88 protein-coding genes and 2 riboswitches are annotated in these 93,861 nt (G+C 41.8%); of the genes, 60 read left to right on the top strand and 28 right to left on the bottom strand.

The features are described 5' to 3' along the window. Positions 1 to 173: 173 nt before the first annotated feature. Positions 174 to 557, bottom strand: a complete 384-nt coding sequence (gene crcB / locus VXS03_RS16810; protein ID WP_045036888.1) for a fluoride efflux transporter CrcB — start codon at positions 555 to 557, stop codon at positions 174 to 176. 204 nt (positions 558 to 761) lie between these two features. Here crcB and VXS03_RS16805 point away from each other — a divergent pair, with 204 nt between their 5' ends. From VXS03_RS16805 to thiH, 7 genes are all read left to right on the top strand, one after another. Further along, positions 762 to 1,184 (top strand): universal stress protein, encoded by a 423-nt coding sequence (locus VXS03_RS16805; protein ID WP_327765041.1) that lies wholly within the window; start codon positions 762 to 764, stop codon positions 1,182 to 1,184. Between the two features lie 126 nt (positions 1,185 to 1,310). Then, a riboswitch (TPP riboswitch) is annotated at positions 1,311 to 1,408 on the top strand. A 116-nt stretch (positions 1,409 to 1,524) separates the two neighbouring features. Next, positions 1,525 to 3,435, top strand: coding sequence for a phosphomethylpyrimidine synthase ThiC (thiC, locus tag VXS03_RS16800; protein WP_327765040.1), 1,911 nt, complete (start codon positions 1,525 to 1,527; stop codon positions 3,433 to 3,435). 3 nt (positions 3,436 to 3,438) lie between these two features. Next, entirely contained in the window at positions 3,439 to 4,731 is a 1,293-nt protein-coding gene (thiE, locus tag VXS03_RS16795; RefSeq protein WP_327765039.1) for a thiamine phosphate synthase, read from the top strand. Next, positions 4,709 to 5,506: a HesA/MoeB/ThiF family protein gene (locus tag VXS03_RS16790; protein WP_327765038.1), complete on the top strand. Its 798-nt coding sequence runs from the start codon at positions 4,709 to 4,711 to the stop codon at positions 5,504 to 5,506. The genes thiE and VXS03_RS16790 overlap by 23 nt, the downstream gene beginning before the upstream one ends. After that, entirely contained in the window at positions 5,503 to 5,712 is a 210-nt protein-coding gene (thiS, locus tag VXS03_RS16785) for a sulfur carrier protein ThiS (protein ID WP_327765037.1), read from the top strand. Before VXS03_RS16790 ends, thiS begins: the two co-directional genes overlap by 4 nt. Before the next feature lies 1 nt (position 5,713). Further along, on the top strand, positions 5,714 to 6,484 hold the full coding sequence (locus tag VXS03_RS16780; RefSeq protein ID WP_327765036.1) for a thiazole synthase: 771 nt from the start codon (positions 5,714 to 5,716) through the stop codon (positions 6,482 to 6,484). A 9-nt stretch (positions 6,485 to 6,493) separates the two neighbouring features. Further along, positions 6,494 to 7,606, top strand: coding sequence for a 2-iminoacetate synthase ThiH (gene thiH / locus VXS03_RS16775; protein WP_327765035.1), 1,113 nt, complete (start codon positions 6,494 to 6,496; stop codon positions 7,604 to 7,606). A gap of 75 nt (positions 7,607 to 7,681) precedes the next feature. Here the strand turns inward: thiH and VXS03_RS16770 are convergent, their stop codons facing one another. Next, the gene (locus tag VXS03_RS16770) at positions 7,682 to 9,469 is read right to left on the bottom strand and encodes an aminopeptidase P family protein (protein ID WP_327765034.1); all 1,788 of its coding nucleotides are present in this window, start codon (positions 9,467 to 9,469) and stop codon (positions 7,682 to 7,684) included. A gap of 316 nt (positions 9,470 to 9,785) precedes the next feature. Between VXS03_RS16770 and VXS03_RS16765 the strand changes: the two genes are divergently transcribed. The 10 genes from VXS03_RS16765 (at position 9,786) to hemB (ending at position 19,419) form a co-directional block, all read left to right on the top strand. Then, a complete protein-coding gene (locus VXS03_RS16765; protein WP_327765033.1) occupies positions 9,786 to 11,000 on the top strand; it encodes a multidrug effflux MFS transporter in 1,215 nt (404 codons plus the stop codon). A 236-nt stretch (positions 11,001 to 11,236) separates the two neighbouring features. Then, positions 11,237 to 12,769 carry a DNA recombination protein RmuC gene (gene rmuC, locus VXS03_RS16760; protein ID WP_327765032.1) on the top strand — a complete coding sequence of 511 codons (1,533 nt, stop codon included), beginning with the start codon at positions 11,237 to 11,239 and terminating at the stop codon, positions 12,767 to 12,769. A 135-nt stretch (positions 12,770 to 12,904) separates the two neighbouring features. Further along, a complete protein-coding gene (gene ubiE, locus VXS03_RS16755; RefSeq protein ID WP_327765031.1) occupies positions 12,905 to 13,660 on the top strand; it encodes a bifunctional demethylmenaquinone methyltransferase/2-methoxy-6-polyprenyl-1,4-benzoquinol methylase UbiE in 756 nt (251 codons plus the stop codon). A gap of 7 nt (positions 13,661 to 13,667) precedes the next feature. Beyond that, positions 13,668 to 14,270, top strand: coding sequence for a ubiquinone biosynthesis accessory factor UbiJ (locus tag VXS03_RS16750; RefSeq protein ID WP_327765030.1), 603 nt, complete (start codon positions 13,668 to 13,670; stop codon positions 14,268 to 14,270). Positions 14,271 to 14,275: 5 nt separating this feature from the next. Beyond that, positions 14,276 to 15,913 (top strand): ubiquinone biosynthesis regulatory protein kinase UbiB, encoded by a 1,638-nt coding sequence (gene ubiB / locus VXS03_RS16745; RefSeq protein WP_327765029.1) that lies wholly within the window; start codon positions 14,276 to 14,278, stop codon positions 15,911 to 15,913. A gap of 83 nt (positions 15,914 to 15,996) precedes the next feature. Beyond that, entirely contained in the window at positions 15,997 to 16,257 is a 261-nt protein-coding gene (gene tatA, locus VXS03_RS16740) for a Sec-independent protein translocase subunit TatA (RefSeq protein ID WP_080158822.1), read from the top strand. Between the two features lie 3 nt (positions 16,258 to 16,260). Next, the gene (gene tatB / locus VXS03_RS16735; RefSeq protein WP_327765028.1) at positions 16,261 to 16,599 is read left to right on the top strand and encodes a Sec-independent protein translocase protein TatB; all 339 of its coding nucleotides are present in this window, start codon (positions 16,261 to 16,263) and stop codon (positions 16,597 to 16,599) included. Positions 16,600 to 16,610: 11 nt separating this feature from the next. Then, positions 16,611 to 17,396, top strand: a complete 786-nt coding sequence (gene tatC, locus VXS03_RS16730; protein WP_327765027.1) for a twin-arginine translocase subunit TatC — start codon at positions 16,611 to 16,613, stop codon at positions 17,394 to 17,396. A 143-nt stretch (positions 17,397 to 17,539) separates the two neighbouring features. Then, positions 17,540 to 18,319, top strand: a complete 780-nt coding sequence (locus VXS03_RS16725; protein WP_327765026.1) for a TatD family hydrolase — start codon at positions 17,540 to 17,542, stop codon at positions 18,317 to 18,319. A 59-nt stretch (positions 18,320 to 18,378) separates the two neighbouring features. Continuing rightward, entirely contained in the window at positions 18,379 to 19,419 is a 1,041-nt protein-coding gene (gene hemB / locus VXS03_RS16720) for a porphobilinogen synthase (RefSeq protein WP_327765025.1), read from the top strand. A 59-nt stretch (positions 19,420 to 19,478) separates the two neighbouring features. Here the strand turns inward: hemB and asnC are convergent, their stop codons facing one another. Further along, positions 19,479 to 19,940 (bottom strand): transcriptional regulator AsnC, encoded by a 462-nt coding sequence (gene asnC / locus VXS03_RS16715; RefSeq protein ID WP_080158826.1) that lies wholly within the window; start codon positions 19,938 to 19,940, stop codon positions 19,479 to 19,481. 176 nt (positions 19,941 to 20,116) lie between these two features. On the opposite strand from asnC, the gene VXS03_RS16710 reads away from it, so the two are divergent. Together VXS03_RS16710 and VXS03_RS16705 are read left to right on the top strand one after the other, a co-directional pair. Continuing rightward, positions 20,117 to 20,905, top strand: coding sequence for a class I SAM-dependent methyltransferase (locus VXS03_RS16710; RefSeq protein WP_327765024.1), 789 nt, complete (start codon positions 20,117 to 20,119; stop codon positions 20,903 to 20,905). Between the two features lie 100 nt (positions 20,906 to 21,005). Next, positions 21,006 to 21,488: a hypothetical protein gene (locus tag VXS03_RS16705; RefSeq protein ID WP_327765023.1), complete on the top strand. Its 483-nt coding sequence runs from the start codon at positions 21,006 to 21,008 to the stop codon at positions 21,486 to 21,488. 350 nt (positions 21,489 to 21,838) lie between these two features. Here VXS03_RS16705 and VXS03_RS16700 read toward each other — a convergent pair whose 3' ends face one another. The 4 genes from VXS03_RS16700 to hemC are packed head-to-tail and all read right to left on the bottom strand — an operon-like array spanning position 21,839 to position 26,019. Next, positions 21,839 to 23,026: a heme biosynthesis HemY N-terminal domain-containing protein gene (locus VXS03_RS16700; protein ID WP_080158829.1), complete on the bottom strand. Its 1,188-nt coding sequence runs from the start codon at positions 23,024 to 23,026 to the stop codon at positions 21,839 to 21,841. Then, positions 23,026 to 24,324 carry a uroporphyrinogen-III C-methyltransferase gene (gene hemX, locus VXS03_RS16695; protein WP_327765022.1) on the bottom strand — a complete coding sequence of 433 codons (1,299 nt, stop codon included), beginning with the start codon at positions 24,322 to 24,324 and terminating at the stop codon, positions 23,026 to 23,028. The genes VXS03_RS16700 and hemX overlap by 1 nt, the downstream gene beginning before the upstream one ends. Before the next feature lie 13 nt (positions 24,325 to 24,337). After that, positions 24,338 to 25,087 (bottom strand): uroporphyrinogen-III synthase, encoded by a 750-nt coding sequence (locus VXS03_RS16690; RefSeq protein ID WP_327765021.1) that lies wholly within the window; start codon positions 25,085 to 25,087, stop codon positions 24,338 to 24,340. Further along, positions 25,087 to 26,019, bottom strand: a complete 933-nt coding sequence (hemC, locus tag VXS03_RS16685; RefSeq protein WP_327765043.1) for a hydroxymethylbilane synthase — start codon at positions 26,017 to 26,019, stop codon at positions 25,087 to 25,089. The genes VXS03_RS16690 and hemC overlap by 1 nt, the downstream gene beginning before the upstream one ends. A gap of 396 nt (positions 26,020 to 26,415) precedes the next feature. Here hemC and VXS03_RS16680 point away from each other — a divergent pair, with 396 nt between their 5' ends. Beyond that, a complete protein-coding gene (locus tag VXS03_RS16680) occupies positions 26,416 to 28,974 on the top strand; it encodes a class I adenylate cyclase (RefSeq protein ID WP_327765020.1) in 2,559 nt (852 codons plus the stop codon). Positions 28,975 to 29,053: 79 nt separating this feature from the next. On the opposite strand, the gene cyaY is transcribed toward VXS03_RS16680, so the two are convergent. Then, positions 29,054 to 29,365 carry an iron donor protein CyaY gene (cyaY, locus tag VXS03_RS16675; RefSeq protein WP_327765019.1) on the bottom strand — a complete coding sequence of 104 codons (312 nt, stop codon included), beginning with the start codon at positions 29,363 to 29,365 and terminating at the stop codon, positions 29,054 to 29,056. A gap of 78 nt (positions 29,366 to 29,443) precedes the next feature. Between cyaY and lptM the strand changes: the two genes are divergently transcribed. The 5 genes from lptM to yigB all read left to right on the top strand — a co-directional run bounded on the left by lptM (position 29,444) and on the right by yigB (position 33,467). Continuing rightward, positions 29,444 to 29,560 (top strand): LPS translocon maturation chaperone LptM, encoded by a 117-nt coding sequence (gene lptM, locus VXS03_RS16670; protein ID WP_080175487.1) that lies wholly within the window; start codon positions 29,444 to 29,446, stop codon positions 29,558 to 29,560. 63 nt (positions 29,561 to 29,623) lie between these two features. Next, the gene (gene lysA, locus VXS03_RS16665; RefSeq protein WP_327765018.1) at positions 29,624 to 30,874 is read left to right on the top strand and encodes a diaminopimelate decarboxylase; all 1,251 of its coding nucleotides are present in this window, start codon (positions 29,624 to 29,626) and stop codon (positions 30,872 to 30,874) included. Positions 30,875 to 30,912: 38 nt separating this feature from the next. Then, entirely contained in the window at positions 30,913 to 31,743 is an 831-nt protein-coding gene (gene dapF / locus VXS03_RS16660; RefSeq protein ID WP_327765017.1) for a diaminopimelate epimerase, read from the top strand. Positions 31,744 to 31,796: 53 nt separating this feature from the next. After that, positions 31,797 to 32,705 (top strand): tyrosine recombinase XerC, encoded by a 909-nt coding sequence (xerC, locus tag VXS03_RS16655; protein ID WP_327765016.1) that lies wholly within the window; start codon positions 31,797 to 31,799, stop codon positions 32,703 to 32,705. Positions 32,706 to 32,738: 33 nt separating this feature from the next. Beyond that, a complete protein-coding gene (gene yigB, locus VXS03_RS16650) occupies positions 32,739 to 33,467 on the top strand; it encodes a 5-amino-6-(5-phospho-D-ribitylamino)uracil phosphatase YigB (RefSeq protein WP_327765015.1) in 729 nt (242 codons plus the stop codon). 52 nt (positions 33,468 to 33,519) lie between these two features. Here the strand turns inward: yigB and VXS03_RS16645 are convergent, their stop codons facing one another. Genes VXS03_RS16645 through VXS03_RS16630 form a run of 4 tightly spaced genes read right to left on the bottom strand, consistent with a single transcriptional unit; the run spans position 33,520 to position 35,889 of the window. Continuing rightward, positions 33,520 to 33,978 carry a DoxX family protein gene (locus tag VXS03_RS16645; protein WP_327765014.1) on the bottom strand — a complete coding sequence of 153 codons (459 nt, stop codon included), beginning with the start codon at positions 33,976 to 33,978 and terminating at the stop codon, positions 33,520 to 33,522. Next, positions 33,971 to 34,771, bottom strand: a complete 801-nt coding sequence (locus tag VXS03_RS16640; RefSeq protein WP_327765013.1) for an HvfC/BufC N-terminal domain-containing protein — start codon at positions 34,769 to 34,771, stop codon at positions 33,971 to 33,973. Before VXS03_RS16640 ends, VXS03_RS16645 begins: the two co-directional genes overlap by 8 nt. Continuing rightward, positions 34,746 to 35,639, bottom strand: coding sequence for an MNIO family bufferin maturase (gene bufB, locus VXS03_RS16635; protein WP_327765012.1), 894 nt, complete (start codon positions 35,637 to 35,639; stop codon positions 34,746 to 34,748). The genes VXS03_RS16640 and bufB overlap by 26 nt, the downstream gene beginning before the upstream one ends. Further along, the gene (locus VXS03_RS16630; RefSeq protein ID WP_327765011.1) at positions 35,614 to 35,889 is read right to left on the bottom strand and encodes a BufA1 family periplasmic bufferin-type metallophore; all 276 of its coding nucleotides are present in this window, start codon (positions 35,887 to 35,889) and stop codon (positions 35,614 to 35,616) included. Before VXS03_RS16630 ends, bufB begins: the two co-directional genes overlap by 26 nt. Positions 35,890 to 36,134: 245 nt before the next feature. Here VXS03_RS16630 and uvrD point away from each other — a divergent pair, with 245 nt between their 5' ends. Next, positions 36,135 to 38,306, top strand: coding sequence for a DNA helicase II (gene uvrD, locus VXS03_RS16625; protein ID WP_327765010.1), 2,172 nt, complete (start codon positions 36,135 to 36,137; stop codon positions 38,304 to 38,306). Between the two features lie 81 nt (positions 38,307 to 38,387). Here the strand turns inward: uvrD and ggt are convergent, their stop codons facing one another. Next, complete coding sequence (gene ggt / locus VXS03_RS16620; RefSeq protein ID WP_327765009.1) at positions 38,388 to 40,151, bottom strand: gamma-glutamyltransferase; 1,764 nt, start codon at positions 40,149 to 40,151, stop codon at positions 38,388 to 38,390. Positions 40,152 to 40,728: 577 nt separating this feature from the next. Between ggt and recQ the strand changes: the two genes are divergently transcribed. From recQ to VXS03_RS16600, 4 genes are all read left to right on the top strand, one after another. Continuing rightward, complete coding sequence (gene recQ / locus VXS03_RS16615) at positions 40,729 to 42,573, top strand: ATP-dependent DNA helicase RecQ (protein ID WP_327765008.1); 1,845 nt, start codon at positions 40,729 to 40,731, stop codon at positions 42,571 to 42,573. A gap of 12 nt (positions 42,574 to 42,585) precedes the next feature. Then, on the top strand, positions 42,586 to 42,885 hold the full coding sequence (locus VXS03_RS16610) for a DUF3630 family protein (RefSeq protein ID WP_327765007.1): 300 nt from the start codon (positions 42,586 to 42,588) through the stop codon (positions 42,883 to 42,885). Between the two features lie 106 nt (positions 42,886 to 42,991). After that, positions 42,992 to 43,708, top strand: a complete 717-nt coding sequence (locus VXS03_RS16605; RefSeq protein WP_327765006.1) for a 7-cyano-7-deazaguanine/7-aminomethyl-7-deazaguanine transporter — start codon at positions 42,992 to 42,994, stop codon at positions 43,706 to 43,708. A gap of 77 nt (positions 43,709 to 43,785) precedes the next feature. Further along, positions 43,786 to 44,229, top strand: a complete 444-nt coding sequence (locus tag VXS03_RS16600) for a GNAT family N-acetyltransferase (RefSeq protein ID WP_327765005.1) — start codon at positions 43,786 to 43,788, stop codon at positions 44,227 to 44,229. A 262-nt stretch (positions 44,230 to 44,491) separates the two neighbouring features. Here VXS03_RS16600 and elbB read toward each other — a convergent pair whose 3' ends face one another. Beyond that, a complete protein-coding gene (gene elbB / locus VXS03_RS16595) occupies positions 44,492 to 45,142 on the bottom strand; it encodes an isoprenoid biosynthesis glyoxalase ElbB (RefSeq protein ID WP_327765004.1) in 651 nt (216 codons plus the stop codon). Positions 45,143 to 45,518: 376 nt separating this feature from the next. Here elbB and polA point away from each other — a divergent pair, with 376 nt between their 5' ends. Further along, positions 45,519 to 48,290, top strand: coding sequence for a DNA polymerase I (gene polA, locus VXS03_RS16590; RefSeq protein ID WP_327765003.1), 2,772 nt, complete (start codon positions 45,519 to 45,521; stop codon positions 48,288 to 48,290). A 180-nt stretch (positions 48,291 to 48,470) separates the two neighbouring features. After that, complete coding sequence (locus tag VXS03_RS20320) at positions 48,471 to 48,518, top strand: hypothetical protein (RefSeq protein WP_438616993.1); 48 nt, start codon at positions 48,471 to 48,473, stop codon at positions 48,516 to 48,518. Positions 48,519 to 49,135: 617 nt separating this feature from the next. On the opposite strand, the gene yihA is transcribed toward VXS03_RS20320, so the two are convergent. Continuing rightward, complete coding sequence (gene yihA / locus VXS03_RS16585; RefSeq protein WP_327765002.1) at positions 49,136 to 49,804, bottom strand: ribosome biogenesis GTP-binding protein YihA/YsxC; 669 nt, start codon at positions 49,802 to 49,804, stop codon at positions 49,136 to 49,138. A 156-nt stretch (positions 49,805 to 49,960) separates the two neighbouring features. Here yihA and VXS03_RS16580 point away from each other — a divergent pair, with 156 nt between their 5' ends. The 5 genes from VXS03_RS16580 to hemN all read left to right on the top strand — a co-directional run bounded on the left by VXS03_RS16580 (position 49,961) and on the right by hemN (position 54,679). Further along, complete coding sequence (locus VXS03_RS16580; RefSeq protein WP_327765001.1) at positions 49,961 to 50,578, top strand: c-type cytochrome; 618 nt, start codon at positions 49,961 to 49,963, stop codon at positions 50,576 to 50,578. Between the two features lie 901 nt (positions 50,579 to 51,479). Further along, positions 51,480 to 52,121 (top strand): class I SAM-dependent methyltransferase, encoded by a 642-nt coding sequence (locus VXS03_RS16575; protein ID WP_327765000.1) that lies wholly within the window; start codon positions 51,480 to 51,482, stop codon positions 52,119 to 52,121. Beyond that, positions 52,121 to 52,672, top strand: coding sequence for a Der GTPase-activating protein YihI (yihI, locus tag VXS03_RS16570; RefSeq protein ID WP_327764999.1), 552 nt, complete (start codon positions 52,121 to 52,123; stop codon positions 52,670 to 52,672). Before VXS03_RS16575 ends, yihI begins: the two co-directional genes overlap by 1 nt. Before the next feature lie 3 nt (positions 52,673 to 52,675). Then, on the top strand, positions 52,676 to 53,155 hold the full coding sequence (locus VXS03_RS16565) for a DUF2489 domain-containing protein (RefSeq protein ID WP_080158855.1): 480 nt from the start codon (positions 52,676 to 52,678) through the stop codon (positions 53,153 to 53,155). 150 nt (positions 53,156 to 53,305) lie between these two features. Further along, positions 53,306 to 54,679 (top strand): oxygen-independent coproporphyrinogen III oxidase, encoded by a 1,374-nt coding sequence (gene hemN, locus VXS03_RS16560; protein WP_327764998.1) that lies wholly within the window; start codon positions 53,306 to 53,308, stop codon positions 54,677 to 54,679. 103 nt (positions 54,680 to 54,782) lie between these two features. Here the strand turns inward: hemN and add are convergent, their stop codons facing one another. The 5 genes from add to glnA form a co-directional block, all read right to left on the bottom strand. Next, on the bottom strand, positions 54,783 to 55,787 hold the full coding sequence (gene add, locus VXS03_RS16555) for an adenosine deaminase (RefSeq protein ID WP_327764997.1): 1,005 nt from the start codon (positions 55,785 to 55,787) through the stop codon (positions 54,783 to 54,785). Positions 55,788 to 55,919: 132 nt separating this feature from the next. Beyond that, positions 55,920 to 57,332 (bottom strand): nitrogen regulation protein NR(I), encoded by a 1,413-nt coding sequence (glnG, locus tag VXS03_RS16550; protein WP_327764996.1) that lies wholly within the window; start codon positions 57,330 to 57,332, stop codon positions 55,920 to 55,922. A gap of 31 nt (positions 57,333 to 57,363) precedes the next feature. Continuing rightward, entirely contained in the window at positions 57,364 to 58,416 is a 1,053-nt protein-coding gene (gene glnL / locus VXS03_RS16545) for a nitrogen regulation protein NR(II) (protein WP_442957459.1), read from the bottom strand. A gap of 142 nt (positions 58,417 to 58,558) precedes the next feature. Then, positions 58,559 to 59,134: a DUF4124 domain-containing protein gene (locus VXS03_RS16540; protein WP_327764995.1), complete on the bottom strand. Its 576-nt coding sequence runs from the start codon at positions 59,132 to 59,134 to the stop codon at positions 58,559 to 58,561. A gap of 134 nt (positions 59,135 to 59,268) precedes the next feature. Then, positions 59,269 to 60,678 carry a glutamate--ammonia ligase gene (gene glnA, locus VXS03_RS16535; RefSeq protein ID WP_327764994.1) on the bottom strand — a complete coding sequence of 470 codons (1,410 nt, stop codon included), beginning with the start codon at positions 60,676 to 60,678 and terminating at the stop codon, positions 59,269 to 59,271. 601 nt (positions 60,679 to 61,279) lie between these two features. Between glnA and typA the strand changes: the two genes are divergently transcribed. Further along, positions 61,280 to 63,106: a translational GTPase TypA gene (gene typA / locus VXS03_RS16530; protein ID WP_327764993.1), complete on the top strand. Its 1,827-nt coding sequence runs from the start codon at positions 61,280 to 61,282 to the stop codon at positions 63,104 to 63,106. Positions 63,107 to 63,273: 167 nt separating this feature from the next. Here typA and VXS03_RS16525 read toward each other — a convergent pair whose 3' ends face one another. Next, positions 63,274 to 63,912: a DUF2959 domain-containing protein gene (locus VXS03_RS16525; protein ID WP_327764992.1), complete on the bottom strand. Its 639-nt coding sequence runs from the start codon at positions 63,910 to 63,912 to the stop codon at positions 63,274 to 63,276. 146 nt (positions 63,913 to 64,058) lie between these two features. Between VXS03_RS16525 and VXS03_RS16520 the strand changes: the two genes are divergently transcribed. The 3 genes from VXS03_RS16520 to VXS03_RS16510 are packed head-to-tail and all read left to right on the top strand — an operon-like array spanning position 64,059 to position 66,416. Next, a complete protein-coding gene (locus VXS03_RS16520) occupies positions 64,059 to 64,979 on the top strand; it encodes a virulence factor BrkB family protein (RefSeq protein WP_327764991.1) in 921 nt (306 codons plus the stop codon). Positions 64,980 to 64,988: 9 nt separating this feature from the next. Then, the gene (gene dtd, locus VXS03_RS16515) at positions 64,989 to 65,426 is read left to right on the top strand and encodes a D-aminoacyl-tRNA deacylase (protein ID WP_080158864.1); all 438 of its coding nucleotides are present in this window, start codon (positions 64,989 to 64,991) and stop codon (positions 65,424 to 65,426) included. A gap of 60 nt (positions 65,427 to 65,486) precedes the next feature. Further along, positions 65,487 to 66,416: a bifunctional GNAT family N-acetyltransferase/hotdog fold thioesterase gene (locus tag VXS03_RS16510; protein WP_327764990.1), complete on the top strand. Its 930-nt coding sequence runs from the start codon at positions 65,487 to 65,489 to the stop codon at positions 66,414 to 66,416. Here VXS03_RS16510 and VXS03_RS16505 read toward each other — a convergent pair. From VXS03_RS16505 to hslR, 4 genes are all read right to left on the bottom strand, one after another. Beyond that, complete coding sequence (locus VXS03_RS16505; RefSeq protein ID WP_327764989.1) at positions 66,323 to 68,350, bottom strand: AsmA family protein; 2,028 nt, start codon at positions 68,348 to 68,350, stop codon at positions 66,323 to 66,325. The genes VXS03_RS16510 and VXS03_RS16505 overlap by 94 nt on opposite strands. Positions 68,351 to 68,520: 170 nt before the next feature. Further along, positions 68,521 to 70,152, bottom strand: coding sequence for a phosphoenolpyruvate carboxykinase (ATP) (gene pckA, locus VXS03_RS16500; protein ID WP_327764988.1), 1,632 nt, complete (start codon positions 70,150 to 70,152; stop codon positions 68,521 to 68,523). A 329-nt stretch (positions 70,153 to 70,481) separates the two neighbouring features. After that, positions 70,482 to 71,360: an Hsp33 family molecular chaperone HslO gene (gene hslO, locus VXS03_RS16495; protein ID WP_327764987.1), complete on the bottom strand. Its 879-nt coding sequence runs from the start codon at positions 71,358 to 71,360 to the stop codon at positions 70,482 to 70,484. Positions 71,361 to 71,514: 154 nt separating this feature from the next. Then, positions 71,515 to 71,925, bottom strand: coding sequence for a ribosome-associated heat shock protein Hsp15 (hslR, locus tag VXS03_RS16490; protein WP_327764986.1), 411 nt, complete (start codon positions 71,923 to 71,925; stop codon positions 71,515 to 71,517). Between the two features lie 284 nt (positions 71,926 to 72,209). Between hslR and gspC the strand changes: the two genes are divergently transcribed. The 14 genes from gspC to cysQ all read left to right on the top strand — a co-directional run bounded on the left by gspC (position 72,210) and on the right by cysQ (position 85,059). After that, positions 72,210 to 73,085: a type II secretion system protein GspC gene (gspC, locus tag VXS03_RS16485; RefSeq protein WP_327764985.1), complete on the top strand. Its 876-nt coding sequence runs from the start codon at positions 72,210 to 72,212 to the stop codon at positions 73,083 to 73,085. 50 nt (positions 73,086 to 73,135) lie between these two features. Further along, a complete protein-coding gene (gene gspD, locus VXS03_RS16480; RefSeq protein WP_327764984.1) occupies positions 73,136 to 75,154 on the top strand; it encodes a type II secretion system secretin GspD in 2,019 nt (672 codons plus the stop codon). Then, on the top strand, positions 75,154 to 76,656 hold the full coding sequence (gene gspE / locus VXS03_RS16475; protein ID WP_327764983.1) for a type II secretion system ATPase GspE: 1,503 nt from the start codon (positions 75,154 to 75,156) through the stop codon (positions 76,654 to 76,656). The genes gspD and gspE overlap by 1 nt, the downstream gene beginning before the upstream one ends. Next, positions 76,656 to 77,882 carry a type II secretion system inner membrane protein GspF gene (gspF, locus tag VXS03_RS16470; RefSeq protein WP_327764982.1) on the top strand — a complete coding sequence of 409 codons (1,227 nt, stop codon included), beginning with the start codon at positions 76,656 to 76,658 and terminating at the stop codon, positions 77,880 to 77,882. The genes gspE and gspF overlap by 1 nt, the downstream gene beginning before the upstream one ends. 22 nt (positions 77,883 to 77,904) lie before the next feature. After that, entirely contained in the window at positions 77,905 to 78,345 is a 441-nt protein-coding gene (gspG, locus tag VXS03_RS16465; protein WP_080158874.1) for a type II secretion system major pseudopilin GspG, read from the top strand. 11 nt (positions 78,346 to 78,356) lie between these two features. Next, positions 78,357 to 78,965, top strand: a complete 609-nt coding sequence (gene gspH / locus VXS03_RS16460; RefSeq protein ID WP_327764981.1) for a type II secretion system minor pseudopilin GspH — start codon at positions 78,357 to 78,359, stop codon at positions 78,963 to 78,965. After that, complete coding sequence (gene gspI, locus VXS03_RS16455; protein WP_327764980.1) at positions 78,965 to 79,324, top strand: type II secretion system minor pseudopilin GspI; 360 nt, start codon at positions 78,965 to 78,967, stop codon at positions 79,322 to 79,324. The genes gspH and gspI overlap by 1 nt, the downstream gene beginning before the upstream one ends. Further along, complete coding sequence (gene gspJ, locus VXS03_RS16450; protein ID WP_327764979.1) at positions 79,311 to 79,958, top strand: type II secretion system minor pseudopilin GspJ; 648 nt, start codon at positions 79,311 to 79,313, stop codon at positions 79,956 to 79,958. The genes gspI and gspJ overlap by 14 nt, the downstream gene beginning before the upstream one ends. After that, the gene (gene gspK / locus VXS03_RS16445; protein ID WP_327764978.1) at positions 79,955 to 80,989 is read left to right on the top strand and encodes a type II secretion system minor pseudopilin GspK; all 1,035 of its coding nucleotides are present in this window, start codon (positions 79,955 to 79,957) and stop codon (positions 80,987 to 80,989) included. Before gspJ ends, gspK begins: the two co-directional genes overlap by 4 nt. Then, positions 80,958 to 82,277 carry a type II secretion system protein GspL gene (gspL, locus tag VXS03_RS16440; protein WP_327764977.1) on the top strand — a complete coding sequence of 440 codons (1,320 nt, stop codon included), beginning with the start codon at positions 80,958 to 80,960 and terminating at the stop codon, positions 82,275 to 82,277. The genes gspK and gspL overlap by 32 nt, the downstream gene beginning before the upstream one ends. Continuing rightward, positions 82,277 to 82,759 carry a type II secretion system protein M gene (locus VXS03_RS16435; RefSeq protein ID WP_327764976.1) on the top strand — a complete coding sequence of 161 codons (483 nt, stop codon included), beginning with the start codon at positions 82,277 to 82,279 and terminating at the stop codon, positions 82,757 to 82,759. Before gspL ends, VXS03_RS16435 begins: the two co-directional genes overlap by 1 nt. Before the next feature lie 2 nt (positions 82,760 to 82,761). After that, the gene (locus VXS03_RS16430; RefSeq protein ID WP_327764975.1) at positions 82,762 to 83,520 is read left to right on the top strand and encodes a type II secretion system protein N; all 759 of its coding nucleotides are present in this window, start codon (positions 82,762 to 82,764) and stop codon (positions 83,518 to 83,520) included. A 144-nt stretch (positions 83,521 to 83,664) separates the two neighbouring features. Continuing rightward, complete coding sequence (gene nudE, locus VXS03_RS16425) at positions 83,665 to 84,222, top strand: ADP compounds hydrolase NudE (RefSeq protein ID WP_327764974.1); 558 nt, start codon at positions 83,665 to 83,667, stop codon at positions 84,220 to 84,222. Between the two features lie 3 nt (positions 84,223 to 84,225). Beyond that, positions 84,226 to 85,059, top strand: coding sequence for a 3'(2'),5'-bisphosphate nucleotidase CysQ (gene cysQ, locus VXS03_RS16420; RefSeq protein WP_327764973.1), 834 nt, complete (start codon positions 84,226 to 84,228; stop codon positions 85,057 to 85,059). Between the two features lie 106 nt (positions 85,060 to 85,165). Here the strand turns inward: cysQ and sthA are convergent, their stop codons facing one another. Then, positions 85,166 to 86,581, bottom strand: coding sequence for a Si-specific NAD(P)(+) transhydrogenase (sthA, locus tag VXS03_RS16415; RefSeq protein ID WP_327764972.1), 1,416 nt, complete (start codon positions 86,579 to 86,581; stop codon positions 85,166 to 85,168). A gap of 319 nt (positions 86,582 to 86,900) precedes the next feature. On the opposite strand from sthA, the gene fabR reads away from it, so the two are divergent. After that, positions 86,901 to 87,533: an HTH-type transcriptional repressor FabR gene (gene fabR / locus VXS03_RS16410; RefSeq protein WP_036788361.1), complete on the top strand. Its 633-nt coding sequence runs from the start codon at positions 86,901 to 86,903 to the stop codon at positions 87,531 to 87,533. Positions 87,534 to 87,559: 26 nt separating this feature from the next. Continuing rightward, positions 87,560 to 87,931: a YijD family membrane protein gene (locus tag VXS03_RS16405; RefSeq protein WP_327764971.1), complete on the top strand. Its 372-nt coding sequence runs from the start codon at positions 87,560 to 87,562 to the stop codon at positions 87,929 to 87,931. Between the two features lie 77 nt (positions 87,932 to 88,008). Here VXS03_RS16405 and trmA read toward each other — a convergent pair whose 3' ends face one another. Continuing rightward, positions 88,009 to 89,115, bottom strand: a complete 1,107-nt coding sequence (gene trmA, locus VXS03_RS16400; RefSeq protein ID WP_327764970.1) for a tRNA (uridine(54)-C5)-methyltransferase TrmA — start codon at positions 89,113 to 89,115, stop codon at positions 88,009 to 88,011. A gap of 147 nt (positions 89,116 to 89,262) precedes the next feature. After that, a riboswitch (cobalamin riboswitch) is annotated at positions 89,263 to 89,498 on the top strand. 33 nt (positions 89,499 to 89,531) lie between these two features. Here trmA and btuB point away from each other — a divergent pair. The 3 genes from btuB to murI are packed head-to-tail and all read left to right on the top strand — an operon-like array spanning position 89,532 to position 92,933. Next, positions 89,532 to 91,364: a TonB-dependent vitamin B12 receptor gene (btuB, locus tag VXS03_RS16395; RefSeq protein ID WP_327764969.1), complete on the top strand. Its 1,833-nt coding sequence runs from the start codon at positions 89,532 to 89,534 to the stop codon at positions 91,362 to 91,364. A gap of 58 nt (positions 91,365 to 91,422) precedes the next feature. Then, positions 91,423 to 92,121 carry an ATPase gene (locus VXS03_RS16390; RefSeq protein WP_327764968.1) on the top strand — a complete coding sequence of 233 codons (699 nt, stop codon included), beginning with the start codon at positions 91,423 to 91,425 and terminating at the stop codon, positions 92,119 to 92,121. 14 nt (positions 92,122 to 92,135) lie between these two features. Beyond that, positions 92,136 to 92,933, top strand: coding sequence for a glutamate racemase (gene murI / locus VXS03_RS16385; protein WP_327764967.1), 798 nt, complete (start codon positions 92,136 to 92,138; stop codon positions 92,931 to 92,933). On the opposite strand, the gene VXS03_RS16380 is transcribed toward murI, so the two are convergent. Then, positions 92,902 to 93,363, bottom strand: a complete 462-nt coding sequence (locus tag VXS03_RS16380; RefSeq protein WP_327764966.1) for an RNA recognition motif domain-containing protein — start codon at positions 93,361 to 93,363, stop codon at positions 92,902 to 92,904. The two genes, murI and VXS03_RS16380, sit on opposite strands and share 32 nt — an antisense overlap. Between the last annotated feature and the right edge of the window lie 498 nt (positions 93,364 to 93,861).

The following is a 93,861-nucleotide window of genomic DNA, read 5'->3' as shown; positions in this document are numbered from 1 at the left end:
AAAGGCCATCCGCAAGGATGGCCTTTTTTCGTTTATAACGAAAAAAGTAATGACAGATATTCAGTTTGATATATCGTTTCCTGCGTTTCCTACGTTTCCTGCGTTTCCTGCGTTTCCTGCTTTATTTTTATGAAAAAAAACCGCCTTACGGCGGTTATATGTTTGAATGATTATTAGCTTTTCATCATTAGTTGATAGCCAATATAACAAGCAAACAAACTGACTGTTACGTTAAGTACGATGTTTAAGCCAGCCTTAATAAACTCACCTTGCTGCATCATTACAATGTTATCCATTGAAAAGGTTGAGAAGGTCGTTAATGCTCCAAGAAAGCCTAAGCCAATCATTGGGCGCCATGGTGCTGCCTCAATCATTCCTTGATTTAATCCCGACATTAATAGTCCCATAATTAGCGAACCAATAATATTGACGGTTAATGTTCCGTATGGGAAGCCACGGCCAAATAAAATAACGCAAAGCTCCGAAATTAAGTATCGTGAGCAGGCGCCGAATGCACCACCAATTGCGATGAATCCTAGTAATATATATTGGCTCATTGGTATCTCGTTTCAGTTAAAAGTGATAATTAAAAACCGTCATAATAATCGCTTGTTGAGTTAGTTAATACTCTCGATAACTGCAATCATTGATTTAAGCGTAAATTAAAATGTCGGCACATAGTTGGTTGTATAGCTACATTTATAGCATCATAATCATAACTAAGAAATTAACTACTGGGCGTTGGCTCATGGAGATAGGCTATGTCGCTATATCAAACAATATTACTTGCTGTTAATCCTGAAGATAAATTTGCTCATAAATTAATGGTAAAGGCTGGAATTATTGCAGACCAAAATAATGCTGAATTGCATATTGCTTATGTTGAGCCTGGTATTGGTAATGTGAGTTTTATTGATGTTGAGATTGAACTGCAAGAAGAGCACGATGCAATTGCTAAACAGCGGATGTCACAATTATCAGAGTTAGCGGCAGCTTCATCTTACCCTGTTTCGGGATTACATATTGCTAATGGTGATATTACTAAGCATATCGAAGAATTAGCTGAAAAAGTTGAAGCTAAGTTGGTTATTACGGGTTATCACAAATCTACTATTCATCTTTTTGGTGATGTAAGTGAAACATTAGCTCAGCACCTTAAGTGCGATGTACTTATCTCACAATAAACATTGTAGTGATTACCATGAAATTAAAGCCGTGGAAATTGCACGGCTTTTTGCTATCTGTCACTATGTGTTATATTTATTGTTAATAAACTGTTGCGATCACAACCAAAGTACTTATACTAATTCACTTACTTGTCGGAGTGCCATATGGCTGAGACCGCATTGCGGGATCCGTTGAACCTGATCAGGCTAATACCTGCGAAGGGAACAAGAGGTTATCTTTACTACATATCCTTATTGAGGATCACTGTACGTATTTGATGATGCATAATTGTATGCATCGCTCTTGTTTACGCCCATCTGATAAGCACTTTTCCCTATAATATTAAAGGAAATTGCTGTGTCGAATCGCAAGCAAGCGAGATTGGAAGCGAAACAATTTATCGAGTCATTAACGGCTCAACCCTATCCTAATTCACGAAAAGTCTATGTTACTGGTAGTCGTGCTGATATTTCAGTACCGATGCGAGAAATCGCTTTAGCTGATAGCCTTATTAGTGGTCCTAAACAACACCCTATTTTTGAACCGAACCAACCTATTTGTGTTTATGATACTTCTGGATTTTATACCGATCCTGACCATTCCATAGATATTTATCGTGGTTTGCCTCCTGTGCGCCAAGCGTGGATCATTGAGCGTAATGATACTGAATTATTATCTGAATTAAGTTCTGACTACGCTAATGAACGCTTACATGATCAGAGTTTGGATTCATTGCGTTTTAATCAGCGCGCTCCAACTCGACGTGCTAATAACGGTAAGTGTGTAACTCAACTGCATTACGCCCGCCAAGGTATTGTTACGCCTGAAATGGAATATATTGCGATTCGCGAAAATATGGGGCGAGCGCACTATGATGATGAAGCGCTAAATCAACAACACCCCGGCGTTAATTTTGGTGCTAATCTCCCTTTACAAATCACGCCTGAATTTGTGCGTCAAGAGGTTGCGGCTGGGCGTGCGATTATTCCTGCAAATATCAATCACCCAGAAGTTGAACCAATGATTATTGGGCGTAATTTTTTAGTAAAGGTTAATGCCAATATTGGTAATTCAGCCGTGAGCTCATCCATTGAAGAAGAAGTTGAGAAATTAGTATGGTCGACTCGGTGGGGCGGCGATACGGTGATGGATTTATCAACGGGACGTAATATTCATGAAACACGAGAATGGATCATTCGTAATAGTCCGGTACCCATTGGAACCGTGCCGATGTATCAAGCCTTAGAAAAAGTAAAGGGCGTTGCGGAAAATCTAAATTGGAATGTTTTTCGAGATACGTTATTAGAGCAAGCTGAGCAAGGTGTCGATTACTTTACGATTCATGCTGGCGTTTTATTACGGTATGTACCTATGACGGCTAAACGGGTGACAGGGATTGTTTCTCGTGGCGGCTCAATTATGGCCAAGTGGTGTTTGGCGCATCATCAAGAAAGTTTTTTGTATGAAAATTTCCGCAGTATTTGTGATATTTGTGCCCAGTATGATATCTCGCTCTCATTGGGGGACGGTTTACGTCCTGGCTCTATTGCTGATGCCAATGATGAAGCGCAGTTTAGTGAATTACGTACGCTAGGAGAGCTAACAAAAATTGCGTGGGAATATGATGTTCAGGTGATGATTGAAGGGCCCGGTCATGTGCCGATGCATATGATTAAGGCTAATATGGATGAGCAACTTAAACATTGTCATGAAGCGCCATTTTATACACTTGGACCTCTGACAACAGATATTGCGCCGGGTTATGATCATATTACTTCTGGTATTGGAGCGGCCATGATTGGTTGGTATGGCTGTGCAATGCTGTGTTACGTGACACCAAAAGAGCATTTAGGATTACCCAATAAAGATGATGTAAAAGTTGGTTTGATCACGTACAAGCTGTGTGCGCATGCGGCAGACTTAGCCAAAGGCCACCCTGGAGCACAAGTTCGTGATAATGCATTATCAAAAGCACGGTTTGAGTTTCGTTGGGAAGATCAATTTAATCTAGGCCTTGACCCACAAACTGCTCGAGATTATCACGATCAAACCTTACCGCAAGAATCTGGCAAAGTGGCTCACTTTTGTTCAATGTGTGGCCCTAAATTTTGCTCAATGAAAATCTCTCAAGAAGTTCGAGATTACGCAAAAACGCTATCACCTATAGATATTACGTTGAGTAATAACCCTCGTGTAGGTATGGAACAAAAAGCGGCAGAATTTCGAGCTCGTGGCAGTAAGTTGTATCACCCTGCTAAAGAGGATTAACCAATGAACACGTTATCGCTTCCCCCTCATCTAATGCCATTATTAATGCACATCGAACCGCTGTTAGTACCTGCTGAGTTATACCAACTAGGCGATACAGTGACAGTAACTGTGCATAGCAACGAACCATTAATTGGTATCAAAACTATGACTAAGGCATGCTCATTAGCGTTTAATTTTGTTGCTGCAGATGAAGATTGTGCCCCTCCAACGTATCAAATTTGGGATCAGTGGCTCGCCCCTTTTACTGAATTAGCTCAGTTGCAACAAAAAGTCGCTGCAGATCCTAGCTTAGTGGTCTGCGGATTTCCCGTGAATGATGGTTGTATGGATATTTGGCATCATCAAGGGCAGGCTCGAGCAGTATATTGTCGTTATAGTGGTGCCAGTGAGGCACAACGGGCAATGTTATTGGTGGCACTTGCGCTTGATTATCCATTGGAAGATGCAGTGGTATTGGCGCGTGCTTATGCGCGAAGTTATCACGAACACCGTTATGATAATCAGCAAGCTCAAAGCGAACTGGTTTGGCCGACAGATGCCAAAGTATTTCCTCGTGCTTTAACGGTACATCATCCTCAAATAAAACAACTTGGATGGTTAATTGATGGTCAAGAGGTGGCTCCATTTGCGGCTTTAGGGTTGAGTAAGCTTGGATTATATCCTGTGCTAGAGAGTGCTGATTGGGTTGAGCGGGTATTACAGGTCGGTGTGAAAACTACCCAATTACGGATTAAAAACTCCCAAGTATCCGATCTGGAACACCAAATCCAACAAGCCATTGTTGCTGGTGAGTTAGCTCAAGCTCAGGTGTTCATTAATGATTATTGGCTGCTGGCAATTAAGCATCATGCTTATGGTGTTCATCTTGGTCAGGAGGATCTTGATGGCGCTGATTTAGTTGCGATTCAGCAAGCGGGATTGCGACTTGGCATTTCTACCCATGGTTATTATGAAATCTTACGTGCGCTTGAATATCAGCCCAGTTATATCGCTTTGGGGCATATTTTTGCGACATCAACTAAAGATATGCCGTCATTACCTCAAGGTGTGGCTCGATTAGCGCTTTATCAAAAATTGATTGGTGCTCGAGTACCAACCGTCGCGATTGGTGGCATTACCATTGAACGTGTAGCAAAAGTGTGGCGTACCGGGGTTTCTGGCGTGGCTGTTGTGAGTGCGATAACTCAAGCGGCCGATCCTGCACTTGCGATCGCTGAATTGCATAAGATATTGGTGCCCAACGCAGAAGATGTGGCTGTAGGAGGGCGGAATGATAAACACTGCGCTCTCTGACGCTGAATTTATGCGTTATAGTCGCCAGTTGATGGTGGCTGATATTGCCGAATTAGGGCAACAACAACTGAAAAAAGCTCAGGTGTTAATTGTTGGCGGTGGTGGTTTAGGCTCTGCTGTTGGGCTTTATTTAGCAGCGGCTGGTGTGGGTACGATTGTCATTGCTGATGGTGACGTAGTTGACGTGTCAAATTTACAGCGCCAAGTTTTGTATCGTGAAGCAGATGTTGGATGTAATAAAGCGCAGGCTGCCTGTGCTCAAATGCGGGCGTTAAATCCACTTAATCGTTACCGCGCGGTCACAACGAGATTAGCTGGTTTGCAGTTAGCGTTGGAAGTTGATCAAGCGGATATTGTGGTTGATTGCAGTGATAATTTTTCGACTCGCTATGCGATTAATGATGTCTGTTTTACTGCGAGAAAGCGCTTAGTTTCAGGGGCTGCGATAGGCTGGCAAGGACAGTTAATGACGTTTGACTTTAGGGCTGGAATTGGACCTTGTTATCAATGTTTATTGCCTCAAGCTGTACCAAATACGGACAAAGTGCGTAATTGTCGTAGTGGTGGCATTGTGGGGCCTGTAGTCGGAATTATTGGCACCATGCAGGCGCTTGCAGTCATAAAAGCGATTGTTGAGACGGAGACAGTTAATGTAAATCACCTTTCTCAATTTGATGGATTACAAGGTCAGTGGCATCAATTTGGAATCAATATTGATCAACAGTGTCCCGTTTGTGGTGATCACCACCTTGTTAATGGAGATACTGTTTCATGACAATGATAACCGTCTGGTTAAATAATCAAGCTGTGGAATGTCATTCACAACAATGTCTAACCGAGTTAGTTGAGCAATTAATCCTGCCAACGGTGGGCGCTGCAATTGCGATAAATCAAGCCATTATTACGCGTAGTGAATGGTCAACAACAGTGTTGAACCATAACGATCAGATAACGCTCTTTCAAGTTATAGCTGGAGGCTAACATGCTCACTATTGCCGATAAAACATTTGGTTCGCGGTTGTTTACTGGAACTGGAAAATATTCTCATCGTGATGTAATGACCGCATCGTTATTCGCCTCGGAATCACAATTGGTCACTATGGCTCTGAAACGGGTCGATTTAACCCATCAAGCGGATGATATTTTAGCGCCTTTAATGGCTGCTGGAGTCAATCTTTTACCCAATACCTCGGGGGCTAAAAATGCTAAAGAAGCCATATTTGCTGCGCAATTAGCCCGTGAAGCGTTAGGTACTAACTGGCTTAAATTAGAGATACACCCTGATCCCAAATACTTAATGCCCGATCCGATTGAAACCTTGTTAGCTGCAGAAGCGTTGGTGAAACAAGGTTTTGTGGTATTGCCTTATTGTCATGCTGATCCGGTGTTATGTAAGCGCTTAGAAGATGTTGGTTGTGCAGCGGTGATGCCATTAGGGGCACCGATAGGTTCAAATAAAGGCTTAGTATCACGTGATTTTTTGCAAATTATTATCGATCAAGCGCAGGTGCCGGTGATTATAGATGCAGGAATTGGTGCTCCCTCTGATGCTGCGGCGGCAATGGAAATGGGAGCAGATGCTGTCTTAGTTAACACCGCTATTGCGACTGCTGTTGATCCGGTTGCGATAGGGGAAGCATTTAAATGGGCGGTTATTAGTGGTCGTATGGCTTATAAAGCGGGATTAGCCGGTAAAGTGAGCCATGCTGTTGCATCCAGTCCATTAACGGCTTTTCTCGATAGTGAATGCTAAGGAGCGAGAATGAGTTTTGTTGATGTATGGCGGCAATTGGACTGGGATGATATTCGATTATCGATTTATGCTAAAACGGCTGCTGATGTTGAACGTGCACTGGCTAAACCGGAGTGTGATCTTAACGATTTTAAAGCGTTAATCTCACCCGCCGCGGAGCCTTATTTAGAATTAATGGCACAACAAGCAGCGTTATTAACTCGGCAGCGGTTTGGTTATGCGATACATTTTTATGTGCCATTATATCTCTCTAATTTGTGTGCTAATGCGTGTACTTATTGTGGTTTTTCAATGGAAAATAGAATTAAGCGACGCACATTAACTACCGCTGATATTGAGCGAGAATGTAACGCGATCAAAGCACTTCAGTTTGATAGTGTGTTGTTGGTAACCGGTGAGCATCAAACTAAAGTTGGGATGGACTATTTCAGGTATACATTGCCTCAAATTAAATCCCACTTTAATCATATTGCAATGGAAGTTCAGCCGCTTGAACAGCAGCAATATCGAGAGCTAAAAAGTTTAGGTTTAGATGCGGTGATGGTGTATCAAGAAACTTATCATGCTCGAACTTATGCCAAACACCACTTACGCGGAAATAAAACCAACTTTGATTATCGACTTGAAACACCGGATCGATTGGCACAAGCAGGTATTGATAAAATAGGGATTGGAGCGCTATTAGGAATGGACGATTGGCGCACGGACAGTTTTTTTGTTGCGAGCCATTTGGCCTACCTTGAGCGCCAGTATTGGCAAAGTCGTTATTCGATTTCATTTCCACGTTTGCGACCCTGTACTGGCGGTATTGAGCCTAAATCAATAATGACTGATCGCCAGTTAGTGCAATTGATCTGTGCTTATCGGTTATTTAATCATGACGTTGAGTTATCGTTATCCACTCGTGAATCAGCCTATTTTCGCGATAATGTATTACCACTAGGGGTAACTAGCCTATCAGCGGGTTCAAAAACCCAGCCGGGTGGTTATGCTGATGACACGCCAGAGTTAGAGCAATTTGCAATCAGTGATGATCGCAGTGTGGCAGAGGTTGCTATAGCGGTGAAGCGGCGAGGATTTGAGGTGGTGTGGAAAGACTGGGACGCGGTTTACTCGGGGTAACCACATTTGAAGGTCACAATAAGCCAGTGCAAAAGGTGATGCACTGGCTTTTTTATTATTAATGCGACGTTATTATTAGCGTTGTAATGGTGATGTTGCTTGAGTTAACCATGCTAAATCATCGCCGTCTAAGGCTGGACTAATAACCTCAAACACGGTGTGGTGGTAATGGTTAAGCCACGCGAGTTCGATATCTGTTAATAAGCTTAAATCAATTAAACGCTTATCAATCGGGGCGCGAGTTAGCGATTCAAATCCCATTACCGACATATCACCTTGGGTTGCCACTTCTACTACCGCTTCAAGGTTTTCAATACGAATACCAAATGCATCTGCGCGGTAATATCCAGGTTCATTAGACAATACCATACCTGGCAATAATGCCGTTGGATTATAGGCTTTGGCAATCCGTTGAGGCCCTTCATGTACACTTAGAAAGTGGCCGACACCGTGGCCTGTACCGTGATCATAATCAAACCCATACGCCCATAAATGTTGACGAGCTAACGCATCAAGTTGGCTACCTGTGGTGCCTTTTGGAAAGCGCGCTGATGCTAATGCAATATGACCTTTTAAGACTAAAGTAAAGGCTTGCTTCACCTCATCACCCGGCTGACCAATTGCTATAGTACGGGTAATATCGGTAGTACCGTCGGGGTATTGACCGCCTGAATCGACTAAGTACACGGTATCCATTTGTAGTTTACTTGGCTGCGGTTGATTAAGGTGATTGTAGTGGCACATTGCCGCATTGCCTGCTGCGGCTGAAATGGTATCAAAGCTCACATCACTGCAACTTGGATCTAACTGACGGAATTGCCACAGTTGATCTGATAATTGGGCTTCATCAAGTAAATGTCCTGCTGCTACTTGGGCATCAACCCAGGCTAGGAATTTACTGATCGCGACGCCATCACGAATATGACACGCTTTCATGCCCGCCATCTCGGTAGCATTTTTAGTCGATTTTGGCAGTAAGGTTGGGTTTGCTGCTTCAATTAATAGAGCTCCTGCCTCTGTTAATTGTTGCGCTGCCCATGCGTTACTATTTGTTGAATCAAACAGTACTCGTTTACCTGCAAGAGCGGCTAGCCCAGTTGCTAGTTGCTCAGGTTTACAGATGGTCACGCCAGCACCTACATGGGCGGCAAAGCCTTCTGGTAAGCGGTGATGGTCGATATAAAAATCAACTGAAGCATCGCTGTGAATAATTGCAGCTGAAAGTAATACCGGTAGGCAATGGACATCATCACCACGAATATTGAGTAGCCAGGCGATACTATCAAGTTGACTTAAGAAGGCAGCATTAGCTTTTTGTGTTGTTAGTAAAGTCGCAATTTGTTGGCGCTTATCTGTACTTTCTTGGCCAACAAATTCAAGTCCCATTAATTGAGCGTCAGACAATACAGGCGCGGGGCGATCTAACCACAGTTGATCTATGGGGTTTTCATCAACACAGACTAAGGCTAATTCACCATCAATAGTGGTGGTGGCATTTTTAAGCCATGCTGCACTATGAAGGCGAGCATCAATCGCCACTTTACTGCCAGCGGCTAAATTCTCTAATGCCCATTGTACTGGTGGTTGCTCAATAAGATGGCAGTATTGAAATACTTCCGCTGGTACTTGTTTACGTACTTGCACTACATATCGACCATCAACAAAAACAGCAGCATCATCACGAGTAATAATGGCCGCGCCAGCAGAGCCTGTAAATCCGGTTAGCCAGTGTAGACGTTCATTATGATCTGGAATGTATTCGCCAAGAAATTCATCTTCGTGAGGGATTAATAAGGCATCTAACTGATTTTCAGCGAGCCAGTGGCGAATTTGTTCAACACGTTGCGAAATTGCTGCTTGCATGTTTTCGTCCTTTAATTAAAGCATCATCTGGGCGATGACATAAACGGTGCACTTACATAACATCAGCAAATATTGAGCTGAGTGAGTAAGTTAATGTGGTTACGTTAGCGTGTTTGGCGGTTAGCTTCAATTAGCGAATCGGTAATTGATTGGCATTTATTATATTTTCGAAGTGATGGGGTTATTTAGGCGAGTATAGAGTGAATTGCAATCATTGCTGATATTCCCAAAAGGAAAAGTGCGATTGAATATATACCATTTCTATTCATATCTCTAAAGCCGTAAACTTGGCGCGATCATCTTTTAGGAACGTCATATGACTGCGTTAACATCTCCTTCTACAGACACCAAATTAATCACTCTAATGGTGGTTTTGGTGCTATTTAGCCCGTTGGCTATTGATATTTATTTACCTGCTTTCCCCGCTATTGCCGATAGTTTTGGGGTTAATGCTGTGCGTGTACAAGATACCGTGACATGGTTTATGTTCAGTCTTGGTTTGGGGCAATTATTGGCAGGACCATTAGCGGATCGTTTTGGACGTCGCCCGATTGCGTTAGCTGGTATTGTTATTTATGGCTTTAGTGCCTTAATGGCGTATTTAGCCACTAATTTAGACATGCTTTTAACGGCGCGTTTATTACAAGGTTTTGGTGCTTGTGCGACTTCTGTTGCGGCATTCTCTGCCGTGCGTGATAGTTTTGGTGCTGAAAAAAGTGGTCGTATGATCAGTTACTTAAATGGTGCAATCTGTTTTATTCCCGCTTTAGCACCGTTATTAGGAACTTGGTTAACTCATGAGTTTGGTTGGCGTTCAAACTTTAGTTTTATGGCTGGCTTTGCACTCGTTGCTGGGCTGTTTATTATGACGATGTTTAAAGAAACCCGTCCTACAAACACCCATGTGAGTGGTTCAACATTAAGTCTGAGTCGTTATTGGTCGGTATTACGTGAACCTACTTTTTTATACCATGCGAGTCTGTGCATGTTATCAATGGCGGTTATTTTAGCGTATGTGACGTCGGCTCCGGTATGGTTAATGAGTCACCTTGGTGCTGACATGAACCAATTTACGCTGTGGTTTGGCATTAACGCGGCATTAAATATTACAGCATGCATGGTTGCACCTAAATTTATGGATCGTTTTGGTACGCGAGCAACATTGCAAACTGGATTGATTATTTTAGCTGTGGCTGGTGGTCTAATGTTGGCTCTGAGTACAATCAATCAAGCATGGGCATTTATGGTGCCTATTTTTATCTGCTCATTTGGGTTTGCCTTTGTCTTAGGCTCTGCGGCAGGTAAAGCATTAGCGCCTTTTGGTGATCGTGCTGGTACTGCTGCGGCATTGCTAGGCCTATTTCAGATGAGTGGTGCTGGCGTGATGGTAAGTTTGACTCAACGTCTAGATCTAGCTACGCCCATGTTGATGACCCTACAAATGTGGTTATTGATTCCTGGGTTATTAGTGCTGTGGTCAAAATGGGGTAAAAGCTGGCATCAAACGGTACTAACAACCGATAAGGTGTGAGTGATTGCTGCTAAGGGCAGTTGATAGTACGTTGTGATTAAGCCTGTCATTGTGACAGGCTTTATTTTTATGGGGCAAATGATGGTGAAGGGCACGTATGTGATTTGTTTAACGCGTTGAGAGGCAACAACAAACAGTGATAGTGCTATCAATAAAAGTCACTAAACTGGACATTTATCCAGTATCGACTTAGCCTTACAACAGAAATGGATGCGTGTTTTTGTAGAGTATTTGATATGACGGAATGGTTGAATGGTGGCATGATCTCCCTGTTGGCGGCAATTTCTGGCGCGACAGTGGCGAGTGTTATTACCACGCTATGGTTAAAGGGACGTTTTGAGCAAACAATGCAATTACATCAGCAACAAGCAGAGGCTGATAGTCGGTTATTGCAATTACGTGAGCAACAATTACAGCTGCAGTTAAATGAGCGCAATCAAGAACTCGAACAGATGGATGATGAGCGAGATCGCCTAACTCATGAAATTCGCCAACTGCATGGTAATTTATCGGCTGCGGTTGAAAAAATGCGTCATTTCGAAGCGCTTCAAAATGAAAAGCAGTACTTATCAGAGCAATTAGATAACTCGCGAATGATTAACGCAGGTCTTGAAGCTGATTTGCGTGAGCAAGATGCGCGTCATTTTGAAGAACAAAAATCGGCCGAAGAAAAAATTAAGTTACTAGAAAATGCTGAAGAAAGATTGCGAGTACAATTTGAAAGCCTTGCCAATAAATTGTTTGAACATAAAACCCGTAGTGTCGATGAGCAGAATAAAATCAGTCTTCAAAGTTTATTAATGCCGTTGAAAGAGCAATTAGAAGGTTTTAAAAAACAAGTTAACGATAATTTTACTCAAGAATCCCGCGAACGTCATACTCTGGTTCATCAAATCAATCACCTTAAACAACTCAATGAGCAAATGGCGCAGGAAGCGGTTAATCTGACTCAAGCTCTTAAAGGTGATAATAAAGCGCAAGGTAATTGGGGGGAAGTGGTGCTCGCGCGGGTGTTAACCGAATCAGGACTGCGTGAAGGGCATGAATATCAAACTCAAGTCAGCCTTGAAAATGAAGATGGCAAACGTTATCAGCCTGATGTAGTGGTGCATTTACCCCAGCAAAAAGATGTGGTGGTTGATGCTAAAATGTCATTAGTGGCTTATGAACGATTCTTTAATGCTGACACGATAGCTGAGCGGGAACTAGCAATGAGTGAACATATCGCTTCAATGCGAGCACACATGCGAGGCTTAAGTCGTAAAGATTATCATCAGTTGCATGGCGTTCAAAGTTTGGATTATGTGTTGATGTTTATTCCGGTTGAACCTGCTTTTCAAGCCGCGATTGCCGCTGATCCTAAATTGATTCGTGATGCAATGGATCTCAATATCATGTTAGTTAGTCCAACGACTTTGTTAGTGGCACTACGAACCATTAATAATTTATGGCGTAATGAACATCAAAATCAAAACGCCAAAGAAATTGCTGACAGAGCAAGTAAGTTATACGACAAATTACGCTTATTTGTGACAGATATGGAAGGATTAGGCTCATCATTAGATAAAGTCAGCCAAAGTTATCATAGTGCGATGAATAAGTTAGTCAGTGGACGGGGTAATGTTATTCGTCAAGCTGAAAGCTTTAAGTTATTGGGGGTAGAAGTGAAGCGCGATATTAGCCCACAATTAGTTGAAAAATCACAGTCACAACTGCATGATACGAGAAGTTTTTCACATATAACCTCAACAACGGAATCTGATTTGTAATGCTTAAAGAGTAAACCACTTTGAGCAAACGACAACCATCAAGTACACTAAGCCAGTTGAATAAATGAATTTAATCCTCGTCAGCTATTTTATTGTGATAATAGAATGAGCGTGAGGACACATAATGGATTGAGCATGACGGACACCACACAAGACACGACCCACTTTGGCTTTCGTACCGTGGCCAAAGAGGAAAAAGCAACCATGGTTGCTGAAGTATTCCACTCAGTAGCGGCAAAGTACGACATTATGAATGATTTAATGTCGATGGGTATTCATCGCGTTTGGAAGCGTTTCACTATTGACTGCAGTGGTGTTCGCCGTGGTCAACGTGTGCTTGATTTAGGTGGTGGTACCGGTGATTTAACCGCTAAGTTTTCTCGTATTGTGGGTGATAGTGGACAAGTTATTTTAGCCGATATTAATAACTCAATGTTGAAAGTTGGCCGCAGTAAACTACGTGATAGCGGCGTGATTGGTAACGTTGGTTATGTTCAAGCAAATGCCGAAGAACTGCCTTTTCCTGATAATTATTTTGATTGTATTACGATCAGTTTTTGCTTACGTAACGTGACTGATAAAGAACAAGCATTACGTTCGATGTATCGCGTATTAAAACCCGGTGGTCGCTTATTAGTGCTTGAGTTCTCTAAGCCGATTTTAGAGCCTTTATCTAAAATTTATGACGCTTATTCATTTCATTTATTACCTAAAATCGGTGAAATCATCGCTCATGATAGTGAAAGTTATCGCTATTTAGCCGAGTCTATTCGTATGCATCCTGATCAAGAAACATTGAAAGGAATGATGGACGATGCTGGGTTTAATCAGACTACCTATTACAACTTAACTGGCGGTATTGTTGCTTTGCACCGTGGTTATAAGTTCTGAGGCCCCTATGCCAATAGATGCATTTGTTACTGGCGCAGTAGAAACGGCGCTTAATCAGTTAGTAAAAGATGATGCTGATAGTCAGCGTCGTTTGTCACGCTTACGCGGTAAAGTGATCAGCGTGGTTCTGAATGAATTTGGCAAAACGTTATATTTTGTTTTTAGTCAGCAAATTGATGTATTAGCGGCTTATGAGGGTGAGGTCGATTGTCAATTGGCCCTCAATTTAACGGCGCTGCCTGAATTACGCCAGCAAGCCAATCTCACTCAGTTAATTAAAGCTGATAAGTTATCTCTTGATGGTGATTTACAACTCGCCCAGCATTTTTCTAGTTTATTAGGTGGATTAAAGCCTGATATTGAAGAAAAGCTCGCTTATTACAGTGGGGATGTTGTGGCTCATACTGTGGTTAGTGGCATCAAATCAAGTGGGCAGTTTATTCAGCAGCGATTACTAAAACGCCAGCGAAATGTAGCTCAAATACTAACGGAAGAGTGGAAATTATTACCACAACCATTAGAGATCGCTTATTTTGCTGATCAAGTTGATGACTTGAAATCAGATGTTGCCTGTTTTGAGGCCCGATTAAATCAGCTACTTGAGCGATAATAGCCATGATGACTATTCGTGAATTTAAACGTCTTTACCGAATTATTGAAGTGCAATTGCGTTATGGTTTGGATGATTTTATTCCGCAAGACCCACGAACAGTATTGCCAAAAAAATTACGTAAATCGTTATTCTGGATTAAAAATGAATATCCAGATAAACCTTTAGGGGAGCGATTACGGTTAGCACTACAAGAATTAGGTCCGGTGTGGATCAAGTTTGGGCAGATGATGTCGACTCGACGTGATTTGTTCCCTCCCCATATCGCCGATCAGTTAGCGTTATTGCAAGATCAAGTGGCCCCGTTTGATGGTCAATTAGCGAGACGTACGATTGAAGCATCATTAGGTGGCCCGATTGAACAATGGTTTGATGATTTTGATGAGGTCGCGTTAGCTTCAGCTTCGATTGCACAAGTCCATACTGCGACCATGAAAGAAAATGGCCGTGAAATTGTATTTAAAGTCATTCGTCCAGATATTCAGCCTATTATTGAAGCAGATATTAAGCTGATGTACAGGATGGCCGAGATAGTTTCTCGGCTTCAGCCACAAGCACGGCGATTACGTCCAGTTGAAGTGGTAAGGGAATACGAAAAAACCTTACTTGATGAACTGGATTTAATGCGTGAAGCAGCGAATGGCATTCAACTTCGACGTAACTTTGAAGGTGATGACACCCTGTATGTACCAGAGGTCTTTACTGATTACAGCAGTGTAAATTTACTGGTGATGGAGCGAATCTACGGGATTCAGGTTTCTGACCTTGATGCCTTAAAAGCTAACGGTACTGATCTGAAATTATTATCAGAAAATGCGGTAAATATATTTTTTACCCAAGTGTTCCGTGATAGTTTCTTTCATGCCGACATGCACCCAGGGAATATTTTTGTTTCCTATGAGCACCCACATGATCCACAATGGATAGCATTAGATTGTGGTATTGTCGGCACGCTTAATCGTGAAGACAAACGTTATTTAGCTGAAAACTTATTGGCTTTCTTTAATCGAGATTACCGTAAAGTGGCTGAATTACATGTTGATTCAGGTTGGGTGCCCGCAGATACCAATATTGACGCGTTTGAAGTTGCTATTCGTACCGTGTGTGAACCTATATTTGAAAAGCCGTTATGTGAAATATCATTTGGGCATGTATTGTTAAATTTATTTAATACTGCACGTCGATTTAATATGGAAGTGCAGCCGCAATTAGTGTTGTTACAAAAGACATTGCTTTATGTTGAAGGTCTTGGACGCCAGCTGTACCCACAACTCGATTTATGGGCGACAGCAAAACCATTTTTAGAAGATTGGATGTCACGTCAAGTTGGCCCACAAGCCATTATTGATGCAGTAAAGAGTAAAGCGCCATTTTGGGCTGAAAAGTTACCAGAATTACCTGAATTACTTTACGACAGTTTGCGCCAAGGCAAGGTTATGAATCAACGACTCGATACACTCTATGATAATTTCATGGATAGTCGGCGTAACCAAGGTAAGGCAAGATTTTATTTTGGTATTGGTGCCACCATGATGGTGTGTGCTGCCATACTTTTCGGTGATCATGTTACCACCTATCCTGCTATTGCAGCTGGAGCAGGAGCGGTATTTTGGTTGCTGGGATGGCGAGCCTGTCGACAGTAGTCGTTGTAGGTTTCGCCTATACTTATAGTTGCGTGTAACAACGCACTCCGTTATTAACCACATAAAGCTGAGGTAAAATAAGCATGGGTGGTATCAGTATCTGGCAATTATTAATTATTGCACTGATCATTGTTCTGTTGTTCGGAACTAAGAAGTTACGCACATTAGGTGGCGACTTGGGTTCTGCTGTTAAGGGTTTCAAAAAAGCGATTGGTGATGATGATTCAGCACCTGCAGCTAAAAAAGAAACCACTGATGCAGATTTTGAACAAAAGAAAATTACGGATGAACAGCAAGCAGCTGATCAGACAACAACGAGTCAAAAAGACAAAGAGCAGGTTTAAGACGTGTTTGATATCGGGTTCTGGGAGTTAGTGCTGATCTCCGTGGTGGGGTTGGTAGTACTGGGGCCGGAACGTCTACCCGTTGCGATACGCACCGTATCGCAGTGGATAGGTGCAGCCCGTAATATGGCAAACTCAGTCAAAGATGAATTGTCTCAGGAACTGAAAATTCAGGAACTGCAAGCCAATTTAAAAAAAGCTGAGCAAATGGGAATGAAGGACATCGCGCCTGAATTGCAACAATCGGTTGATGAACTTAAAAAAGTCGCTTCTGATGTGCAACGTCCCTATGCTGATAAAAGCGAGCAACCCTCAGCAACGACTTCTAATAAGCAGGAATAAATTACATCACTATGTCGACTGTCGAAGATTCGCAGCCGTTATTCAGCCATTTACTTGAGCTGCGTACACGGATTCTGCGCTCTCTCATCAGCGTGCTGGTGGTTTTTGTCTGTATAGTTTGGTTTTCTAAAGACATTTATGCATTTGTAGCAGCACCTTTGGTTGAACGTATGCCAATCGGTGCCACTATGATTGCAACAGATGTTGCGTCACCGTTCTTTACACCGATAAAACTCACTTTAGTTACCGCTGTGTTTATTGCTGTACCAATGATTTTGTATCAACTGTGGGCGTTTGTGGCTCCTGGTTTATACAAGCATGAACGTAAGCTTATTATGCCACTACTGGTTTCCAGCTCATTGCTGTTTTATGCCGGTGTCGCGTTTGCTTATTTTGTTGTGTTTCCATTGGTGTTTAAGTTCTTTACCAGCGTCGCTCCGCAAGGGGTTGAAGTTGCAACAGATATTTCAAGTTATCTCGATTTTGTATTGTCGCTATTTATGGCGTTCGGTATTGCATTTGAGATCCCTGTAGCGATTATTCTGTTGTGTTGGACCGGTGCTACCGATCCTGAAACGTTACGCAGTAAACGCCCATACATTATTGTGGCAGCGTTTGTGGTCGGTATGTTGTTAACACCGCCTGATATTTTATCTCAGACCTTGTTAGCGGTGCCGATGTGCTTGCTATTTGAAGTCGGCTTATTCTTCTCACGTTTTTACATTCGTAAAGATGATGAAGACGAATATGGCGATGACGATGAGCCGCAAGACATAAAGAGCATCAGCAAAGAATAGGGTTTATCCCCCTGTGATGATGAAAAAAACCGACCTTAGTGTCGGTTTTTTTGTTTCTATGTTGGTGTGATTCTCACATAGTCAGTCAATGCTAGGCTCGATATACTGAGGTAAAGACGAGTTCATCAAAGAATGGAAAAAAAATGATAGATATTGGCATTAATCTAACCAACACCCGCTTTGATAAAGATCGCGCCGATGTTATTACTCGCGCGCAAGCGGTCGGAGTAAAAGGACTGGTTATTACTGGTACCAGCATTGAAGAAAGTATTGCCGCTCAGCAACTGGCTCAACAGTGGCCTGATTATTGTTATAGCACTGCAGGCGTTCACCCTCATGATGCAAAATCGGTAACAGATTTAGCGTTACCTCAAATTCGTGCTTTAGCACAACGATCACAAGTCGTCGCCATTGGTGAGTGTGGGTTAGATTTTAACCGTGATTTTTCACCGCGTCCGCAACAAGAAGCAGTATTTGAAGCTCAACTGGCGTTAGCTGCAGAGCTTAACTTGCCCGTATTTATGCATTGTCGTGATGCTCATGAGCGTTTTTTAGCTATTTTAAAGCCATGGCGAGATAAGTTACCCGCCGCGGTTGTGCACTGCTTTACTGGCTCGCAGCAAGAGTTGAATGATTGTTTGGCGCTTGATTTACATATTGGTATTACTGGTTGGATTTGTGATGAGCGCCGAGGCACTGAGCTGCGCCAAATTGTGAAACATATTCCAAGCCAACGGTTAATGATTGAAACTGATAGTCCTTATTTATTACCACGTGATTATCGTCCTAAGCCTAAATCTAGCCGTAATGAACCGTTGTATTTACCCCATATTGCTGCCGTTATTGGTGAGTGTCGTGGTGAATCTGCCATAGATGTTGTCAATAATTCTTACCAAGTCAGCCAAGCTTTTTTTGCAATTTGATGCCACCTTGGTGGTGTGAGTGATATTATCAATATTCATTAATCTGTAAGGAGTTTACCGTGTCAGTATCCATTCAAGGTGCGTTTCCCGGACGTCGTATGCGTCGAGTTCGTAAGCATGATTTTAGTCGTCGTTTGATGGCGGAAAACCAGTTATCAGTTAATGATCTTATTTACCCAATGTTTGTACTTGAAGGCACTAATCGTCGTGAAAGTGTCGCTTCAATGCCGGGTATTGAGCGTTTATCAATTGATTTATTGTTAGAAGAAGCAGCATATATCGCCAGTCTTGGTGTGCCTGCAATTGCGTTATTTCCAGTGGTATCACAACCGTTTAAATCTGAATTAGCTGAAGAAGCATATAACGTTGATGGTTTAGTGCAAACTGCGGTTCGTGCATTAAAAGCGCATGTACCAGAGCTCGGTGTGATCACCGATGTCGCTTTAGATCCGTTCACGGTTCATGGTCAAGATGGCATCATTGATGATGAAGGTTATGTGCTTAATGACATCACCACTGAGATTTTGATCAAACAAGCGTTATCTCATGCTGAAGCCGGGGCTGATGTTGTTGCGCCTTCCGACATGATGGATGGGCGTATTGGCGCAATCCGTGAAGCATTGGAACAAGCGGGTCATATTAATACGCAAATTATGGCTTACTCAGCTAAATATGCGTCAAATTACTATGGCCCGTTTCGTGATGCAGTAGGATCAAGCAGCAATCTTAAAGGGGGAGATAAAAAAACCTACCAGATGGATCCTGCTAACAGTGATGAAGCGTTGCATGAAGTGGCAATGGATATCAGCGAAGGTGCTGATATGGTGATGGTGAAGCCAGGAATGCCTTATTTAGATGTGGTACGCCGTGTGAAATCAGAGCTACAAGTGCCAACTTATGCTTACCAAGTGTCTGGTGAATATGCGATGCACATGGCTGCCTTCCAAAATGGTTGGCTTAAAGAGCGTGAAACTGTGATGGAATCACTAATGTGCTTTAAACGTGCTGGTGCTGATGGCGTGTTGACCTATTTTGCGAAAACAGTAGCAGAATGGTTGGCGGCAGAAGGCGCTGAGCGTGCTGAACATTTAAAAAAATAATCGATTAGATGTTGGTAAAAAAGCGAGCTTGGGCTCGCTTTTTTTATGGCAAATTTTCGCTATGGCTTTACATTTCGATTGATCGGATTTTGCAGTGAAATTAAGGTTTCTGTTGATTGTACTTCTTCAATGGCTTGCAACTTATTAATCAATACATGCTGCAGTTCTTCAATTGAGTGACACATCAATTTAACAAAAATATTGTAAGCGCCTGTGGTGTAATATGCTTCGACAACTTCATCGAGCTGATTGAGTTTTTCAAGCGCTGAGTGGTAATCACGCGCAGCATAAAGATTGATACCAATAAAGCAGCAAACGTCATAGCCTAATAATTTCGGGTTAACGATCACTTCTGTTCCGGTAATAATGTTGGAGGCTCGCATTTTTTCAACTCGTACATGGACGGTTGCGGGACTAACATTAAAACGTTTCGCCATTTCAGCGTAAGGCACTCGTGCATCTGTCATTAACGCGTTAAGAATGTCGCGATCTAAATCATCGATGCGAACCGCTATATTCATCACAATTCCTTTTCAGCGAGGTAAGTTATTCGCTACTTAAGACCATGGTCTATCTTATCCTTATGTTAGGTTGTGATACCAGAGCCAAGCGTGATTTGTAGTGCTATAATTCGCCGCCTAAAGCTTCTATCTCCAATAATGGGTGAGATAGATATTGTTTGATATCGGAGAATGCAGTGCAACTAGCCTTACTTTGTGAAGTTCCTCAACGTCAGTCTGAATTAGATCAACTCGCCTCCCGCTGGGGATTGACGCATGATGAGCACAGCTGTTTTGCGTTAGTGTTAACCGCTAACCAATTAGAGCTGCGTAAGTTAGATGAACCTAAACTTGGTGCTGTATTTGTCGATTTAGCCAGTGGCGCGGTAGCACACCGTCGTAAATTCGGTGGTGGTCGTGGGCAAGCTATTGCGAAAGCGGTGGGACTAAAAAATGGGTTAACCCCAACGGTATTAGATGCTACTGCCGGTTTAGGACGGGATGCGTTTGTGCTCGCGTCGTTGGGTTGTAAAGTACAATTAGTTGAACGTCATCCGGTAGTCGCAGCTTTACTTGATGACGGCTTAGCACGTGCGAAAGCGGATCCTGAAATTGGCCATTGGGTTAGTGAGCGGATGCAGTTATTGCATGCATCAAGCCAAGATGCATTGTTGCAATTGGCGGCGGATAAAGATTTTGTTGCCCCTGAGGTGATTTATTTAGATCCGATGTACCCGCATAAGAAGAAATCGGCATTAGTGAAAAAAGAAATGCGCGTATTTCAAACCTTGGTGGGGGCAGATTTAGATGCTGATGAGCTATTTGCGCCAGCATATGCGTTAGCCACTAAACGAATTGTAGTTAAGCGTCCTGATTATGCTGAGTTTTTGGCTAATGCGAAGCCATCAATGGCGATCGAAACTAAGAAAAACCGCTTTGATATTTATGTAAAAGCGGGCATGAAGAATAATGACGAGCCAAAATAAAAATTTACAAATTTAATCTTCAAGCGCACACTCAGTACTGGAATTACGAATCATTATCGTTTAATGTCGTAAAACTGGTTATTTGAGTGAGGGTCTGTTGATGGTTAAATCTTTATGTAAGTATCGTCGTGCTGAAATTGCCGATCAATTTGCGACGATCACTAAGATAGTCAGTGAACCAACATTTATGTGCGCAAGCTGCACCCGTGTGGCGAGTGATAAAAACTATTTATGTAAACCGAGCCGTTTAACCAATACGGTATCAGCAACGCCCATGATATTGACACCAACGCCAACTTCACCTCCTGTGATGACGTTGGCGGCCTCTACTGCGCCTATTTCAAATGCGATCAATGTTCATCAATTACCGATGCCAACGGCTGTTGGGCAAAGTCGAATTGAAGTGATAACAGTTATTGAACAAGCTGAGGTGCTTGAAGAGCCTGATCGATTATTAGAACAAACGGAAAAATTGAAAAAATTAGCTAAGAAAAAAAATAAACTCTTAAAAAAAGCGGCTAAAGCGGTGAAGAAGTTTGATAAGCAATTACATAAAACCAAGCAAACGCTTGGGTTAACATGATGATGTAGCGTTCACTGCACAATGATCACCAATAAAAAAGCCTCCCTAAGGAGGCTTTTTTATTGGTATTTGTTTATTAATCAGCGTGTTTAATTAATACAGCCATCATAACGCCAACAATCACAGACACAACAATACCTGAAACAATGATCCAAGGAAGCATATCCATAACAGTTATCCAAATGTTAAATAAAAAGGGTAGAGCGGCTATTGAATCGTGTTTGTTGGTTAGGAGCAATGGGGTAGATATACCTTGTAATGGCTGTTTACATATAGAAACATGTTAATGCTAAAACTGTTATCCAGACGAAAAAAAAGCGCCACTAAGGCGCTTTTTTCAGACTTAAAATTTAAGCTTGATCAGGTTTTGCTAATTGCAGTGCTTGACGAGAAACTTCAGCGGCAGCTTGTTTATCGCCAAGTTGCTCAAGCGTTGCTACCAGATGGGCATAATCGGTGACGTCTGGACGTAACGCGATGGCTTTTTCTAGGTGCTCTTTAGCCGGTTGCCATTGTTGATCAGCCATTAACATCTGCCCTAATGCGCTTTGTAGGGTTGGATTATTACCGTTGTTGGCTAATAAATCTTGTAGACTCACAATGGCTGGGTGACGATCTGGCAGTGTTAATTGTGGCATTAAGCTAATTAGCGCCTGCTCAGGGTTTTTCTTAACAGCATCACGCAAGATAGGGAAGGCATCTGCATCAGCATGGCGAACCATCATCTGTTTAACAAAGCACGCGACTAGCGCTGGATTATGCTTGTCTTTACGGTTGAGGCTGTTCCAGTAACCCATTAAACCATCACTGCCATTTTGTTGGCTAAGATGGTGCATCTGACCACATTGCGCTTGCACGTCGAGTTGAGCAGCTTCTGCGGCAGTGATGACATCTGCTTTAGTCAATTGGGGTAGCAATACTTGCAGTGCTTTCCAATCTTCTAATTGTAAGTAACACTGCTTTAGTAGGCTTAGTATCATTGGATTACGCGGGCTAGTTGGCTGTACATCTTGCAATGTTGCAAGGGCCTGTTCAAATTGTTGTTGACGAATTTGAAGCTTAGCGCGAGTCAGTGCGACAGCAAGGCTTTCAGTGTCTTGTTCTGCTGCGAGTTGTAAGTATTGATCTCGCTGTTGAGTTTTACCCAGTCCTTGTGCAGCTTCTGCAGCAGCTAAGTAGTTTAGAATTGGCGCATCGCTAAATTTTGCTGATTTAGATAGCATTTTTTCAGCGGCTTTCCAATCACCTTCAGCTACTTTCAATAGGCCTTCTGCGGTATTGCGACGTGCATTGCGAACTTGGCGACCGCTGAACCAACCACGGGTTGAGCTACCAAAAGAAAACAAGCGACGTAAAATAAATTCAAGTACAAAGAAGATCGCAACGATAGCAATCGCAACGATAATCAGTGTTGTTAAACTCATTTCAATGGTTTGATTGGCAAACGAGATCAATACATAACCTTGGTGGCCTGCAAGATCAGGGCTGACAATGATACCGGCAATCAGAGCGATGACCAATAACAACAATTTGACCATTATTTAGTCTCCTCTTTAGTGGTATAAGTTACTACCGCTTTGTTATCAGCTACTGTATTTTCAGCGGCGCTTGCTTGTTTGATCTGTTTCTCAACCGCTTTTTTTACCGCAGGTGCTGCATTGTTAGTTGCCGCTGGCGTTGCTTTTACGGCAACAGGCTCGCTAAGGGCGGTCATCTTGTTGCGTAACACTTTATTTACGAGTTGGGTGATCAAAGCTTGTGATTGCAGCTTGGCAGGGTAATCAACCGCAACATTTTGTTGTTCTAGCTGTTGTAGGCCAGCAATGAAACTTTGTGTTTTTGGTGATGACAAGTCGTAGTATTGCTGTGACCACTTGATCGCCGTTGCAATTGAATCACGGTAAACTTGGCCTTGATCGCGATATACTGCAGCGATAGCTGTCTCAAGTTTGTTGGTAATATTTTGTTGAAGATAGAAATCTTGCTGCGGTGATAATAACGGTACAACGCTGCCATCACGCTTGCGGTAAGTAATGAAGTTTTCACCAAAGTTTTTCAGTGACGTCATTAAATTATTTTTCCAATCATTAACCGATTGGCTCACCGTTGGATTTTGCTGTGGTTCTGCTTTAGCTAATACGGCATTAGCTAACGGTAAGCTATCAATGCTATTTTCAAGGCTGTTAAGACGCAATACGATGCCATCACGATCAACTACCGTGATTGATTTTAATGCCGTAATGTCATTACTCATTGCTTGACGAAGATTTTTCAAGCTTGGATCATTGAGCTCTGCAATACGGTGATCCGCCGCTTCAAGTAATAACGTTGCGCTGGTAACGTCATGCTCAAGCCATAGTTTACGGCCTGCCATTTTAACTAAATAATCAGCTTCAGCTAACAGCCAATCATTAGGCTCTTGACCTTTTAAATCAGCAATGGCTGTTTGAATTGAATCAATTGATTTTTGCTGTTGGCTAATACCTTGCTCAACTTTCTGCTGGGCAGTGCTAAGCTCGTTATTGACCATTGAAATAGTTTGCTGTTGATCGGCCTGCATTGCGGCTTTCATGGTCGCAATTTGTTGTTGTAAGGCGGCAACTTGCTGCTGTTGTTGCAGTCCTTGCTGGTGGCCGTGATAGTAAAGACCACCACCGAGTGCTAATACTAATGCAATTGCAACCCAACCTGTTTTACTGCCTGATTTTTTTTGTTTAGCGGCCGTAGGCGCTGCTTTGGTCGAGTTTGAAGTACTATTTTTTGAGGCACTAACAGCCGGCTTGTCTTTAGTTACTGGCGCTGCTGTTTGGTTTGTGTTGATTTTTTTGTCTGTCATCCTAATTATTCCATTAGCTTACGTTGCTTTTTAGGAACGTGAACAACGCCGAGTTTGCGGCGCTTCCCACGGTGGAAATATGTTTGTAGCCAAGCGTCGATGCCTGGTCTGCGATTCGTCGACTTGGTACGAAAAGGTGGCAATTATAAAGCCAAGCCAAATCTTTGGTTGGAATTAGTTCCGTTAAGTATATTAATTGTTCACTGCTTGTGACAACTAGAGCGTCAATTTGCTGCTGTTGCCACTGTTGAGTTAATCGCGTTGCATCGAGAGTCAGCCAGTTGCGCTGATAAGTTTCACAATAACTGACTTGGGCCTGACGAGCGGTTAATGCTTGATAGATTAATTCGCGGCCACCATTGCCTCGCAAGATTAAGACTCTGCGTTGACGAATATTTGCCAGTTCAGGTAAGGCTAATAGTGCTTCACTATCATGCCGACCTTGTGGTGAACTCACGGGTTGCTGACAGGCGTGCGCTAATGCTGCTGCTGTCTTGTCGCCAACGGCTATATAATGCATGTTTTTTGGCCATTCTGCACCTTGTGATATCAAGTAATTAGCAGCAAAACGCACTGCATGATAGCTAACTGCAATTACATAATCACCTTGTTGCAGTTGTTGAATTTGTTCTATTAATTTATTTATATATTTTCCTTGCTGAACCTCAAGCAAAGGTTGAGCAATAGCGCTGATCGCCACTTGATTAAGTTGTGCGGCCAATTGATCGCATTCTGGTGCAGGACGGGTGATCAGCACTGTCATCAGGCGTTACCGTATAAGCGATCAAGAATTTTTTTAGCACCATTGGCTAACAATTCATCTGCTAAGGTTAGACCTAATTGTTCTGCATTTTCAACTGGGCCGCTAATTTCAGCACGAACAATAATGCTGCCATCGGGTTCTCCCACAAGTGCACGTAACCAAATAGTGTCGTCTTGTAATTCGGCATAGCTACCAATAGGCACTTGGCAACCACCTTGAAGGCGATTATTCATCGCTCGCTCACATAAAACGCGCGTTGCTGTTGGTTGATGATTAAGTGGTGCAAGCAGTTGGCGTACGCGTTGGTCATCCAAGCGACACTCAATACCTACTGCGCCTTGACCGACTGCAGGGAGGCTAGTTTCAGGGGCAATTTCACAGCGAATACGATCATTCATTTTCAGGCGTTTTAGGCCAGCAGTTGCTAAAATGATGGCATCATATTGGCCTTCATCAAGCTTACGTAAACGAGTATTCACGTTACCGCGCAAGTCGTTAATGATTAAATCGGGACGTTGAGATCGAAGCTGACACTGGCGACGTAAGCTGGAGGTACCAACAATCGCACCTTGGGGTAAATCATCAATTGAATCGTAGTTGTTTGATACAAAAGCATCACGTGGATCTTCGCGCTTACAGATAGTCACTAAGCCAAGACCTTCAGGGAACTCGACCGGTACATCTTTCATTGAATGTACTGCAATATCCGCGCGGCCTTCCAGCATTGCGACTTCAAGTTCTTTGACAAATAAGCCTTTGCCACCCACTTTTGCTAAAGGAGTGTCTAAAATAATGTCGCCTTTTGTTACCATAGGCAGTAGTTCAACAACAAGCCCTGGATGAGCTTGTTCTAGTTCAGCTTTGACAAATTCTGCTTGCCACATGGCTAATGGGCTTTTGCGTGTCGCAATACGAATTGGTTGAGTTGTCATCATAGTAAAGAGGGTCCGTTAACCAAGGTTATTATTTTTTCTGTTGAGTATCGTACCACTACCTAAGCATGGATGATAATTCGTGTATTGCGGTTCCTGATTCCAAGCGTTATTGTGTAGCTAATGGGACGAAAAAATGTGATATTTATCGCAATAAGTCGTTGATCAGTTTCTAATTACAATCAAACTATTGGTTGTTCGTTATTGATACGATTTAGAGTCTGACTATTATGGATGAATCATAGACAGTTGTTATTGGCTACACTTGGCATTATCTTTACCGTGGGTATTAAAAATGATACATTGATCACGTTTTTTTCTCATTTTGAATAAAATTTACGCTATTAATGTCAAACTGCGGGCCGCACTAACACTGCTAGCTCTTGGAAGAGTAATTTGCAAAATTATATCAAGACGCTAAAAGGTAGACTGGACTCACTGACTGAGCTTCGCATTGAACGTGCGCGTTTAGCTATGAGTGAACCGTCGGTACAGATTTTTGATCTGTTGCCTGTCTTATTACATTATAACCACCCAGCCTTGCCAGGGTATCTTGATCAACAAGTGCCGCAAGGAATTGCGCATTTTGTCGTCACTGACGTGCAACAACAGTTTGTTAATGACTGTGCTCGCGCGACAAAGATGCCAATTGATTCGATCGTGGTTGCTGATGCTGACTGCCCAATCACCGGCCTTTATGCCATGGGTAGTACTTCTTCTATGGGGCAAAGCCTCACCAGCGACCTTGATATTTGGGTGTGTATTCCTACCTCATTAGACTGCCAGAGCCGAGAGGCCCTTGATAGTAAATGTAGCTTGGTTTCTAAATGGGCGATGGAGCAAGGGGTTGAAGCTAACTTCTTTTTGATCGACGAAAACCGTTTCCGCGACAATTTTTCTGAAGCCATGACCGGTGAAAACTGTGGCTCAAGTCAGCATTTATTACTACTTGATGAATTTTATCGTTCCGCAGTATGCCTAGCGGGATTACCTTTATTATGGTTTATGGTGCCACCAGAAATGGAAGAGTGCTATGACCAATATATCGATGATCTGGTTGCAAAAGGCTATATTGAGCGTGATCAATGGATTGATTTTGGTGGTTTGATGCGTATTCCTGCCGAAGAATATTTTGGTTCTAGTTTATGGCAGCTCTACAAAAGCATCGACTCTCCCTATAAATCGGTATTAAAAGCAATTTTGCTTGAAGCTTATTCATGGGAATACCCGCATACACAATTATTAAGCCTTGATGGTAAACGTCGCTTCTTTGCTGAAGATCGCAGTGAATACTGCATGGATGCTTATTATTTAATGCTTGAAAAAGTGACCCGTTATTTAGAACGTATTGATGATCATCGTCGACTCGATTTAGTCCGTCGCTGTTTTTACCTTAAAACCCATGAGAAATTAACTCGTAAGCCAACCTCTGGTTCGGTGGAATGGCGTCGACAGGCATTGCAACATTTAACTGAGCAATGGCAGTGGTCGACAGAAGTTGTGGCTGCGCTGGATAATCGTCGTAACTGGAAAGTCACCCAAGTTAAGCAAGCGCATAATGAACTGCTTGATGCGTTGATGCTGAGTTATCGAAATCTTATTCGTTTCGCTCGTCGTAATGATATTACCTCGGCTATTAGCCCTGAAGATATCAGTATTCTGGCGCGTAAATTATATGCTGCATTTGAGGTTCTGCCAGGTAAAGTGACCTTATTAAATCCGCAAATATCACCGGATTTACATGAACCTGATCTGAGCTTTATTCAAGTACCTGAAGGGCGAACCAATACTGCAGGTTGGTATCTATATAAGCAGCCGATAGAGGCAAAATATATTTTAGGTCAGCCATCATTAGAGCATAACCGCTACTTATCAAAGTTAGTCGCGTGGAGCTATTTTAATGGTTTGCTAACAGAATCAACTCATTTGCATACAGTGGCACGTAATGCTGATATGGATTTGGACAAGTTGTATCAATTGGTGAGTGATATTCGAAATACTTTTCCAATTCGTCGTCCACATCCAGGTTTACAAGCATTATCCAGCCCGTGTGAGATTCGCCAATTGGGGTTATTTGTTAACTTAGAAAACGATCCCACTACGGAACTGAAAAATCGATCGGTGCGGTTTGATTTTAAAACCACGGATATTTTTAGTTATGGCCCCGAGCAAAAATGTTTGGTCGGCAGTGTCGATTTAGTCTACCGCAACTCGTGGAATGAAGTGCGGACCTTAAACTTCAGTGGCAATTATGCGATGCTGGATGCGCTGAAAACCATGCTCGGTAAAATGCACCACGATGCGATTCCGCCAGAAGCGATTGATGTGTTCTGCTATAGCAAACATATGCGTGGTTTAATTCGTAACGTGGTCTATCAATTGGTAGCTGAATGTATTGAGATGCGCTTAAAACCCGTTGAAGAGGAAAAACGTCGTCGTTTTAAAGCAGTGCATATGGCTGATGAAACCTACGGCTTGTTCTTTGAACGTCGTGGTGTTTCAGTACAACGATTAGAAAATTCAGTTGATTTTTATAGCTGTATTTCATCGAATAAAGTTAGCGATATTCCTAAAGTGGTGATGGGCAAAACCGATGAACCGCATCCTCCGGAAATTGTTGACGCTTACGCTAGTGAAGGTTTGATTCAGTTCTTTTTTGAAGACTGTGAGCAAGGTTTTAATATCTATATTTTAGATGAAACCAATCAAATGGAAGTGTATCGCCAGTGTAATGGTAATAAAGATGAGATGGTGCATGGTGTGAATCGCTTTTATACCTCATCACAAGATCGCTTTAGTTATAGTGCCAATTTTATTAACTTTAATTTGCCCCAGTTTTACGATATTGCACATAACGATAAAGGTGAGCTCCAGGTGTTGCCGTTTAAGAGCGGCCAAGTGTCTCGTCGTCAGGATAATACTGAATCAACAAATAATGGGATTAGTTTAAATTAATCTGATTATGCGTTCGGTATCGAAAAAAAAGCCTTCATTATTGAAGGCTTTTTTATGGCGGCCATTAGACTAAAACATTTTACCAAGTGACAGTCTCACCAGCGTGTAAGCTGCACTCTTGTTTTAGTAGTGCAAATAATTCTATATTACTACGAGTACAACGCCACTCACTTCCGGTGTATTTAAAGTGGTAACCACCTGATTTTGAAGCTAACCACAGTTCGTGTAATGGTTCTTGGCGGTTAATCACGATTTGGCTACGGTTAGCAAATTCAAGTGTAAGCACGTTGCCTGTAGTTTCTGGCTCAATATCAACACCGGATTCATCGATGCCTTCTTCGATCTGCATCAGTGCTAGATCGGCCAGTTGGTGGAATTCAGTATCATTCATCCTATTGCGTCCTATTGCTTTTCTTGTTCTTGGTGCGATTATAGAGGTCATTGAACGGATAATCACTGGCTTTGAATTATGCATAAAGGTTTATTAGCAATTTTGGTCTTAGGATCGTTAATTTTAACTGGCTGTGGCCAAAGTGGCCCACTGTACATGCCCAAAGATGCACCACAGCAACATCAACCACAATAATAAACTAACTGCGGTGATAATTGAGTCGCAGTTCGATAGTCAACCAGACAGGGAAGGACAACATTGGATTACTTTAATTACCAGTCAGATGGGCAATTATGGGCGGAAGACGTCGCATTAGTTGAGTTAGCTACACAATATGGCACACCGCTGTATGTGTATTCTCGAGCAACATTGGAGCGCCATTGGCATGCTTTTGATCAAGCGATTGCGACTCACCCACATTTGATTTGCTATGCAGTAAAAGCGAACTCTAACCTTGGAGTATTAAATGTCCTTGCACGGTTAGGTTCTGGGTTTGATATCGTGTCTTTGGGTGAGTTAGAACGCGTTTTAGCAGCGGGCGGCGATCCGGCTAAAGTGGTTTTTTCTGGTGTGGGTAAAACTGCGCAAGAAATGCAACGTGCGCTTGAGTTGGGAATTAAATGTTTTAATGTTGAATCAGAACCTGAACTTGATAGGTTAAATCATGTTGCGGCTCAATTAGGGAAAATTGCGCCGATCTCATTACGAATTAACCCTGATGTTGATGCTAATACTCACCCTTATATTTCGACGGGCTTGCGAGATAATAAATTTGGTATTGCACATGAGCGGGCTCTTGAGGTTTATCAATTGGCACAGCAATTGCCACATCTTAAGATTGTAGGGATGGATTGCCATATTGGTTCGCAGTTAACGGAAGTACGACCTTTTATTGATGCGACAGATCGTTTGCTCACTTTAATTGATGAATTGAATTCGATTGGAATTAAAATACAACATTTAGATCTTGGTGGTGGCTTAGGGGTGACTTATAACGATGAGCAACCGCCATTACCTGCAGATTATGCGACGGCATTGTTATCCCGCTTGGCGGCTTACCCTGAGCTTGAATTAATTTTTGAGCCTGGGCGAGCGATTGCTGCAAACGCGGGTGTATTGCTGACCAAGGTTGAATTTTTAAAGCATACTGAATATAAAAACTTTGCCATTGTTGATGCGGCGATGAATGATTTAATTCGCCCGACATTGTATTCCGCTTGGCAAGATATTGTGCCTGTAGTTCCACGTCAGGGTGAGCGTCAGTGCTATGATTTAGTGGGGCCTATTTGTGAAACCGGTGATTTTATTGGTAAAGATCGTCATTTATGTTTAGCGCCAAATGACTTACTTGCGGTAAGGTCTACGGGTGCTTATGGCTTCGTCATGGCATCGAATTATAATTCTCGTCCGCGTGTTGCTGAGGTAATGGTTGATGGGCAGCAGGTACATTTAGTGCGTGCACGTGAAACGTTAGAACAACTTTGGCAACATGAATATCTTGTTGAATAATTGTCGTCGCGACTGAAGCTTAATAATTAAGGAACATCATGCAGATTAACTTTTCCAAAATGCATGGGCTCGGCAATGACTTTGTTGTTGTGGATTGTGTAACACAAAATGTGTTTTTTTCACCGGATGCGATTCGCCGTTTAGCGGATCGCCATCGTGGTATCGGCTTTGATCAGCTGCTGGTGGTTGAGCCACCTTATGATCCTGAAACAGATTTTCATTACCGTATTTTTAATGCTGATGGTAGTGAAGTTGAACAATGTGGTAATGGCGCTCGTTGTTTTGCCCGCTTTGTATCAATGAAAGGCTTAACCAATAAATACCATATTTCCGTGAGCACCAAAGCGGGGAAAATGATATTGAAACTGGAAAGTGACGGCCAAGTAACGGTCAATATGGGTGTTCCTAACTTTGAGCCAGCTAAGATTCCAATGCGGGCTAAACAGGCAGAAAAAACCTATTTATTGCGTGTTGGTGAACAAACGTTATTTTGTGGAGCTGCCAGTATGGGTAACCCTCACTGTGTCACGATTGTCGATAGTGTGGCGACAGCTGCAGTTGAAAAGCTGGGGCCATTACTGGAATCTCATGAACGTTTCCCTGAGCGAGTGAACGCAGGTTTCATGGAAGTGATTGATCGTGGAACGGTAAAATTACGCGTTTATGAGCGTGGTGCAGGTGAAACTCAGGCTTGTGGTAGTGGTGCTTGTGCTGCGGTTGCTGTCGGTCGTAATCAAGGTTTACTTGATGAAAATGTTAAGGTTTGCTTACCCGGTGGTGATTTATATATTCGCTGGGCTGGTGAAGGTAAACCGTTATTTATGACAGGTCCCGTTGCCCATGTGTTTGATGGTCAATTTATTCAATAATGATCTTTAACGAGGGGCATTATTATTAATGACACTCTCGATCGAGGTATTCTGTGAATACGCTACCCCCTAGTTTTGAACAACCTCTGGCACGTTTTTATGAGTATTTGCGTAGTGAGCGTGAACTGAGTTTACACACGCAACAGAACTATAAACGTCAACTAACCTGTATTGCAGAACAATTGATAGAACTTGGGGTTGAAAACTGGCAGCAAGTTGACGCGGGTTGGGTGCGTCAAATAGCCAGTAAAGGCATGCGTAGTGGTCTTAAAGCCAGTAGCTTAGCTATGCGGTTGTCAGCATTACGCAGTTTTTTTGATTATATGGTACATCAGCAACTATTGCCGGCCAATCCGGCGAAAGGGGTGGCTGCACCACGTAAAGCTCGCCCGTTGCCTAAAAACCTTGATGTCGATGAAATGAATCAATTACTTGAGGTGAAAGATGACGATCCATTAGCGATTCGTGATCGCGCAATGATGGAGTTGATGTATGGCGCAGGATTACGTTTATCTGAGTTGGTTAATTTGAATGTACGTGATATTAGCTTAACCAAAGGTGATTTACGGGTTATAGGTAAAGGTGATAAAGAACGGATTGTCCCTTTTTCTGGTTTAGCATGTGAATGGGTGGCGAAATGGCTCAAGTTGCGGGGCAATATTGCTCACGCTGATGAAACGGGGTTATTTGTCTCTAAACTCGGCCATCGTATCTCAAACCGTAATGTACAAAAAAGAATGGCAGAATGGGGTCAGAAGCAGGCCGTATCAAGTCATATTAATCCGCATAAATTACGCCATAGTTTTGCAACTCATATGCTGGAATCCAGTGGTGATTTACGTGCTGTACAAGAATTATTGGGCCATGCAAATTTGACCACTACTCAAATCTATACCCATCTTGACTTTCAGCATTTAGCCAAAGTTTATGATGCTGCTCACCCACGCGCGAAACGCCGTTAGTATTTTATCGCGTGTTAACTCTCAGGAACAACCATGCAGTTTTATCGTCAGTTAGGCCAGATTAACGCCCTTACTTTTGATCTTGATGACACCTTGTATGATAACCATCCGGTGATTGTGCGCGCTGAACAAGCGATGTTTGATTGGCTAGCACAACTATTACCCGCGTCAATGGTGATCAGCCGTGATGATTGGCAACGCTTAAAACAGCAACTTGCTGCGGTTGATTCTAGTTTAACTCATGATGTCAGTGCGTGGCGTTATGAAGCGTTAAAAATTAACTTTATGCAGTTGGGATGGCGGCTTAAAGATGCTGAATTAGCGGCCCGGCAAGGGTTAGATTTGGTGCTAATTGAGCGTAACAAAGTTGATGTTCCCGCTGAAACTCACCGTGTGTTGGCATTGTTGAGCGCTAAAGTTCCGTTGGTCGGAATCACTAATGGCAATGTAGACCCACAGCAGATAGGGCTTGCTCATTATTTTAGTGCGGTTTACCAAGCAGGACGCGATGGGTTAGCTAAGCCGCAAGCTGATTTATTTACGTGTGCGATTAATCATTTAAATATTCCGGCTGAACAAATTTTGCATGTGGGCGATCATCTGCATACGGATGTTTTTGGTGCCAAACAGCATGGCTTACAAGCTTGTTGGTATAACGATCAGTCGCGAGTATTAACGTCGACCACAGGTAATTGTTTACCTGATATTGAAATTAATGCGCTGGCTGAATTATTACCATTAATTGGCTTAACCAGCGATTAAATAACTATGAATTAACACCCATCGAAACTGATCTTGATGGGTGTTTAGCTGTTTATGACATGATATTGTTAGTACGATAGTGCTGATTTATCCAGTGATCGATTGAAAGTTTACCTGCACCCCAGAATATGGTGGTTAATAACATCATTCCCCATAATTGGTGATCATAAAACCCTTGTGGCCATAAAGCGGGGTATGACACTACCGCAATAATATTAAAGCCAAATAATAATATGGCCATTGGCCGTGCAAATAGCCCAAGTACTAAAAAAATTGGCACTATTAATTCAATTGCTGTGCCGCTATAGGCAGCCCATAACCAAGGTAGAACCGGCACCTGATATTCATATTCAAATAAATACAGAGTGCTGTCCCAACTGTTATATTTAATCAGCCCGGATTTAAAAAATGCGATAGCAACCCAGACGCGACTAAAAAGTAACAGCAGTGGTTGTAGTGGTTGTACGAGTTGTTGAAAAAAAGTGTCGATGGTACGAATAAAATTAATCATCACTATTAACCTTGCAAATATCGTCAATTAAGTGGTGGTATAATAACTGCGGTAGTAGCGTTAATTGCGTTGTTGTTAAGGCAGCGATTGGACGTTGCTGCTGACAGTCAGTCACTAAAGTAACTAACTCTGGTGTGACTTGCTGTTGCCAAATTTGCCATTGGTAATGTTGCATCAGAGCTGTTTGTGGCTGATTAATATTCAATGTAGCTAATAATTGGTGTTGATCTGAATGCGAATGGTTAACTATTTCCCATAGCGACACTACCGCATATTGACTGCTAAAAGTGTCGGTTGATGTGGCAATATGAAAATAATATTGTTGTGGATTAATATGACTGGTGTTGTGTTCAAGTTGACGTAATTTTTGTAGCGGTAGACTGCCATCATGACAAGCTAAGCGGCTGACACAATCTCGTTGCCATTCTAGGCGTGCTAGATCAACTAAATAAGGCAGACTGGAAACCAATGCTGGTTGAGCGGCGATGGTGTTACTAAAATGAGCGCCATAAGTCGTGACATCCCCTTGCGGTAGCGGATGATTAAGTATGTGCTGTCGCGCGAGGTGGTTGAAACAATCATCACCAATCATGGCATTAACGGTGGTATAGACGGTTGCCAGAACGTCAGTTAAGCCAATAATAAAATTATTACAGTACAGTTGTAGCCGTTGCTGTGCACTGAAATGATGATTGACGACAGTCGTCGATAAATCATGCGGTTGATAGTGCAATGCCGCCGCAAATTGATGTTGTAACTGATGTAAATTAGGCGTGGTTGCTGATGATGGCATTGTCGAACTCCTTATCGATAATGGCTTGGGCCTTATCAGCTTCAGCCAATAATATTGCCAATGGTGGAATATCAGCATCCCATTCAATTAGTGTTGGTGTCTCGCTACCATGACGGTGAACCCACTGTTGATATAAATGCCATACCTGATCGCTGACAGGTTGGCTATGCGTATCTATCCAGATTTCACCTTGAGGCAGTTGTTTACGAATAAAGCCCGCGAGATGTATTTCTTGTACCACTGTAGGATCAATCGCGGCTAAATAAGTCTGACAATCAAAGCCATGGTTAAAACTGCTGACATAAATATTGTTTAAATCTAATAGCAGCCCACAGCCTGTTTGTTGTTGCACGGCCATTAAAAATTCCCACTCAGGAATCGTTGAGTGTTGAAACTGTAAATAGCTAGATGGGTTTTCAATTAATATTTGCCGTTGGAGTACATCTTGTACTTGTATTACTTTATTGCAAAAATTATTCAACGCTTCCTCTGTATAGGGTAACGGCAATAAGTCATTAAAATAGTGGCCATTAATTGAACTCCAACTAAGGTGATCTGAAATTAAAAACGGTTCTGTTTCAGTAACTAATTGTTTGAGTTGCTGTAAATGTTCAACATTAAGCGGATCGGCTGATCCTAATGATAATCCAATACCATGGCAGCTGATCGGGTAATGTGATTGTAATTGACGCAATTGTTGGCGCGCTAATGAATGAGGATTGAAATAGTTCTCACTGTGGATTTCCAGCCAACCCAGCGGTGGCTGTTGTGTGATAATTTCAATAATATGAGGTGAGCGTAAGCCCACCCCTATAGGTTGCTGGGATGAAAAGCCCACCAAGTTACGCTTCCTCAGTTGATCCGCCATGGAGGCGATCACATAACCCTTTTGGGACTACCACAAACGCATCTTTCTGAGCATCTTCTTTCGCAGATCCCGCACAAGAACTGGTTTTAGTGGCGCAATCATTCTTACCGGCTTTGCTGACGCCATAACACTTTTCCTTGGCCATTTTTTTACCCATTTCGTCAGCGACGGCGGATGTTGAAGCCAATGTTCCTGCTAACGCAATTAATCCAGTCATTGCTGATGCTAAGGCAATATTTGTCTTTTTCATGATAGTTCCTTGATTATGATGAGTGTTGGTTTGCTATGAATTAGTATTTTTTTAATGGCGTCAATGCGCCTTCAGAATAATAGACAGGGTAACCACGACATTTATTTCACTTAATGTTAATTATTTTAGTGTTAATGTTATTTTTGTGTTTCTGATTTTTGCGAAAATCAACACAAAGATATCGAAGCAATCTTTATTGGGGCTGGTATAATCGTCACCATTGTATAAATAACCAGTAGATAGCGATGGACGTTTCACTTCTATTAGATGGCCTCAATGACAAACAACGCGAGGCGGTGGCTGCGCCGTTGGGTAATCACCTAGTATTGGCGGGAGCCGGTAGCGGTAAAACCCGTGTGCTAGTGCATCGCATTGCTTGGTTGTTAGCGGTTGAACAAGCATCACCGTACTCGATTATGTCGGTAACGTTTACTAATAAAGCGGCTGCAGAAATGCGGGGTCGAATTAATGAATTAATGCACGGTTCAAGTGCAGGCATGTGGAATGGCACCTTCCATGGCTTATGTCATCGCATGCTACGTGCCCACTATTTGGATGCGCGCCTACCTGAAGATTTTAATATTTTAGATTCTGATGATCAGATGCGGTTATTACGTCGTTTGATTAAAGCGCAGAATTTAGATGAAAAGCATTGGCCTGCCCGTCAAGGTGCGTGGTATATCAACGGTAAGAAAGATGAAGGTTTACGCCCACAGCACGTTGAAACCTATAACGATCCGGTTGAGCAAACGTGGTTACGTATCTATAGCGCTTACCAAGAAGCTTGTGATCGTGCGGGCATGGTTGATTTTGCCGAGTTATTACTGCGCTCGTTTGAGTTATTACGCGATAACAAACATATTCGTGAACATTACCAAGCACGCTTTAAACATATTTTGGTGGATGAGTTTCAAGACACCAACAATATTCAATTTGCATGGCTACGGTTAATGGCTGGCCCCGATTGCCATGTGATGATCGTCGGTGATGATGACCAATCGATTTATGGGTGGCGTGGTGCGCAAGTTGAAAATATTCAGCGTTTTTTAAATGATTTTAATAACGCATCATCAATATTTTTGGAACAAAATTACCGTTCGACTGCCAATATTCTTAATGCTGCCAATGAGCTAATTGCCAATAATACTGCTCGTATGGGTAAGAATTTATGGACTGAAGATGGCGATGGCGAGCCGATTTCTTTGTATTCAGCTTTTAATGAACTTGATGAAGCCCGCTTTGCCGTCGGTAAAATCAAAGAGTGGCGTGAGCAAGGGGGAAGTCTTAGTGATACTGCCTTCTTATACCGTAGCAATGCGCAATCGCGAGTATTAGAAGAAGCATTGATTCAAGCGGGTATGCCATACCGTATTTATGGCGGCATGCGTTTCTTTGAGCGCCAAGAAATTAAAGATGCACTGTCTTATTTGCGTTTGATCAGCAACCGTAACGACGATGCTTCGTTTGAGCGGGTAGTTAATACACCGACGCGTGGTTTGGGCGATCGTACTTTAGAGACGATTCGTTTGGCAGCGCGTGATCGTGGTTTAACCATGTGGCAATCAAGTCTAGCGTTATTAGATGAGAAAGTGTTAGCGGGGCGTGCGGCCAATGCATTACAGCGTTTTATCGAATTAATTAATGCCTTAGAAGACGACACTGCGGAATTGCCAATGTACCAACAAACGGATGATGTTATTCGTCATTCTGGTTTACGGGCAATGTATGAACAAGAAAAAGGCGAAAAAGCCCAAGCGCGAATTGAGAACTTAGAAGAATTAGTCACTGCAACACGTCAGTTTGAAATTCCAGAAGAAGCAGCAGAGATGAGTCCGTTATCTGCTTTCTTAGCCCATGCGGCTTTAGAAGCTGGTGATGGTCAGGCAGATGCCTTTGAAGATGCGGTGCAATTGATGACCATGCACAGTGCTAAAGGTCTAGAATTTCCGATTGTATTTATGGTGGGTGTTGAAGAAGGGATGTTCCCAAGCTCACGTACCATTGAAGAAGCAGATCGGTTAGAAGAAGAGCGTCGCTTGTGTTATGTCGGTATGACACGGGCAATGAAGAAACTGTATATCACTTATGCTGAAATGCGACGCTTATATGGTAAAGATAATTTCCATAAGCCGTCGCGTTTTATTCGTGAAATTCCCGAGCAATATGTTGAGGAAGTACGAATGAAGGCGCAGGTTTCACGACCAGTGAGCAGTGGCCGTTTTAGTCAAACTCAAGTGAATAATAACTTCAATGAGACAGGCTTTAGTTTAGGGCTGCGAGTTCAGCATGCTAAATTTGGTGAAGGTACGATCATCAACTTTGAAGGCAGTGGCGCTCAAAGTCGTGTTCAAGTCGCCTTTAATGGCGAAGGTATTAAGTGGCTAGTGACCCAATACGCTAAGTTAACTGCCCTATAATATCTTTTGAATAAATAAGCCCGCCAGTGATGACCTATATGGTTAATCATTGGCGGGCTTTTTTTATGTGTTGAGAGGTTGCTATTGAGCGATGACCTTACCTTCACGACGTGGATCGGCTGCACCAATTAACTGCTTTGGTGTAATACTGATTGCCTGAATACCCGAATTGAGATCTTTGACTGCTGTCTTATAACCTAATTGTTCAAATTTAGGTGCCCATGCCGTGGCCGAAGTATTTTGCTCAAGTTCAAAGGTACCAAAGCGATTATTGATATTTGGTAAGTTAATGGCTTGCTGTAAATCCATTCCCCAATCAATGTAAGCTACCAAGGTTTTAGCTATATAACCAATAATTTGACTGCCGCCAGGTGAGCCAATGGCTAACACCGGTTGATTATTATGCATCACAATTGTCGGTGCCATTGACGAGCGTGGTCTTTTGCCCGGTTCAATTCGATTTGCAATCGGTTTGCCATCAATGTGGCTGCGAAATGAAAAGTCGGTTAATTCATTATTGAGTAAGAAGCCACCGACCATTAACCGTGAACCAAAACTGTTTTCAATGGTAGAGGTCATAGAGACCACATTCCCTTGGCGATCGACTATCGCAAAATGGGTGGTTGACGGTAATTCAATGGCTTCATCTGTTGTTTGAAGGCTGGCATGATCCCATGGTGGTGATCCTGCTTCGACGGTAGTTAATTTTTTATTGGTGGCCAATAATTGTGCTCGCTGATGAATGTAAGCGGCATCAAGTAAGCCTTTAGTCGGCATCGGTACGTAGTCACTGTCAGCCATATAACGACCCCGATCAGCAAACGCTAATCGAGAGGCATCACCAATTAAACGCCAGCTATTAATATTTTTGGCGCCCATTTTAGTTAATGGGTAGTGATTGAGCATCGCCATTATTTGGCCAAGCGTTAATGCGCCAGAGCTAGGAGGACCCATACCACAAATTTGATATTGATGATAAGGCGCACAGATTGGTGCTCGCTGCTTTACTTTATAGCTCGCTAAATCAATGCTGCTCAGGACACCAGGATTGCCGACGGCATTTTGAACAGTATTAACTATCTCACGTGCAATATCGCCTTGATAAAATGCTTTTTGGCCATAATCGGCAATTTTACGTAGGGTATCGGCATAAGGCTGATTAATTAATTTTTGACCTGCTTGAATGGGTTGACCTTGGTTATTAAAAAAATAATTTTTAGTGACAGGCCAGCGTTGCAAGTGAGTGGCATCTTTAGCCACTAATGCGGCTAATCGAGGGCTAACAATAAAGCCATTTTTAGCCAGTTTTATAGCTGGTTGAAACAGTTGTTTCCATTCTAATTGTCCGTATTGCTGGTGGCTATTCCATAACAATTTAATTGTACCGGGCGTACCGACGGAGCGGCCACCGACAACCGCATCATAAAACGCTAATGGTCGCCCTTCTTTATCCTGAAATAGGCGTGGTGTTACTGCAAAAGGTGCTGTTTCACGGCCATCAAAGGTCGTCATTTGGTGGTTATCGTTATCCCAATAGACTAAAAATCCGCCACCACCAATGCCCGATGACTGTGGTTCAACTAAGCCTAAAACCAATTGGGTCGCGACCATTGCATCAATAGCATTCCCTCCTTTACGTAACATGGCCGCTCCCGCTTCACTGGCATAGTGATTGGCTGTAGCGATCATCCATTGCTTACCTTGGACTAATTGTGATGGCTGTTGAGCGACATTCGTTTCAGGAATGATGTTATCACTCAGTTGTTGTGCGGAAGCGGTAAATATTGGCACCGTACAACTGCAGATTATGGCAAAACGTAATAGTGATGACGTGATTTTGAGCATAACAGATCCTTGTAATCAGCAACGCAAAAAGAGGAGGGGCTATGTAGTACCTTAATGGGATTAATGATGGCAGAAAAAACACCGTATATCTCATTATTTTTAAATATTATTAGCGATATTCTTAATTAAAGATGTTGGTTTTAATGAATTACAGCTGTTGTAATGGCATTAATTGGGAAATATCTAAGATAACTCGAGCAATAAAGCATGAAATGTTGAGGTTAATATTACGACTGTTGAATAACTGACCGATGATAAATGAATAAATAATTAATAGGTTATTATTTAAATTTCTTATTAATTATCTAGTTAATTGATTTGTTAATACTAATGGTTAAAAAAATTCAAAAAAGAGAACACGCTAAAATGAATAAATTCAGTAACAGATAAAGATTGATGCTGAAAAGGGTATTGATAACGGTTAGCTCGTTGGTGTTTAACGGGTGATTCTGAGGCTGAATACGATTAAGGTATCTTTTTTTAGTCAAGGAAAATAACTATCGAGGCTGGAGGCTAACTCGCATCTACTACTCATTTAGGTATAGAATGGCAGCCTTGTTTAGCGAAGAGTCTTACTATGTCAGCTGTTGTTCCTTTGCTCATGTCGCCATCCTTATTATCCAGCCAAGATATTTTGCAGGATGTGTTTGGCTATCAAGAATTTAGGCAGGGACAGCAAGCAGTAATTGACGCGATCACTGCGGGCAATGACTGTTTAGTGATTATGCCTACTGGTGGTGGTAAATCATTGTGTTACCAAATTCCGGCGTTAATGATGACGGGACTAACCTTGGTGATTTCGCCGTTAATTTCGCTAATGAAAGATCAAGTTGACCAATTGAATGCTAACGGTGTTAGTGCAGGATGCATTCACTCTGCTATGTCACGAGAAGAGATTCAAGCAACATTTGATGCGATGCAAAAGGGCGAGTTGCGATTAGTCTATGCTTCGCCTGAGCGGGTGTTAATGCGTGATTTTATTGATCGGTTGCAGCAACTTGATTTGGCTATGGTGGCTGTTGATGAAGCCCATTGTGTTTCTCAATGGGGGCATGATTTTCGACCGGAATATGCGGCATTAGGGCTACTAAAACAGCAGTTTTCACCATTACCAGTAATGGCGTTAACGGCGACAGCTGATGATGCTACGCGACAAGATATTATTAGTCGGTTGGAATTAACCGATCCTCATTGCTATTTGGGTAGCTTTGATCGCCCTAATATTCGTTACACCCTCTGGGAAAAACATAAACCGTTAACGCAATTAAGCCGCTATTTGGCGACGGTGCGCGGCCAGTGCGGCATTATTTATTGTAATAGCCGTAAGAAAGTTGAGCAGATCAGTGAAAAACTGTGTGAGAGTGGCATTCGTGCCGCGGCGTATCATGCAGGTATGGAACACCCGCAGCGAGTGGCGGTGCAAGATGCTTTTCAGCGAGATGATATTCACGTGGTAGTGGCGACTGTCGCATTTGGTATGGGAATTAATAAACCCAATGTGCGGTTTGTGGTCCATTTTGATATTCCGCGTAATATTGAATCGTATTATCAAGAAACCGGACGAGCAGGACGCGATGGTTTACCTGCTGAAGCGTTATTACTTTACGATCCGGCTGATTTAGCGTGGTTACGACGCTGTGTTGATGAAAAACACCATGATGCGCAGCGTGAGGTTGAATTACATAAGTTGCATGCGATGGGGGCTTTTGCTCAAGCGCAAAGTTGCCGTCGCCAAGTGTTATTGCATTATTTTGGTGAAGATCAACGCCAAGGGTGTGGTAACTGCGATGTTTGCCTTGATCCTCCGCAACAATTTGATGCCGTTGAGGCGGCTCAAAAAGCATTGTCGTGTGTATATCGCGTTAATCAGAATTTTGGTATTACCTATGTGGTTGATGTACTGCGGGGAATGCAGAATCAACGTATTCGCGAGTATGGCCATGATAAATTAACCACTTATGGTATTGGACGTGACTATAGCCATGAATATTGGGTGAGTATTTTACGCCAATTGATTCACCGTGGTTTTTTAACTCAAAATATCAGTCGCAATTCGGTGTTACAACTTACCGAACAAGCACGGCCATTATTACGTGCTGAAATGGCGTTATCATTGGCGGTGCCACGGCTTGATACTGCGGTTCGTAGCAGTAAAGTAGATCGAATGGCCAATCGTCAGTATGACAAAAAATTATTTGCCAAGTTACGCAAACTACGCAAAGCCATTGCAGATGAGGAAGATATTCCCCCTTACGTGGTCTTTAATGATGCCAGCTTAATGGAAATGGCGGAACGATTGCCTAGTTCAAAAGGTGAGTTTTTAGCTATTAATGGGGTAGGCCAACGTAAACTAGAAAAATTTGGCGTGGTATTTCTACAACTGATTGGTGATCATTTAATGGCTGTGGATGAGCATCATTAACGGTACTGGATTATGCAATATACGTTGATTCAGCTTCAAATAAATCTTAAACAAGGTACGTTGCTAGTGACGCCAGTAGCATTTGAGTTTGATGATTTTGCTGTGATTGCGACGGCATTATTACAGCGGTTAGATGCGGTATTGGTGGCGCAAGAGTACAGTGCTGACCTTCAGCAATGGTTAATTGATTTTGAAGGATGCCAGTTATTACTCAAAGCGGAGTATTACAGCGCCTCAATGTGGCTGGAGTTATTGACCTTAAATGACCTTGAGCATTTAATTTTTATTCAACAGTTATTGTCTCACTACTAGGCAAATAAATGCTGTGCTGTATAATCGCCGCCCTGGTGTTGCTGGTGGTTATCGCTGGCAATGAAAATGTTTGGGTTCCCTCCCCCCAATGACAAAAAGGTCTTCCATGACTGTTTTATCCAACGCAACAACATCTAATGTAACAACGACTGCTTTTTCGGCAGCTCAACAACATAAAGCTTTATCATATTTAGTCGCGTTTCACTTATTAGTGATCGCCTCAAGTAATTATTTAGTTCAACTCCCGTTTACTATTTTTGGTTATCACACCACTTGGGGGGCATTTACCTTTCCATTTATTTTCCTTGCGACTGATCTGACGGTACGTATTTTTGGTGCGGGTATGGCACGCAAAATTATTTGGCGAGTAATGGCGCCAGCACTTATCGTATCGTATGTGTTGTCAGTGTTATTCTTTCAAGGTCAATATCAGGGCTTTGCTCATTTGGCAGAATTCAATCTTTTTGTTGCTCGTATTGCGATAGCGAGTTTTATGGCGTATCTACTGGGACAAATATTGGATGTGTCAGTCTTTAATCGCCTTCGTCAAATGAAACAATGGTGGATTGCACCCACTGCATCGACCATTATCGGTAATGCGCTTGATACGCTCGCTTTTTTCAGTATTGCGTTTTATCACAGCCCAGATGCATTTATGGCTCAAAATTGGACTGAAATCGCGTTGGTGGATTACAGCTTTAAATTAATTATTAGTCTGGGTTTGTTTGTGCCTTTGTATGGAGTACTGCTTAATTATTTGATTAATAAGCTAACGACATTAAAACAAGCCTCACTTTCAAACACGGCAAGCGTGACTAAGTAAGGAATGATTGATTTTTATAATCGAAAAGAAATCGGCTGCGGCCGATTTTTTTTAAGTAAATGAAAGGATGCTAAGTAATGACTGAAATAGTGGTACGGATTGGAACGGTAGATGAAGCTGTTACCGTATTGACCGGGATTAATGAATTAAGCTCTGGTGTTGATGCTGCGATGATACGGCAACGATTTGCTCATCAGCCAGCGTTGATTTTGGTGGCTGAATATCAACAACAATTAGTTGGTGTGAAAATGGGTTATGCTTTATCTGATCACGTTTTTTATAGCTGGCTTGGGGGAGTATTGGCCTGTGGACGTGGACTGGGTATTGCTCAAAAATTATTAGAAGCGCAAGAAGCATGGGTAGTGGCACAATCACAATATACGGTGATTAACGTTAAATCACGTAACTGTTTTCCAGCGATGTTACGGCTATTGTTTAGAAATGGCTATGCTATTGAAAATATGGAAAAGAAAGGGCAATTACGTGATTATCGATTATGTTTTACCAAGACGGTTAACTAACAGCTTTATTCTAAATGAAAATTATTCTCAATTAAGTGTTGCAACTTAGTTGAGAATGGTTATTATTAACGGGCTTTCAAGCAACAGAGAAACCCCTTTTTCTGTTGCTTGGGCACGACATTGCTCACATTGCTTCCAGTGTACTTCAGCTTGGTAATGGTAATTAGTGTAGGGCTAAAAACCGATTACTACTTCTGCTGAGCGACGCATCACACAGTGCGTCGCTTTTTCTTTTTTAAGGGGGTAGTTTCTATTATGCTGCTTAGGCTAATTTTATTAACTCTCGTACCAGTTTATTGATTCCTGTTGCTGCTTCAGTGATATTTGTTGCTAGCATATAAGCAGGCGTGGTTAGTAGACGTCGTTTCTGATCTAAAACAAAATCATCAACAGGGCACTGAATATGCTCACCTCCCATGGCGTTAAATGCGGCTGCGGTGTCAGGATCATCACCGATCGTGGCCTTTGCACCAGAGCCATAGATCTGTGGGATCAAGGTTGGCGCAATGCATAAATAGCCCGCAGGTTTATTGGCTTGAGCAAAAGCCTGGCAGGCCAGTTTAACGTCTTCATTGATCTGACATGCACTGCCATGAAGGGCAAAATCAGATAAATTGTTAGCAACACCAAATCCGCCAGGAACCAGTAGCGCATCGTAGTCATTAATATTTAATTGGGTAACATTTGAAATATTGCCACGCGCAATTCGTGCCGATTCGACCAAAACATTACGAGTCTCATGGCTCACTTGACCGTTAAGGTGATTAATGACTTGATGTTGATCGATGTTAGGAGCAAAACAGTGCCAACTTGCTCCTTGTTGCTCAATCGCCAATAAAGCTAATACCGCTTCATGGATCTCGGTTCCATCAAATACACCAGAACCGCTTAAAATTACCGCAATTTTCTTCATAATGGCATCCTAACTAATCAAATAGACTTATATTGTTGTTATTATTGGCTTGGTTAAGATTATCTAGCTAAGGTTGTCCACAATCAATGATCAATATGGGATCGAGGATCTAATTTAAGCTTTCTTATTAAGTATATGAAAATAAATACAATCATGAGTAATTTTTATTTTCACATAAAAAACGATCAACTGGCGCAAATTAAATACTAACAAAGTTATCCACAGAAAATGGATGAATAACACAAAACAGCAGTTAACAGTTGCGGTTGAGCATGGCATTCTAGTAAATATTGCATTTTTTCTGTGGTGTAGGGATAAAATTGGTCGATAATAGACCTAACCTGAACTACTTTCGCTCGGATATAAGAATAACCTTATGGCTACGATTCCTGAAAATCCATTGATCCTTATAGATGGATCCTCTTACCTTTATCGCGCTTACCATGCCGCACCCAATTTCACTAATTCAGACGGTGAACCAACAGGTGCAATTTATGGTGTGGTTAATATGTTACGCAGCATGTTGCGTCAGTTTTCAACTGATCGTATTGCGGTTATCTTTGATGCCAAAGGTAAGACATTCCGTGATGAGATATACCCTGAATATAAAGCAAATCGCCCTCCGATGCCGGATGATCTTCGCGGTCAGATTGAGCCATTACATGCAGTGATTAAGGCGATGGGATTACCGTTGATCGCGATCTCTGGCGTTGAAGCGGATGATGTGATCGGTACGCTAGCAACTCAGGCATCTAAACAGGGAATGCCGGTATTGATCAGTACTGGTGATAAAGACATGGCGCAACTGGTTGATCAACATGTTACTTTGATCAATACCATGACGGATGTAGTGATGGATGCCGCCGGCGTTAAGGAAAAATTTGGTATTGGCCCTGAGCTGATTATCGATTACTTAGCGTTAATGGGGGATAAGGTTGATAACATTCCTGGCGTTCCTGGTGTTGGAGAGAAAACGGCGACAGCGTTATTGCAAGGTCTTGGTGGCTTAGATACTTTGTATGCCAATCTTGATGATATTGCGCCGCTAGGTTTTCGTGGCTCAAAAACCATGGCTAAAAAGCTGCTTGATAATAAAGAAGCGGCTTACATGTCTTATAAGTTAGCGACTATCAAGCTTGATGTTGAATTAGAACTTACTCCTGAACAATTATGCAAAGGTGTACCAGACACTGATGCACTGACTGAATTGTTTGGTAAATTACAGTTCCGTCGCTGGCTAACTGAAATGTTGGATGGCAGTGATGGTCGTATTGTTGCTGATGAAAGTGCAGCAACTTCTACAACTGAACCAAAAGTTGTTGCGCCAACCATTGATCGTAGTGGTTATGAAACCGTACTTGATGAAGTAAGTTTTAATAACTGGGTAGCTCAGTTAAAAAATGCTGACGTATTTGCGTTTGATACTGAAACCGATGGCCTTGATTACATGACGGCTAATTTAATTGGGGTCTCATTTGCGGTTGAAGAAGGTAAAGCTGCTTATGTCCCTGTCGCTCATGATTATTTAGATGCGCCAGCACAGCTTGATCGTGATTGGGTGTTAGCACAATTAAAACCATTATTAGAAGACGAAACTTTAGCAAAAGTCGGTCAAAATTTAAAATTTGATGCCAGCATTGTTGCGCGATATGACATTGATATGCAGGGTATTAAATTTGATACTATGCTTGAATCTTATGTTTATAACAGTGTTGTTGGTCGTCATGATATGGACAGCCTAGCACTGCGTTACCTTGAGCATAAAAATATCAGTTTTGAAGAGATTGCGGGTAAAGGTAAGAAGCAATTGACCTTTAATCAAATCGATCTTGAGCAGGCGGGTCCTTATGCTGCTGAAGATGCAGATATTACGCTGCGGCTACATAATGCGTTATATCCAAAAGTTGCCGCTGATGAAAAGCTAAATAAAGTGTTTGAAACGATTGAAATGCCGTTAGTTCCTGTTTTATCTCGTATGGAACGTACTGGTGTTTACATTGATAGTGCTTTGTTAGGCGCGCAATCTATCGAGTTGGCACAACGGTTAGATGAAATTGAAAAACTGGCTTACGAATTAGCAGGTGAAGAATTTAATTTAAGTTCTCCTAAGCAATTACAGGCAATCTTGTTTGAGAAAATGGCTTTGCCAGTTATTAAAAAAACCCCATCAGGCACCCCATCGACCAATGAAGAAGTGCTACAAGAACTTGCTTTAGATTACCCATTACCAAAATTATTATTAGAATACCGTGGCTTAGCAAAATTGAAATCCACATATACTGATAAATTGCCCAAAATGGTGAATGTAGCAACAGGTCGAGTTCACACGTCTTATCATCAGTCTGGAACCGTCACAGGACGCTTGTCTTCAAGTGAGCCGAACTTGCAAAATATTCCAGTTCGTAATCAAGAAGGACGTCGTATTCGCCAAGCGTTTGTTGCCAAACCGGGATATAAAATTCTTGCTGTCGACTACTCTCAAATTGAATTGCGTATTATGGCGCATCTTTCTGGTGATCCCGCGTTATTGGATGCATTCCGCCATGGTAAAGATATTCATGCAGCAACTGCAGCTGAAATTCTAGGATTAGCAATTGATGATGTGAGCACCGAGCAACGTCGACGTGCAAAAGCAATTAACTTTGGTCTAATTTACGGCATGAGTGCATTTGGTTTAGCCAAGCAACTTGATATGGGTCGTAATGAAGCACAAGATTACATGAATGTCTATTTTGAACGCTACCCTGGCGTTTTAGACTACATGGAAAGTACTCGTAATAGTGCGGCTGAATTGGGCTACGTTGAAACCTTATTTGGTCGTCGTTTGTATCTTCCTGATATTAAAGCGCGTAATGGTTTACGTCGTAAAGCCGCTGAACGTGCAGCGATTAACGCCCCAATGCAAGGGACTGCGGCTGATATTATTAAATTAGCTATGATTGCAGTTGATGAGTGGGTACAGCAGCAACCACAAGGGCAAGTTAGTTTGTTAATGCAAGTACACGATGAATTGGTATTTGAAGTGGAATCATCAGTATTAGACAGTGTTACCGCTAAAGTTCAAGAGTTAATGGAGCAAGCGGCAACCTTAGCTGTACCATTAATTGCTGATGCGGGCTACGGTGACAACTGGGATCAAGCCCACTAATTAATGCTGTTATGTCTTGATAAGTAAATTATAGCTGATCGTAAGATTGGCTATTTTTTTGTTAAAATTAAGAACACTTATGTAAAAATTACTTACAATATTATGAAAAAAAACTACAACAAGGGCTTCCAAAAACTGAGTGATTGATATACAGTTGATGACGTAGGGTACAGAGGTAAGATGTTCTATCTTTCAGACCTTTTGTTTCACGTTATTGGATTTGGCTGATTCAGCTGCCCCAGTCTATTTATTGGACTGGGGCGTTTTTTATGGGGCCAATATCAAATCTATCTTCGTCATTACGTTCTTATTGTCTGCTTTTTTTATTTTATTATTTCTCATTTTGATATTAATCACGACTGTTCTGCGTTTGTTTTCCATACAAAAATAACCATATTGTTGTTTTTTTATGATAACTATCACTTATTTTTAGCGTTCTGATCTATTTTTGAAGCTGATTTGTATTTGCTAACATATTTTTTAGAGCAAATACTTTAAATTTTAATTTGGTAGGCTATAATAACAACAGCTTCTTGTTCATATTTGGTTTTGTTGGTTAGTCATCATAACTTGCCGACAAACAAAGACATGGAATAGCCATTCTCGGCATTGAGAATGGCTTTTTTTTTGGTTTTTTTTTGAACAACGGATGATGTAATTTTATTCCAGAAAAAGATTAAATTATCAGCAATTAGCAAACTTGTTTTTTGTTTAAAATAATGTGCTATTACTAATAGAATTAGCTGATGTACGGCAAAGGGTGAACATTAGTATCGAGGCGGGAGGAGGAGCGATAAACCCCACCAAAGGTGATGGGGCTTAATATTATTTATTGCGTGATAATTTTATTCTGCAGAAGGTAGATTAAAAACATCACTATCGTCAGCGGCAAGTACACGTTGACGTTCTAGTTCAGGTGCATACCATTCATCAAGTTTACGACGGACTTGATCAACGCCAATCCCTTTCAATGAAGAGAAAGCTTCAACCTGAACGTTACCGCCAAATTCTTTCGACATTTCACGGATTTTTAATACTTGTGCTTTACGTGCACCGCTTTTTAATTTGTCTGCTTTAGTCAATAGTACTAAGACTGGCAAACTGCTTTCAATCGCCCAATTAATCATTTGCTGATCAAGATCTTTCATTGGGTGACGAATATCCATTAATACCACTAAACCTTGTAAACATTCACGGCGTTGTAGGTATTCACCTAATGCTTTTTGCCATTTAAGTTTTAGTTCAAGTGGTACTTGAGCAAAACCGTAGCCTGGTAAGTCAATCAAGTTACAGCCATTAATGACTTCAAACATGTTGATTAATTGAGTACGGCCAGGGGTTTTGGAAGTACGAGCCAAACCTTTTTGATCAGTCAGGCGATTTAGTGCACTTGATTTACCCGCATTGGAGCGACCAGCAAATGCGATCTCAACGCCGGCATCTTGTGGCAAGTGACGAATGTCCGGTGCACTTGTGATAAAACTGGTATTTCTATAGTTGAGAGGTTGATTCACTGTTAACTCCGTCAAGCACTTATGTTGTAAAAAAAGCGCTTTTTTGTGAAATTGTCTAAGATATATTAAACCGTGTTTGGTTTATGGTCGTATTGTATACCATGTCACTGAGCATTACTTGTGGTACGGAAGCTCTATAATTATAAATGGAATGTCATGAAAAAATTATTTTTAATATTTACCCTTGCGGCGAGTTATTCAGCTTGGGCGCAAGGTGATATCGATGCGGGTAAATTAAAAGCCACCACTTGCGTTGCATGCCACGGTAGTGACGGTAATGCAATCATAAGTCAATATCCTAAGTTAGCAGGTCAACATGCTAACTATTTAGCGAAACAACTTGCTGACTATAAATTAGCGGTAACCAGTAGCGGTGCTCAAGGTCGCAGTAATGCGGTAATGGCGGGTATGGCAGCAGCACTCTCCACTACCGATATGGTAGATCTCGGCGCTTATTTTTCCTCTCTGCCTATTTCGGGCAATACCACTCCTGAAAATGTTATTGCAATAGCTGAGCCATTATACCGTTTTGGTGATTCAGAACGGGGTATTGCTGCATGTATTAGCTGTCATGGCCCTCGTGGCAATGGCACCAGTCTCTCGGGTTTTCCTAAAATTTCGGGTCAAAATGCACAATATATTCAATTACAATTACAAGCATTTCGTTCTAGTGTTCGCAATAACGACCTCAATGCTATGATGCGCTCGGTGGCTGCTAAGCTCAGTGATGATGAAATTTCAGCCCTCTCTGCTTACGTTGGCGGTTTGCATTAGAAGGAAAATGATCCTTATCATGACAAACGTTGCTGAGTGTTACTGTTTGTTAATATTTTGGCAACGGTAGTTTCGCCTGTGATGTTGTAAGAGATCGACCATTGGTATAGGTAGTTATAATGATTTGATTTGTAGTCGATTATTTTTTTGTTTATAGAACATAGACTTGTTTATTGGCGATAATTACGTATCAAAAAGTGTGATCTTGATACGTTGTTTTAATGATGACTTCAGGTAAATTACTCCCTGTCGACAAGGAGTGCGACACAGGAAGGAAGCGCTAGGATAGCTTAAGCAGTGACGCTTAAAGGAACACAGGATGTCTGGTCAGGAGACCAGGGTTGATGCGGGATGCGTAGGAATTTGTCAAGGTAGACACTCAAGGAAAGAGAATAGCTATAGCAATATAGCTCAGGTACATCAGGATGATGTACCGCATAAGGATGGTGGTATAGTTATTGGAGCGTAACATTGCGATAGGGATCGCCAACTTAGGATGAGTTGTTAAACCATGGATGGGTTAAAATGGATGCGAAAATTCACTAGGATGGTGACGAACGATATCGACATGGATAGCAATTATAATAAATGGATATTTGTTAAACTGGGACGTTGCTTGCTGGTTACGGAAAGACTAGACAGAATTAATAAGCTCATAGCTTACCCCATAGAGCGATAGGTGCAGACCTGTCGCTTTTTTTTCGTCTAAATTTTGCCGTGAGTGAAAGTTATTATTATGATTTAAGTGTAATGTTTTACTTTCAGCCTCGATAAAATAGCCGAATAAATTGAACAATTTGTCAGCAGAACTACATCTTAACCGCAATTGGGTATAGAATAGCCCGCTCGATTTTGCACCGCTGCTGCTGTTCGTCAACATTCAGTTGGTGCGGAGAAGATAATGGATAGATGCCCGCTTTGTGAAAGTACAGATAATCGCTGGTTGGTGGCAGACACTAAACGTGATTATTTTCGTTGCTTACAATGTGCATTAATTTATGCCGATTCGACAACTCATTTAACGTCGTCCCAAGAAAAATCTGTTTATGACCAACATCGGAATAATCCTGATGATGCGAGTTATCGACAATTTTTAGGGCGATTGGCCACACCGTTGATAACACGATTATCATCGCCGCCGTTATTGGGGTTAGATTTTGGTAGTGGCCCAGGGCCGACCTTGTCAGTGATGTTGGCTGAAATGGGGTATACTATGACTATCTACGATCCCTATTTTGCGGCGCAGCCTGCTGCATTAGACGATCAATATGATTTTGTTACTTGCACAGAAGCAATCGAGCATTTTTATCAGCCTGCGAAGGAATGGGGGCTGTTGCTACGTTTGGTCAAACCCGGCGGTTGGCTGGGTATTATGACTAAGCTAGTAACCGACACTGATGCTTTTGAGCATTGGTACTACAAGAACGACCCAACCCATGTTAGCTTTTTTAGCCATGATACGTTTTGCTTTTTAGCGCAACGAGATGGTCTTGAAGTTGAGTTTGTTGGAAATGATGTGATTTTGCTGAGGAAACCCCAGTAATGACCCGTAAGAAAAGAGCGCGCACCGTAGGTTCAGAAGGCCCTGCTGTATACCGTGAGAAATCAAATAGTAAAGTTGATGTTGAGACTCGTGAACGCCAAAAAGCGAAAAAACGTAAAGGCTTAAAATCAGGAAGTCGTCATTCTGCTGTTGAAGATAATAAACAGCGTAATGGTGGCCAGAAAAAAGATCCACGTTTAGGTAGCAAAAAATTAGTTCCGCTAATTGTTGAGCCTAAAAAGCCACAAACAAAACAGCAACGTCGTTTATCTGCAGAGCAAGAACTTGCGATGCTAGAAAATGATGCACAATTGATGGTATTACTCGATCGAATTGATGCTGGTGAAAAATTAGGTGCAGGTTTACAAAAGCAAGTTGATTTGAAGTTAGACCGTATTGAACGTCTAATGAAGCAACTTGGTTTATTTGATGATGTTGAAGAAGAAGCATCAGCACCTGTTACAAAAAGTGCTAAATCTAAACCTCGTTCAGATGATGATTTATTAGCGCAATTTGAAAATATGGATTTTGATAATTTCGATAAGGAGTAACCGTTGCAGGGAATTACACTTCTATTTGTTATTGGTGGCGTTATTGTTGCTGGATTAGCACTTTACGCTGGATTGTTATTGGCTAAGCTTTATAAGCAGCAACAGCGGCATAAATTATTTTTAGCCCGTGCTGCTGAGCAACAAGCTGAAGCAATTAAAGCCAGAAATGACAATATATTAGAAAGCGTCTTTATTATCGCAATGGCATGTAAACAAGAACAATGTGATATGTCTGAAGCCGCGATTCGGTTATATAAATTAATGGAAGTGTTGCAAGCAGATAAACAAGTTGATTTTGCAGCAACGTATCCGGCCTTAACTGACTTGTACCAAGTGGTTAAAGATATGCCGCGAGGCGATGCGCGTCAGTTAATAGAGAAACAAAGCCGAATGCGCCTCGATCTTGAACGCATGAAAGCCGAGTCCCGGTTACAAGCTGAGATCAAACTTGAATTGGATGCCATCCTGTCAACTAAGGTTTAACTCGTCATTGCTATTATTAACACCGCCATTTATTGGCGGTGTTTGTTTTTGTTCAGAGTGTAAATTGAACAGCAGGGAAGGGATAGGTTTACTTTTCACCAAATGGTGACACACTCTAGTTATTCTACATTCACACATTGGAACAATGTCATGTCAAATGAGCAGATTATTTGGGATCAGGCCCTGATTGAAAAATATAATTATTCAGGCCCGCGTTATACTTCTTACCCGACCGCACTAGAATTTAATCAAGCATTTACTTCTGCTGAATTTGAGATGGCATGTCAGCAATACCCTGATCGTAAACTGTCGCTTTATATCCATATTCCATTTTGTCACAAGCTTTGTTATTACTGTGGTTGTAATAAAATCATTACTCGCCATCAGCATAAAGCGGATCAATATTTAGATGTGCTTGAGCAAGAAATTAACCAGCGTGCGACTTTACTGGGTGATCGTCACGTTAGCCAATTACATTTTGGTGGCGGTACGCCGACGTTTTTAACTGCGGCTCAAATTACTCGTTTAATGACAGCACTACGCCGTGCATTTAATTTTGATGCTGATGCTGAAATCAGTATTGAAGTTGATCCTCGTGAAATTGAATTGAGTATTCTTGACCACCTTCGCAGCGAAGGCTTCAACCGTTTAAGTATCGGGGTACAAGATTTTAATAAAGACGTGCAGAAGTTAGTTAACCGTGAGCAAGATGAAGCGTTTATTTTTGCGATGGTGGAACGTGCACGTGAATTAGGTTATCGCTCAACCAATCTTGATTTAATTTATGGCTTACCATTGCAAACTCAAGCTCTGTTTGCTGAAACATTACAGCAAGTGTTGACCATGAAACCCGGACGATTGTCGGTGTTTAACTATGCGCACATGCCGACCTTGTTTGCTGCTCAACGTAAAATTCATGAAGATCAACTCCCTTCAGCGACAGAAAAATTAGCGATTTTACAAGATACAATTGCGACCCTAACAGGGGCTGGGTATCAGTTTATTGGTATGGATCACTTTGCGCTGCCAAATGATGAATTAGCGGTTGCGCAGCGTGATGGTATTTTGCACCGTAATTTCCAAGGTTACACCACTCAAGGTGATTGTGACTTATTGGGTATGGGTGTTTCTGCTATTTCAATGATTGGTGATTGCTATGCGCAGAACCAAAAAGAATTGAAGTTGTATTATAGTCAAATGGCAGAGCTGCAAACGGCATTGTGGAAAGGGGTAACTTTAGATGCGGATGACTTGTTACGTCGTGAAGTGATCAAAGCACTCATTTGTAATTTCCAGTTAGATAAACGTGCGATTGAAACTGAATTTAATATTGATTTTGATAGCTACTTTAGCGAAGACTTACAATTATTACAGACATTTATTAATGATGAATTAGTGACTGTGGGTGACAATATTATTTATGTTGAGCTAAAAGGTCGTTTATTAATTCGTAATATTTGTATGTGTTTTGATAAATATTTACGTGTTCGCGCTCGTCAGCAGCAATTCTCTCGCGTGATCTAAACTAATAGAGCGATAAAAAACGCCTCGGTTTCACGTGAAACCGAGGCGTTTTATTATGTGTATCATTGGTCGTTAGTACGACGTTAGTATCACTTGTTGGTGATTAACCTCGTTTGCTAGCGATATCGCGTAGCGCCTGCTTTTCTGCCTTAGATAAGAATGCTAACTCAAGGCCATTGATTTGCGCTTGGCGAATTTGAGCTGCGCTTAAACCAACTTTCGGTGCCGCCACTTCGTATTCATATGGCAATTCAATGCCTTCAACCGCAGGATCATCGGTATTTAAGCAAGCTAAAATACCGTGTTCAAGGAAGGCTTTAACGGGGTGTTGAGTAATGTCAGTGACTGTACTGGTTTGAATATTTGAAGTGATACAAGATTCAATACCAATGCGATGCTCAGCAAGGTAATCCATAAGCTTCAAATCGCTAATTGCTTTGACACCATGACCAATACGAACAGCGCCAAGCTCATTGATTGCCTGCCACATACTTTCTGGTCCCGCTGCTTCACCTGCATGAACCGTAATCTGTAATCCAGCATCACGTACTTGTTTAAAGTGCGAGATAAATTGGGTGCCAGGTTGACCAAGTTCATCACCGGCAAGGTCAATAGCAACTAATTGGTCTTTGTGGCTAAGTAATGCATCAAGTTCTTGCTGGCAAGCTTGTGTACCAAAAGTGCGGCTCATGATGCCAATTAGGTTTGCTTTAATGCCAAAATCTCGGCAACCGGCAGCAACACCATCAGCAATTGCCTCTACTACACCAGCAATTGGTAAGTTGTGTTTCATTGCCATATAGTAAGGTGAGAAACGCAATTCGGCGTAATCAATTTGAGCGTTAAGTGCGTCTTCAACATTCTCGTAAGCGACACGACGGCAAGCATCCAAATCACCTAATACCGCTACTCCCCAATCTAATTTACTTAGGAAGGCGACTAGACTTGGTTCAGCTTCAACAATCTGCACGTGTGGGCGTAAAGCTTCAATTTCGATTGCTGGCAGAGCAATATTAAATTGCTGGCCCAATTCTAAGATAGTTTGGGGGCGAATATTACCATCAAGGTGGCGGTGAATATCCGTTAGTGGAAGATCTTTGTTTATCATGATTATTATACTGTCCAAAGATAATGATGACCTAAGTATACGCAATCACTAAATGACATTCACCACTGTTGCAGATAAATGTGCGTTAGTGCAAATTGGCGTCACAATAGAGTGGTGTTGTCATGGTGAATTTTAATCATGAATGTGCAATTCTTTAAGTTTACGAGTGAGAGTATTTCGGCCCCAACCGAGTAATTTAGCCGCTTCTTGTTTATGGCCATGGGTATGCTGCAAGGCGGTTTGTAGTAAAATTTTTTCAAACTGAGGTAAAGCTTCTGCTAATAAGTCAGCTTCTCCTTGTTGCAAAGCATGTTGTGCCCATTGCTCTAAGCCTTGATGCCAGTGTTGAGGTTCAGTGTTGGCTGTAGGTACGATTGTTGTTTCACTAATTTCTGGCGGTAAATCGGCGGGTAATATTTCATTGCCACTTGCCATGACGGTTAGCCAACGACAGATATTTTCTAATTGACGCACATTACCTGGCCACGGTAATTGGGTTAGCTTTTCTGCCGTTTGTGGATGTAGTGATTTTATTTCCACACTGAGTTCATCTGCGGCACGCTGTAAAAAGTGGTGTGCTAATTGGGGAATATCTTGGCGACGATCTTTTAGTGATGGTAAATGAACACGAATTACGTTTAGACGGTGAAAGAGGTCTTCACGAAAATCACCGGCAGCAACCAGTTGTTCTAGGTGCTGATGCGTAGCAGCAATGATGCGTACATTGACTTTAACTGGCGCATGCCCACCAACGCGATAAAATTGCCCGTCGGCTAATACACGGAGTAATCGTGTTTGAATGTCTAAGGGCATATCGCCAATTTCATCAAGAAACAAAGTGCCGTCATTGGCCTGTTCAAATCGACCTTGGCGAACACTATTAGCGCCGGTAAATGCCCCTTTTTCATGGCCAAATAGTTCTGACTCGATTAAATCTTTGGGAATCGCTGCCATATTGAGCGCGATAAAAGCGTTATTACTGCGTGGACTGTGGCGGTGTAATGCATGGGCGACTAACTCTTTACCAGTGCCTGATTCGCCATTAATGAGCACTGAAATGGAAGAGCGTGATAAGCGTCCTATCGCACGAAATACCTCTTGCATCGCTGGTGCCTCACCAATGATTTCGGGTACCTGCTTAGGCTCTATCGTCGGCTGTTGTTGACGTTTCTGCTCTTGACTATGACTTAAGGCGCGCTCCACTAAGGTGACGGCTTCATCAATATCAAACGGTTTAGGCAGGTACTCAAATGCGCCACGTTGATAGGCATTAACAGCAGCATCAAGATCTGAATGCGCCGTCATAATAATCACGGGTAGAGTAGCGTAATCTTGTTGAAGTTGTTTTAGTAATGTGAATCCATCAGTGCCAGGCATTTTAATATCAGATACTAATACATCGGGTACACTGCGCTCTAATGCTGCTAACACACTATCAGCATCTGCAAACGTTTCGCAGTTCATGCCAGCATTAACAAGAGTACGTTCTAATACCCAACGAATAGAGCTGTCATCATCAACAACCCAGATTAATCCTTTGCTCATAATAAAATTCCTCTGCTTATGGTTGACAATGTTATGACTTAATTGGTAAATGAATCGTGAAATTGGTATGTCCAGGCCAGCTAAAGACTTCAATTTTGCCTTGATGTTGGTCGATTAAATTTCGAGCGATAGATAACCCTAATCCTGTACCACCTTCTCGACCTGTCACCATGGGATAAAACAATGTGTCTTGAATCTCTGCGGGGATCCCTGGACCATTGTCGATGATTTCGATGGTCGCGGTAACTCGGTGGCGTACGCCTTGAATTAAACTTTGATGTGCAGTGCGAGTTTTTAATTTAATCGTACCACCACCTTGACCTTTTAAAGCAAGTGCTGCGTTACTGACAATATTCAATAATGCTTGTTCCAGTTGTTCGGCGTCCATATTGATATCGGGCAAACTTGGATCGTAATCACGTTCAATGTTAATGCTGTCATTGGTTTCGATATTGACGAGCTGACGTACTTTTTCTAACACCAAATGAATATTATCGGTTTTGCGAATTCCTGGTCGTTGCGGCCCTAACAAGCGATCGACTAAATTGCGTAACCGGTCTGCTTGTTCAATGATCATTTGGGTGTATTCGTGATAGCTTTTATCTGGCAAAGTTTTTTCAAGCAATTGCGCTGCTCCGCGTAAACCTCCGAGTGGATTTTTTATTTCATGAGCTAAGCCTCGCACTAATTCTTTAGCCGCTTGTTGTTGCGCATGTTGATTTAACTCTTGGCTAATACGACGTTGTTGGTCAATTGGTTTTAACTCCAACAATATCAATAGTTTTTTTTGCCATGAGATAGGGCTGGCATTAACACCCAGTAAGTGCTGTTGACCATCAATCACAAATGTAACATCACTATCAGCAAGTCCTTGACCACTGTGAAGGGTTGCTTTGACTTGGTTAAGATCGAGTGAACTGTATTGAAGCAATGCAGGGAGTGGCACATCAAGCAAGCGGCGCTTACTTGATGATAATAATTGTTCTGCAGCAGGGTTGACGTAACGGATCACTAAAGCTTCATCAAGTAGTACAATAGCCGTGACTAAATTGTCGAGAATTATGGGTGTAAAACTGGTATTCACAATCATCATCCTTATCGATAGCGCTAAGCAAAAGATCGTTGGTGCAGATGCACACCCGTCGCCGTTAGCCAATGCACCAAAATGGTGCATATTAGTGTACTCGGTTTAACAGCGAACAGGCAGGATTTATTGTAAATAGGCGTTAACGGGGTTGAATTGGACTGTTTTTAGGGCGCGCCTGTGATACGCGATGTAAATAAACCGTAATACTTTCAGATGAAGCAAGGATCTTGCCATTTTTTAGTAATTGGATTTGAACTTGATGACTACCACGATCGATATTGGTCAGTTGCCAAGTTAAGTCAGTTTGAGCTTTACCATGCGCTTTACCATCTATTACTAATTGCGCTTGTAGGTTTTTATTTAGCTTACGGTTACTGACTGCGCGTATTTTTATATCCCCATCATTACTGCGAATAGTTTGCTGATGTACAGGCGCTAAAAGGCTGATGGTCGCGGCAGGAAGAGGCGGTTCAGTATCAGTGGTTATTGATATGAGCTCAACATTATTCATTTGCTCAATGTTGATTGATGTCGATTGAATACTTGGTTGTACTTCGGTAACGGAAAGTTCAACTGTACTGGCTTGGGGAGTACCGGGAGTATCACTAAAATGGACTACACCATTATCATCAGTCCAAGAATAAATTGTTGTTGCTATGGCGGTGTTCGCTGCTGTTGTAAATAACAGCATTGATACCAGATTAATGAGTTTCATCCGTTAACTCTCCAGCAAGACCTTCATGGTCAATAAGTTCTTCATTGTTGCCGCTTTTTTGGGGGGAGCAAGATCAAAAAGACCTGCGTGTGAGGCAGGCCTAAATCTTCATTGTTAAGTCTTAAATATATTACTTAAACAGAGTAGTAAAGTTCAAATTCTAACGGGTGTACTGCCATATTGATTTTCTCTACATCTTGCTCTTTTAGGGCAATGTAAGAATCAATAAAGTCATTAGAGAATACGCCACCAGAGGTTAAGAATTCACGGTCTTCGTCAAGCGCTTGTAGTGCACCTTGTAGTGACTCAGCTACTTTTGGAATCTCTGCCGCTTCTTCTGCTGGTAGGTCGTATAGATCTTTATCCATTGCTTCGCCAGGGTGGATCTTATTAGCAATGCCGTCAAGGCCAGCCATTAGCATTGCTGCAAACGCTAGGTATGGGTTAGCTGCTGGATCACCAAAGCGTACTTCGATACGACGTGCTTTTGGACTTGGTACTACTGGAATACGGATTGATGCAGAACGGTTACGTGCAGAGTAAGCCAGCATAACGGGTGCTTCGTAGCCAGGGACTAGGCGTTTGTATGAGTTAGTTGCTGGGTTAGCAAACGCATTGATTGCACGTGCGTGTTTGATAATACCACCGATGTAGAACAGTGCCATTTCTGATAGGCCGCCGTACTTATCACCTGAGAATAGGTTAACACCATCTTTTGCCAGTGACATGTGAACGTGCATACCTGAGCCATTATCACCAACTAGTGGTTTAGGCATAAAGGTAGCTGTTTTACCAAACGCGTGCGCTACGTTATGAACCACATACTTATAAATCTGAATTTCATCAGCTTTATTGGTTAACGTATTGAAACGAGTAGCGATTTCATTTTGGCCTGCGGTTGCTACTTCATGGTGGTGAGCTTCAACAACCAGTCCCATTTCTTCCATGATTAAACACATCGCAGAACGAATATCCTGTGATGAATCAACAGGAGCAACGGGGAAATAACCGCCTTTAACGCCAGGACGGTGACCTTTGTTACCGCCTTCAATTTTGGTGCCGCTGTTCCATGCTGCTTCAATGTCGTCAATCTTAAAGAATGAACCTGACATATCAGTATTGAATCGAACGTCATCAAATAGGAAGAATTCTGGCTCAGGACCCACTAATACGTTGTCAGCAAAACCTGCTGAACGCATGAACTCTTCAGCGCGCTTAGCGATTGAGCGAGGGTCACGATCGTAGCCTTGCATTGTTGCTGGCTCAAGAATATCACAACGAATATTTAGAGTTGCGTCTTCCGTAAATGGGTCAAGTACCGCACTTGCTGCATCAGGCATCATTACCATGTCTGATTCATTAATGCCTTTCCAGCCTGCTACAGAAGAGCCATCAAACATTTTACCTTCTTCAAAAAAATCGGCATCGATTTGATGAGATGGAATAGAAATGTGCTGCTCTTTACCTTTGGTATCGGTAAAACGTAGGTCAATAAACTTAACTTCATTTTCCTGGATCAGCGCTAGTACGTTTTCAACTGACATCTTGAGTAACCTCCGGTGTTATTTAGGGCGATGGCCGCAAACTTTATGCTCATGCTGTGATGAGCGAATCTGAAAGTATTAAAGCGAAAACCATGCCAACTTTTAAAAGCGCCTAATAATGCGTGTTTATGGCAATTAGGTCGCTTTTTCCTCTCCTGTTTTGCACTATTATGGTGAGTAATTGCACCTAATTGGTGCAACAATGGTGCATATTGAAAGTGATAAAATATTGACCAATATACGCCACCATTTAATAGTTCCACTACTATGGTGATGAGGCTAAATATTGTCAATCAACCCAGAGATAATTAGGTATTTTTATTGCTAAATAATCGTCATTAAGCTGTAACCAAAAAGTGATCAAGATCGCAAGTTTGATGGGTTTTAGACTAATTTATCGTATCAATATGAGGGTTAAGAAAAATAAAAATAGCCAAAAAAGTGAGTAAAAATGCGGCTCTAGAGCAAGTTGCGAAAAAAGCTGGTGATATAAATCACATATTTCGTGGGTTTTGGAGTAAAATCTGTTAAATTATGAGCCGTTTTTTTAATCAAGTAGCCTCTATTAAGACGCTGCATGTTCTGAGTGAATGTGAAACTAATGTCTAATCAACTGATCGATAACTTAAGAAATATCGCAATTATTGCTCACGTTGACCACGGTAAAACTACCCTGGTTGATAAACTTCTACAGCAATCTGGCACGTTAGAGGGTCGCGGCGAAGCCGAAGAACGTGTGATGGATTCTAACGATATCGAAAAAGAGCGTGGCATTACCATCCTTGCTAAGAACACAGCAATTAATTGGAATGACTACCGCATCAATATCGTAGACACCCCTGGACACGCAGACTTCGGTGGTGAAGTTGAGCGTATCATGTCTATGGTTGACTCTGTATTACTTATCGTTGATGCAGTTGACGGCCCTATGCCTCAAACGCGCTTCGTAACGCAAAAAGCGTTTGCATACGGTCTTAAGCCAATCGTTGTAATCAACAAGATTGACCGTCCAGGTGCACGTCCTGAGTGGGTAATGGATCAAATTTTTGACCTATTCGACAACCTAGGCGCAACTGACGAGCAACTAGACTTCACAACAGTTTACGCTTCTGCGCTAAACGGTTGGGCAACAATGGAAGAAGGCGTAACTGGCGAAGATATGGAACCATTGTTCCAAGCTATCGTTGATAACGTTGCTGCTCCATGTGTTGACGTTGATGGCCCACTACAGATGCAAATCTCTCAACTAGATTACAGCTCTTACGTTGGTGTTATCGGTGTTGCTCGTATTGCTCGTGGTTCTGTTGCTGCAAACCAACAAGTAACTATCATTGGTGCTGACGGTGCTAAGCGTAACGGTAAAGTAGGTACAGTTCTTGGTTACCTAGGTCTAGAGCGTCATGAAGTTACTGAAGCGAAAGCGGGTGACATCATTGCAATCACAGGTCTTGGCGAGCTTAAGATTTCTGACACTATCTGTGACGTAAACACTGTTGAAGCATTACCAGCATTGTCTGTTGATGAACCAACTGTAACCATGACTTTCCAAGTAAACACTTCTCCGTTTGCTGGTAAAGAAGGTAAGTTTGTTACTTCACGTAACATCCTTGAGCGTCTACAAAAAGAATTAGTACACAACGTAGCATTGCGCGTTGAAGAGACTGATAGCCCAGACCGTTTCCGTGTTTCAGGCCGTGGTGAACTTCACCTATCTATCCTGATTGAAAACATGCGTCGTGAAGGTTACGAGCTAGCAGTATCTCGCCCAGAAGTTATCATCAAAGAAGAAGATGGTAAGCTAATGGAACCGTTTGAAGTTGTAACTATCGATGTGGTTGAAGAGCATCAAGGTAGTGTAATGGAGAAAATCGGTATCCGTAAGGGTGAACTAAAAGATATGGCACCAGATGGTAAAGGCCGTGTTCGCATGGACTTCATGATGCCTTCTCGTGGTCTTATCGGTTTCCAAACAGAATTCCTAACAATGACTTCTGGTTCTGGTCTTATCTACCATACGTTTGATCACTACGGTCCTCACAAGGGCGGTACTATCGGTCAACGTGCTAACGGCGTATTGATCTCTAACGGTACTGGTAAAGCGGTAACTTACTCGCTATTCAACCTACAAGAGCGTGGCCGTCTGTTCTCTGAGCACGGTGACGAAGTATATGAAGGTCAGATCATCGGTATTCATAACCGTGCAAACGATCTAACTATCAACTGTCTACGTGGTAAGCAGCTAACAAACGTTCGTGCATCTGGTACAGATGAAGCACAAACGCTTTCTCCTGCTATCAAGTACACACTTGAGCAAGCACTAGAATTCATCGATGATGACGAACTAGTAGAAGTAACACCAGAAAGCATTCGTATCCGTAAGAAACTACTTACTGAAAACGATCGTAAGCGTGCAGGTCGTGGTAAGTAATTACCGCTAATCTGAACGATTACTAATACAATCCCTCGCTTGGCAACAAGCGAGGGATTGTTGTATCTGGAGTATGAAAATATTCTTGAGACAAAAAATATTTAAACAAAAAAAGAGCTAACATGATTAGCTCTTTTTTTATGGTTATAGTATCGCAATTATGCTGATTACTTTTTCAAGTGACCAATAAAACGATTGGATTCAGCAATAGCACTGTTCATATCACGAATAGCACCAGAAATTTCGGTTTGTAATGAATTAAATTGGCCTTGAAGTGAGCCTATTGCTGCTGCATTGAGGTTATGCTTAAGGTATAGGGTGTTATCACGTAAAGTATCTAAAACAGGCTCCATTTTCTTCTCAGCGCGTTTCATCGCACTTAACATTTTATTGTAAGATGTTTTTGTTGTTTGTAATTTACGTTGGCTGTCACGTTTAAGGTTGGCACTTTTATATAGTGATAGTTCTTGCTGCCATTCTTCAAACATGGCATTAGCAACATCTTCAATGGCGGCAATACGATCATTGACATTTTTGACTGCGGCTTCACTGCTTTTATATTGGCTATCAATATCCTGATAAGCCGATTCAAGATCGCCACCATCAAATTGATTGAGTGCTTTTAGGCCATCAAGGGCGCTGGTAAATTGTTCTTGAGCGTTTTGTTGCGCTTGATTAGCATCTTCAACGCGATCAACCATGATATCGCGTTTATATACCCCGACTTTTTCCATGGCTGAGTAGTAAGCTGTTTGACAGCCAGAAAGTAAGCTAACACTTAGAAAAAGTGCAATAAAATAGGGCATGTTTTGCTCCTTGGTGAGAGATGAGAAATAACAACAATTACATTATCACTGAGTGCTAACGTAACAATTCCAATAGATAAACTACAGTTACAGCGTGTCACGATAACATGGCTGTATTTGATAACGTATAGGTAGAATTCTCTATTATGGCTGACAAAAAACAACCTGTGAAATTTGTATTGTGGCAGCGATTAACGCGAATAATGGAATATTTCAGTTATTTAATCCAGCGTGTAAATCATGACCGTTTAACTGTAATAGCGGGATCAATGGCTTATGTGAGTTTATTATCATTAGTACCGTTATTAACCGTGATAATTTCGGCATTGTCGGTAGTGCCCGCATTTGCTGGTGTCGGTAATCAAGTTCAACAGTTTGTGATTACCCATTTTGTACCAGCTGCCAGTGTGGTAGTGACTACTTATCTTAATGAATTTATTGTTAATGCAGGCAAAATGACAGTGGTCGGTATCGGAGCGTTATTCGTGGTTGCAATGATGCTGATTTCATCGATTGATAAGTCATTAAATTATATTTGGCGGGTCAAGAAAAAGCGGCGTTGGATCATATCATTGGCGGTTTATTGGATGATCCTTACTTTAGGTCCTATTCTTTTGGGCTCAAGTATTGCGTTGAGCTCCTATGTTGGCTCACTGGTTTTGGTTGAGCATCAAGTACTGCACGGCGCGGTGCAACAATCATTACAATGGTTGCCTTCAATGATGTCAGGTTTGGCTTTTTTATTGCTGTATGCACTAGTACCTAACTGTAAGGTGCTCTTTAAACATGCGTTATTAGGGGCATTATGTAGCAGTGTTTTATTTGAGTTGAGCAAAAAAGGGTTTGTGATTTATTTGGCGCATTTTCATTCCTATCAAATGATTTATGGCGCATTGTCGGTGATCCCTATTTTGTTTGTATGGGTATATTTGTGTTGGTGTATCGTATTATTGGGGGCTGAGATCACTGCAAGTTTAGGCGAACGTGGCTTTTGGGATGTTACTCAATCTCAATTACCGACAACGGCCGCGGTGACAAATGGCAACCATGATTATAATGAAGACTAAGGAATAACAATGATTGCGTTAATTCAACGAGTAAGTGAAGCCTCAGTGACTGTTGATGGCACAGTAACGGGTGCTATTGGCTCTGGTTTGTTGGTGCTATTAGGGGTTGAAAAAGGTGATGATGAAACCAAAGCCCAAAAACTGCGGGACAAAGTGTTGGGTTATCGTATCTTCAGTGATGCTGACGATAAAATGAATCTTAATGTTCAGCAGGCGCAAGGTAGCGTGCTGGTGGTATCACAATTTACGTTGGCGGCAGAGACTAAAAAAGGTATGCGTCCTGGATTTTCGACAGGAGCTGCGCCGATTGAAGCTGAACGCTTGTACCAATATTTTGTCGAACAATGTAAGGCACAGCCAATTGTAACTGAAACGGGCGTGTTTGGCGCCGATATGAAGGTGGCATTAGTTAATGATGGACCGGTAACGTTTTGGTTGCAGGTTTAAACCTAGGGTTGTGAATTTACGCTTTTAATGGCTGTAGACAATTGAGAAGAGAGGGAATGCATGTTTCGATTAGTCACTCCGCAAACCGAACAACAGTTTGCACGTTATTATCATTTTCGTTGGCAAATGCTACGTCAACCATGGCAAATGCCGTTGGGATCAGAGCGTGATGCTTATGATGATGTCAGTGCACATCGAATGTTAGTTGATAATGATGACAACGTGGTGGCAATTGGACGTTTGTATATTACGCCAGATAATGAAGGGCAAGTGCGTTATATGGCAGTTGATACGGCGGCACAACACCACGGGCTAGGTGGAATGGTGTTAATGGCACTGGAATCGCTAGCACGTTATGACGGCGCTAAACGGTTAGTGTGTAATGCCCGTGAAGCGGCTATTCCCTTTTATATTAAAAATGGTTTTGAGAGTCGTGGTGAGTTAAGTGATGAGAGTGGTCCAATGCGGCATCAGCAAATGGTGAAACCACTGTCACCGTTGACGGATGTTGCTCGTCAGCCTCAATGGTGTCAGGAACTACAATTATTATGGCAAAGCCAGATTCCGATTAGTGACAAAATGGGAATCAAAATTAACCAATACACAGGTTATCGATTTGAAGTTAGTGCGTTGTTCAATGCCAATATTAATCCCAATGAATTTATGTTTGCTGGCAGTATTTTTACCATGGCAACCTTAGCGGGATGGGGCTTTATTTGGTTATTACTTAAAGAACGTGGCTTACAAGGCAATATTATTTTAGTTGATAGCCACATTCGTTATTCAGCCCCAGTCACTGAGCGCCCAATCGCAGTCACCACCCTTGAGCATTTACGTGGTGATTTTGATCGTATAACTCAGGGGCGTAAAGGACGGATCACGGTTGATGTTAATGTTCAATGTGGCAAAACGGTTTCATCTACTTTTACGGGGACATATTTAGTATTACCCGTACACGATGAATCAACGGTTGAACTTGATACGCCTTGATGCCATGAACGGATCAGCTGCTGACAGCCTGTGGTTAATGTCAGTTGAAATTGCTGCTGTTGGGCATCCCCTAAGCTCCATCGACCGGCTATGTTCAATCCAAAATCATCACCCGTAATGGTTGATGGGGATAATTGGATAACGCCATCTTGTGCCGCGAGTGTTAGTGGTGGTGTGGTGAGTTGTAATGGTGATGCGGTAATAGGTGTGACTGTTGGTTGATTTATTATGGCAAAATTCGACTGTTGCCACTGGGTTAATAATTGCTGAGGGGTGATGTTATCTAATGCCAATTGACGCAAGGCAATATTAGCACTTCCCGTTAAATGCGCATTAAAATCACGCCAACTACTAGCATGACCGTTGAGCTTTATTTGAGTGTCAATTGCTCCTGTTAGTGGAAGCGGTAATGCTAACCAGCGGTATAATATTTGGGCTGGCATGGTGTCGCCCATCATGGTTAATTGCCATGGGTGGTGTGGATTTTCAAGTGACATTCTCGCCCGTGCTTTTAATATGCCATCGTTAAACGGCAGTACTAATTTATCCAATTGCCATTGTCCTGCATTACTGTCCATGGTCGCTATGGCTTGGTGCATGACAATCTGATTAATACTACCAAAGCCTAAATTAGCCTCAACATTACCTTGCCATAATCCCCACTGATTATTTTGTTTTAGTACCGTATTTTTTGCATCAATATCAATACCTGCCAATTGAAATGGAATACGTGAGGCTGATGAAGTGATCTGGCTATTATTTATATTGATTTTTTTGGCTATCACATCGGTGTATTGCTGCTGCCATTGTTGCCATTTCTGGTACCAATTTTCTTCTACAAACCATTTAATACCACTGGCTTTTAGATCATTAATAAATAGCTGTTGTGGATCCATCCAGCCATCAACACGAACAAAACCTTGCATTATATGGGCTGACATTCCGTGACTAATAACTTGCTGAGGAATAAATTGTAATTCAGCGAGTGGTTGATCAAAATTAAATTGTTGCCATTGTGCATGGTTCGCACTGAACGATAAGCGACTGTCTTTTTGTTGCCAATAAGTAAGGGGCCACTGCCAATTTTCCAGTGATAGATTAATGTTATCGGCTCCCCATTGCGGTAATTCAATACTGCTGTTGACCACATCAATACGGTTAAATGTAATGGTTTTTACGCCTGTGATGGGGAGGCTAAATTGCTGTCGCCAAGTATCAAATAACTGTTGGTCTTGTAGGTGAAAGCGACTGATAGTGAGTTGGTCTACCGTTAAATTGTGGCTGTGATTATCTAGCTGAGCTTGGGCGGTGATTGTTGCTTGATGCCACTGGCCTGAAATACCATTAAATTGCCATTGTTGGTCGTGTTTTTCTGCATTGATCAATGGTTGTTGTAGTTGTAGTTGGTGCCATTGGATACTGGAGGCACTCATTTTAAAGTGACCATTAAAGCTTTGCCACCAAGGCGTCTTCTTTGTGGGTGTTTGCCAATTATCTATTTGAATTAATCCCTGTTTAATCGCAAATTCAGGTGTATCTATATTGGTATTATTGAGTATTAATCGTTTAATTGTAACGGGTGATGATTGACTAAATAAATGCATATTAGCTGCAGTGATATTATTTATTTGGGCGCCATCAAACACCAGTTTGTGGTCTGTAAAGCTAGATTTTGATAGCCATAATGTAATGTTGTCAGCATTGAGTAATACCTGTTGGTGCTGGGTAATTTCCGCATGTTCAAGCGTGATTTGGTAAGGGGTTCGAATATCGTAGTCAATTTTTTTAGCAAACACTTGGTAAGGGGATAGTTGTGCGAGGGCAAAATTTAATAAGGGTTCATTATAACGAGTATGTAATAGCCCAATTATGGTAGCCACACTTACTACGACGATGAATGTGAAAATAAGCACTACTTTGCTCAACAGTCGCATAATTTTTCCCGTAACCGAAAGGTATCAAATCAATATAAAGGCTTGTTGAGGGTGGGCGAAAAACCACTTTTTAGCAAGTGCTTTGGAGGGGGTATGAGTGTGAAAGGTAGTGATAAAAAACAGCCTCTAATGAAAGAGGCTGTTAACTGATAATTCAATGAGGACTCAAATTAACCCAGTTGTGGGCCTGCTGTTACTAATTGTTGGCCTTCTTGAGTGTCAGTGTACTTATCAAAATTAGTAATAAAGCGACCAGCCAAATCTTCAGCTTTGCTTTGCCACTGTAGTGGATCAGTGTAAGTATCACGTGGATCAAGAATCGTTGGATCAACACCTGGTAATGATGTTGGAACCGTTAGATTAAAGATAGGAATTTGCTTGGTATTTGCTTCATCAATTGAGCCATCAAGGATTGCATCAATGATTGCACGTGTATCTTGAATTGAAATACGTTTACCTGTGCCGTTCCAACCTGTGTTTACCAAGTAAGCTTCAGCGCCCGCCGCTTCCATACGCTTAACTAATACTTCAGCATATTGAGTTGGGTGTAACGTGAGAAATGCATTACCAAAACATGCAGAGAACGTTGGTGTTGGTTCAGTAATACCACGCTCAGTACCCGCTAACTTAGCAGTAAAACCTGAAAGGAAGTGGTATTTAGTTTGTTCTGGCGTTAGTTTTGAAACCGGAGGTAATACACCAAAAGCATCTGCAGATAAGAAGATCACTTTATTGGCATGACCGCCTTTTGATACTGGCTTAACAATATTTTCGATATGGTAAATTGGGTAAGAAACACGAGTGTTTTCAGTTTTTGAATTATCATCAAAATCAATTGAGCCATTACCACGAACAGTAACGTTTTCTAATAAAGCATCACGGCGAATGGCGTTGTAGATATCAGGTTCTGCTTCTTTTGAGAGGTTGATAGTTTTTGCGTAGCAACCACCTTCAAAGTTAAATACACCATGGTCATCCCAACCATGCTCATCATCACCAATTAATGCGCGCTTAGGATCGGTTGATAGGGTTGTTTTTCCTGTGCCTGAAAGACCGAAGAAGACGGCAACGTCACCTTCTTGGCTCATATTGGCAGAACAGTGCATTGATGCAATGCCTTGCAGTGGTAAAAAGTAGTTCATCATCGCGAACATACCTTTCTTCATCTCACCACCGTACCAGGTACCACCAATTAGCTGCATTTTTTCGCTAAGGTTGAAAACGGTAAAGTTTTCAGAGTTCATACCGTGCTCTTTCCACTTAGGGTTAGTGCACTTTGAGCCATTCATGATCACAAAATCAGGTTCAAAAGTTTCAAGTTCAGCGTCTGTTGGACGAATGAACATGTTTTTCACAAAGTGTGCCTGCCATGCAACTTCCGTGATCACGCGAATACAAAGGCGAGTATCTGGGTTTGCACCACAATAACCATCAACAACAAAAAGGCGCTTGTTCGATAGTTGGTTGGTCACTAATTCTTTAAGATCTAGCCACGCTGTTTGAGTGAGGGCTTTGTTGTCATTCTTTCCTTGATCTGACCACCACAATGTATCTTTGGTAGTGTTATCACGCACAATAAACTTATCTTGTGGTGAACGACCTGTAAAAATGCCTGTATCAACAGATACAGCACCCAGCTCAGTAACTATACCGCGCTCGTAACCTTCAAGTTCAGGTTTTGTTTCTTCATTGAAAAGAACTTCGTAGGATGGGTTACGAATAACATCTGTAACATTGGTAATACCGTATTGGGATAAATCCATGTTGTTTGCAACCTTATTATCGACACAAGTAGTGATCATTGGTGCTCCTAGGGTAAGATGTTGTTTAACTGTCAATCATGCTAGCAACCCTAAACCGCTAAATCAGGGACGGTCATCAAAAAAACGACCATCATTTTGTTAATTTTAGGTAAAAATATAGAGATCGCGAGAGGTTTTATTTTGCTAGAATGTTAAATTTTATTTGTTGTGATAGTGGTCAATTTTTATGCTGCGTGGTTGCAAAAAAAGCACAAATAAAGTTGAAATATAGATTTGTATACGGTGTGGCTATGATGGGGTTTAAAAATAAGATAAAAAAAAGCCGACATGAATGTCGGCTTTAAATAACAAAATGACGTCCGTTTGAATTAGTGAATTTGATCACTATCAGTAGCGTTAGCACTATTGTCACGCAGTGCCGCTACATCAATACTGTCGAAATCATAGCTAGTACCACAATAATCACAATGCAGTGATACCTTGCCATCATCAGCAATAATTTGGTCAATTTCTGCTGGTTGAACACTCATGATTGCCGCTGCACTACGTTCACGAGAGCAACCACATTCAAAACTCACTGGTTGTGGTTCAAATAATTGTACTTGCTCTTGATGGTAAAGACGATATAACACATCTTGTGCTTCTAGCGTAAATAGCTCGTCATCTTTAACGGTTTCAGTTAACGCTTCTAAATGTTCAAAGTCACCTTTAGTACCTGTACCATCAGGCATGATTTGTAATAACATTCCTGCCGCTTTTACTTGGTCATCAATAGCACCAGTACGTAACCAGATACGGGTTTTTAATTGCTCTGAATTTTTGAAGTAACTTTCAAGGCATTCTGCTAGTGTATCGCCATCAAGGCCAACAACACCTTGGTAACGCTCACCTTTAGTTGGGGTTATTGTGATCACCATGTGACCGTTACCCATTAAGTCATGAATAGTTCCCGCTTCTACGTCGCCATTCCAACGTGCTACACCACGTAATTGTTGGTTATGATCACCGTTGATTACCGCTAAACTAACTGGGCCATCACCTTGAACTTGTACTGTGATTGAGCCTTCAAACTTTAACGTTGCTGTTAATAGGCTGGTTGCTACCAATAATTCACCTAATAATGTTGCGACAGGTGCTGGGTAGTTTTTATCCGCAATAATTTGTTGGTAAGTTTGACTTACTTGTACCAATTCACCGCGAACGGCTGCGCCGTCAAAAAGGTAACGGTTTAAACTATCGTTTGTCATGAGTATGTATTCTCCCACTATAGAGCCAACCCAATAAAGGGATAAAATGAACAGTAATTACTTTATGGTCAACGCCGCAACCAAGGCGGGTTAAACCGTTGCAATAAAGTACTCACTGTTGAAATTATAATTTAATAGGCTGGCACTGAGTTATTTATTCAGATGCGTTAATGTTTTTGAATCGCATAATGTCGCGGCGTTGCTTTTTATCCGGTCGTTTTTCTGGACTTGGATTGTCATAAGCATTGAGTTTGCGCATTTTTGCTGTTTGTTCACGGGCTGTAATACTATCAGCCGTTTCTTGATAGAGCAGTTGTGCTTCTGGTGCGCCACGGCGACAGTCAGAGATTTGTTCAATGATGATGATTTTTTCGTCATTACCCTGACGTAACTTCACCGTTGCGCCAAGCTCAATAATTTTACTTGGTTTTGAACGCTGGCCATTGTACTGCACTTTACCGCCATCGATCATAGTGCGAGCAATTGAACGTGTTTTGTAAAAGCGGGCAGCCCATAACCATTTATCAAGACGAACCTGCTTAATATTCGAGGTGTTTTGACCCATCACGGTGCCTTTATTTGCTGAAACTATAAATTATCACATTCTGCTAATAACAACGGCAGTGTGACTATTTATTATAAATGGTGATATTAACCTAGGATTTCAATCACTGAATTAGAATTTATTACAAAAAATCAGTAAATTCTTAGATACTATGGCGTTTTGTTTGGATTATTAAATAGTATTTCAATGATTAACAGGCGATCATAGTCCATTCAATTTTAGAGTGCGACTGCACTGTACTTATCTGTTTAATGGTAGTTGGTATTTTAACAATGGATTTCACTATGCTTGCTTCAAAGTGGTTTGCGACTGCAGCAACCAAACGCCCGCTGTCATTACAATCTGTCACGCGTCTTTTAACGGGCATTTTGGTGATGATATTTGCTTGGGTTATGGGACGCTTAGTGTGGTCTTTTATTGAACCAGCTCCTGCCCCTGCACGTTGGCAACCTCTTGCGGTAACTGTGAATACCACCCAACAACAAATACCAGTCAATGAATTATTAAGCTTAAATTTGTTTGGTCGCTATCAAGCAAATGCTGCGCCTGTTACCAAAACACCGGTTAAACAAGATGCTCCTCAAACGCAATTACGATTAACGTTAGTGGGGGTGGTTGCCAGTTCTACACCATCAAAAGCCTTGGCGGTAGTGACCAATAACGGTAAACAAAATACATACGGCATTAATGAGGTGATAGATAACACTCGTGCCACTTTAATTGCGGTTTATAACGATCGCGTGATTATTCGAAATAATGGCCGTGATGAAACATTAATGTTAGAGGGATTGAAATTCACTAAGCCTGCAGTTGCTGCTATTGCACCTTCAAAGAAAAGTAGTGGTAATAGCGCGGAACTTGCCAAAATTAAACAAGAAATCTTATCTGAGCCACAAAGCTTATTTAGTTACATTCGTCTATCTCAGGTAAAAAAAGACGGCCAAATTGAAGGTTATCGAGTTAATCCTGGAAAAAATAGAATTTTATTTGATCAAGTTGGTCTTAAAGCCAATGACCTTGCAGTGAGTATTAACGGTAATAGTCTGACCGATCCTGCAATTATGGCCAAACTTTGGGGTGAGTTGTCTTCAGCCTCTGATTTTACACTGACGGTTGAACGCAACGGTCAGTTACATGATATCCACATAGAGCTGCAATAACACTTTAGTGCTTAGCTTGAAATGAATATGCGATTACGCAGGAGTTTTTTGTGAAAAAATGGATGGGAAAAAGTGCCCTATTGTTAGCGAGTGGCTTGTTGTGTAGTCAAGCAATGGCTGATGAATTAAGTGCCAACTTTAAAGGGACTGACATTCAAGAATTCATCAATATTGTTGGCCGCACCTTGCATAAAACAATCATTATTGATCCGGCTGTACGTGGGCAGGTCAATGTGCGCAGTTATGACTTATTGAATGAAGAGCAATATTACCGCTTTTTCCTTAATGTGCTTGATGTCTATGGTTATGCTGTTGTGACCATGGAAGATGGCGTCATGAAAGTTATTCGTGACAAAGATGCCAAAACTGCGGCAATTCCAGTGGTTGGCGCGAATGATAAAAACATTCCTGGCGATGCGGTTGTGACCCGTGTTATTGCGGTGAAGAATGTTTCAGTACGTGAGCTTTCGCCATTATTACGCCAGCTAAATGATAATGCTGGTGCGGGTAATGTGGTGCATTACGATCCTGCTAATATCATTATGATTACGGGTCGTGCTGCGGTTGTTAATCGCTTAGCTGAAATCATTGAGCGCGTTGATCGCGCGGGTAATAAAGACGTTACCGTGGTATCGCTTAATAATGCATCAGCATCAGAAATGGTCCGCATTATTGATTCGTTGAATAAAAGTGCTGAAGCATCATCAACTCCGGGCTTTCTTATTCCTAAAGCTGTTGCCGATGAACGTACTAACTCAGTATTAATTTCTGGTGATCCTAAAGTACGCGAACGCTTAAAAAATCTGATTCATCGTTTAGATAAAGAGATGGCTGTCAGTGGCAATAGCCGCGTGTTTTATCTTAAATATGCCAAAGCTGAGGATTTAGTCGATGTCCTTAAAGGGGTATCTGAGAATGTGCAAGCATCAACGAAAGGCAGTGGTGGACAAAGTCAGGGCTTAAATAAAGATGATGTGATGATCTCTGCTCATGCGCCAACGAACTCGTTAATTATTTCAGCACCCGCTGATGTGATGAAGCGTCTTGAATCCATTATCTCTCAACTGGATATTCGTCGTGCTCAAGTCCACATTGAAGCAATGATTGTAGAAGTACAGGAAGGTGAAGGGGTCGACTTTGGGGTTCAGTGGGGCTCTGAAGATGGTGGTGTGGTTCAGTTTGGTAACAGCAGTGCACCAATTGGGGGATTATTATCAGCCCAAGAAGCAGGTAAAGATACTACCACTACAGAAACACGTTACGATTCTGATGGTAAACCTTACACTTACCAAACTACCGAAAGTGGTGATTTAGCACCAATGGCAACCTTCCTTGGTGGTGTTAAAGGTGCAGCGGCTGCAATTGCATTGGGTGATTGGACGGCATTGGTAACTGCCGTGCAAGCTAACCGAAATGTGAATGTACTATCAACACCGAACGTGACCGTTTTGGATAACCAAGAAGCGAATTTATCTGTCGGTCAAGAAGTGCCAGTGACGACAGGTTCGCAAACTGGATCAAATAACGATAACCCATTTACGACCGTAGAACGTAAAGATGTTGGTATTCAACTGAAAGTGACCCCGCAAATTAATGAGGGTGACTCGGTACAAATGAAGATCGAGCAAGTGGTATCACAAGTTGCCGATGCAAATGGTGCAGTTGATATTCGATTTGATAAACGTGAACTAACAACGTCAGTATTAGTTAAAGATGGCAACATGATTGCACTGGGTGGTTTGATGCAAGAGAAGACCCTTGAATCAGAGCAAAAAGTGCCAATTTTAGGTGATATTCCAGTATTAGGTGCGTTATTCCGTTCGACCAATAATCAAACTGAAAAAACCAACTTGATGATTTTCATTCGTCCAACGATTTTACGTGATGGCATGAGTGCCGATGGTATGACGCAGCGTAAATATAACTATATTCGCGCTCAACAGTTGTATCAAGCCGATAAAGGTATGCGTTTGATGGATGCTGAAATGCCAGTTATTCCAAAATATGGTGATGACATGGCATTGCCTGCAGAAGTTCGTGCGTTTGTATCGCAATTGGAGAAACACTAATGGCAGATGAGTCTTTGGCGTTAGAAACCGCAGTCTTATTTCGATTGCCGTTTTCTTTTGCTAAGCGCCATCATGTTGTGATTGAAGCCAATCAACAAGGATGGCAGTTATATTATTGCGGTCAATTATCCGCAATTGTATTAGCAGAAGTACGTCGAGTGGTTGGCGAGGGCTTTTATCCTGTTGCACTATCAGAGTCGCAGTTTGAGCAAAAGCTAACTGATGCTTATCAACGTGATTCATCAGAAGCGCGCCAGCTAATGGAAGATTTAGGTTCTGATAGTGATGACTTTTTCTCGTTAGCGGAAGAACTTCCTGAAACTGAAGATTTACTTGAATCAGAAGATGACGCGCCAATCATTAAATTGATCAATGCGATGTTAGCTGAGGCTATCAAAGAAGGGGCTTCTGATATTCATATTGAAACCTTTGAAAAAGTATTGTCGATTCGTTTTCGTGTCGATGGCATGTTACGAGAAGTATTACAGCCGAGCCGTAAATTAGCGCCGTTGTTAGTGTCGCGTATTAAAGTCATGGCGAAATTAGATATCGCAGAAAAACGGATACCACAAGATGGTCGTATTTCATTACGTATCGGTGGCCGAGCGGTGGATGTGCGGGTTTCAACCATGCCGTCATCACATGGTGAACGGGTGGTATTGCGTCTATTAGATAAAAATGCCACACGTCTTGATTTACATAGCCTTGGTATGACTGCGGCTAATCATGAAGCATTTAGAAAAATCATTGATCGTCCGCATGGGATTATTTTGGTTACCGGTCCTACGGGTTCGGGTAAATCAACTACCCTATATGCTGGCTTGCAAGAGCTAAACAGTGCAGAGCGCAATATTCTAACGGTAGAAGATCCGATTGAATTTGATATCGATGGTATTGGGCAAACGCAAGTAAACAGTAAAGTTGATATGACGTTTGCACGTGGTTTGCGCGCGATTCTTCGTCAAGATCCGGATGTGGTGATGATTGGTGAGATTCGTGATTTAGAAACTGCAGCGATAGCCGTTCAAGCTTCATTAACGGGCCATATGGTGCTATCAACCCTGCATACGAATACTGCCGTTGGCGCGATCACTCGTTTACGTGATATGGGTATTGAACCTTTCTTGGTGTCATCATCGCTATTGGGTGTACTAGCTCAGCGATTAGTCCGTACTTTATGTGCTGAATGTCGTCAACCTTATGAAGCTGATACTGAGCAGAAGAAACTGTTTAGATTAGCAGCAACAGATAGCCTGACATTGTATCGCCCTTGCGGCTGTGACAAATGTAACTTCAAAGGTTATCGCGGCCGTACGGGTATTCATGAACTTTTACAGGTGGATGAAAGTGTACAAGAGTTGATTCATGCGGAAGCTGGTGAACAAGCGATTGAAAAGTACGTTCGTCAGACCACACCTAGTATTCGTGATGATGGTTTAGATAAAGTGCGCCAAGGGATAACCACCCTTGAAGAAGTGATGCGCGTGACCAAGGAAAGCTAATGGCGGCATTTGAATATAAAGCATTAGATGCCAAAGGCCGCCATAAAAAAGGTGTGCTAGAGGGCGATACTTCGCGTCAAGTTAGGCAGCAGCTACGTGAAAAAGGGCTCGTGCCGATTGAAGTTAATCAAACCTCAGGCCAAGGTAAAAAAACAGCTTCTGCGCCAAGTAAGTTTACTTTTAAACGCGGTATTAGTACCAATGAGTTAGCACTTATTACGCGTCAGTTAGCAACCTTAGTACAAGCTTCAATGCCTTTAGAAGAATGTATCAAGGCTGTTGCAGAACAAAATGAAAAACCGCGGTTGAAAAATATTTTACTCGCGGTGCGCTCACGAGTGGTTGAAGGTTATACCTTAGCTGACAGTATGGCGGAATACCCGCATGTGTTTGATCAATTATTCCGCGCCATGGTGGCGGCGGGTGAAAAATCAGGGCATTTGGATACTATTTTAAATCGCTTAGCTGATTACAGTGAAAATCGTCAACAAATGCGCAGCAAGCTTCAACAAGCGATGATTTACCCACTGATGCTGACGTTGGTTGCGGTGTCGGTGGTGGCGTTCTTGTTGGCAACGGTGGTGCCTAAAATTGTTGATCAATTTGTACAAATGAACCAAGGCTTGCCTGCTATTACTGAGGTGTTATTAGCCGCCAGTAATTTCGTGCAACATTGGGGATTGCTGGTGGTGATTGTGATTGTGGCTTTAATTGCTGTAATAAAAACCGCCCTTAAAAAACCCGCTTTTCGGATGAAGTGGGACCGTACCATCTTGCGTCTGCCTGTGATTGGTAAAGTTGCACGGGGGTTGAACACCTCTCGTTTTGCTCGAACACTCTCTATTTGTACTTCAAGTGCGATTCCATTATTAGATGGTATGAAAGTCGCATCAGATGTGATGACTAACACTTATGTTAATAAGAAAATTTTAGATGCGGCAGATCGAGTGCGAGAAGGGGCTAGCTTACGGGTTTCTCTGGAAAAAACGGCCCTGTTTCCGCCGATGATGCTACATATGATTGCCAGTGGTGAGCGCAGTGGTGAGCTTGAGCAAATGCTGACTCGCGCGGCGGATAACCAAGATCGTGATTTTGAATCATTAGTGAATATGGCATTAGGGGTGTTTGAGCCGTTATTGATTGTCGCGATGGCTGGGGTGGTGATGTTTATCGTTATTGCGACCTTGATGCCGATTATTGAATTAAACAATATGGTTGGAATGTAATTTTTCTTTTGGAGGGTAAATAATGCAACAAAAACAACGTGGTTTTACGCTGTTAGAAGTAATGGTCGTTATTGTGATTCTAGGGGTATTGGCAAGCTTAGTGGTGCCAAACCTATTAGGAAATAAAGAAAAAGCAGACCAACAAAAAGCGGTAACTGATATTAGTTCTTTAGAACAATCATTGGAAATGTACAAGTTGGATAACAGCGTCTTTCCAACCACAGATCAAGGTTTAGATGCGTTGGTTACTAAGCCATCATCGTCACCTGAACCACGTAACTACCGTGATGGTGGCTACATTAAGCGTCTACCTAAAGATCCATGGGGTTATGAATATCAATACGTGATGCCTGGTGAACACGGTGCGGTTGATATCTTTAGTCTTGGTGCTGATGGTCAAGAAGGCGGTGACGGTATCAATACAGATATCGGCAACTGGAACATGTTGAACTACAAGAAATAAAGCTAAAAATAATGATGAAACGGAATGCAGGTTTTACTCTAATTGAAATTATGTTGGTGTTAGTGTTATTAGCCACCAGTGCAGTCGCTGTGGTATCGACGTTACCCAATAATAAACGTGATGAGGTCAAAGAACAGGCACAACGCTTTCATCATTTAGCTCAACTCTTGGGTGAAGATGCAATGTTAAATGGGGTCGATTATGGTATTCGTATCGAACCCCATCAATACCATTTTCTAAAGTTAACTCAAGATGGTTGGCAGCCACTAGAAGACGTTAAATTTTTTACCGATGTCAAACTTGAGGCCGGTATTACGGTAACTGTAGCTATTGGCGGAGCATGGAAAGATAAGGACCGACTTTTTAAATCTGATTCAATGTTTAAAAATGATGACATATTTAAAAAGTCTGATCAGGAACAGAAACAATTACCACCACAAATTGTGGTGATGGCGAGTGGTGAATACACGCCATTTACGGTTAGTTTTGAAGTCGATAAACAACACCAATTTTGGCAAGTTGTTGCAGATGAAGTGGGGAATTTAGTGTTATTAGCCCCAGGACAAACATTAGAACAATATCTATCTGAGCAAGCATTATCAGCGCAGGATCGATCGTAATGAAACGCTCACAAGGGTTCACATTATTAGAGGTGTTGGTTGCGTTAGCTATTTTTGCCGTCGCAGCATTAAGTGTGGTGCGAGCGGTCAGTCAAAATTTAAATAGCTTAGGTTATTTAGAACAGAAAACGCTGGCGTCAATGGTGGCAGATAATGAGTTAGCGCAATTGTATTTAAGTGGCGAGTACCCAAGCTCAGTTAAGCGCGGTAAATCAACCTTAGCTGATCGAGAATGGTATTGGACTGTTACTAGTACTAAAACGCAACAGAAACTCTTGCGCCAAATTGAAGTCTCGGTGGCTACTGATTCGCAGCGCAAACATTCAGTTATTACGGTAAAGACCTATGTCAGCAATTAATTATCGTCGTCAACAAGGGTTTACGTTGTTGGAAGTTTTGGTGGCGATTGCGGTATTTGCGATGTTGAGCTTATCTGCCAATCAAGTGCTAACCAATGTGTTGCGCAGTGATACACAATCTAAAGATCACAATCAACGTTTACAAGCCATTCAACGCACCATGATTATGATGGATAATGATTTTCGGCAGATTGTGGCGCGCAAATTTAGATCTGATGCAGAAAAGCCAACGGATAATATTCTACAGGCAAGTGAATATTTATTAGATTCAAGCAGTGAAGGGATCACCTTTGTTCGTGGTGGCTGGCAAAACCCACAAGCAATGTTTCCTCGAGGTGATGTTACTCGTGTCGGTTATCGCATTATTGACGATAACTTAGAGCGAGTATGGTTTCGTTACCCAGATACTGTGACTGGAGATAAACCGTTGGTACGAGTGTTGCTAACGGGGGTCACCGATCTAAAGTTTGAATTTTATTATGATAAACAATGGCACAAGAAATGGAATAAAGCCAAGAGCTTGCCTGCGGGTATCAAAGTCATCATGACTTTAAAAAAATTGGGTGAGATTGAGCGGATTTATTTATTACCTACTTCTTCGTTGACGAGTAACAAGCAGGAGCAAGAGGGATGATAAAGCAACGCGGGGTCGCACTGATTGTGGTGTTATTGCTTGTTGCCTTGATGAGTTTGTTAGCGGTACAAATGACTGAGCGGTTGCAACTCAATTTTCATCGCGTTCAAAACCAAGTCGAGCATCAACAAAGTTATTGGTACAGCTTAGGAATTGAAGCATTAGCATCACAAGCATTACAACAAAGCCTGAAAGACAGTAAAACCGTAAACTTAACCCAAGCATGGGCTGTCGGTGAGCAAAGTTACCCTCTAGACAGTAATGCGGTAATCAGTGGCAATTTAACGGATAAACAGACCTGTTTTAATCTAAATGCTTTTAAAAATATTAAGGCGAGTGCTGGTAGTAGTAAGCAGCCTTTTTTAGTGAAGTATTTACAAAACATTCTTACAGAATCAGGAGTAGATGACTACGAAGCTGAAGTGATCGCAGATTCAAGTTGGGAGTTTGTGGATGATAACACGACAGTTGAGTCAGCTTACGGCGCAGAAGATAGTACCTATGAAAGCTTTCAGCCTCCTTATGTAACCGCCAATGATTGGCTGGCTGATGGCAGTGAGTTTAGAGCGATTAACGGTGTATCGAATAAAATTTATCAGCAACTCAAAGGGTTAATCTGTGCGTTACCGACCGATGAGATGTTGCTTAATGTGAATACCATTACCGAAAAACAAGCAGTGTTGCTGTCTGCCTTATTTGCGCCGTCGTTATCATTAGATGATGCGAAAAAAATCATCCGTGATCGTGATAATAAGCATACCGTGTGGGACAGTGTTGCTGATTTTATGAAGTTAGTGCCACAATCACCAGCGGATAGTGCCGATTCAGGAAAAGATAAGACGGCAACTGAAATGGAAAAATATTTAACTGTTACCAGTCATTATTTTTTGTTAGATGCTGAAATAAAAGTAGACCGTGCCCGAGTGCGAGCCGTGGCATTATTTAATCGTGATGATAAGAACAAGGTGACGGTCGTTCGTCGCCAGTATGGAGGAATCCGTGAGCGAATTTCTGACGATAAGGCTAAGTAGCCGGCCGGAAATGCCGGTGCAATGGCTAGTCTGGTCGCCACTGCAAAATGAAGTGATAGCCTCGGGTCAGTTAGCTGATATTAACCAACTAGGTGAATTAACTGAATATGCTGTTACTCGTCCTGTTTATGGTTTAGTACCAACCAGTGAGATGCTGTTAACGCAAGTGGCGATTCCTGCCGGCAGTAGCCGTCAGTTAACGGCGGTATTACCGTATCTACTTGAAGAAGAGCTGGCTCAAGATGTTGATAGTTTGCATGTGCAATTATTGAAACGCGATAACGATATTGCGACAGTTGCAATTATTGAACATCAAAAAATAGAGGCATGGTTAGCTGCATTTAGTGAATGCGGTATTGAACTTAAAAAGCTGATTCCAGATTGTTTATGTTTACCCTTGTTTAATGAGGGCTATAGCGCGGCTGAAATTGATGGGCAGTGGCTTATTCGACAATCAGAAGCCATGGGGGTTTGTGCCGATTCAAGTTGGTTAGGTGCGTGGATCACCGCTCAAAAAGCGCCAATAATTGTTGAAACGCCAGTCGATAACATAGATGACGATAGTGATGATATTACCGTTGAGGTTGAAGCTGAACGGTTAGCTGAAGAAGTTGAATCCATTGTTGCAGCGACAGAAAGCTTGGCGCAAGTGACAATTCATAACTATACCTCAGCACCTGCGAATATACCGGGTCGTTGGCAACCACAAGCGCCGGAATTAGTGATGCAGTTGTTGGCGATAGGAGCGGCAGAGTCTAAAGCGACCTTGTTATCAGGGCCGTATAAACCACAAGCTGCATGGCGTAAGCATCTACAGCCATGGCGCAAAGTCGTCATCACGGCTGCGGTAGTCTTAATTGTGCTTATTGGTGAGCAAGTACTAACTACGCAGCGTTTAGAACAACAAGCGAATGCGTATCGAACTGAAAGTGAACGTATTTTTCGTCAAGTTCTGCCACAGTTTAAACGTATTCCTTCGCAGAGTTATTTGAAAAATCAAATGAATGCGGCATTAAAAAGTTTAGGCGGCCATGGTGAACAAAATGGCATGCTAATGTGGTTAAGTGAATTAAAGCCTGCGTTAACGAAAGTGCCAACAATCAAGATTGTTAACCTTAAATATGATCAAACTCGAGGCGAATTACGCCTGCAAGCAACGGCAGCAGGCTTTCAAGATTTTGAACAATTACGTAGTGCATTAGCGACCCAGTTTGTAGTTGATCAAGGTCAGTTAACCAAACAAGATAATTTAGTCAGTGGCGCTGTGGTGTTGAGGAGAAAAGCCTAATGGCAGAAATAAAGTCATGGTGGAAAGCCCTCAGTCAACGAGAGCAGCATTTACTGCTTGGGGCTGGCAGTGCGTTAGTGATTGCGATTCTTTATTGGGGAGTATGGCAACCATTAAATCAACGTGCAGCTGATGCTCAAAATAAAATTAATCAACAGCGCCAGTTATTAACTTGGGTTGAGCATAAAGCGAATCAAATTACGGCACTTAAACGTGCGGGTGGAACGGTAAATGTTAGTGATGAGGGGCTTAACCAAGTTATTAATGAAACCACGACTCGATTTAAAATTGATTTGATTCGAATGCAGCCACGTAACGATGCGTTACAAGTGTGGGTGCAGCCTCTGCCATTTGATACGCTTGTTAATTGGTTGGTGTATTTGCAGCAGAATTTCGGTATTAATACACAATTTATTGATCTCTCAAAAACCGATAAAAACGGTATGGTTGAAGTTAACCGTTTGCAGTTAGGGCGAGGATAAGCGTGAAATTTAAATTAGCGATTGGTGCCAGTTTTGGTGCGGTATTTATAGCAAGTTTAGTCACTCATATTCCTGCCAGTTGGTTGTGGCAGTATGCGCCTAAAATACAAGGTCTCGCGATAGAAGGGATATCAGGTACACCATGGCAAGGATCAGCAGCGAATGTACGTTGGCAAAATCAACCTTTAGGGCGATTGCAGTGGAACATGCAATTAGGGAGCCTATTACAAGGCGAATTGGCGTTTAATGTTCGTTTTGGTAAAGGTAGTGAATGGCAGTTACAAGGGCAAGGTTTAGTGGGTTACAGCTTGTCGGGTCCATTTGCTGAAAAACTATTGTTGTCGATGCCTGCTGCGCAAGCCGTATCACAAGCGCCGCTTCCAGTGCCGGTATCTATCAATGGTAATTTAGAACTAACGGTTAGAGATTATCATTATGCGGCTCCTTATTGTAAAACTCTTGATGCGACGTTAGCTTGGGTGCAAGGTGCGGCAGAAACACCGATGGGGACGATTAAAGCAGGGCCTGTTTTTGCTGATCTTAGATGTGATAAAGGTGCGATTGTCGCTAAAGTCAAACAAACCTCGGCTGATGTGAGTAGTAACTGGCATGCTAATTTAGCCACTAACCGCCAATATAAAGTCGATGGCTGGTTTAAGCCCGGGGCAACGTTCCCTGAAAAATTAACGGCACAATTGAAATGGTTAGGTGATCCGAATACTAAAGGCCAATATCTGCTGAATTATTCAGGGCGTTTGTAGCGTTGGTTACTGTTTTAATCATAAAATTATTAATAATAGGCAGTCGATAACGGCTGCCTTGTTATTTCTGATGATTATTTGCTTTTAATTCGCGTAAGCTTTTCTTATTCTGGTAATGCTTTTCATTAAATTAGGGCCTTATTAATGGCGATCAGCAAAGATAAACCCCAAATCTTAGCAGCCGAAGTTGTTGCACAATCACGACTCTTTAAAATTGAATCATTGGACTTACGTTTTTCTAACGGTGTTGAGCGTACTTATGAGCGTATGCAGCCAAGTGGGCGTCATGCGGTATTAATCGTACCCGTCACAGCTGATGGTGATCTATTATTAATTCGTGAATATTCTGCAGGAACTGAGCGTTATGAATTAGGCTTTCCGAAAGGATTAATTGATGCTGGTGAAAGTGCATTAGCAGCGGCAAACCGTGAATTAAAAGAAGAAATAGGTTTTGGAGCGCAGCGATTACATCCGCTAAAAGAAGTGATTTTAGCGCCATCGTATTTTTCAAGCCGAATGACACTGTTTGTGGGGCAAGATTTATATCCCGAGCGTTTAGAAGGTGATGAGCCAGAGCCATTAGAAATTGTACGGTGGCCATTAGCTCAAGCAGAAGAACTACTTAATCACCTAGATTTCGCCGAAGCACGTAGTATCAGTGCCTTATTTTTAGCGCTGAAGTATTTAGCTTGCGAGGAATAACCAATGACATTAAATCATCTTATTAGTGATGTTATCGATATTGCCCAAGAATCAGGTCGATTGATCTTGGATATTTATCAGCAAGGACAGTTTGAGCAGCAAATTAAATCAGATAATACGCCAGTAACCAGCGCTGATTTAGCGGCTAATAAATTAGTGATTGAGCGATTATCCCAATTAACCCCTGACATTCCCGTACTGTCAGAGGAAGACACTGCAATATCATTAGCGGAACGTAGTCAGTGGCCCCGTTATTGGTTAATCGATCCCCTAGATGGTACTCAAGAGTTTATTGCTGGTAGTGGTGATTTCGCGACAATTATCGCGTTAATTGATAATAATAAGCCGATAATGGGAGTGGTGTATGCACCTGTATCTGGTGTAACGTATTATGCGGCGCAAGGTCAAGGGGCATATAAAATAACTGCGGCTGGTGAAACCTGTACGATCTCAACGACGAAACATCAGTTACCATTACATGGGTTAACCATTGCCATTAGTCGTCGACAAGATATTGATACCACTAAGGCGCGGTTTGATAGCCAATATCATTATGATCTCGTTGCATTAGGCTCTGCTTCGCTAAAAGCTTGTTTAGTTGCTGAAGGGGGCGCTGATTGCTACCTACGATTAGGGCCTACGGGTGAGTGGGATACTGCTGCGACTCAATGTATTGTTGAAGAAGCGGGCGGACGTATTTTTAATACCCATATAATGCCATTATCTTATAACCAGCGTCAGACTTTAGAAAATCCAAACTTTATTGTGCTTGGCGATGAACAATTACCGTGGGCATCGATTCTAACGGCAGATGATCGCTTAATGAACGCAGAATAGAATAGTTCATTACACTATCGATAGCATACAAAAACGGAGCCTCAATGGTTCCGTTTTTTGTATCTGTTATTTATGGCTCACCAATAAGAGACTATCAATGGTGATTCTAGAACAAACGGTTAAGGCCATTTAATGCCGCAACGCGAAACGCTTCTGCCATGGTTGGATAGTTAAAGGTAGTATTGGCAAAATATTCGATAGTATTACCTTCTCCTTTTTGCTCCATGATAGCTTGGCCGATATGAATGATTTCAGCCGCTCGTTCACCAAAGCAATGAATACCTAAAATAGCTTTGGTTTCACGATGAAATAATATTTTCAAACTGCCGACTTCTGTTCCTGCGATCTGAGCTCGAGCTAAATGTTTAAATTGCGATCGACCTACTTCATAAGGAATTTTTGCTGCGGTTAACTGTTGCTCTGTTTGGCCGACAGAACTGATTTCTGGCAGGGTATAAATTCCGGTTGGAATATTTGCAATTAATTGTCCTTGCGCTTTACCGGTACTGATCGCTTGCGCGACAAAACGTCCTTGATCATAGGCGGCACTGGCTAGGCTAGGGTAACCTATAACATCACCCACGGCATAGATATGCTCAACTGCGGTTTGGTAGCTATTGTTCACCTGTAGTTGCCCACGAGAATCAGCCTCTAAACCGACCTTATCTAGGGCTAGTTTGTCAGTGTTACCGGTACGGCCATTGGCATACAGTAAGCAATCTGCTCGCATTTTCTTACCTGATTGCAAGTGCAGAATAACCCCGTTATCTGTAGCTTCAATAGTTTCAAAAACCTCATCATTACGAACCATAGTACCCGTATTACTAAGGTGATAAGACAACGAATCAGACATCTCATTATCAAGAAATTCTAATAGTCGTTGGCGAGTGTTAACCAAATCAACTTTGACCCCAAGCCCTCTAAAAATAGACGCGTATTCACAGCCAATAACCCCAGCGCCATAAATTAAAATATGTCGAGGATCATGGGCTAATTGTAAAATTGAATCACTGTCATAAACACGAGGATGCGTAAAATCAACGGTGGTGGGTTGGTAAGGACGAGAGCCTGTAGCAATAATAAATCGCTCAGCACTGAAATGGTCAATACTGCCATCAAGGGTGGTAACACTGACGCTGTGTGAATCAATAAATTTCGCTTCACCGTGAATGATGTGGCAATGATTGCGATCATAAAAGCCTTGTCGCATACGGGTTTGTTTACTCACAACTTTAGTTGCATGGTGTAATATTTGGCTAAAGGTACGATGGAGAGTTGAGGTGTCATTGCAATACAGCGGATTTTGATTAAATTCGATAATACGACTGACGGCATGACGTAATGACTTTGAAGGAATGGTTCCCCAGTGGGTGCATCCGCCACCGACACTGTCTTCGCGTTCGATAATTGCGACTTTAAATCCAGCCTTCGTTAGCCCCATTGCCGCCCCTTCACCGCCAGGGCCACTGCCAATAATGATGACATCAAAATGGTTTTGAGAAGCAGGTAGGTTATTTGTCATAAAGTCATTCCTTGATTATGTCTTTCCATCTTACATTAACATTATGGTAACGATTTACCAGATAACGATGTAGGGGGGAATGACGATATCTCGAAGCGGCTCACGAAGTTTTTATCATTAATCAATCGCTATGGATCGAGATTGGTTATTAAACCAGCGCCACGTTTTGTGACGTAAAATCGTAATTGATCTCAATCTGGCTTTGCGTCAGTCGCGCTCTCGCTTTACTATGTGAGAGTCTCGCGTCGTTGCTATGGCGCAGATGTTACTGTGTAAACAGAGTATCATTGTAATAAAATCACAGAGAAGCAGATAATTGATGGGAATTAGGGCTCAGCAAAAAGAAAAAACTCGGCGTTCATTAATTGATGCCGCTTTTAGCCAGTTAAGTGCCGAGCGAAGTTTTTCTAATTTAAGTCTACGTGAAGTTGCGCGTGAAGCGGGTATTGCTCCAACGTCATTCTATCGTCACTTTAAAGACATGGATGAGTTAGGGTTAACCATGGTTGATGAAGGCGGTTTAATTCTTCGTCAATTAATGCGTCAAGCTCGACAACGTATTGCTACTGAGGGCAGCGTGATCCGTACCTCGGTAGAGACTTTTATGGAATTTATTGAAAGTAGTCCTAACGTATTCCGCTTACTGCTTCGTGAGCGTTCTGGTACATCAACAGCTTTTCGTGCTGCGGTTGTACGAGAAATACAACATTTTGTGGCTGAACTGGCTGAGTATCTTGAAGCGAAAACTGGGGTAACTCATGAAGAAGCTTATACGCAAGCTGAAGCGTCAGTAACATTGGTCTTTAGCTCTGGTGCTGAGGCGCTGGATCTTGATTGTCATGCGCGCGCTGAACATGCAGAAAGACTGATTATGCAACTTAGAATGATTGCAAAAGGTGCTTATTGGTACCGCAAAGAGCGTGAGCGTCGAGAGCTCAGGCAGAAACTATAATCTTATTTTGATTTGGTGAAGTATATATGGAAAAGCAACAACTTAAAGCTGAGCGTAAGACACTAATTTTATCTGTAATAACAGGTGTTTGTGGTTACGGTACTTTAGCGGTATTGTTTTCAAGTTATGTAACATTCTCTATTTTCCCTGTTTTGGCATTTGCTATGGCAGTGTACTGTTTATATCAAGAATATATGCGCAAACCTATGGCTGAAGGCGTCCCTGCGCTTGCTAGTGCATGTTTCTTTGTTGGTATATTTGGTTATGCAGCACTGCTTCGCGCTGAATACCCTGATATGGGATCAAATTTCATTCCATTAATGATTACATTGGCGTTGCTATTTTGGGTGTCATATAAAATGGGTGTAATGGATAAGAAAGAGCAAAAAGCAGCGTAAGGAATACTTGCTGTTATTTGAAAAAGAAAAAGGCGCTGATAGCGCCTTTTTTATTTTTATCTTTTGAGGATCACTGCTTATTTACGCTCTAGTAATACACCGGCTTCCATATGGTGGGTATATGGAAATTGATCAAATAAAGCAAATCGAGTGATATTGTGAGTTTCAGTTAGAATCGCCAGATTATCGCGTAATGTCTCAGGGTTACATGAGATGTACATTATATTGTCGTAGCCTTGTACCATGCGGCAAGTACCATCATCCATACCTGAACGTGGTGGATCGACAAAAATGGTGTTGCAGTTATAGCTTTGCAAATCAACATTCTGATCTTTTAGACGACGGAATTCACGTTTACCCGCCATTGCATCTGTAAAGTCTTCTGCAGACATACGAATAATTTGCACGTTTTCAATATTGTTTACAGCGATGTTGTATTGCGCTGAATCAACTGAAGGTTTTGCCAGCTCTGTTGCTAGCACTCGCTCAAAGTTTGGTGCTAGTGCTAATGAGAAATTACCATTACCACAATACAGTTCCAGTAAATCACCCGCGCTGTCTTGAGTACAATCAACTGCCCACTCCAACATCTTTTGTGCGACTTCACCGTTAGGTTGGGTAAAGCTATTTTCAACTTGCTTGTAAGTCAGTGCTTTATCATGAACTTTTAATTGTTCAATGACGTAGTCTTGATCTAAGACGATTTTCATCTTACGCGCACGACCAATAAGGTTTAATTTAAATCCTTCATCGTTCAAACGTTGTTTTAATATTTTTGCAGCCGCAGTCCATTCGTCATCTAACTGACGGTGGTAAAGCATAGAAACCAGAATCTCGCCACTTAAAGTAGATAGGAAGTCTACTTGGAATAGCTTGTGGCGTAAGGTCTTAATCGGTTTGATTGCGTCAAGCAACATTGGCATTAAATCGTTAATTAGGCGGCTTGCTGCTGGAAATTGATCAACACGGTATTTCTCACGTGTGTGTTGATTAAACATGATGTAATACAGCTCTTCGCCTTCGTGCCAAACACGAAATTCTGCACGCATACGGTAATGCTCTGCAGGAGAGGCAAACACCTCCAATTCAGGCGTTTCAAAATCGCTAAGTAGATCTTGAATACGCGCTGCTTTTTCATCCAACTGTGGCTGGTAATCAGCGATATTAAGGACGGTGGATGTCATAGTGTGTGCCTCGACTGCTCAAAATAAGACCGCAGATTTTATTGTATTGCACACTGATGTCCAGTGTTGATCCAAATTAAAATATTTATGTATCCAAAATTTTATAACTAATACCAAACAAAACTAGACATAAAAGCAATACAACACTAGCATTCGCGCTGTGCTGGTTAAGCCTTGGAAGGCTCGGGAATACGGTGTGAATCCGTAACTGACGCGCAGCGGTAATAGAGAACGAACGCACATGGATGTAATCCAAACACTGTTGATACTCCCTGCAAATAATTACAGCATTATTTAGTATAGTGGCAATGGGAAGTTGTTGCCTAGGCGACCTGATGGTCATGCTCTTAAGTCCGAATACCAACCAGTAAGACAAGCATATTGCTTTGTTATAAACGCGACTTAGGAAAATTGTAATGAAAAAATCCTTTTTAGCAGCGACGATAGCGTCGTTGTGTCTCCCTTCTTTTGCTTCATTTGCAGCGGAAACCCCATCTGATGATGTGATGGTGGTAACGGCTAACCGTGTTGAACAACCTGTAACATCGGTATTGGCACCTTTTAATGTTGTCACTCGTCAAGATATCGATAAAGTACAAGCTAAAACACTCACTGAAGTGCTGAGTTTATTACCAGGTGTACAGATCACTCAAAATGGTGGTCGTGGTCAACTCGCAAGTATCATGGTGCGCGGAACAAATTCTGATCAGGTGCTAGTGTTAGTTGATGGTATTCGAATGGCGCGCTCTGTAGCGGGTAACGTTGATTTTAATCAAATTCCATTAACCCAAGTTCAACGTATTGAATTTACTCGTGGTGCTCGCGCAGCTATCTACGGTTCTGAAGCTATCGGTGGTGTGATTAATATTATTACTCTTACTGGAACGGATATGCCTTCAAAAACAAAATTGGATTTAGGCCTTGGTAGTCATAATTATCAAGAAGCAAATGTATCTGGCGCGTATAAGATTGGTGATAAAAGCGTATTACAAGTAGCTGCCGGTTATGAAAACGATGATGGTTATAATGTTCATCCTCAACCGGGCTTAAATGATGGTGATAAACATGGTTTTGATAGCCGTAATGCATCGTTAGCATTACATCATCAATTTACCGATGAAATATCAGGTTTTGTCGCAACTCGTTGGTATAAAAATCATTCTCAATATGATGGTTCAAGTGTGTATTCTGGCCATCAGTATGTGAGATCGGAAACCGAATTTAATGATTATTCTGCGGGTTTAAAATATGCGCAGGATAGCTATAAGTCATCACTGATTCTTGATTACCAAAAACAAGACAACCTTGATCTGATCGATAAAACTAACGCCGTTAATCGTAAGGACCAATATCACCAACGTAATGTTCAATGGCACAACCAATATCAATTACTATCAACATTGTCAGTGAGTGGCGGTATTGATTGGCGCCAAGAGCAATGGAATGATCTTACGGGATTTGCAGGTAATAAAGAACGCGATAATACCGGTTATTATGCGATTGGTTTATGGGATTACTCCCCGGTTAGCATCGAAACCAGTGTTCGTCTGGATGATAATCAGCAGTATGGTACCCATTCAACGTATAATATTGCTGGTGGCTGGTATTTAAATGATAATATTCAGTTACGTGGTTCGTATGGCACAGCATTTAAAGCCCCTAATCTTTACCAACTTTACGTTAAAAGTGCTTGGTCAACGGGTAACCCTAATTTAAACCCCGAAACATCAAAAAATATCGATGTCTCGCTACATGCTGACTATGACATCGCGAGTATTGCAGTTACAGCTTACCAAATGCGTATTGATGATTTAATTGAGTATGTTGGTGGCACACCATCGTATGACAATGTTAAAGGGGAAAGTAAAATTAAAGGTATTGAAGTCGAAGCTGACTTTGATACAGGTATTATTACTCACCAGTTAAACTTTGATTTTAAAGATCCTCGAGATAGTGAAGGTCAACAGCTTATACGTCGTGAAAAATTCTCATTTAAATGGGTAGGTACGGCAAGTTATGGTGATCTAGATACCGCAGTGACGTACCAGTACCATGGTAAACGTCCAGATATTTCTGATACAGAGCTATCGGCATACGATACGTGGGATATTGCATTAACATACTGGTTGCAACCCAAGCTTGCTTTAAAAGGTCGAGTCGCTAACCTTCTTGATGAAGATTACGAAACGGCTGGCGGTTATGTAATGCCGGGACGGACTTTTTACACTAGCCTTAATTATCAGTTTTAAGACAAAGTTTTTTATAGTTTAAGGCCGCCATTGTGCGGCCTTTTTAATGGTGATAAATATGAAACGAAGCGTGATTGTTAGTTGGTCATCGGGCAAAGATTCAGCATTAACGTTATGGCGGTTAATTAACGATCCTAGCTATGAGGTTGTTGGGCTTTATACAACTTATGTTGGTAGCGAGGTGCCGTTTCAAGCAACGCCAATTGAGATTGTTAAACAACAAGCCTTACTCATCGGTTTACCTTTGGTGTTAATTGAATTACCGAAGGTGTTTCCTGCTAATAATGTTTATCAACAGACGATTGTAAATAGTTTAAAAAATTGCGAGCTAGCGTTTGATTGTGTTGCGTTTGGCGATTTGTTTTGTAACGGTATTGCTGATTATCGTCGGCAATATATTGAGCCTGCCGGCTGGGCCTGTGTGTTTCCATTACTTGGACAACCCAGTCATCAGCTAGCGAATGAAATAATTGAATGCGGCATTAAAACGAAATTAGTGACTGTTGATAGTACCCAATTGGAGACGCATTTCTGTGGACGTTGGTTTGATCATCAATTATTAACTGAATTACCATTGACCGCTGATCTCTGTGGTGAAAATGGTGAATTTCATTCGTTAGTCGTCGATGGGCCTTTTTATCGACAACCACTTAATCTGTTATGGTTAGGGTGTGAAACTGATGCACGGTTTTGTTATCAACGCTATGCACTGGTAGAGACTGGCTCATCGCAGTATCATAACGACTCGATATCGTAATAAGGTAAGTGGTAGTGAAAAAGGTTGTCATTTTTGATTCAGGGGTAGGCGGTTTATCGGTGTATCAAGAGATCCATGCTTTACTACCTCAAGTACAGTTTATTTACGCTTTCGATAATGCCGCTTTTCCTTATGGTGAATTAGATGATGCAACATTAATAAAGCGCACCAATTATATTGTGACGTTATTAGCGAATCAATATCAGGCTGATTTGGTAGTTATCGCTTGTAATACAGCAAGCACTATCGTTTTACCTTCGTTACGTCAGCAGTTAACAATACCCGTCGTTGGTGTTGTTCCCGCGATAAAACCTGCAGCATTGATTAGCCAAACAAAATCGATTGGTTTATTAGCAACACCGGCAACGGTTAATCGAGCTTATACTCACCAATTAGTACAACAATTTGCTAATGGCTGTGATGTTAAGATGATTGGTTCCACTCGGTTGGTCGAAATGGCGGAGCAGAAACTACGTGGCAAGTCTGTAGACATAGAAGAGTTAACAGAGATCTTAGCGCCATGGCAAGGTACTGTAGATAGTATTATTTTAGGGTGTACGCATTTTCCACTAATAAAACAAGAAATCCTATTGGCGCTAAAACATCAAGTAAATGTTATCGATTCAGGTAAAGCTATTGCTAAGCGCGTGGCATTATTATTAGCGTTACCAGCCGAAGTGACAACTACAACGCCGCCGATAAAGAACGTTACATACAGCAGCGCCGCAACATCAGATGTTGCGGCGCTGAATAAAAGCTTAAATGAAATGCAATTAGATATTATTCAAGATCTAAACTATCCGCATTTTTAGGCTCATTAGCTTCACGTACTTTTAGGGTGCGTTGGCCATATTCCTGGTTGTTGAGTTGATCAATAGCATGTTCTGCATCTTGACTATTCATAACAACAAAACCAAAGCCTCTACGTTTACCTGTGCGTTTATCCTTCATAAGGCGCACAGCAAAAACATCACCATGCTCAGCGAAAAGGTTTTTTACGTCACTCTCATTAGCACGGTAAGGAAGGTTGCCAACATAAAGGGTTTTGCTACTTTGAGAAGGATCTAATTCATCGAGGACAGGATTTTTATGTTCTTGCATAAATCGTAACGCTAATCCTGTTAGCATCGCACCAAGCGCAAAACTAATGGCTGGTGGAGTGCTACTGAACATACTAAAGATTAAGGCGCCAATGATAGCGATCGCAATCACTGTTATTGTGGTTTGGTTATTTGATTTCATATTTTAAGTACATCTCAAAAGGGAAAGAGAAGAATGCGTTAATGGGTGTTTTAACATCAAGCTTACAATGATGCCAATTTTAATGGTCTGTAATTAATAATAATTGAGTATAAATGTACTCGCATGAGCTTATTACAGACACATAGTTCACATTAGATGAAATAATCAGCAATTACATTATTTTTTTTCAAAAAGGCTTGTCAGAGTGATCAAAGTCTCTATAATGCGGCTCCATCGAAAGGCGGTACGGTTAAACAGCCGATCAAGTTCAAACTTTTGATACTAGCTTTAAATTAAATAATTAGTTTGTAATTCGATGAATATCAAGGTGATTGTTTTGCAAAAAATATTTTCTTTTTACTTCTATAGTGAGAAGAGAGTCAATAAGATGTTTTAAACTAAAATTTCTTCTTGACTTTATTTTGATGGTGCGTATTATACGCCACCTGACTTGCTGAAGCGTAAGACGCTAAGGCATTGAAAGTCAACGTTCTTTAA

Origin of the sequence: Photobacterium sp. S4TG1 (genome assembly GCF_036040035.1) — a bacterium.
GTDB lineage: Bacteria > Pseudomonadota > Gammaproteobacteria > Enterobacterales > Vibrionaceae > Photobacterium.
Note: the sequence above shows the minus strand (reverse complement) of the source record. Positions and strands in the feature narration are given on the sequence as shown.

Bases quoted from the DNA above. Each gene is read 5' to 3' on its own strand.
- VXS03_RS16405 (WP_327764971.1), top strand. From the start codon at position 87,560: ATGGAAAAGCAACAACTTAAAGCTGAGCGTAAGACACTAATTTTATCT.
- VXS03_RS16435 (WP_327764976.1), top strand. From the start codon at position 82,277: ATGGCAGAAATAAAGTCATGGTGGAAAGCCCTCAGTCAACGAGAGCAG.
- yigB (WP_327765015.1), top strand. From the start codon at position 32,739: ATGCAGTTTTATCGTCAGTTAGGCCAGATTAACGCCCTTACTTTTGAT.
- hemC (WP_327765043.1), bottom strand. From the start codon at position 26,019: ATGACAACTCAACCAATTCGTATTGCGACACGCAAAAGCCCATTAGCC.
- VXS03_RS16510 (WP_327764990.1), top strand. From the start codon at position 65,487: ATGTTTCGATTAGTCACTCCGCAAACCGAACAACAGTTTGCACGTTAT.
- polA (WP_327765003.1), top strand. From the start codon at position 45,519: ATGGCTACGATTCCTGAAAATCCATTGATCCTTATAGATGGATCCTCT.
- gspK (WP_327764978.1), top strand. From the start codon at position 79,955: ATGATAAAGCAACGCGGGGTCGCACTGATTGTGGTGTTATTGCTTGTT.
- thiS (WP_327765037.1), top strand. From the start codon at position 5,503: ATGACAATGATAACCGTCTGGTTAAATAATCAAGCTGTGGAATGTCAT.
- hemN (WP_327764998.1), top strand. From the start codon at position 53,306: ATGTCAAATGAGCAGATTATTTGGGATCAGGCCCTGATTGAAAAATAT.
- VXS03_RS16575 (WP_327765000.1), top strand. From the start codon at position 51,480: ATGGATAGATGCCCGCTTTGTGAAAGTACAGATAATCGCTGGTTGGTG.
- VXS03_RS16790 (WP_327765038.1), top strand. From the start codon at position 4,709: ATGATAAACACTGCGCTCTCTGACGCTGAATTTATGCGTTATAGTCGC.
- VXS03_RS16630 (WP_327765011.1), bottom strand. From the start codon at position 35,889: ATGAAAAAGACAAATATTGCCTTAGCATCAGCAATGACTGGATTAATT.
- VXS03_RS16390 (WP_327764968.1), top strand. From the start codon at position 91,423: ATGAAACGAAGCGTGATTGTTAGTTGGTCATCGGGCAAAGATTCAGCA.
- VXS03_RS16540 (WP_327764995.1), bottom strand. From the start codon at position 59,134: ATGAAACTCATTAATCTGGTATCAATGCTGTTATTTACAACAGCAGCG.
- elbB (WP_327765004.1), bottom strand. From the start codon at position 45,142: ATGAAGAAAATTGCGGTAATTTTAAGCGGTTCTGGTGTATTTGATGGA.
- sthA (WP_327764972.1), bottom strand. From the start codon at position 86,581: ATGACAAATAACCTACCTGCTTCTCAAAACCATTTTGATGTCATCATT.
- pckA (WP_327764988.1), bottom strand. From the start codon at position 70,152: ATGATCACTACTTGTGTCGATAATAAGGTTGCAAACAACATGGATTTA.
- VXS03_RS16610 (WP_327765007.1), top strand. From the start codon at position 42,586: ATGCAATATACGTTGATTCAGCTTCAAATAAATCTTAAACAAGGTACG.
- VXS03_RS16690 (WP_327765021.1), bottom strand. From the start codon at position 25,087: ATGACAGTGCTGATCACCCGTCCTGCACCAGAATGCGATCAATTGGCC.
- hslO (WP_327764987.1), bottom strand. From the start codon at position 71,360: ATGACAAACGATAGTTTAAACCGTTACCTTTTTGACGGCGCAGCCGTT.
- dtd (WP_080158864.1), top strand. From the start codon at position 64,989: ATGATTGCGTTAATTCAACGAGTAAGTGAAGCCTCAGTGACTGTTGAT.
- glnA (WP_327764994.1), bottom strand. From the start codon at position 60,678: ATGTCAGTTGAAAACGTACTAGCGCTGATCCAGGAAAATGAAGTTAAG.
- tatC (WP_327765027.1), top strand. From the start codon at position 16,611: ATGTCGACTGTCGAAGATTCGCAGCCGTTATTCAGCCATTTACTTGAG.
- trmA (WP_327764970.1), bottom strand. From the start codon at position 89,115: ATGACATCCACCGTCCTTAATATCGCTGATTACCAGCCACAGTTGGAT.
- cysQ (WP_327764973.1), top strand. From the start codon at position 84,226: ATGACATTAAATCATCTTATTAGTGATGTTATCGATATTGCCCAAGAA.
- cyaY (WP_327765019.1), bottom strand. From the start codon at position 29,365: ATGAATGATACTGAATTCCACCAACTGGCCGATCTAGCACTGATGCAG.
- gspE (WP_327764983.1), top strand. From the start codon at position 75,154: ATGGCAGATGAGTCTTTGGCGTTAGAAACCGCAGTCTTATTTCGATTG.
- VXS03_RS16605 (WP_327765006.1), top strand. From the start codon at position 42,992: ATGACTGTTTTATCCAACGCAACAACATCTAATGTAACAACGACTGCT.
- VXS03_RS16525 (WP_327764992.1), bottom strand. From the start codon at position 63,912: ATGCCCTATTTTATTGCACTTTTTCTAAGTGTTAGCTTACTTTCTGGC.
- recQ (WP_327765008.1), top strand. From the start codon at position 40,729: ATGTCAGCTGTTGTTCCTTTGCTCATGTCGCCATCCTTATTATCCAGC.
- rmuC (WP_327765032.1), top strand. From the start codon at position 11,237: ATGACGGAATGGTTGAATGGTGGCATGATCTCCCTGTTGGCGGCAATT.
- hemX (WP_327765022.1), bottom strand. From the start codon at position 24,324: ATGACAGACAAAAAAATCAACACAAACCAAACAGCAGCGCCAGTAACT.
- ggt (WP_327765009.1), bottom strand. From the start codon at position 40,151: ATGCTCAAAATCACGTCATCACTATTACGTTTTGCCATAATCTGCAGT.
- thiE (WP_327765039.1), top strand. From the start codon at position 3,439: ATGAACACGTTATCGCTTCCCCCTCATCTAATGCCATTATTAATGCAC.
- VXS03_RS16765 (WP_327765033.1), top strand. From the start codon at position 9,786: ATGACTGCGTTAACATCTCCTTCTACAGACACCAAATTAATCACTCTA.
- gspC (WP_327764985.1), top strand. From the start codon at position 72,210: ATGCTTGCTTCAAAGTGGTTTGCGACTGCAGCAACCAAACGCCCGCTG.
- VXS03_RS16705 (WP_327765023.1), top strand. From the start codon at position 21,006: ATGGTTAAATCTTTATGTAAGTATCGTCGTGCTGAAATTGCCGATCAA.
- dapF (WP_327765017.1), top strand. From the start codon at position 30,913: ATGCAGATTAACTTTTCCAAAATGCATGGGCTCGGCAATGACTTTGTT.
- gspG (WP_080158874.1), top strand. From the start codon at position 77,905: ATGCAACAAAAACAACGTGGTTTTACGCTGTTAGAAGTAATGGTCGTT.
- crcB (WP_045036888.1), bottom strand. From the start codon at position 557: ATGAGCCAATATATATTACTAGGATTCATCGCAATTGGTGGTGCATTC.
- VXS03_RS16640 (WP_327765013.1), bottom strand. From the start codon at position 34,771: ATGCCATCATCAGCAACCACGCCTAATTTACATCAGTTACAACATCAA.
- typA (WP_327764993.1), top strand. From the start codon at position 61,280: ATGTCTAATCAACTGATCGATAACTTAAGAAATATCGCAATTATTGCT.
- lptM (WP_080175487.1), top strand. From the start codon at position 29,444: ATGCATAAAGGTTTATTAGCAATTTTGGTCTTAGGATCGTTAATTTTA.
- VXS03_RS16770 (WP_327765034.1), bottom strand. From the start codon at position 9,469: ATGCAAGCAGCAATTTCGCAACGTGTTGAACAAATTCGCCACTGGCTC.
- fabR (WP_036788361.1), top strand. From the start codon at position 86,901: ATGGGAATTAGGGCTCAGCAAAAAGAAAAAACTCGGCGTTCATTAATT.
- thiH (WP_327765035.1), top strand. From the start codon at position 6,494: ATGAGTTTTGTTGATGTATGGCGGCAATTGGACTGGGATGATATTCGA.
- VXS03_RS16750 (WP_327765030.1), top strand. From the start codon at position 13,668: ATGCCAATAGATGCATTTGTTACTGGCGCAGTAGAAACGGCGCTTAAT.
- tatA (WP_080158822.1), top strand. From the start codon at position 15,997: ATGGGTGGTATCAGTATCTGGCAATTATTAATTATTGCACTGATCATT.
- VXS03_RS16805 (WP_327765041.1), top strand. From the start codon at position 762: ATGTCGCTATATCAAACAATATTACTTGCTGTTAATCCTGAAGATAAA.
- btuB (WP_327764969.1), top strand. From the start codon at position 89,532: ATGAAAAAATCCTTTTTAGCAGCGACGATAGCGTCGTTGTGTCTCCCT.
- VXS03_RS16505 (WP_327764989.1), bottom strand. From the start codon at position 68,350: ATGCGACTGTTGAGCAAAGTAGTGCTTATTTTCACATTCATCGTCGTA.
- VXS03_RS16725 (WP_327765026.1), top strand. From the start codon at position 17,540: ATGATAGATATTGGCATTAATCTAACCAACACCCGCTTTGATAAAGAT.
- VXS03_RS16780 (WP_327765036.1), top strand. From the start codon at position 5,714: ATGCTCACTATTGCCGATAAAACATTTGGTTCGCGGTTGTTTACTGGA.
- gspJ (WP_327764979.1), top strand. From the start codon at position 79,311: ATGTCAGCAATTAATTATCGTCGTCAACAAGGGTTTACGTTGTTGGAA.
- glnG (WP_327764996.1), bottom strand. From the start codon at position 57,332: ATGAGCAAAGGATTAATCTGGGTTGTTGATGATGACAGCTCTATTCGT.
- nudE (WP_327764974.1), top strand. From the start codon at position 83,665: ATGGCGATCAGCAAAGATAAACCCCAAATCTTAGCAGCCGAAGTTGTT.
- gspH (WP_327764981.1), top strand. From the start codon at position 78,357: ATGATGAAACGGAATGCAGGTTTTACTCTAATTGAAATTATGTTGGTG.
- ubiB (WP_327765029.1), top strand. From the start codon at position 14,276: ATGATGACTATTCGTGAATTTAAACGTCTTTACCGAATTATTGAAGTG.
- VXS03_RS16700 (WP_080158829.1), bottom strand. From the start codon at position 23,026: ATGGTCAAATTGTTGTTATTGGTCATCGCTCTGATTGCCGGTATCATT.
- VXS03_RS16580 (WP_327765001.1), top strand. From the start codon at position 49,961: ATGAAAAAATTATTTTTAATATTTACCCTTGCGGCGAGTTATTCAGCT.
- uvrD (WP_327765010.1), top strand. From the start codon at position 36,135: ATGGACGTTTCACTTCTATTAGATGGCCTCAATGACAAACAACGCGAG.
- asnC (WP_080158826.1), bottom strand. From the start codon at position 19,940: ATGAATATAGCGGTTCGCATCGATGATTTAGATCGCGACATTCTTAAC.
- gspF (WP_327764982.1), top strand. From the start codon at position 76,656: ATGGCGGCATTTGAATATAAAGCATTAGATGCCAAAGGCCGCCATAAA.
- bufB (WP_327765012.1), bottom strand. From the start codon at position 35,639: ATGGCGGATCAACTGAGGAAGCGTAACTTGGTGGGCTTTTCATCCCAG.
- ubiE (WP_327765031.1), top strand. From the start codon at position 12,905: ATGACGGACACCACACAAGACACGACCCACTTTGGCTTTCGTACCGTG.
- VXS03_RS16645 (WP_327765014.1), bottom strand. From the start codon at position 33,978: ATGATTAATTTTATTCGTACCATCGACACTTTTTTTCAACAACTCGTA.
- yihI (WP_327764999.1), top strand. From the start codon at position 52,121: ATGACCCGTAAGAAAAGAGCGCGCACCGTAGGTTCAGAAGGCCCTGCT.
- VXS03_RS16600 (WP_327765005.1), top strand. From the start codon at position 43,786: ATGACTGAAATAGTGGTACGGATTGGAACGGTAGATGAAGCTGTTACC.
- hslR (WP_327764986.1), bottom strand. From the start codon at position 71,925: ATGGGTCAAAACACCTCGAATATTAAGCAGGTTCGTCTTGATAAATGG.
- VXS03_RS16520 (WP_327764991.1), top strand. From the start codon at position 64,059: ATGGCTGACAAAAAACAACCTGTGAAATTTGTATTGTGGCAGCGATTA.
- gspI (WP_327764980.1), top strand. From the start codon at position 78,965: ATGAAACGCTCACAAGGGTTCACATTATTAGAGGTGTTGGTTGCGTTA.
- add (WP_327764997.1), bottom strand. From the start codon at position 55,787: ATGATAAACAAAGATCTTCCACTAACGGATATTCACCGCCACCTTGAT.
- VXS03_RS16380 (WP_327764966.1), bottom strand. From the start codon at position 93,363: ATGAAATCAAATAACCAAACCACAATAACAGTGATTGCGATCGCTATC.